81 protein-coding genes and 14 pseudogenes are annotated in these 115,343 nt (G+C 62.8%); 45 read left to right on the top strand and 50 right to left on the bottom strand.

The annotated features are described in order from the left end of the window. Positions 1–225 precede the first annotated feature (225 nt). Positions 226–510: a hypothetical protein gene (locus QSJ95_RS20715; RefSeq protein ID WP_285644994.1), complete on the top strand. Its 285-nt coding sequence runs from the start codon at positions 226–228 to the stop codon at positions 508–510. Positions 511–671: 161 nt separating this feature from the next. Here QSJ95_RS20715 and QSJ95_RS20710 read toward each other — a convergent pair. From QSJ95_RS20710 to QSJ95_RS20695, 4 genes and pseudogenes are all read right to left on the bottom strand, one after another. Beyond that, a pseudogene (locus tag QSJ95_RS20710) lies at positions 672–830 on the bottom strand (transposase); the annotation flags it as partial. Between the two features lie 117 nt (positions 831–947). Further along, positions 948–1,808 (bottom strand): DNA adenine methylase, encoded by an 861-nt coding sequence (locus QSJ95_RS20705; protein WP_281688736.1) that lies wholly within the window; start codon positions 1,806–1,808, stop codon positions 948–950. A 69-nt stretch (positions 1,809–1,877) separates the two neighbouring features. Next, the gene (locus QSJ95_RS20700; RefSeq protein WP_285644992.1) at positions 1,878–3,203 is read right to left on the bottom strand and encodes a hypothetical protein; all 1,326 of its coding nucleotides are present in this window, start codon (positions 3,201–3,203) and stop codon (positions 1,878–1,880) included. Positions 3,204–3,370: 167 nt separating this feature from the next. Beyond that, on the bottom strand, positions 3,371–3,838 hold the full coding sequence (locus QSJ95_RS20695; protein ID WP_285644990.1) for a helix-turn-helix transcriptional regulator: 468 nt from the start codon (positions 3,836–3,838) through the stop codon (positions 3,371–3,373). 298 nt (positions 3,839–4,136) lie between these two features. Here QSJ95_RS20695 and QSJ95_RS32900 point away from each other — a divergent pair, with 298 nt between their 5' ends. The 3 genes and pseudogenes from QSJ95_RS32900 to QSJ95_RS20680 all read left to right on the top strand — a co-directional run bounded on the left by QSJ95_RS32900 (position 4,137) and on the right by QSJ95_RS20680 (position 4,918). After that, on the top strand, positions 4,137–4,289 hold the full coding sequence (locus QSJ95_RS32900) for a phage regulatory CII family protein (RefSeq protein WP_307761658.1): 153 nt from the start codon (positions 4,137–4,139) through the stop codon (positions 4,287–4,289). Continuing rightward, positions 4,286–4,468 (top strand): annotated as a pseudogene (locus QSJ95_RS32895) (phage regulatory CII family protein); the annotation flags it as partial. The gene QSJ95_RS32900 and the pseudogene QSJ95_RS32895, both read left to right, overlap by 4 nt. Positions 4,469–4,678: 210 nt before the next feature. Continuing rightward, on the top strand, positions 4,679–4,918 hold the full coding sequence (locus tag QSJ95_RS20680) for an Ogr/Delta-like zinc finger protein (RefSeq protein WP_285644989.1): 240 nt from the start codon (positions 4,679–4,681) through the stop codon (positions 4,916–4,918). Between the two features lie 206 nt (positions 4,919–5,124). Here QSJ95_RS20680 and QSJ95_RS20675 read toward each other — a convergent pair whose 3' ends face one another. The 3 genes from QSJ95_RS20675 to QSJ95_RS20665 all read right to left on the bottom strand — a co-directional run bounded on the left by QSJ95_RS20675 (position 5,125) and on the right by QSJ95_RS20665 (position 8,055). Further along, entirely contained in the window at positions 5,125–5,544 is a 420-nt protein-coding gene (locus QSJ95_RS20675) for a group II truncated hemoglobin (protein WP_281688733.1), read from the bottom strand. A gap of 206 nt (positions 5,545–5,750) precedes the next feature. Further along, complete coding sequence (locus tag QSJ95_RS20670) at positions 5,751–7,604, bottom strand: DUF2075 domain-containing protein (RefSeq protein WP_281688732.1); 1,854 nt, start codon at positions 7,602–7,604, stop codon at positions 5,751–5,753. Positions 7,605–7,626: 22 nt separating this feature from the next. Further along, a complete protein-coding gene (locus QSJ95_RS20665; protein ID WP_281688731.1) occupies positions 7,627–8,055 on the bottom strand; it encodes a nucleotide pyrophosphohydrolase in 429 nt (142 codons plus the stop codon). Between the two features lie 113 nt (positions 8,056–8,168). Here QSJ95_RS20665 and QSJ95_RS20660 point away from each other — a divergent pair, with 113 nt between their 5' ends. Beyond that, the gene (locus tag QSJ95_RS20660; protein ID WP_285644986.1) at positions 8,169–9,311 is read left to right on the top strand and encodes a protein NO VEIN domain-containing protein; all 1,143 of its coding nucleotides are present in this window, start codon (positions 8,169–8,171) and stop codon (positions 9,309–9,311) included. Positions 9,312–9,463: 152 nt separating this feature from the next. Here QSJ95_RS20660 and QSJ95_RS20655 read toward each other — a convergent pair. The 5 genes and pseudogenes from QSJ95_RS20655 to QSJ95_RS33045 all read right to left on the bottom strand — a co-directional run. Then, positions 9,464–9,836, bottom strand: a pseudogene (locus tag QSJ95_RS20655) (transposase); the annotation flags it as partial. 207 nt (positions 9,837–10,043) lie between these two features. Further along, positions 10,044–10,751, bottom strand: a pseudogene (locus tag QSJ95_RS20650) (STN domain-containing protein); the annotation flags it as partial. Between the two features lie 96 nt (positions 10,752–10,847). Further along, positions 10,848–11,831 (bottom strand): FecR domain-containing protein, encoded by a 984-nt coding sequence (locus QSJ95_RS20645; protein ID WP_285644984.1) that lies wholly within the window; start codon positions 11,829–11,831, stop codon positions 10,848–10,850. Further along, a complete protein-coding gene (locus tag QSJ95_RS20640) occupies positions 11,828–12,343 on the bottom strand; it encodes a sigma-70 family RNA polymerase sigma factor (RefSeq protein WP_009617060.1) in 516 nt (171 codons plus the stop codon). The genes QSJ95_RS20645 and QSJ95_RS20640 overlap by 4 nt, the downstream gene beginning before the upstream one ends. 199 nt (positions 12,344–12,542) lie before the next feature. Beyond that, positions 12,543–12,785 (bottom strand): annotated as a pseudogene (locus QSJ95_RS33045) (cyclic peptide transporter); the annotation flags it as partial. A 319-nt stretch (positions 12,786–13,104) separates the two neighbouring features. Between QSJ95_RS33045 and QSJ95_RS20630 the strand changes: the two are divergent. From QSJ95_RS20630 to QSJ95_RS20605, 6 genes and pseudogenes are all read left to right on the top strand, one after another. Beyond that, positions 13,105–13,761: pseudogene (locus tag QSJ95_RS20630) on the top strand (HAD-IC family P-type ATPase); the annotation flags it as partial. A 681-nt stretch (positions 13,762–14,442) separates the two neighbouring features. Beyond that, entirely contained in the window at positions 14,443–14,901 is a 459-nt protein-coding gene (locus tag QSJ95_RS20625; protein ID WP_285644981.1) for a cyclophilin-like fold protein, read from the top strand. A 44-nt stretch (positions 14,902–14,945) separates the two neighbouring features. Further along, positions 14,946–16,055 (top strand): alpha/beta hydrolase, encoded by a 1,110-nt coding sequence (locus tag QSJ95_RS20620; protein WP_285644979.1) that lies wholly within the window; start codon positions 14,946–14,948, stop codon positions 16,053–16,055. Positions 16,056–16,160: 105 nt separating this feature from the next. Beyond that, positions 16,161–17,387, top strand: coding sequence for an MFS transporter (locus QSJ95_RS20615; protein WP_285644976.1), 1,227 nt, complete (start codon positions 16,161–16,163; stop codon positions 17,385–17,387). A 151-nt stretch (positions 17,388–17,538) separates the two neighbouring features. Beyond that, positions 17,539–18,588 carry an NAD(P)-dependent alcohol dehydrogenase gene (locus QSJ95_RS20610; protein ID WP_285644974.1) on the top strand — a complete coding sequence of 350 codons (1,050 nt, stop codon included), beginning with the start codon at positions 17,539–17,541 and terminating at the stop codon, positions 18,586–18,588. A 46-nt stretch (positions 18,589–18,634) separates the two neighbouring features. Continuing rightward, positions 18,635–19,624, top strand: a complete 990-nt coding sequence (locus QSJ95_RS20605) for an aldo/keto reductase (protein ID WP_285644972.1) — start codon at positions 18,635–18,637, stop codon at positions 19,622–19,624. Positions 19,625–19,637: 13 nt separating this feature from the next. On the opposite strand, the gene QSJ95_RS20600 is transcribed toward QSJ95_RS20605, so the two are convergent. From QSJ95_RS20600 to QSJ95_RS20560, 9 genes and pseudogenes are all read right to left on the bottom strand, one after another. Then, entirely contained in the window at positions 19,638–20,549 is a 912-nt protein-coding gene (locus QSJ95_RS20600) for a LysR family transcriptional regulator (RefSeq protein WP_285644968.1), read from the bottom strand. 140 nt (positions 20,550–20,689) lie between these two features. Continuing rightward, positions 20,690–21,345: pseudogene (locus tag QSJ95_RS20595) on the bottom strand (XdhC family protein). 240 nt (positions 21,346–21,585) lie between these two features. After that, complete coding sequence (locus tag QSJ95_RS20590) at positions 21,586–22,857, bottom strand: OprD family porin (protein WP_285644966.1); 1,272 nt, start codon at positions 22,855–22,857, stop codon at positions 21,586–21,588. Between the two features lie 82 nt (positions 22,858–22,939). Then, positions 22,940–24,136, bottom strand: coding sequence for a 3-(3-hydroxy-phenyl)propionate transporter MhpT (mhpT, locus tag QSJ95_RS20585; RefSeq protein WP_009617081.1), 1,197 nt, complete (start codon positions 24,134–24,136; stop codon positions 22,940–22,942). Positions 24,137–24,266: 130 nt separating this feature from the next. Further along, positions 24,267–25,115, bottom strand: a complete 849-nt coding sequence (locus QSJ95_RS20580; RefSeq protein ID WP_285644964.1) for a fumarylacetoacetate hydrolase family protein — start codon at positions 25,113–25,115, stop codon at positions 24,267–24,269. A 64-nt stretch (positions 25,116–25,179) separates the two neighbouring features. Beyond that, on the bottom strand, positions 25,180–26,886 hold the full coding sequence (locus QSJ95_RS20575) for a bifunctional 3-(3-hydroxy-phenyl)propionate/3-hydroxycinnamic acid hydroxylase (protein WP_352230824.1): 1,707 nt from the start codon (positions 26,884–26,886) through the stop codon (positions 25,180–25,182). Further along, positions 26,816–27,214, bottom strand: a complete 399-nt coding sequence (locus tag QSJ95_RS20570; protein WP_285644960.1) for a cupin domain-containing protein — start codon at positions 27,212–27,214, stop codon at positions 26,816–26,818. The genes QSJ95_RS20575 and QSJ95_RS20570 overlap by 71 nt, the downstream gene beginning before the upstream one ends. 18 nt (positions 27,215–27,232) lie before the next feature. Continuing rightward, positions 27,233–27,670: a nuclear transport factor 2 family protein gene (locus tag QSJ95_RS20565; RefSeq protein ID WP_285644958.1), complete on the bottom strand. Its 438-nt coding sequence runs from the start codon at positions 27,668–27,670 to the stop codon at positions 27,233–27,235. Position 27,671: 1 nt separating this feature from the next. Continuing rightward, positions 27,672–28,613 carry a 3-carboxyethylcatechol 2,3-dioxygenase gene (locus QSJ95_RS20560; protein WP_285644956.1) on the bottom strand — a complete coding sequence of 314 codons (942 nt, stop codon included), beginning with the start codon at positions 28,611–28,613 and terminating at the stop codon, positions 27,672–27,674. Positions 28,614–28,762: 149 nt separating this feature from the next. Here QSJ95_RS20560 and QSJ95_RS20555 point away from each other — a divergent pair, with 149 nt between their 5' ends. The 13 genes from QSJ95_RS20555 (at position 28,763) to QSJ95_RS20490 (ending at position 62,416) form a co-directional block, all read left to right on the top strand. Beyond that, positions 28,763–29,425: a GntR family transcriptional regulator gene (locus QSJ95_RS20555; protein ID WP_285644955.1), complete on the top strand. Its 663-nt coding sequence runs from the start codon at positions 28,763–28,765 to the stop codon at positions 29,423–29,425. A gap of 772 nt (positions 29,426–30,197) precedes the next feature. Then, positions 30,198–44,759: an Ig-like domain-containing protein gene (locus QSJ95_RS20545; protein ID WP_502945290.1), complete on the top strand. Its 14,562-nt coding sequence runs from the start codon at positions 30,198–30,200 to the stop codon at positions 44,757–44,759. Between the two features lie 384 nt (positions 44,760–45,143). Beyond that, positions 45,144–46,565, top strand: a complete 1,422-nt coding sequence (locus tag QSJ95_RS20540) for a TolC family outer membrane protein (protein ID WP_285644952.1) — start codon at positions 45,144–45,146, stop codon at positions 46,563–46,565. After that, positions 46,562–48,670, top strand: a complete 2,109-nt coding sequence (locus tag QSJ95_RS20535) for a type I secretion system permease/ATPase (RefSeq protein WP_285644951.1) — start codon at positions 46,562–46,564, stop codon at positions 48,668–48,670. Before QSJ95_RS20540 ends, QSJ95_RS20535 begins: the two co-directional genes overlap by 4 nt. After that, complete coding sequence (locus QSJ95_RS20530) at positions 48,667–49,908, top strand: HlyD family type I secretion periplasmic adaptor subunit (protein ID WP_009617093.1); 1,242 nt, start codon at positions 48,667–48,669, stop codon at positions 49,906–49,908. Before QSJ95_RS20535 ends, QSJ95_RS20530 begins: the two co-directional genes overlap by 4 nt. Before the next feature lie 334 nt (positions 49,909–50,242). Next, the gene (locus tag QSJ95_RS20525; protein ID WP_285644950.1) at positions 50,243–53,938 is read left to right on the top strand and encodes an autotransporter outer membrane beta-barrel domain-containing protein; all 3,696 of its coding nucleotides are present in this window, start codon (positions 50,243–50,245) and stop codon (positions 53,936–53,938) included. Between the two features lie 118 nt (positions 53,939–54,056). Next, on the top strand, positions 54,057–54,623 hold the full coding sequence (locus tag QSJ95_RS20520; RefSeq protein ID WP_285644948.1) for a GNAT family N-acetyltransferase: 567 nt from the start codon (positions 54,057–54,059) through the stop codon (positions 54,621–54,623). A gap of 13 nt (positions 54,624–54,636) precedes the next feature. Then, positions 54,637–56,301 carry a fatty acyl-AMP ligase gene (locus tag QSJ95_RS20515; RefSeq protein ID WP_009617096.1) on the top strand — a complete coding sequence of 555 codons (1,665 nt, stop codon included), beginning with the start codon at positions 54,637–54,639 and terminating at the stop codon, positions 56,299–56,301. A gap of 12 nt (positions 56,302–56,313) precedes the next feature. Then, a complete protein-coding gene (locus QSJ95_RS20510) occupies positions 56,314–56,547 on the top strand; it encodes an acyl carrier protein (protein ID WP_009617097.1) in 234 nt (77 codons plus the stop codon). Next, positions 56,544–57,815, top strand: a complete 1,272-nt coding sequence (locus QSJ95_RS20505) for a cytochrome P450 (protein WP_009617098.1) — start codon at positions 56,544–56,546, stop codon at positions 57,813–57,815. The genes QSJ95_RS20510 and QSJ95_RS20505 overlap by 4 nt, the downstream gene beginning before the upstream one ends. A gap of 18 nt (positions 57,816–57,833) precedes the next feature. Then, positions 57,834–58,664 carry an SDR family oxidoreductase gene (locus tag QSJ95_RS20500; RefSeq protein WP_009617099.1) on the top strand — a complete coding sequence of 277 codons (831 nt, stop codon included), beginning with the start codon at positions 57,834–57,836 and terminating at the stop codon, positions 58,662–58,664. A gap of 320 nt (positions 58,665–58,984) precedes the next feature. Beyond that, a complete protein-coding gene (locus QSJ95_RS20495) occupies positions 58,985–62,041 on the top strand; it encodes an autotransporter family protein (protein WP_285644943.1) in 3,057 nt (1,018 codons plus the stop codon). A gap of 33 nt (positions 62,042–62,074) precedes the next feature. Beyond that, positions 62,075–62,416, top strand: a complete 342-nt coding sequence (locus QSJ95_RS20490) for an FCD domain-containing protein (RefSeq protein ID WP_276216070.1) — start codon at positions 62,075–62,077, stop codon at positions 62,414–62,416. 37 nt (positions 62,417–62,453) lie between these two features. Here QSJ95_RS20490 and QSJ95_RS20485 read toward each other — a convergent pair. Next, a pseudogene (locus QSJ95_RS20485) lies at positions 62,454–62,724 on the bottom strand (penicillin-binding transpeptidase domain-containing protein); the annotation flags it as partial. A gap of 68 nt (positions 62,725–62,792) precedes the next feature. After that, positions 62,793–62,933, bottom strand: a pseudogene (locus tag QSJ95_RS32885) (hydrolase); the annotation flags it as partial. Positions 62,934–63,034: 101 nt separating this feature from the next. Between QSJ95_RS32885 and QSJ95_RS20480 the strand changes: the two are divergent. Continuing rightward, on the top strand, positions 63,035–63,577 hold the full coding sequence (locus tag QSJ95_RS20480) for a flavin reductase family protein (RefSeq protein WP_285644942.1): 543 nt from the start codon (positions 63,035–63,037) through the stop codon (positions 63,575–63,577). A gap of 71 nt (positions 63,578–63,648) precedes the next feature. On the opposite strand, the pseudogene QSJ95_RS20475 reads toward QSJ95_RS20480, so the two are convergent. The 25 genes and pseudogenes from QSJ95_RS20475 to QSJ95_RS20355 all read right to left on the bottom strand — a co-directional run. Next, positions 63,649–64,365: pseudogene (locus QSJ95_RS20475) on the bottom strand (hypothetical protein); the annotation flags it as partial. Positions 64,366–64,507: 142 nt separating this feature from the next. Next, positions 64,508–64,906, bottom strand: coding sequence for an immunity 22 family protein (locus QSJ95_RS20470; protein ID WP_285644941.1), 399 nt, complete (start codon positions 64,904–64,906; stop codon positions 64,508–64,510). A gap of 245 nt (positions 64,907–65,151) precedes the next feature. Beyond that, positions 65,152–65,574, bottom strand: coding sequence for an NTF2 fold immunity protein (locus tag QSJ95_RS20465; protein ID WP_285644940.1), 423 nt, complete (start codon positions 65,572–65,574; stop codon positions 65,152–65,154). A gap of 304 nt (positions 65,575–65,878) precedes the next feature. Further along, positions 65,879–66,313 (bottom strand): NTF2 fold immunity protein, encoded by a 435-nt coding sequence (locus tag QSJ95_RS20460; RefSeq protein ID WP_285644938.1) that lies wholly within the window; start codon positions 66,311–66,313, stop codon positions 65,879–65,881. Between the two features lies 1 nt (position 66,314). Further along, positions 66,315–66,521, bottom strand: a pseudogene (locus QSJ95_RS33040) (RHS repeat-associated core domain-containing protein); the annotation flags it as partial. Positions 66,522–66,746: 225 nt separating this feature from the next. After that, positions 66,747–69,009, bottom strand: a pseudogene (locus tag QSJ95_RS20455) (PAAR/RHS domain-containing protein); the annotation flags it as partial. A 29-nt stretch (positions 69,010–69,038) separates the two neighbouring features. Then, the gene (locus QSJ95_RS20450; RefSeq protein WP_285644936.1) at positions 69,039–69,506 is read right to left on the bottom strand and encodes a YrhA family protein; all 468 of its coding nucleotides are present in this window, start codon (positions 69,504–69,506) and stop codon (positions 69,039–69,041) included. A gap of 2 nt (positions 69,507–69,508) precedes the next feature. Then, positions 69,509–70,725 (bottom strand): annotated as a pseudogene (locus QSJ95_RS20445) (PAAR domain-containing protein). Further along, positions 70,722–71,153 (bottom strand): DcrB-related protein, encoded by a 432-nt coding sequence (locus QSJ95_RS20440; RefSeq protein ID WP_285644934.1) that lies wholly within the window; start codon positions 71,151–71,153, stop codon positions 70,722–70,724. The pseudogene QSJ95_RS20445 and the gene QSJ95_RS20440 overlap by 4 nt, the downstream one beginning before the upstream one ends. 8 nt (positions 71,154–71,161) lie before the next feature. Continuing rightward, positions 71,162–71,878 (bottom strand): hypothetical protein, encoded by a 717-nt coding sequence (locus QSJ95_RS20435; RefSeq protein WP_285644932.1) that lies wholly within the window; start codon positions 71,876–71,878, stop codon positions 71,162–71,164. A gap of 720 nt (positions 71,879–72,598) precedes the next feature. Continuing rightward, on the bottom strand, positions 72,599–73,018 hold the full coding sequence (locus QSJ95_RS20425; protein WP_285644929.1) for a hypothetical protein: 420 nt from the start codon (positions 73,016–73,018) through the stop codon (positions 72,599–72,601). Positions 73,019–73,413: 395 nt separating this feature from the next. After that, positions 73,414–74,499 carry an IS630 family transposase gene (locus tag QSJ95_RS20420; protein WP_285644927.1) on the bottom strand — a complete coding sequence of 362 codons (1,086 nt, stop codon included), beginning with the start codon at positions 74,497–74,499 and terminating at the stop codon, positions 73,414–73,416. A gap of 39 nt (positions 74,500–74,538) precedes the next feature. Beyond that, a complete protein-coding gene (locus QSJ95_RS20415; RefSeq protein ID WP_352230823.1) occupies positions 74,539–75,120 on the bottom strand; it encodes an RHS repeat domain-containing protein in 582 nt (193 codons plus the stop codon). A 117-nt stretch (positions 75,121–75,237) separates the two neighbouring features. Further along, on the bottom strand, positions 75,238–75,669 hold the full coding sequence (locus QSJ95_RS20410; protein WP_285644925.1) for a DUF2628 domain-containing protein: 432 nt from the start codon (positions 75,667–75,669) through the stop codon (positions 75,238–75,240). A gap of 40 nt (positions 75,670–75,709) precedes the next feature. Then, positions 75,710–75,979 carry a hypothetical protein gene (locus tag QSJ95_RS20405; RefSeq protein WP_285644923.1) on the bottom strand — a complete coding sequence of 90 codons (270 nt, stop codon included), beginning with the start codon at positions 75,977–75,979 and terminating at the stop codon, positions 75,710–75,712. Between the two features lie 37 nt (positions 75,980–76,016). Further along, on the bottom strand, positions 76,017–76,604 hold the full coding sequence (locus QSJ95_RS20400) for a hypothetical protein (protein ID WP_285644921.1): 588 nt from the start codon (positions 76,602–76,604) through the stop codon (positions 76,017–76,019). 9 nt (positions 76,605–76,613) lie between these two features. After that, positions 76,614–77,462 (bottom strand): RHS repeat-associated core domain-containing protein, encoded by an 849-nt coding sequence (locus QSJ95_RS20395; protein ID WP_285644920.1) that lies wholly within the window; start codon positions 77,460–77,462, stop codon positions 76,614–76,616. Positions 77,463–77,656: 194 nt separating this feature from the next. Then, complete coding sequence (locus QSJ95_RS20390) at positions 77,657–78,358, bottom strand: SMI1/KNR4 family protein (RefSeq protein ID WP_285644917.1); 702 nt, start codon at positions 78,356–78,358, stop codon at positions 77,657–77,659. Positions 78,359–78,360: 2 nt separating this feature from the next. After that, the gene (locus QSJ95_RS20385) at positions 78,361–79,596 is read right to left on the bottom strand and encodes a PAAR domain-containing protein (RefSeq protein WP_285644915.1); all 1,236 of its coding nucleotides are present in this window, start codon (positions 79,594–79,596) and stop codon (positions 78,361–78,363) included. Further along, positions 79,593–80,153, bottom strand: coding sequence for a DcrB-related protein (locus QSJ95_RS20380; RefSeq protein ID WP_285644913.1), 561 nt, complete (start codon positions 80,151–80,153; stop codon positions 79,593–79,595). The genes QSJ95_RS20385 and QSJ95_RS20380 overlap by 4 nt, the downstream gene beginning before the upstream one ends. Before the next feature lie 28 nt (positions 80,154–80,181). After that, complete coding sequence (locus QSJ95_RS20375) at positions 80,182–82,017, bottom strand: type VI secretion system Vgr family protein (RefSeq protein WP_285644911.1); 1,836 nt, start codon at positions 82,015–82,017, stop codon at positions 80,182–80,184. 52 nt (positions 82,018–82,069) lie between these two features. After that, entirely contained in the window at positions 82,070–82,774 is a 705-nt protein-coding gene (locus QSJ95_RS20370; RefSeq protein WP_285644909.1) for a hypothetical protein, read from the bottom strand. A 69-nt stretch (positions 82,775–82,843) separates the two neighbouring features. Next, positions 82,844–83,053, bottom strand: a complete 210-nt coding sequence (locus tag QSJ95_RS20365) for a hypothetical protein (protein WP_285644908.1) — start codon at positions 83,051–83,053, stop codon at positions 82,844–82,846. Position 83,054: 1 nt separating this feature from the next. Beyond that, positions 83,055–83,765 (bottom strand): hypothetical protein, encoded by a 711-nt coding sequence (locus QSJ95_RS20360; RefSeq protein ID WP_285644906.1) that lies wholly within the window; start codon positions 83,763–83,765, stop codon positions 83,055–83,057. Between the two features lie 31 nt (positions 83,766–83,796). Next, a complete protein-coding gene (locus tag QSJ95_RS20355) occupies positions 83,797–84,807 on the bottom strand; it encodes a hypothetical protein (protein ID WP_285644904.1) in 1,011 nt (336 codons plus the stop codon). Positions 84,808–85,560: 753 nt separating this feature from the next. Here QSJ95_RS20355 and QSJ95_RS20350 point away from each other — a divergent pair. The 19 genes from QSJ95_RS20350 (at position 85,561) to QSJ95_RS20260 (ending at position 113,752) form a co-directional block, all read left to right on the top strand. Then, a complete protein-coding gene (locus QSJ95_RS20350; protein WP_089394255.1) occupies positions 85,561–86,304 on the top strand; it encodes a hypothetical protein in 744 nt (247 codons plus the stop codon). Positions 86,305–86,369: 65 nt separating this feature from the next. Further along, positions 86,370–86,906 (top strand): type VI secretion system contractile sheath small subunit, encoded by a 537-nt coding sequence (tssB, locus tag QSJ95_RS20345; protein ID WP_285644900.1) that lies wholly within the window; start codon positions 86,370–86,372, stop codon positions 86,904–86,906. 14 nt (positions 86,907–86,920) lie between these two features. After that, positions 86,921–88,423 (top strand): type VI secretion system contractile sheath large subunit, encoded by a 1,503-nt coding sequence (gene tssC, locus QSJ95_RS20340; RefSeq protein ID WP_285644898.1) that lies wholly within the window; start codon positions 86,921–86,923, stop codon positions 88,421–88,423. Between the two features lie 28 nt (positions 88,424–88,451). Continuing rightward, positions 88,452–88,934 carry a type VI secretion system baseplate subunit TssE gene (gene tssE / locus QSJ95_RS20335; protein ID WP_285644896.1) on the top strand — a complete coding sequence of 161 codons (483 nt, stop codon included), beginning with the start codon at positions 88,452–88,454 and terminating at the stop codon, positions 88,932–88,934. Next, positions 88,934–90,766 (top strand): type VI secretion system baseplate subunit TssF, encoded by a 1,833-nt coding sequence (gene tssF / locus QSJ95_RS20330; RefSeq protein ID WP_285644894.1) that lies wholly within the window; start codon positions 88,934–88,936, stop codon positions 90,764–90,766. The genes tssE and tssF overlap by 1 nt, the downstream gene beginning before the upstream one ends. Further along, positions 90,730–91,797 carry a type VI secretion system baseplate subunit TssG gene (tssG, locus tag QSJ95_RS20325; protein ID WP_285644892.1) on the top strand — a complete coding sequence of 356 codons (1,068 nt, stop codon included), beginning with the start codon at positions 90,730–90,732 and terminating at the stop codon, positions 91,795–91,797. The genes tssF and tssG overlap by 37 nt, the downstream gene beginning before the upstream one ends. Further along, on the top strand, positions 91,794–94,406 hold the full coding sequence (gene tssH, locus QSJ95_RS20320) for a type VI secretion system ATPase TssH (RefSeq protein ID WP_285644890.1): 2,613 nt from the start codon (positions 91,794–91,796) through the stop codon (positions 94,404–94,406). Before tssG ends, tssH begins: the two co-directional genes overlap by 4 nt. Before the next feature lie 11 nt (positions 94,407–94,417). Then, the gene (gene tssJ, locus QSJ95_RS20315) at positions 94,418–95,152 is read left to right on the top strand and encodes a type VI secretion system lipoprotein TssJ (protein ID WP_285644888.1); all 735 of its coding nucleotides are present in this window, start codon (positions 94,418–94,420) and stop codon (positions 95,150–95,152) included. Then, positions 95,149–96,492, top strand: coding sequence for a type VI secretion system baseplate subunit TssK (tssK, locus tag QSJ95_RS20310; RefSeq protein ID WP_285644886.1), 1,344 nt, complete (start codon positions 95,149–95,151; stop codon positions 96,490–96,492). The genes tssJ and tssK overlap by 4 nt, the downstream gene beginning before the upstream one ends. Beyond that, positions 96,489–97,202, top strand: a complete 714-nt coding sequence (gene icmH, locus QSJ95_RS20305; RefSeq protein ID WP_502945289.1) for a type IVB secretion system protein IcmH/DotU — start codon at positions 96,489–96,491, stop codon at positions 97,200–97,202. The genes tssK and icmH overlap by 4 nt, the downstream gene beginning before the upstream one ends. Before the next feature lie 31 nt (positions 97,203–97,233). Continuing rightward, the gene (locus QSJ95_RS20300) at positions 97,234–101,118 is read left to right on the top strand and encodes a type VI secretion protein IcmF/TssM N-terminal domain-containing protein (protein WP_285644882.1); all 3,885 of its coding nucleotides are present in this window, start codon (positions 97,234–97,236) and stop codon (positions 101,116–101,118) included. A gap of 34 nt (positions 101,119–101,152) precedes the next feature. Next, positions 101,153–102,076 (top strand): type VI secretion system-associated protein TagF, encoded by a 924-nt coding sequence (tagF, locus tag QSJ95_RS20295; protein ID WP_285644881.1) that lies wholly within the window; start codon positions 101,153–101,155, stop codon positions 102,074–102,076. Beyond that, complete coding sequence (tssM, locus tag QSJ95_RS20290; RefSeq protein WP_285644880.1) at positions 102,073–104,547, top strand: type VI secretion system membrane subunit TssM; 2,475 nt, start codon at positions 102,073–102,075, stop codon at positions 104,545–104,547. Before tagF ends, tssM begins: the two co-directional genes overlap by 4 nt. A 161-nt stretch (positions 104,548–104,708) precedes the next feature. Further along, a complete protein-coding gene (locus QSJ95_RS20285; RefSeq protein WP_089394267.1) occupies positions 104,709–105,215 on the top strand; it encodes an Hcp family type VI secretion system effector in 507 nt (168 codons plus the stop codon). A gap of 243 nt (positions 105,216–105,458) precedes the next feature. Continuing rightward, complete coding sequence (locus QSJ95_RS20280) at positions 105,459–105,710, top strand: hypothetical protein (protein WP_285644876.1); 252 nt, start codon at positions 105,459–105,461, stop codon at positions 105,708–105,710. A 45-nt stretch (positions 105,711–105,755) separates the two neighbouring features. Further along, positions 105,756–105,929 carry a hypothetical protein gene (locus QSJ95_RS20275; protein ID WP_285644875.1) on the top strand — a complete coding sequence of 58 codons (174 nt, stop codon included), beginning with the start codon at positions 105,756–105,758 and terminating at the stop codon, positions 105,927–105,929. A gap of 13 nt (positions 105,930–105,942) precedes the next feature. Beyond that, complete coding sequence (gene tssA, locus QSJ95_RS20270) at positions 105,943–107,019, top strand: type VI secretion system protein TssA (RefSeq protein WP_285644874.1); 1,077 nt, start codon at positions 105,943–105,945, stop codon at positions 107,017–107,019. Positions 107,020–107,444: 425 nt separating this feature from the next. Next, positions 107,445–110,414, top strand: a complete 2,970-nt coding sequence (locus QSJ95_RS20265; protein ID WP_285644873.1) for a DNA methyltransferase — start codon at positions 107,445–107,447, stop codon at positions 110,412–110,414. Beyond that, positions 110,414–113,752, top strand: coding sequence for a DEAD/DEAH box helicase family protein (locus QSJ95_RS20260; protein WP_285644871.1), 3,339 nt, complete (start codon positions 110,414–110,416; stop codon positions 113,750–113,752). Before QSJ95_RS20265 ends, QSJ95_RS20260 begins: the two co-directional genes overlap by 1 nt. Before the next feature lie 24 nt (positions 113,753–113,776). On the opposite strand, the gene QSJ95_RS20255 is transcribed toward QSJ95_RS20260, so the two are convergent. Beyond that, the gene (locus tag QSJ95_RS20255) at positions 113,777–114,079 is read right to left on the bottom strand and encodes a hypothetical protein (RefSeq protein ID WP_058070634.1); all 303 of its coding nucleotides are present in this window, start codon (positions 114,077–114,079) and stop codon (positions 113,777–113,779) included. Between the two features lie 69 nt (positions 114,080–114,148). Here QSJ95_RS20255 and QSJ95_RS20250 point away from each other — a divergent pair, with 69 nt between their 5' ends. Next, complete coding sequence (locus tag QSJ95_RS20250) at positions 114,149–114,958, top strand: hypothetical protein (RefSeq protein WP_285644870.1); 810 nt, start codon at positions 114,149–114,151, stop codon at positions 114,956–114,958. Positions 114,959–115,080: 122 nt separating this feature from the next. Here the strand turns inward: QSJ95_RS20250 and QSJ95_RS20245 are convergent. Next, positions 115,081–115,343, bottom strand: a pseudogene (locus QSJ95_RS20245) (hypothetical protein); the annotation flags it as partial.

Below are 115,343 nucleotides of genomic sequence, written 5' to 3'. Positions count from 1 at the left end.
CCTTGATCGACTCAGCAGTTCTGCTCTGAAGCACCTTCCGGCTAGGAGTGGGAGTTTAATACTGCGAAAATAAAGTGTCCCCGTTTGCGCTGCGTTTACTCTTTCCTCCTACATCGATTGCACTGAAATTTACCCATAATGACACCGAAAAGTATTCTCCCACTCCTATTCTCATTATTCCTGCCATGTATGGTGCAGGCTCAACCGCCAACAAATTTCGTATTCGTGAAGATCAATGAGTCAATCACTCCGATTGAGAGGGAAGGAAAGTACGAAACCCCACTCGATGAGGCTTTGAAGAAGGCTAATCTCGGTGAGGTCACGGGCGGTGGTAGCTCTCTTTCGGCGGATCGCAAGATAGAGTGGGTGGGCATTGATGTCGATCTAATAGATCTCGACAAAGGGCTGGCTTTCCTCAGGCAGAAGCTCATTGAGCTAGGCGCGCCTGAAGGAAGTACCTTGGAGTATAAGTTGAATGGCAAGAGAATCGAGGTGCCCGTCCGAAATTAATGGGCTAGCCTTCTGGTCAAAAGATTATTGGTTTGCACAGAGCAAGGTATGCAAGCGAAAAGCAGTGAAAAGGGGGCAGGTTAATTTCTACTGATCTAAACCTGCCCGGCCGGACAGGATTAAAGTGGCGAAAATGAATCTGTCCCCCTTTTCCTTGTTCAGAACCGTTGATACACCGTCGACCAGGGACCGAAGCGCTCCGGCAGGTCGCGCCAGGCGGCTCCGTAGCAGAGGATTCAGAAGATGCCGTTGAGCACCAGCCGATCATCACTTCGCGGCCGGCCCATCTTCTACTCTGGAGAAACCAGATCTTTGATCAACTCCTAGGCTGCATCGGGGAGTTCGTAGCGCTTTGCCATGCGGGCCTCCAGCCAATCATGGAGGCGATTCTACCCACACCGACTTTTCGTACAGAACCTAGGTGGCTATTAGATAATTTATGCCGCAAGAGTGGATACTTTCAGCTCACCAGGGATTCGTAACCAAGGTGACGCGACCAATAATTCTGTGCCCACTCTTTTTTCAGCAGCGCTATAGTTTAAATTGAAGCGAAACTGCCTACGACCTCTGTATAGCCTCTGAATTTCAACCGCATCATCATAAGTTAGAATCCATGGGCGCGAGATATTTAAAATAACATCCGCAAGACGTTTATGATCATCAGGACCATAGAAATTAGTATAAAGAGTTGAGCCCTTTTTATAATATGGCGGATCAATACAAAGAAATGACTTCTCCGGAAGAAAATCATCGGCAGCCTGAATAAAATCCACCGCATCCAAATTATACAGATGAATTCTGTGTTTGTACTTCTCTATCCTCCTAATTCGCCCTACTAGACCATCCTTATTAAAACGACAGTCTATCTTATACTTACCATCCTGATTCAGGCCACCTATGACACCAGCCTTACATATTACTCCAGACCTATTGGTTCTATTCAAAAAGAAAGCAGAAAATGCTTTTTCAAAGTCATCAGCACAATCCGAAATCTGTATTTCTTTTTGTCGCTCCCACTCATCCATAGTAACGGGGGTAGCATAGATAGCATCTACAAATCTATCTGTAGCATTTACAACAGCGTCCCAAAATGCCCAGATAGACCTATCGAGATCATTCAAATGGACCTCATGGACAAACCCCTTGAAAAGGAGACCAAGAGCGAGGCCACAACCTCCCGCATAAGGCTCAGCGTAGTGTCCACGCTCAAGGCTGTTCGCCTTAATAAGCTCTGACACCATCGGAAGTATTGAGTACTTACCACCAGGATACCTAAGAGGTGAGGGCGTGGAAGGCATTTTAATTTCCGAAACATAAGATTGTCAGCAAATAGTACAACGTATCGCGGCGCATGGCCATAGCTTTCTTTATCTTTTTGCTAAATCTCGAAGAAGAAAAAGAATTATCTCAGAGATATTATCCCATTCAATTTTTATTGAGCGAGGATCTGGATAATGACCTCCATGCGCGAATGCTCCCAGCGTTTTCGGGGAAAGCACATTCATATCATTAGAAGCCACTCTATTCAGTGCACCGAGAGCCTTCTTCTGAGCACGATCCAATTGGCCACTATTTTTTAGCTCATTAAGATGCCTGACTACTTTTTGCAATGTAATGTGAACTTCCTCACCATCTTTCACATGCGAAATGTATCTCTCATGATACGCCCTGTATGTATTTTCAAGAAATATCCGACAAACCATCACCGCTGCAAGAGGAAAAGAGTTGCAATCAACCATCCTTAACTCATCAAAAACCCGCTTAATTAACTTATCTCTTATAGCTACTTTGAAGACGGAATTATCAATAATCGTCTTCCTCTTATCGCTACTATAATTATTTCTTGCCCCCTGAGTTTTGGAAGGTGCCAGTTTTGCCTTCTTGAAGTCCAACTCTTGCGGCTCAACTTTTGTCTTAGGCGCATCCCCCTCATCAACAAGACGCTGGGCATAGGCTTTCCAGTCTTCTTTATTACTGCGAGAAGTAACACCACTTTCAGGATCCAAGAGATCCCGGCAGAACCTAGAGACAACCCGATTAAACTCATCTACAGGAACATTTATCTTAACTTTCGCATCCGATCTTCCACTCACAATCCCCATAGCCGATCTAAAAACAGGGTTATTGAGGTAACGCGCGGCAGTAGTCAACAAGCGCTTTTCTTCCCGGCTTTCTGAACTCAACATCCCTCCTTGAGTAGCATAATCCAGAACAGCGATTGCTAGTGCAGTCCCCGAGTTGTTAAAAAATCTTGCTTTCTGATCAGGGTTCCAAGCTACTGTTCCGATACCACCTTGCGGGCCGTTATGCCTAATTGCCATCCACTCCTTGGCCTCTTCGCGAGTATCGAAGATGTGGCACTCTATCTTGTCAGGTATAGCTGTAGCGTTTGCCACAAGATTACGAAAATACTTCTCATCCCCCTTCGGACTCCTACTCGGATCATTCAGGAGAATTCCAGCACAGGTGCGCCGATTCCCTTCTACCGAAACGTACCGACCATCCTCCTCAATCACGCCAATTGAGTCTAAAGGGCTAAATCGACCTTTCTCCGCAACGTGCTTAGCTAACTCTTTCACACCCTCTGTTTTTACAAGATGAGCGATAATTTCATCCTGATCATTAATTAGATCATGACGAGGGTTCTCCTTATCTAGATAGAGGTCCAGTAGTGACAAATAAACCTTAGCCATCTTTCAACTCCCCAAAAACAAAAAAGCGGGAAATAGCACCAATTTAGTACTAGCCCGCTTATCCATCTCTAAACTTCTTTAGTTTCACTTCGCAGAGTTTCAGAATTTCCTAATCCTTGGCTACCAGCCATAGCTGATCCTCCGAATCCGTTCTCAGTGGGAACAGATCATGCCAGCCTTTTGGCATCAGCAACAACGGCCTCCAGTTCCACGAGGCGCTGTTCCAGAACTTTCAAGCGTTTCTTTTCCTCAGCAGCAAGCTGTATTTCTCGCTGCTCGCCCTCGTCCAGTTCGCGCCAGAGTGCCAGCAGGGCCTGCTCACGGGGATCGGTAGGCGTTGCCTCAACCTTCTGCGAGTCAGCCCCTCTCCACATCGGTCCCTCACCGGTGAGCAACCAGTCCAGGCTGACACCTTTCTCCTCCGCGGAGCTTACGCAAACTGTGTAAGGAACGGAGTCACGCGAGCGCCAGTTACCAAGTGTTGATCGCTTGATCTGCAGAATATCGCTCAACTGATTATCGTTTCTGACGCCGTATACGCTCAGGAGACGGTCCACAACGGCATTAGCGCTCTTGTTTCCCAAAATAGGAAATTCCCGTTGACTTACTCGAAATGGGGTAATGGTCTTACTCACAACGAGAACATCTTATCCGTATGAGAACACCCAGGCCATGACCCCTAATCAGATCCGTGCACGTCTCATCGAAAAAGGCAGCAGTTACCGTAAGTTTGCCCTGTCTCGCGGCTACGAACTGCGAAATGTCACACCAAGTGGTGGCTTGCTGGGCCGGTGCAGAGCGTTTGCCCAACGGCCGTCTCGCCTACGCGATTCTGAAAGACCTATCCGAAGAGATAGGTGCCGATGTTGTCCCCGGCATTCGCCAGACCGCTGGTGAACAGTAGTTCGGTAGGTGCAAGGGGAAAACGAGAGCATGAAACGCCAGATTCTCGATAGCCGCCGCAAGGCAATGATGGCCGCAGTGCAAGCCTTCCCTGGCGGCCGTGAGTGCGCAGCGGTGCACCTGGGCCTGGAGTCGAAGCGCTTCGACAACCAGCTTATGAAAACCCAGGCCATCGCCCGCTGACCGACGAGCAAGTCCGCCAACTGGAGCGCGTGAGCGGTACCAGCTTTCTGGCCGACTACATCGCATCCCTCTACGACGGCGTGTTCGCTCCGATGCCCGAAGACGGCCCGCTCGACAACCTTGGCCTCTATGAGCGTTCGCTGACCACTGACGCGGCAGAGGGCAAGGTCGACCAGATCATTGCCAGGGCGCTGAAAGACGGCGTCATCGACGAGGTGGAAATCACCGAGATCATCGCACCGCGTACACCTGGCCGCCCGACACGCTGGAGTCGGCGCCGCGATCACCCTGCACTAGAAAAATTCGGGCAGGCAGGAACAGCAGTAAGCGCGCGACGCGCCGTTTCTTGGCTACGGCCAGCGCCGCGATGCGGCTCGGGGAGAGTAAGGGTGAGCAGCTACAAACTGGTTTGCCCGCATTGCGCGTCGTGGATGCGCATTCGCACCAGCGATGGAAAACACATCTTCTTGCGGGTGGCCTACCTGCAATGCACCAACGAGGCCTGTTGCTGGGCGGCGCGCGCCAAATTCGAGATGCCCCATGAAATGAGCCCCTCCGGCATGCCGAATCCTTCGGTGCGCCTGCCGGCGGCGCCCACAGCGCTGTGCCGTGAAGCCATGCATCAGTAAGGCGACAACCAGCTCGATCTACTGGAGGCCACCGCATGAACATCGTCCCGTTCAACCAGCAGCAAGCTAACGACTACCGCGCCTTTCGGAAGCTTTCTCCCGTTAAGAACAGGCAGCTATTGGCCGATCTCTGCCCGTCGTGACGGGCAGAGATCGGCCAGAAGGGACCTCGGGTGGGCAAAGGCCGGGCAGACAGCAGAGCTGGCTCAGCCGTGCCGCGTCCGGCTCGCTTGCACCACCCGGTGTGCCGGCACGCGCAGTTGCGTCAGCAGGTATTCGGCGAACTCCGGCGAGAAGGGCTGCAGGGCAATTGCGCGCTCCATGCAGCCCAGCCAGGCGGCGCTGCGGGTTTCGTCGATCGGCCATTGGGCGTGGAAGGACGGGATGGAGATGGAACCGTATTTTTCACTGAACAGCCTTGGGCCGCCCAGCCAACCGCTGAGGAAGCAGGTCAGTTTGTCGCGAGACTGTTCCAGGTTTTCCGGGTGCATGCGGCGCAGGTCGGCCGCGTCCGGCAGTTCGTCCATCAATCGGTAGAAGTCGTCGACCAGGCGGCGCAGGCCGTCGATGCCGCCAGCGGCTTGGTAGGAGGCATCGCCTGTGCCGAAGGGGAGGGTGCTGCTCACGGACGGGGGCTCGCTTGAAGTTCGAAAACCGCATCTTACTCGGCGCGCCAGCGGATGATCAGTTGGCATTTCGTCGCGTTCCTTGAGGAACTTGGGGGACGCCGTGCCGTTGGCGTTCACCTGAAAGATGCGCGCCGGGCGCCCTCGTCGCGAAAGTCACCTGCTCAGAGCCTGCGGAGATCCGCAGGCGTTTGCCCGCCTTGCTGTCAGGTCAACATTGAGCGGAAAAAGGCTGCGGTTTCTGCGTCTGTGCAGTAGACGTAACAGCCTTTCATGCCCCTGGTCATGAGCGTCCGATAGGTATTCTTGATGATCAGATTAGTTTCTCGTCGGGCAAGTTCAGGATTGGCCTTGCCCAGCTTCTTGTAGCCGCGGATGGACTTATCGTGCTGGTCGCGTTTCTCGGGAGCAGTGATGACTTGTCCGTTACGGACGATGAGGTCGGGACCAATGATCACGCCGATGTAGTCCACCTCCAGACCCTGACAGGTATGGATGCATCCCACCTGGTCGATGGAGCGGTCGGCAATGATCCATAGGTTACCGTCTTGGCTTAGGTTCCATTGCCGTCGGTAATCGCCAATGACGATGTCATCGGCTGATGGATCTTTCTTGCTGCGCCAAGGCCAGCAGTACCCCGCTACTACTCGAGCCTTGTTATGGGCATTCTGGGCTTCGATGGCCTCATGCAGCGCCTGAGGACTATCGAACACCTGGAAGTCGTAGTCGTGTGGGTCGAAGCGATCATTGGCGGTCGGCCGAATGTCCAGCACGTTATCGAGCCACGCAAGATAGCCATCCGAGCCGCTGCAGCGGAACTGTGATGCCAAGCTGTACTCTTCGACGACTGCTCCCTTGGCTTCTGCAAAATGCCGTATAGCCTGCTTGCTACCGATGTCGCTCAGCGTTACGCGTTGGTCCTCATCGATGAAGAAAACCGTGCACTTGGACGCCCCGATTAGCTCCTTGACTTGGTTCTCGCCGAGGTTGGCGTACAGACCACTCTTTTCATTCAGGCGGTGCGCCTCATCTACGATGAGAACATCGAAGAGGTTCGGCTCGGCATCGACGAACGAGCCGGAGCCGGTGAACATGTGTGAGAACTTCGTGCGGGTGAGGGTGCCCACCAGCTTGGTCTCGTAGACCCGCCGTGGTGCTGCATTCTTCGAGACGTACTTGCCGACCAATCCGAGTGAAGTCAGCTTCACGAGGAGATTTAGCGCCAAGACGGTTTTGCCTGTCCCAGGTCCGCCTTCGATAATGAGTACCCTTGGCTGCTCGGCCGAGGAGGACTTTGCAGCCGCGAGCGCTGCTTCATAGACCTCCTTCTGGTCATCGATAAGGACAAACTCCGGATTGCCCTTCAGTAAACCCGTAAGGGAGTCGGCCAGGGCCTTCGACGGACGAATCCTGCCATTGGCCAACTCGTACAGTACGGCTTTGTTGTCGCCGGAGCGGATGTATCTGCGAATGAAGGCCCTGAGCTGTTCGAGTTCATCTTTTCCCTTGAGGAAGAGGGGGGCTTTGTCGATGTAGGGCTGGTAGTGAGGTGCATCAATGACGCCATCACGGACGTAGTTGTGCAGGTAGGCGCATGGGCGAAGCGCGATGCTCCGTTCATAGACCGCTTCGTTGAAGCCTTCGAGCAGCGAGGCGTATGACCAGGCTTGGTAGGACGGATGAACTGTCTCGTTCAAGCCCTTGCCAAGCGCAGTGACGATGATCGCATCCTTCTCCGACAGCTTTGAGGAGCTCCACTGCTTGAGTTCAACGAGGACGGCATTCTTCTCGCCTGCTTCACCATGGCCGGTCAGCGTGAAATCGATTCGCTTGGACGATTGCGGCAGGTGTAGCTCGATTGCGAGGCCGGTGTCATTCGGTACCGCCTCATCACGTAGGACCTTGGCCATGTAGCCCAGGGAGCCTTTCCAGGAAGCCACTTCGGAGCGGCCGACCCCCTTGCCCGTTTTCGCTGTGTAGTGGGCGAGAATCACATCCTCGATGTCGTCGTTGTCACTGTCGTGGAGGAATTGCTGCTTGGTGGCTTCGTAGACGATCACGCTCTCTTCCCTGAGCCTGTTTTCAAAGCTGGTCGTATTTCTTGCTGGTGCCGTGGGCCTTGCTGACGGGGTATTTCTCCCCGTTGAGTTTCAGCTTTTGCTCGACGGCAGCGTTGAGGTCCACACCCAGCACGTCCGCCAGCCTGACCAGGTACATCAAGACGTCTGCCAGCTCTTCTCTGATGGCTTGGCTGTGTTCTGGGTGGCTGGCCGCCGATCGCGACTCCTCTTCGCTCATCCACTGAAATATCTCCGTCAGCTCACCGGTCTCGCCGGTCAGGGCCATGACGAGGTTCTTCGGGGAGTGGAATTGATGCCAGTTCCGAGCGCTTGCGAACTCTTCAAGCGCCTCGGCAAGAGGGGACACATCGACGAGAGGTTCCAAGGGATGCAAAGCCTCCAGATGGGGTTTGGCGATCAGCTTGTCTGTCTGAAATGACTTGCCGAACATTCTGAAAGACAGATTGTAAGGCTTTCCATCGTGGACGCGGCAAGGCTCCGAGTCTTGAAACCAGTCTCAGGCCTGTTGCAGGATCTATTTTCCTACAACGGATGTAGTCACAAATGACATTGCTTACGCAACTAACAGACCGCGCTGCGGTACAAGAAGCCATTGACGAGTTCGTAGCCCTGGGCAGGACGGCCTTCCTCACTCGCTATGGATTTGGCAAGTCGCGTGACTACCTGGTGCGGGATCCTCGGACGGGAACGGATTGCGACTCCAAGGCGATTGCCGGCGTTGCTTTCGGCAAGCAGTACCCAGACGAGGGGCCTTTATCCTCGGATCGCTTCTCAGGTGGCGAAGCAACGGTAGTACCCGTCCTCACTGCGCTCGGTTACAGCATCATCCGCATAGGCGAAGACTGGACTGAAGACGAAGTGGTAGCGACGGTTGTGGACTACTTCGAGATGCTCCGCGCGGAGTCCCAGGGGCTGGCCTACAACAAGTCCGCACACAACGCGGCCTTGCGTAAGCAGCTCAAGGGGCGGAGTAAGTCGTCGGTCGAACTCAAACATCAGAACATCAGCGCTGTTCTGGCCGCCCTAGGCTTACCCTATATCCAGGGCTACAAGCCCCGCGGCAATACGCAACTGCTGCTCCGTAAATCCGTGCAAGCGTATGTGCTGAAGCAGCATGCCATCGTTGGCTCGATCGTCGATGCGATGGAGGAGGTCAAGCAGCCTAGGGAAAAAGCATTTCTGGCAGCTTTGGTCGATCCACCATCGCCCAAGGCGTTTGCGGAATCCGCACTGCCAGTCTTCCGTCAGCGCTTGCCGCGTAAGCTGGACTATGCCGCGCGAGACGAGGCCAATCGCAAGTTGGGGCGTGCTGGGGAACAATGGGCCATCGGTTTCGAGCAGCACCGGCTGACAGAGCTGGGCCATCCCGAGCTATTCCAAGGCCTGGACTGGGTCGCTGATACCCAAGGCGACGGCGCTGGCTATGACATTCTTTCTTTCGAGCACGATGGTCAGTCTCGTTTCATCGAAGTGAAAACCACCAACAGTGGTATCGCCTCTCCATTCCTGGTCAGTCATAACGAGCTGGAGTTCTCGAGGGAGGCGGGGAATCAGTTTTACCTCTATCGGGTATTTCAGTTTCGCAACGAGCCGCGCTTGTTCACGCTTCGCGGCGATCTCACTCAGCATGTGTATCTGAAGCCGATGGATTACCGCGCGAGCTTCCTGCGCGTCTTAGGCCCATAACTGTTAGGGATGGTCTGAATTAGCCCGGTATTTTCGGCCGACTTCAGTACCCGCCAATTTTTGAAGGCGGCCGATCAATCTAAAACACCCCGATCGTCCAAACGCTCCCGATTTCTTGGCCGCCGCGCGCCCTTTGGCGGCCATTTCTCGCATTACAGGCGCACCGCTCCTACGTCAGCGAGTAAATTCCGGCGAGCCATCCACAGATTCAAACAGCGTCACCATTTGCGCGGCATTCTTGGCCAATCCGCGGAAGCGCACCTTGGTATAGCCGAACTGCCGCTTGATCACGCGGAACGGATGCTCGACCTTCGCCCGCACCTGGGCCTTGGCTTTCTCGATCTTGCGGATCGCCTTGTACAAGACACTGCGCTTGCCATGTTTCTTGTAGGTGCTGCGCCGAGCTGCGATCTGCCAGATGACTTGACGGCCTTCATGTTCCGGGCGTTTCTCGACCCCGGTATAGCCGGCATCGGCGCACACCACGTTTTCCTCGCCGTGCAGCAGCTGGTCGACCTGGGTGACCACCTGCATGCCCTTGGCCGGGTCGCCTATCTGCCGGCCGTCTTGCCCGGCGAAGTATTCGTCCAGGCCCGCATCCAGGGCGGCGTAGTCGGTGATCCTGGTGGCTGCCTTCATCGCCGCGACGCCGGCGAACTCGGTGCGGAAGGCGCCCGGCTCCACCAGGGTGGCGCCGCGCACAATCTCGATGCGGTCATACATCGCCGTGCTTTGCGAAAAATTGCCCAGCCGTGAGGAGCTGGGGACGCCGTCGACTTCGAAGTTGTTGATCTGGAAACCGCGCGACCAGTAAGTGTCGTTCTCGGCGCCGACGCCAACGCGGGATACGGAGATGCCCGTAGTCGCCTCCATGACTTCGGTGAGGTCATTCAGGTTCTGATCCTTGATGCGCTGGTCGGTCATCACCGTGATCGACTGCGGCGTATCGCGCAGCGCCAGGTTGAGGCGTGTGGAGCTGCTCGACGAGGCGGTCGTGTATTCGCCGCTGCCTTCGGTGACGGAGCCCGGTGCCTTGCCGGAGATGGTGACCGAGCCCATTTCCAGCGCACCTTCGGCAGCGGGGGCGGAGAAGATGACCCAATGGCCACTGGCGTTTCTTTCGGCGGCCAGACCGCTGCCGCCCAGCAGGTAGTCCAGGCCGTCCTGAATGCCGAATTCGCCTTGCAGGGCAGGTGCTTGCTTGCCCTGCGTCAGGGCGGGGTCGAAGGGCAGGGTGATGCCGGCGACCTGTGCGAATCCGTTGAGGGAATCTTCCAGCGAGCCGGCGGGCAGGTCGTAGCGGCGCAGATCGGCTTGCTCGGCTTGCACGCCGAAGCTGGGCAACGACGTGGCGGCGGCGCTACCCAGCAGGATGGCGCGCAGGGTGAGTGCGAAGGTGGTGCGACGCGGCACTCGTGGCGGCGAGAAACGAGAGGGCATGGATAACGAGCTCCTTGGCAATGGCAGTATGTTTTCCTGTTTGCCGAAGGGCTCGGATAAAGCCGTAATCAGTATTGAGAATTTTTTTCATCTCTCTCAGCGAGCGGTCACTCGTGTCCACAGCGGGGTAAAGCGCTGAATGCGCAAAGGCATTGAATCGCCGAGAGCATCCAGGGTTTGGTCGATGTGGTCGAGCTGAAACACGCCAGAGACTTCCAGCCCGGCAATCACTGGATCGCAGCTGAGCCAGCCGTGCCGGTAGCGCGCCAGTTCTGCGAGCAGCTCGGCCAGACGCATGCGTTTGGCGACGAGCAGGCCTTGAATCCAAGCGCTGCTGTTCATGGCAGGGCTCACGACGTTGTGGCTGCCATCGGCGCTGATCAGGTATTCCTCACCCGCCAGCACCCGAATGGGTTGCGATCCGGCGCGATGGATGGCGACGATGCCTCCCTCGACCCGCAGGCGTGTCCCCCGGGCCTCCTCGCGTACTCCGAAGGCAGTGCCGATGGCCTGTAGCTGTGCGTGCCTGCTGTCGACCCAGAGGCTGCGATATCCCTCCGGCGCAGCGATATCCTTGCCGGTGTCGATGAAAATCTCGCCGCGCAGCAACTGGACCGTTCGGCGCTGCTTGGAGAAACGCACATCCACCGCGCTGGAGGTATTGAGCTGCAGGCGAGTGCCATCGCTCAGCAGGAACTGCCGGCGTTCGCCTACGCCGGTGCTGTAATCCGAGGCCCAGTCTGCCGGCGAGTGCTCGCGCAGCCCCCAACCGCCCAGGCCGGTGATCGCCACGCCAAAGCCGAGCATCTTGAGAGCCTGGCGGCGGCCATGGCGTTTGCCCTGCAGGCGCTGCAGGGCGTCTTGCGCGACGCTGCCGGGAGCCTCGGCCAGTCGCCGGAACGCGGATTCGCTGGTCTGTAGCGCCTGCCAGGCGGTTTCATGCAGCGGATGGGCGTGTCGCCACTGTAGGCATGCCGCTTGCGTGTATTCATCGGCGTAGCCCGACTGCAGACGAACCAGCCAGCCAATAGCTTGGTCGAGTACCGCATCGGGCAGATCGTCGGGGGAATTGGCGTTCATCGTTGGGCGAGGAAACAGTGGCGGATGGCGGTCGCCATGTACTTCTCGACTGAGCTGAGGCTGACGCCCAGGCGGATAGCGATCTCTTTGTAACCGAGGCCTTCCAGGCGAGACAGCAGGAAGGCCGTGCGCACCTTGGGCGCCAACCCATCGAGCAGGGCGTCAATATGCGCCAGGGTTTCCAGGAGGATCAGTTGATGCTCCGGGGAGGGCACTTGCGCTTCGGGCAAGTGAGCGATGGCCTCCAGGTACGCCTGCTCGACCCGTTGCCGGCGCAACCGGTCGATCAGCAGGCCCCGGGCGACAACACTCAGCCAGGCGCGGGGCTGTCGGATGTCCTGCAAGGGTGCCGGCTTGCCGAGGATGTGGAGGAAGGTGTCCTGCGCCAGGTCCGCCGCGCCCTCGCTGTGGCGCAGCCGCTTGCGCAGCCAACCCAGCAGCCAGGCATGGTGATCGAGATACAGGGCTTGGATATCGACGTGGCGGGTGGCGGAGGCGGGCGGAAATGGCAACGCGAATCCTTGCGTGATAACGACTTGCAGGTGAGAAGTTATCTCATCTTAAAAGAGTTGGTCGGACTACCGCAAGAAAAGTGGCGTTTCGCCAGAATGCTCAGGCGCACCGAGCCGCTTGCCCCTTCAAGCGAAGTCTTCTGGCCAACTGTTGTCGACGGCTTGCACCAAGAGCGGGTGCCAGCGAGGGGCTGGTGGATCAGTCGACAACGCGCCCATTGCGCAGCTGGACTAGCTGGTCGGCGTGGTGGAAGAACCGATCATCATGGGACACCACGATAAGGGTCTTTCCCTGGCGCTTCAGGTCCGGCAGTAGTTCCTCGTAGAACACCCGGCGGAAGGTCGGATCCTGGTCCGCCGCCCATTCGTCGAAGAGCATCAGCGGCCGCTGTTCGAGGAAGGCATGTACCAGCGCCAGCCGTTTGCGCTGGCCCGCCTCCAGGTGCAAGTCCAGCGGGCCGAGGTGGAAGGTCGGCTGGCCAGCGGAGTCGAGGTGCGTATAGCTGACATCGCGCAGTTCGAGCGCTTGCAAAGCGGGGAAGACACCGGTCGGCCGCTCGCTCAGCAGGTCGGGTTCGTACTGGGTGAAGTCGGCGAGCACGGCAGCGATCCGGCGGAAGGCAACCTGGGCCTGGACCGCGGCGGGCAGGCCGCTGGCCACCTGTTCGATGGGGCCGCGGACGAACAGCATGACCAGCACGAAGGCGATCAGCACGCCTTGCTCCAGCTCCAGCCGCGTTCCCAGTATCGAATTGCCCGCGGTTCCTGCCCATGGCGGTCCCATTGCCGGCCTGGCGCTAGGAGGACGCTTTGTTGCCTGGCTACTGCTGGCGGACAGCGTGCGCGCGGAGTCCGCTGAAGTCTTGCAACAGCTCCGGGAGCTGGGGCTGGGACGTCAATTGCTGCTGACCGGGGACCGCCGCGACTCCGCCGAGGCAGTGGCTGCGCAAATCGGCGTTACTCAGGTGGTGGCCGAGGCGCTACCTGAAGACAAGTTGCGCCACGTGAATGAGGAGCTGGCGACCGGCTTTCGTCCGCTGGTGGTTGGCGATGGCATCAACGACTCACTGGCGCTCAAGGCGGGCGTGGTCGGTGTGGCCATGGGGGCAGGGGGCGCCGACATCGCTTTGGCGGCGGCGGATATCGTGTTGATCAATGGCGATCTGCGGCGTCTGGGGACTTGTATTCGCCTGAGTCGCCTGTGTCGGCGCACGCTGCAGATCAACGTCATCATCGGCCTGGGCTGGACACTGGCGATTGTGCTGGCTGCCGCCTTCGGCCTGCTGGCTGCGGCGGGTGCCATGGTGACGGCACTGCTGCATAACCTCAGCACTTTACTCGTGCTGGCCAATGCCGGGCGGCTGTTGCGTTATGACGAAACGCTTTCCAACCCCAATGAATCGGCCGCGCAAGTTTGATGCAATGTCCAGTGGAGCCCGCTCACTGTGGCCTCCAACTTGCGGCGCTCGCGTGTTGCGAGTCTGGCATTACTCACTGGCATTGACCCTCGCCCCTGGTGGTATGACCTCTGTGTACGTCTCCTTCTGGCCGATTTCTGCCCCTTTCGACAGGCTGCTTCTGGTCTGGTGACCATGGTTCGCTTGCTAAGGACGGATCCTGGTCACCGTAGGCTTGCAAGTTGGATTTACTCTCGCAACTCAACGGTTTATCTAGCCAGGTTTCCAGAGAGATTCCCAGTCTTGCTGGTGATCTGGAGCAAACGAGGTTGCAACCTGACTGCAAGCATATGGGTGTAGACGTACCAAGTAGGCGTTGGCTAACGATGCGGGGATCACGCTGTCTGCGTTTCCCACCAAATGCCGCGGTGGTATTGCTGAGTCCAGCGGATCCTGCGAACCGTCGAGGGGCGAGAGCCCTTTCATTAATGCTGTTGCCAGGACGCAAGAGGCGCTCTCTGACTCAGCACAGGGAGTCGTTGATGGCTTTCGCTATTTCCTTGTCTCGCGCGAATTGATTAGCAGGGCTTATATGCTCTTTAAGGATCCATTAGCTATTCGGCCGAGCTCTGATTCGCCATCATAGCAGCCATGAAAAACGCTCCCTCACTCTCCTGGCATCCGTCGCGCCACAGGACCTCGATGCTCCTCGCCAGCGCCTGCCTGGCCCTGGCGGTGGGCATACCTGGTGCCTCGGTGGCCTGGGCAGCGAGCGACACCTCGTCCGCGCCCTCCAAGGAGTTCCCCATGAAGATTCGCCTGGTCGTCGGTGAGCAGGTCGCCACTGCCACCCTGTATGACAACCCCACCGCCAAGGATTTCGCATCGCTGCTGCCGCTGTCCTTGACGATGACCGACTACGACACCATCGAGCGCGTCTCCGATCTGCCGCGCAAGCTCTCCACGCAGGGCGCCCCTGAGGGCATGACTCCCGTGGCCGGCGAACTGACCCACTACGCCCCCTGGGGCAATCTGGCGATCTTCATCAAGCCGCGCGCCTATTCGCGCAGCCTGCTGCCGCTGGGCAAGGTCGATGAAGGCCTGTCCATCCTGTCCCGGCCCGGTCCCTACAAGGTGCGGATCGAGCGCGTCGAGGCCTAGACCCTATCCCCGTGACAGCCAGCTGCGTGAAAGACATCCCCATCATGACCAAGACCCTCGAGACGAGCGGCATCGCCACGCCGGATAGCCTGGGCGTGGGTCGTCGCACCCTGCTCAAAATGACCGCCACCGGAATCGCCGCCGTGGGTGTCGGCGCCATTGCCAGCGGCCCGGCCATAGCGCAGTCGGCCGTGAAGCTCAGCGACAGGTGGGACAAGGTGTTTCCCAGGAGCGACAAGGTCGACCACCGGAAAGTCACCTTCAAGAACCGTTATGGCATCACCCTGGCGGCCGACCTGTACCAGCCGAAGAACGCCAGCGGCAAGCTCGCGGCGCTCGCCGTCGGCGGCCCGTTCGGCGCCGTGAAAGAGCAATCCTCGGGGTTATACGCGCAGACCATGGCCGAGCGCGGCTTCATCGCCCTGGCCTTCGACCCGTCCTACACCGGCGAAAGCAGCGGCGAGCCGCGCAACGTCGCCTCGCCGGACATCAGCGTCGAGGATTTCAGTGCCGCGGTGGACTGCCTGGGCCTGCTGCCCAATGTCGACCGCGAACGGATCGGCATCATCGGCATCTGCGGCTGGGGCGGCATGGCCTTGAGCGCCGCCGCCGTGGACAAGCGCATCAGGGCCGTCGTGGCCAGCACCATGTACGACATGAGCCGCGTCATATCCAAGGGCTACAACGACAGCGCCACCCTCGAACAGCGCACGCAGACGCTGGAGCAACTGAGCCAACAGCGCTGGAAGGACGCGGAAAGCGGCACCCCTGCGTACCAGCCGCCCTACAACGAACTGAAGGGGGGCGAGGCACAGTTCCTGGTCGAGTACCACGACTACTACCGGACTCCGCGCGGCTATCACCCGCGCGCGGTCAACTCCGGCAACGCCTGGACGATCACCACGCCACTGCCGTTCATGAACCTGCCGATCCTCACCTACATCAAGGAGATTTCGCCGCGGCCAATCCTCCTGGTTCATGGTGAGAACGCGCACTCGCGCTACTTCAGCGAAACCGCCTACGCGGCGGCAGAGCCGAAGGAGCTCATGATCATTCCGGACGCTGTCCACGTGGACCTGTACGACCGGATGGACAAGATCCCGTTCGACAAGCTGATGGCGTTCTTCCAGAAGAACCTGGCCGCGTCGGCGTAGAGCCAGCGGGGCGCGCGAAACGCCCCTCGTGCCTGAACCCCCTGACCGCGCTGTCCCGGTGGACGGCGCGGTGTTTCCTATCGAGCGACAAAAGAAAGGCATTCCATGACCACCACCGCCATCGACGCCCCCAAGGGCTCCGACACCCTTCGCGAGCACCAGGAGACGCCAACGTCCTGGAGCGGCGTCTTCGCCCTGGCCGTCTGCGCCTTCGCGCTGATCGCCTCCGAGTTCCTGCCCGTCAGCCTGCTCACGCCCATGGCAGCGGACCTGCGTGTCACCGAAGGCATGACCGGCCAGGGCATTGCCATCTCCGGCGTCTTCGCCGTGCTTACCAGCCTGTTCATCTCGGCGCTGGCCGGCAGCCTCAACCGCAAGACGCTGCTGCTGGGCCTGACGTTGGCGATGGGCATATCCGGCGCGATCATCGCGCTGGCGCCGAACTACGTCATTTACATGGTTGGCCGTGCGCTGATCGGCGTAGTCGTCGGCGGCTTCTGGTCCATGTCGGCGGCCACGGCCATCCGCCTGGTGCCGACGCGCGATGTGCCGCGCGCCCTGGCCATCGTCAACGGCGGCAACGCGCTCGCCACCGTGGTGGCCGCGCCGATGGGCGCCTACCTGGGCACCGTCATCGGCTGGCGCGGTGCGTTCCTGTGCCTGGTGCCGGTGTCGCTGATCGCGCTGGCCTGGCAGTGGAAGACCTTGCCATCCATGCCGGCCGCGGTACGCACACCTGACATCGGCAACGTGTTCAAGGTGTTCACCCTGTTCAAGCATCCGGGTGTTGCCGTGGGCATGCTGGCGAGCAGCCTGCTGTTCATGGGGCAGTTCGGGTTGTTCACCTACGTGCGGCCCTTCCTGGAAACGGTCACGGGCGTGCATGGCTCCGCCATCTCCCTGATCCTGCTGGTGATAGGCGCGGCCGGCTTCATCGGCACCGCGCTCATCGGCCGCGTCCTGCAGCGGGGCTTCTACCAGACGCTGGTCGTCATCCCGCTGCTGATGGCCGCGACGGCCCTGGCACTGGTCGCCTTCGGCGGCTGGACCACCATCGTCATCGCGTTGCTCGCGCTGTGGGGCCTGACCGGCACCTCGGCGCCCGTGGGCTGGTGGGCCTGGATCGCCAAGGTGTTTCCCAGGGATGCCGAGGCCGGTGGCGGCCTGTTCGTCGCCGTGGTCCAGATGTCCATTGCACTGGGCTCCACCGTTGGCGGCCTGCTGTTCGACCACAGCGGCTACCGCAGCACCTTCATCGCCAGCGCTGTGCTGCTGGCGATCTGCGCGGTGTTGACCCTCATGACCGCGCGCCAGTCCGCGGCACACGGCTGATCGATCCCGCAAGGACCGACTGCCATGAAAAAACCTACGTCACCGTCCACTCTCTGATGTCTCAACGAAGACTCCGGCATCAGCCAGCTCCATAGCGACGGCGACACGCCCGCCGCCCATCGCCAGACAGCCCGCACACAGGAGAAAGTCCATGACCGTCAAAGCCTACGGCGCCTACGCCAGCGATCGTCCCCTCGAACCGATCGACATCACCCGCCGTGCTCCCGGCGCGCACGACGTACAGATCGACATCGCCTATTGCGGCGTATGCCACTCGGACCTGCACCAGGTGCGCTCCGAATGGGCAGGCACGCGCTATCCCTGCGTACCGGGCCACGAGATCGTCGGCCGCGTCTCGGCCGTGGGAGCACAGGTCTCGAACTTCAAGCCGGGCGACCTGGTCAGCGTAGGCTGCATTGTCGATAGCTGCAAGCACTGCGCGGATTGCAGCGAAGGGCTGGAAAACTACTGCGACCACATGGTCGGCACCTATAACTTCCCGACCGCCGATGCGCCGGGCCACACCCTGGGCGGCTACTCCCAGCGGATCGTGGTGCATGAGCGCTATGTGCTGCGCATCCGGCATCCCGAGGCGCAACTGGCCGCCGTGGCACCTCTGCTGTGCGCTGGCATCACCACTTATTCGCCGTTGCGCCACTGGAACGTGGGGCCTGGCCACAAGGTCGGGGTGGTCGGCATCGGCGGGCTAGGGCACATGGGCATCAAGCTGGCGCATGCCATGGGCGCGCACGTGGTCGCGTTCACCACCTCCGACTCCAAGCGCGAGGCGGCCAGGGCCCTGGGGGCCGACGAGGTGGTGGTCTCGCGCAACCCCGGCGAGATGGCGGCGCACGGCAAAAGCTTCGACTTCATCCTCAACACCGTGGCCGCGCCGCACGACCTGGATGCGTTCATGGTCCTGCTCAAGCGCGACGGCAGCATGACGCTGGTAGGGGCCCCGGCCACGCCGCATCCGCCCGTCGAAGTATTCAACCTGATCATGAAGCGCCGCGGCCTGGCCGGCTCGATGATCGGCGGCATTCCCGAGACGCAGCAGATGCTGGATTTCTGCGCCGAGCACGGCATCGTCGCGGACATCGAGATGATCCGCATCGCGGAAATCGACGCGGCCTACGAACGCATGCTCAAGGGCGACGTGAAGTATCGCTTCGTCATCGACTGCGCTTCGCTCGCCGCCTGAACGCTCAAGACGACCTATCCCATCGCAGCAACTCCGGGAGACACGCATGCACTACACGCACCTCGGCTGTACCGGCCTCAAAGTCAGCCGCATCGCACTGGGCACCATGAACTTCGGCGAGATGGCCGACGAAGCCACCAGCTTCAGGATCATGGATGAGGCGCTCGGCGCCGGCATCAACCTCTTCGACACAGCCGACGTCTATGGCGGGCCGCAGTCGCCGGACATGGCCAAGGGCTTCGGCACGTCCGAGGAGATCATCGGCAACTGGCTGGCGCAGGACAAATCGCGTCGCGACAAGATCGTGCTGGCCACCAAGGTCTATCAGCCGATGGAGACCGGCCCCAACGACAAGTACCTGTCGGCCTACCACATCCGCCGCGCCTGCGAAGCCAGCCTGAAGCGCCTGAAGACCGACCATATCGACCTGTACCAGATGCACCACATCGACCGGGCAACGCCCTGGGAGGAAATCTGGCAGGCGATGGAGCAACTGATACGCGAAGGCAAGATTACCTATGTCGGCTCCAGCAACTTCGCCGGCTGGGATATCGCCACCGCACAGTTGACCGCCGCTTCGCGCAACCTGCTGGGCCTGGCGTCGGAACAGAGCCTGTACAACCTCACCCAGCGCACCATCGAGCTGGAAGTGATTCCGGCGCTGCGCCACTTCGGGATAGGCCTGATCCCGTGGAGCCCGATCGGCATGGGCCTGCTGGGCGGTGTGCTGCGCAAAGTCGCCGAGGGGCGCCGGGCCACTCCGGCTCTGCAGCAGCGGATAAACAAGCTGCGCCCGCAACTGGAAGCCTACGAGGCGCTGTGTGGCGAACTGGGTGAACCACCTGCGGTCGTGGCGCTCGCCTGGTTGTTGCACAACCCGGTCGTCACTGCCGCAATCAGCGGCCCGCGCACCGTCGTACAGTTGCAGCAGAGTCTCGATGCGCTGTCCCTGACGCTTTCGGACGAGACGCTGGCCAGGCTGGACGAGATCTGGCCGGGACCGGGTGGCGAGGCGCCAATGGCCTACGCCTGGTAGGAGCGATGTGGTTCTAGGCCTTCTTTCCCCGCGGGCGAGTGAAGCGCAGCGCGTTGACGACCAGCGAGAAGGCCGGCGATGGCTGCCGCCGGCTGGGGTAGTACAGGTAGTACCCCGGGAAGGGGGCGCACCAGTCTTCCAGCACCCGGACCAGGCGGCCGTCTTCAATGTGGGGGGCGAATTCTTCTTCCGGTAGCCAGGCCACTCCCAACCCTGCCAAAGCGGCGTCCACGATGTTGGGCGAGGTATTGAAAGTGAGCTGGCCATCGACGCGGACATTCAGCGTGTGCCCGCGTCGCTCGAATTCCCAGACATAAAGCCCTCCACCGGACTGCATGCGCATGTTGATGCACTTGTGGTTCATCAAATCCCGCGGGTTCGCAGGTTCGGGATATTCGGCGAAGTAGGCTGGAGAAGCCGCGACGGCCATGCGGATCGGCGGTCCGATGGGCATCGCGATCATGTCCTTGTCGATGGTGTCCCCCAGGCGCACGCCGGCATCGAAACGATCCGCCACTATGTCGCGGAAACCGTAGTTCACATCGAACTCCATCTTGATGTCGGGGTATTCGAGCAGCAGGGGCGTCAGCTTGGGCAGCAGCGTGGTTCGCAGGACATGATCGCCACAGGTGATGCGTACCGTACCCGCAGGCTTGTCGCGCATCTCCGTCAGCTCCTCCAGCTCCGCATCGATTTCATCGAAGCGGTGGCCGATGGCCTGCAGGAGCCGCTCGCCGGCAGCCGTGGGGGAAACGCTGCGGGTGGTGCGAGTGAGCAGCCGGATCTGCAGCCGTGCCTCCAGGCCGCTGATCGCCTGGCTGAGCGCCGATTGGGTAACGCCCAGCAGGGCCGCGGCGCGGGTGAAGCTACCTTCGCGTGCGACCGTGACGAAGTAGAGGAGGTCGTTGAGGTTGCGTTTGATCATGGTCCGGCTTTCAGTGAATTGATAAGCATGTCTAATATTTTATTGGTGAATTAATCAGCCGATCAATCGGCTGACCGGAGATCTCGTGCAAGGCTTCTCCAGGTCCTGGGGGAGGGGCTCTCCCTCGGCAATCCGCGTGGTCACATTCCCTGCTTTTCAATACGTGTCTTGGCTTGTGCCACGCCGAGCGTAGAGGGGAGGGCAATGCCGTTCTTGGCCGCAAGGATCTCGGCCATCACGCTCACGGCGATTTCGGCAGGGGTCTTGCTGCCTATGTAGATGCCTACCGGCGCGTACAGCCGTGCCAGCGAGAGCGAGTCCGCGGAGGCGTAGAAATGCTCTATCAGGCGCTGCCGTCGGCTCTCGGTGTTGCGGCGCGAGCCAATGGCGCCTACGTAGAAGGCGGGACCATCGAGGGCTTCCAGCAGGGCCAGGTCGTCGAGCTTGGGGGCGTGGCTCAGGACCACGATGTAGGTGCGCGTGTCGGGCCGCATGGCACGGACTGCGTCATCGGGCATTTCCCTGGTGACTTGCACGCCGGTCACGGACCAGGTGTCGAGATATTCGCCATTTCCCCATCCCCGTAGGTGCGGGTGTATCGGTGGATCAGGTCGTCCTCGATGCAGCCGCCCGACACCGAGCCGACACAACGGCCATCCTCGCGCAGAGCCATCATGGACCCGACGGGGCGGGGCGAGGAGCCCCAGGTCCTGACCACTGTCGCCAGCAACAGCCGATGCTCGGCCGCAAGCCAGTCGCGGGCGGTTCACAGGACGTGCACGTCAACGCTTTCCAACTACTGTTCCCCTACCCGGCCGGCTGGACCTCGAAATAGCGACAGCAGAAGCCAGGAGCGCCGTTCTAACCCAAAGCCGCCTTCGAGGCGGTTTTCATCGCGCCGCGCTCCTCGTAGGAGCGAACTTACTGGCGTTGGCACGAGGCGCTGTTCACCCGGCTGCGGGCCGTCGTCATCCACCTCAGCGCCGGCATGACCGCCACGGTCAATATCGAGGCGGATGCCGCGCGCTGAAGGCCGTCACCAGAGTGCGAGGGTGTAGTCGATGTTCACCCGCAGCTCGTTGTCGTCGCGGTGCGTGGCGCCGGGCGCGAAGTCGTTGCGGTACCAGGCGTGGCGCACACGCAAGGCCACGCCCTTGAGGCTGCCGCTCTGCACGGTGTAGGACAGTTCGAGGTCCTTCTCGCTCTCGCTCAGGCCGCTGCCGCCGAATTTCGCCAGCTCGATATTGCCGCCGCGCACATAGCGCAGCATGCCCTTTAGCCCGGGCAGGCCGGCGCCGGCGAAGTCCTGGTCGAACTTCACCTGCCAACTGCGCTCCTTGGGGTTGAGGAATTCGGAACTGAGGGTGCCCTCGGTGATCACCAGGGTTTCGGTGCCGTACAGGTATGGCATCCCGGTGGTGCCATCCAGGTGCGAGTAACCTAGCCCCAGGCTATGGCTGCCCCAGGCGTAGGTCAGCATCAGGGCCGCGTTGCGGTTGTCCACCTTGCCGCCCCTGGCCGCACCGTCCTCGCCGGTGACGAACAGGCGGAAGTCGCTCTTGAGCCGGCCCACGCCCAGCGCACGCTCGTCGACGAAGCCGAAGTAGTCCTTGCGGTACAGCTGGTCTACCTCGGCGTGGTAGTACTTCAGCGTCAGTTGCTTCGACCAGGCGTAGTCGCCGCCGAGGAAGGTGAACCTGTCCGAGGTGGCGGCGCCGTTGAAGCGGCCGTTGGGTGCGCTGATGCGCATCTTCTCGTAGTTGGTGGCGTCGCGCAGGTTGATGCGGTCCATCCATCCGGCATGCAGGCTCAGGTCGTCGATGTCCGTCGAGTGCAGATAGACGCCGCGGAAAGTCTGCGGCAGCAGGCGGGTGGGGGCACCGAAGGCGATCGGCAGGAAGGTGCTGATGTTGCCGGCCTGCAGTTCGGTCCGCGAGATGAGCAGCTTCGCCGTCAGGCCCAGTTCGGAATAGTCGTCGGCCGGCTCGCGGGTAGCCGGGTCGAAGGGCATCAGGCCGGTACCGGCGCGGTCCGGCGAGGAGTCCAGCTTCAGCCCGAGCATGCCCTGGGCGTCCAGGCCGAAACCTACCGGGCCTTCGGTGAAGCCCGACTTGAAGTTGAGGATGAAGCCCTGGGCCCACTCGCGGGCGGCGGCCTGCGGGGTTTCGCCCAGGTAGTTGCGGTCGAAGTAGTAGTTGCGCAGGACCAGGTCGGCATGGCTGTCGTCGATGAAGCCCGCGGCGCTTGCGCTGCAGGCGTAGGACAGGGGCACAGCCAGGCACAGCAGGGCGCGGGATGCCTTGTGCATGATGCTCTTCACTTTCTTGTAGTTGTACGAAGCCCTGCCGTGTTGGCGGCAGAGAATGCGCAGGGTGGGGTCGTCGATCCGGCTAGGCGGGGCGCTGGGTGATCAAGCGGAACAGCGCCAGGGCGGCGACCACGATGCCCGGCGCAGAAACCAGCAGAACGCCTGCGGAACCAGCCCCCAGGGCGAGCATCTGGCCCGCCACCAGCGGCCCGCTCATGGCGCCCAGGCGGCCGACGGCGACCGCGGCGCCGACACCGGTGGCGCGCATTCGCGCGGGGTAGAAGCAGGGCGTCAGGGCGTAGAGCACGCACTGCCCACCGGTGGCGAAGAAGCCGGCGACGAAACCGGCCAGCAGCATCGCGCCCAGGTTGTCGGCCAGGCCCAAACCGGCCAGCGCCACGAGGATGCCCAGGTACACCAACGTCGCCATGCACCAGGCCGGCAGGCGCTCCATCAGCATGCCCAGGGCCAGGGTGCCGATGGCCGCGCCTATCTGCAGGGCGAACATCACCCAACTGGCGTGGTTGGCGCTGAAACCCTGGCCGACCAGCAGGCTCGGCAACCAGTTGATGAGGATGTACACCACCATCAAGGTGAAGAAATAGCTGATCCACAACAGCCAGGTGGCGCCTTGCCCGAGCAGGTCGCGATGCAGGCTGCGGCTATCCCGGGCCTGCCCCGACGGTTTGTGGAATTCGCTGGACTCAGGCAGGTACAGCGCCAGCAGCGGCAGGATCAGCAACGGCACCACGCCGCCGATGTGGAACACCAGTTGCCAGCCACCGGAGTACCCGGCAATGCCGATGCCCGCCGCCAGCGCCCCACCCAGTGGCACGCCGCAGTACATAAGGCTTACCGCCCGGCCGCGCAGATGCGCGCCAGCGGCCTCCGAGCTCAGGGCGATCAGGTTGGGCAGCGCCGCGCCCAGGCCGACGCCGGTGAACAGGCGTGCCACCAGCAGGCTTCCCAGGCCCCAGGCATGGGCGGTGGCCAGGGAGAATATGCCGAACAAGGCCACCGAGCCGATCAGCACACGCTTGCGCCCGATGCGGTCGGCCAGCCAGCCACCGACGAGGGCGCCGGGCAGCAGGCCGAGGATACCGGCGCTGAACACCCAGCCCATCTGCAGCCTGTCCAGGCCGAAGACGCCACCCAGCTCCGGTGCGACTATGCCGGCCGCCTGCAGGTCCACGCCCTCCAGCAAGGCGACCAGGAAGCACAGGGCTATGGTGATGGCCAACCTCGGCTGGCCGTGAACGGTTGCTCGTTCCACTGTCATGCCACTGCCCTCCCTTGGTGGGGAAGGGCAGGTGCGTCGTGCAGTGCAAGGCGATTGCTCATTGGGTTCACCCGTCTTGTTCTTGTAATGGGTAAAGCCGGCCCCGGCCGGGGCCGGCCAGGCTAGCGAGCTATTCGTCGACGATGGTGTTGCGCAGGATGCCGACGCGCTCGACCTCCACCTCGACCACGTCGCCGGGCTTCATCCACAGCGGCGGTGTGCGCTTGGCGCCGATGCCGCCCGGAGTCCCGGTCACGAAGACGTCGCCGGGGCGCAGCGGAGCCACCGTCGAGGCATAGGCGATTTGCCGCGGGATGCTGTGCAGCATCATGTCCGTGGTTGCGCGCTGCACCTCCTCGCCATTGAGTCGCGTCACCAGCGACAGCCGGGCGCCTGGCTCGATCTCGCCGGCCGTCACCATCCAGGGGCCGAAGCCGCCGGTGCGCCAGAAGTTCTTGCCGGGCGCCCATTGCGCGGTGTGCAGCTGCCAGTCGCGCACCGAGCCGTCGTTGTAGCAGGCGTAGCCGGCGATATGTTCCCAGGCGTCTTCCTCGCGGATGCGCCGGCCGCCCTTGCCGATGATGACCGCGATCTCGCCTTCGTAGTCCAGCCGGGTCGATTCCGGCGGCCGCGGGATCGCCTCGTCGTGGCCGACCTGGGAATCCGCCACGCGCAGGAAGAACATCGGCTTCTCGCTGATCTCGCGACCGGTCTCGCGGACGTGCTCGCCGTAGTTCAGGCCCGCGCACCAGATCTTGCCGGGGTTGGGGATCACGGGCAGGAAGCGTACGTCCGCCAGTTTCAGGTCCGGCGTGCGGCCCTCGATGGCTGCTGCCGCCAGGGCGATGCCATCGCCCTCCAGCAGGCTCTTGAGGTCGGCGAAGCGGCCTTCCAGCAGGTGCTGAAGATCGAAAACGCCATCGCCGACTGCGACACCGAAGCTCGCCTTGCCGGCGTGTTCAAAGCTCATGAGTTTCATGGGAGTTCCCGGTTTGGTTGAGTGCAGCTCGCTGCACGGGGTTGAGGCGTTGCATGGCCGCGGCTCACGAGGCTCGCGACTGGATTGCCAGGGACGCACGGGGTTGTGTGTCGCCCTGCGGGCCGGTGCCGTACAGGCAAGCGGGCAGTGCAGGGATGAGCGCTGCCAATGCCTGGAGCGCCAACTGCTCGTCCGGCGCGCGGCTGGCGGCGGCCACGTAGCGATCGGGGCGCACCAGCAGGGTGAGGCCGCTGCCGAGCAGCGCGGCGAAGGCACCGTCGAGGTCGACGACGCCCTCGCGACGGCCGGCCGGCCGCTGGATTTCGAGCGCCGCGTCCTTCGGGAAGCGCAGGATCGCCCAGTCGGACCCCAGCACCTTGTCCAGTGCGATGCGTTCCCCGTTCGGGCGCTGTACCCGGGGCTGCGGCAGCGCGCGGCCCACCAGGTCGGCGGCCGCCCGCGGCAGATCGGAAGCCGGCGGGACTATGCAGCCTGTCGTGAAATACGGCTGCTTCAGGAATTTCATGTCGACCAACCAGCGCTTGGCCGGCGGGACTATCCCCAGGGCCACGACAGCAACGTCGCGCAAGGTGGTCAGCAGCGGATGGGTGCTCATCACTACCTTGCCGATGCGGTGCGAGAGCCGAACCATCTGTTCCGCATGGGGCCGGCGCTCGGCCTGGTAGCTGTCGATCAGCGCTTCGCTGGCCTGGCCACGGACATGGGCTGCGATCTTCCAGGCGAGGTTCGCCGCGTCGCGGATGCCGGCGTTGAGCCCCTGTCCGGCGAACGGCGGCATCAGGTGGGCCGCATCGCCGGCAAGCAGCACGCGGCCGCGGCGGAAGCTCGCGGCGATCCGCTGTTGCGCCACATAGACAGCGGCGCGGCGGATGTCCGCGGCGACTATGCGCTGGTAGGGCGCGACCAGCTCGATGATGAATTCCGGGGTGGTCACCCTGGCCGGGTCATCGCCGGGCAACAGCATGAACTCGTAGCGGCAGCGGCCCTTGACGCCGGGTACCACCACGCAGGGGCGCACGCCGTTGCAGTGGAAGCGCGAGAAGCGCTCTGGCTCGCCCTGGGTGTTGAGGACGTCCACCACGATCCACTTCTCAACCTGGGTCGAGCCTTCGAGGGGGATGCCGAGCTGCGTGCGCACCGGGCTGCGGCCGCCATCGCAGGCCAGCACCCACTTCGCGCGCAGGCGCTGTGCGCCGTTGGCGTCCACCAGTTCCACCTCGGCGTGTTCCGGGTGATTGGCGACGGCCCGTACTTCGGTGCCGAAGCGCAGGTCGATGCCGCCTCGCACCTGCGCCGCCTCCAGCAGCAGGGCGACGAGTACCGGCTGGTCGAACTGCGACTTGGCCGGCTGGCCCAGGCGCGAATGGTGGGACGACATTTCCGCCAGCAGTTGCCCTTTGCGCCCGAAGTAGCGCGCGCCTGTGCCCACCAGCATTTCCGGCAGGAGTTTGTGCAGTACGCCGATCTCGGCCATCACCCGCAGCGATTCGTCGGTGATGCTGATGGCGCGTGGTTCGTCGGTGATGCCGGGGTTGCGCTCGGCCAGCGTCACCCGGATGCCTTGGTCCGCGAGCAGGTTGGCTGCCGTCAGGCCGACAGGACCTGCCCCGATCACCAGTACGTCGGTTTCCATGGGATTCTCCAGTAGGGTCGTGAAGCCACGCCTTGCGGCGCTTTCCTCAGGCGTTGAAGCCCTGGTGTTCACAGAGGGGGAGGTAGTCCTCGCGCAGTGGTGCGAAGACGTCGACATTGAGGGCGCGCTCGTCGCCGAGCGGCTCGGCGCAGTGGGGAACGCCTCCGGGGATGTAGAGCACGGAGGGGGCCTGTACGTCGAAGACCTCGTCGCCGACCCAGAAGCGCATGGCGCCGCACAGCACGTAGCTGAGCTGGTCGAAGGGGTGGGCGTGCGGGCCGATCGAGCGGTAGCCCGGCTCGAACCAGTTGACGGTGGTGACCGTGCCGTCGGAGCGCAGGCCGGTCCTGGCGAAGCCCGGGCGGACTTCGGTCAGCGGCAGCTGGTCCAGGCGAAACACGCGGGCGGCATTCTTCGGGGCGATCTTGTTATGGGTGTGGGTCATGGTCGGGTACCGGTGGTTTCAGCGGGCTGCGCGGAAGGCTCGGCGGATGACCCGGCGGCGGATCCGCCACTGGCCGTCCTCCTGTGCGTACAGGTCCTCGTAGTCGCCGACCATCAGCGGCGTGGTGTCGACCGCATCGGCGGTCTCGCTGCGGAAGACGCTGGCGTACAGGGTTCCGCACAGCCCCTCGTCGCTCCACCACAGCCGGTGGTTGGTCTCGACGTGGCGCGATACGCGCGGCAGCTTGACGCGTTCTGCGCCCCAGGCCGCGATGGCCTCGCGGCCCACCAGGTCGCGCGGCGGCAGGCCCAGCAGCTGGCCGTCCGCCGTGTAGAGCTGATGCAGCGTGTCCGCTGCGCCGTGGTCCAGGCGGTAGGCGTGTTCCGCGGTCAGCGCCTGAATCTCCAGGCGTAGCTCCAGGCTTGGCTCCGGCCGGCCCTGCGTGCTGCTCTTCATCTCAGTTTTCCTCCACGGCAGTCATCATTCCGAAGCCCGTCATCCATTCGTCGACAGGCCAGTACCACTGGTTCGTGACCCGGTAGCGGCCGCGCGCCGATAGCGCGGCGAAGGCCGCCAGCCAGGCGCGAATCTCGTGGCCGGAGTGGCCGCCGCAGCGCTCGATCCATTCGTTGCTCCAGCGGTCGGCTTCGGTCAGGCGGCCTGAGGCCAGGGTCGCCATGACCTGGGCGTCGAACTCTGGGTTGATCGGCTGGAAGGGACTATCGCCCAGCGCATGGGCCTTGCCGGCCTCGATGACGCGCTGCTGTCGCTGCGCGCGGGCTTCGGGCGAGGGGTTGCGGCCGTCGATCAGGCGCGCGGCGACTTCAGGCATCGCTCCTTCCAGGCGCGGAACGGGCGGGTCGTGCGACAGGCCGCCGGAGGCGACCACCAGCACCCGTCGGCCCCAGGAGGCGGCCTCGCGGCCGATGGCTTCGCCCAGCAGCCGTACCCGTTGCAGCGGGCCCAGCGGCAGTCCGACGGCGTTGACGAAGACCGGTACCAGCGGCTGCGCCGAGTGCTTGCCGAACAGGAACTCCAGCGGTTGGACGATGCCGTGGTCGACCTGCAGCCGTTCCGACTGGGCGACGTCCACGCCCGCGTCGAGCACGGCCTGGACCAGCCGGCGAGCCGCTTGGCGATCGACCGGCAGGGGCCCTGGCTCGGTTCCCCAGTCACCGACGGAGACGGCGCCGGAACCGATGCAGAAGGCTGGCATCAGGTCGTAGAAGACGCCATTGAAATGGTCGGGGCCGAAGACCACGGTGAGTTCGGGGTCGAAGGCACGCACGAAGGCACGCATGGTGTCGAGCGCCGCTTCCACCCCGGCCAGTGTCTCCGGGCCGGGATCGTTGATCCCGAAAAGTGGTGAGTGTGACAATGCACAGAGGGCCAGTGTCATCCCGTCTCCTTGTTCTTGTTCGTTTGCAGGGCACCTGCCGCGGTGGCCTGAGGGTCGACTGCGGCTGCGTGATGGGGTGAATACTACGCATGACAAAAAATACTAGTCAATGAAGAATATATTTTTCAATAAGTAGTAGAATCCAAAAAATGAGCACTTCACCCGATGCATCCGTCTTCGAACGAATCCGCCATGCGATCCTGGCGGGTACCTGGGCGCCCGGTCACAGGCTGGCGCCGGCCGCCTTGTCAGGGCGCTTCGACACCAGCACGCCGGTGGTGAGGGAGGCCCTCACCCGGCTGGTAGGCGAGAACCTGGTTGTGGCCAGGACTAACCATGGCTTCTTCGTGCCCAAGCTCGACCTGCGGGAGTTCCGGGATGTGACCGAACTGCGCTGCGTCACCGAGTCGCTGGCGCTGCGCCTGGCCATCGAGCGTGGCGACCTGCAGTGGGAGACGGAGCTGATCGCCGCCCACCACCGCCTGGCTCGCACGCCTCGCCGCTGCAGTAGCGATCCCGAACGGATCAGCGAGGATTGGTCAGTAGCTCACAGGGCGTTCCACCAGGCCCTGATCGTGGGCTGCCAGTGCGAGCCGATGATGCGGATCGCCAACAACCTGTCGCAGTCGACGGACCTGTACCGGCGCTGGGCCGCGCCGGCTCCGGAAACGTTGCAGCGGGACGTGGAGCGCGAGCACCGCGACATCCTCGATGCCGTTTTGCAGCGGGACGTGGAGCGGGCCTGCGAGCTGCTGCGCCATCACTACGAGGAAACCGCGCGGATCGTGCTGGCCGCGGGGCTGGTGGGCTGATGAGACTCGAGGGGGGGCTCGAAGCGGTAGATGCGTTATCGATAGGCTGATCGCGCAGGAGTGTAGGCCGGCCGCCGAAGCGTGGTTCTTCTGTACAGGCCGGTAACGCGGCGTGTTCAGGATATTCCCGGGCGTAGTCGGACACCAAGCTTTGCGTTCTCTTCGCGAGCGCCACTCTCTCCGTGCAATGACCAATGGAAGGAGCGAGTTTCGTGGTGGGGTATGCCGGTCAGGATTTGAGCGCAGCAGCCGTACCAGGCACCTGGCATGACGGTTAACGTACCGTTACTGCACTGTGCCTGCCTTGCGCTAACGGCAGAATGGTGTTCAAAGCAGATATCGCAGCTAGCCGAGCCTTCCGCGGTGCTGGCAGTGCCCCAGATTTCCCTCACCCAGTAAGTCCGTGCGCCTCACCGTCGGTTGTCCCATGGCGGGCTCCATAGCTTCTGCACCGTGGACGGTAGGGATTAGGAATCATCTGATATTAGTAGGGAATTTTCCTGCGGATACTCCTGAGCCGTATCCATGGGGTGCCTCCGCGACCAGTGCATAGCACGCAGCGGCAAGCGCCATCGGCCTTTCGACGATCAATTCCAAGAATTTTGCCTCCCCCGATCAGCCGGCCTTCGCTTGCCGGTCGCAGAGACGAGTCATCGAACCCCGTGGTTGAAGAAGGTCCGCAGACCTGCCGGTCTGCGGACCCCTTGTGATCGGGAATGACGATGGCGACGCCCATCTGCATTCCCATGACTGCCGAGTTCCGAGGCCCATCATGGCTAAAACAATCGTTGTAATCGACAAGGCTACCCACGCGGCCACCCAGATCAACCAGGCTGACCTGACCCTTCGCGCACCCTCCGTCGTGAAGCTGGCACTGAGCAAGGAGCAGGTCATCAGCATGACCCGCGAAGGCAATGCCTTGGTGATCAAGACCCTGGACGGCGAGACCATCGTCATCCAGGGTTTCTTCGGGGCTCCGGGCGAGCCGAGCAGCGATCTGGTACTCGACAGCGGTGATGGCCACTACTGGGTCGCCGAGGCCAATGAAGAAGGCTCTGTCTTCTCCAGCTACAGCGAGGTCGACTCGGTCGAATCGCTGCTGGTGACGGAGGGCGGCGATCAGGGGGCGCTGCCCTGGATACTGGGTGGTCTGGCACTGGTTGCAGGGGGCGTTGCTGCCTCTAGTGGTGGCGGCGGTGGCGGTCATCATGGCGGCAGCGGGCTCCAGGCGCCTACTGTCGACTTGCAGGCTAGCGATACGGGCGGGCTGATCGTCAGTGGTACCACCAGCCCCGGTGCCAGCGTTACCGTGACCTTCCCAGATGGTTCCAGCACGACTGTGGTCGCCGACGCCAACGGTAACTACCAGGCCTCTTCTTCCTTACCGCAGACCAGCGGTGGCGTGGACATTCACGTCGAAGATGGTAAGGGCAACAGCAGCGACGCCCACGTCGACTACACCGACACTACTGCGCCGAGCGCACCCAGCGTCGAGGTGACCACCAATGCCGATGGCAGCGTGACCGTCAGCGGCAGCGCCGAGCCGGGTAGTACCGTGACCGTTACCTACCCCGACGGCAGTACCGGCAGCGTTGTTGTCGGCGAAGATGGCGGCTACAGCCTGACATCACCGCCCGACCAACCTTCGGGCGATCTGACCGCCAGCGCCACCGACAATGCCGGCAACACCAGCCCTGGCACCCAGTTGCCGTACGTTGATACCACTCCACCTGGGGCGCCGAGCATTGGCGTCACCGAGAACTCCGATGGCGGGCTCACCATCAGCGGCAGTGCCGAAGCCGGCAGCATCGTCACCGTCACCTTCCCGGACGGCTCGGTGGGTAACGTCATGGCTGACGGCAACGGCCACTACAGCATCACCACCCACGTGCCTCAGGCCAGTGGTGAAGTCAGTGCCACCGCCACCGACGTATACGGCAATACCGGCGAGCCCGGCAGACTGGCATACATCGATAGCACCCCGCCGGATGCTCCTCTGCTCGATCCGCTGATCACGCTGGGTGATGGTTCTGTCACCGTTTGCGGTAGCGCAGAACCTGGATGCACCGTCATCGTAACCTTCCCGGACGGCTCTACCGGCACCACGGTCGCCGACGCGAACGGAGCCTTCTCAGTGACCTCCGCCAGTCCGCAGCCCAACGGTGAGGTCAGCGCGGCGGCCACCGACCTGGATGGCAACACCGGCCCGGCCGCCACTGATACCTTCGCCGACACCACCGCGCCCGATGCTCCGGTGCTGGGCCCGATCGTCACCAACGACGATGGCAGTATCACCATCGGCGGCAGCGCCGAGCCGGGCAGTACCGTGACCGTCACTTACCCGGATGGCACTACCGGCTCCGTGGTGGTCGGTGAGGACGGTAGCTTCACCCTCACTTCGCCGGGGAACCAACCTACCGGCGAAATCAGCGTCAACGCCACCGACGAAGCCGGCAATACCGGCGCCTCGGTGGTCGAGAGCTACACCGACACCACTGCACCGGATGCGCCGAGCGCCAACGTCACGGCCAATCCCGACGGCGGCCTGACCGTGAGCGGCAGCGCCGAGCCGGGCACGACCGTCACCGTCACCTTCCCGGATGGCAGCACCGCCACGGCCACAGCCGGCGGCGACGGTAGTTACGAAATCACCACCCATGTTCCGCAAACCAGCGGCGACGTCAGCGCCACCGCGACTGATGCGGCTGGCAATATCGGTGACTCGACCACCGTCGCCTACACCGACAGCACCGCGCCGGAGGCTCCGGTGCTGGGTCCGATCGTCACCAACGACGATGGCAGCGTCACCGTCGGCGGTAGCGCCGAGCCGGGCAGCATCGTCACCGTCACCTACCCGGATGGCTCGACCGGTTCCGTAGTGGCAGGAGAAGACGGCTCCTGGTCGATTACCTCGCCGGAGAATCAGCCCAGCGGCGAAGTCAGCGTCAACGCCACCGACGAAGCCGGCAACACCGGCGCGTCGGTGACCGAGAACTACGCGGATACCACCGCTCCGGACGCCCCGAGCGTCAACGTCACGGCCAATGCCGATGGTGGCCTGACCGTGTCTGGCAGCGCCGAGCCAGGCACGACCGTTACCGTGACCTTCCCGGATGGCTCGACCGGTACCGTTACCGCCGGCGATAACGGCGAGTACAGCGTCACTACGAGCGTGCCGCAGACCAGCGGTGATGTCAGAGCAGCAGCGACCGACGCGGCCGGCAACACCGGTGAGTCGACTACCTTCATCTATACGGACAGCACTGCCCCCGAAGCTCCGGTACTTAATCCTGTTGTCACCAACGAAGACGGCAGCGTCACCGTCGGCGGCAGCGCCGAGCCGGGCAGTACCGTCACCGTGACCTACCCGGATGGATCTACCGGCAACGTAGTCGTCGGTGAAGACGGCTCCTGGTCGATCACCTCGCCGGAAAACCAGCCCACCGGCGAAATCAGCGTCAACGCCACCGACGAAGCGGGTAATACCGGCGCCTCGGTGACGGAGAACTATGCCGATACCACCGCGCCTGGAGCGCCGAGTGTCTCCGTCATTCCGAACGCCGATGGCGGCCTCACCGTGAGCGGCAGTGCAGAGGCGGGCAGCACGGTTACCGTCACCTTCCCGGATGGCTCGACCTCCACTGCTACGGCGGGTAGCGACGGAAGCTACAGCGTGACTACAACGGTTCCGCAAACCACGGGCGACGTCAGCGCCAGCGCGACCGACGCCGCCGGCAACACCGGCGATGCCACGACTCAGAGTTACACCGACAGCACCGCGCCCGAGGCTCCGGTACTCGACCCGATCGTTACCAACGAAGACGGCAGCGTCACCGTCGGCGGCAGCGCCGAGCCGGGCAGCACCGTGACCGTCACCTACCCGGATGGCACTACCGGCTCCGTGGTGGTCGGTGAGGACGGCAGCTTCACTCTCACTTCGCCGGAGAACCAGCCAACTGGCGAAATCAGCGTCAACGCCACCGACGAAGCGGGCAATACCGGCGCCTCGGTGACCGAGAACTACGCCGACACCACCGCCCCGGACGCCCCGAGCGTCAACGTCACGGCCAATGCCGATGGCGGCCTGACCGTGAGTGGCAGCGCAGAGGCGGGCAGCACGGTTACCGTCACCTTCCCGGATGGCTCGACCTCCACGGCCACAGCCGGCAGCGACGGCAGTTACGAAATCACCACCCACGCTCCGCAAACCAGCGGCGACGTCAGCGCCACCGCGACTGATGCGGCTGGCAATATCGGTGACTCGACCACCCTCGCCTACATCGACAGCACCGCGCCGGGGGCTCCGGTTCTGGACCCGATCGTCACCAACGAAGACGGCAGTATCACCATCGGCGGAAGCGCCGAGCCGGGCAGCACCGTTGCCGTCACCTACCCGGACGGCACCACCGGTTCCGTGGTAGCGGGGGAGGACGGCTCCTGGTCGATCACCTCGCCGGAAAACCAGCCCACCGGCGAAGTCAGTGTCAACGCTACGGATGAAGCCGGCAACGCCGGCGCCTCGGTGACCGAGAGCTACACTGATACCACCGCGCCCGATGCGCCTAGCATCAACGTCACGGCCAATACCGATGGCGGCCTGACCGTGACCGGCAGTGCCGAGCCGGGTACGACCGTCACCGTGACCTTCCCGGATGGCAGCACCGCCACGGCCACAGCCGGCGGCGACGGTAGTTACGAAATCACCACCCATGTCCCGCAAACCAGCGGCGACGTCAGCGCCACCGCGACTGATGCGGCTGGCAACACCGGTGACGCCACCACCCAGAACTACATCGATAGCACTGCGCCTGAGGCTCCGGTGCTGGACCCGATCGTCACCAACGATGACGGCAGCGTCACCGTCGGCGGCAGCGCCGAGCCCGGCAGCACCGTCACCGTCACTTATCCGGATGGCAGTAATGGCACTGTCGTGGCAGGTGAGGACGGCAGCTTCAGCATCACCTCGCCGGCCCACCAGCCGAGCGGCGACGTGAGCGCCAGTGCCACCGACGAGGCCGGCAATACTGGCCCGTCGGCCACTGGCGAGTTTGCCGACACCACCGCGCCGGAGGCGCCGAGCGTCAACGTTACCGCCAATACCGACGGCGGACTGACCGTGAGCGGTACGGCAGAGGCCGGCAGCACCGTTACCGTGACCTTCCCGGATGGCTCCACCGGTACCGCTACGGCCGGCAGTGACGGCAGCTACAGCGTGACTACCACTGTTCCGCAAACCTCGGGCGACGTGAGCGCGACCGCTACCGACGGCGCTGGCAATACCGGCGATGCCACCACCCAGAGCTATATCGACAGCACCGCACCGGAAGCACCGGTACTCGATCCGATCGTCACCAACGAAGATGGCAGCATCACCATCGGTGGTTCGGCAGAGCCGGGCAGCACGGTGACCGTCACCTATCCCGATGGCAGCACTGGCTCCGTGGTGGTGGGTGAGGATGGTTCCTGGTCGATCACCTCGCCTGAGGATCAGCCCACCGGCGAAGTCAGCGTCAATGCCACGGATGAAGCCGGCAACACCGGCGCCTCGGTGACCGAGAACTACACCGACACCACCGCGCCGGACGCCCCGAGCGTCAATGTCACGGCCAATGCCGATGGCGGCCTGACCGTGATTGGCAGTGCCGAACCAGGCACGACCGTCACCGTGACCTTCCCGGATGGCACTACCGGCACGGCGACTGCCGGCTCCGATGGCGGCTACAGCGTTACCACCCACGTGCCGCAGACTTCCGGTGACGTCAGCGCCACCGCGACTGACGCCGCTGGCAACACTGGCGATGCCACGACTCAGAGCTACACCGACAGCACCGCTCCAGAGGCCCCGGTACTCGATCCGGTCGTCACCAACGACGATGGCAGCATCACCATCGGTGGTTCGGCAGAACCGGGCAGCACGGTGACCGTCACCTATCCCGATGGCAGCGCTGGCTCCGTGGTGGCCGGTGAGGATGGCCGCTTCAGCATCACCTCGCCGGAAAACCAGCCCACCGGCGAAATCAGCGTCAATGCCACGGATGAAGCCGGCAACACCGGCGCGTCGGTGACCGAGAACTACGCGGACACCACCGCACCGGACGCCCCGAGCGTGAATGTCAGCGCCAATGCCGACGGCGGCCTGACCGTGACTGGCACGGCGGAAGCCGGCAGCATGGTGACCGTGACCTTCCCGGATGGCTCCACCGGTACCGCCACGGCCGGCAGTGACGGCAGCTTCAGCGTGACTACCACTGTTCCGCAAACCAGCGGCGACGTCAGTGCTACCGCGACCGATGCCGCCGGCAATACCGGCGACGCCACCACTCAGGCCTACACCGACAACACCGCACCACAAGCGCCGGTACTCGACCCGATCGTCACCAATGAAGACGGCAGCATCACCCTCGGCGGCAGTGCCGAACCGGGCAGCACCGTGACCGTCACTTATCCCGACGGTAGCACTGGCAGTGTCGTGGCGGGTGAGGACGGCAGCTTCAGCATCACCTCGCCGGAAAACCAGCCCACCGGCGAAATCAGCGTCAATGCCACGGATGAAGCCGGCAACACCGGCGCGTCGGTGACCGAGAACTACACCGACACCACCGCACCGGACGCCCCGAGCGTCAATGTCACGGCGAATGCCGATGGCGGCCTGACCGTGACTGGCAGCGCCGAACCGGGCACGACCGTCACCGTGACCTTCCCGGATGGCAGCACCGCTACCGCCACCGCCGGCGATAACGGCGAGTACAGCGTCACCACCCATGTGCCGCAAACCACCGGTGACGTCAGCGTCAGTGCGAGCGACGCCGCCGGCAACAACGGCGACTCGACCACCGTCACCTATACCGACAGCACTGCCCCCGAAGCGCCGGCCCTCGGCCCGATCGTCACCAACGAAGACGGCAGCATCACCCTTACCGGCAGCGCCGAACCGGGCAGCACCGTTACCGTCACCTATCCGGATGGCAGCACCGGTTCTGTGGTAGTGGGAGAAGACGGCAGCTTCACCCTGACTTCGCCGGAGAACCAACCCACCGGCGAAGTCAGCGCCGAAGCCACCGATGAAGCGGGCAACACCAGTGCCTCGGTGACCGAGAGCTACACCGACACCACCGCACCGGATGCGCCGAGCGTCAACGTCACGGCCAATGCCGACGGCGGCCTGACCGTGACTGGCATGGCGGAAGCCGGCAGCATGGTGACCGTGACCTTCCCGGATGGCACCACCGGTACGGCGACTGCCGGCTCCGATGGCAGCTACAGCGTGACCACCATGGTTCCGCAGACTACCGGTGAGGTCAGTGCGACTGCCACCGACGCCGCCGGCAACACGGGCGATGCCACTGTCCAGAGCTACACCGACAGCACCGCTCCGCTGGCGCCGGTCCTCGACCCGCTGGTGACCAACGAGGATGGCAGTGTCACCATTGGCGGCTTGGCAGAGCCGGGCAGCACCGTGACCGTCACCTATCCGGACGGAACCACCGGCAGCGTGGTGGCCGGTGAGGATGGCAGCTTTACCCTCACATCCCCCGCCGGCCAGCCCAGTGGTGATGTCACCGCCAAGGCCACCGACGAAGCCGGCAATACCGGCCCATCGGCCACCGGCGAGTTCGCCGATACCACCGCGCCGGATGCACCGAGCGTCACCGTCACCGCCAATGCCGACGGTGGCCTGACCGTCAGCGGTAGCGCGGAGGCGGGCAGCACCGTCACCGTGACCTTCCCGGACGGCAGCATCGGTACGGCAATCGCCGGCTCCGATGGTGGCTACAGCATCACCACCCAGGTGCCGCAGACCAGCGGAGAGGTCAGTGCGACCGCCACCGACACAGCCGGCAACACGGGCGATGCCACCACCCAGACCTACACCGACAGCACCGCGCCGCAAGCGCCGGTCCTCGATCCGGTCATCACCAACGAAGACGGCAGTATTACTGTCGGCGGCAGCGCCGAGCCGGGCAGCACCGTCGTCGTGACTTATCCGGACGGAACCACCGGTTCCGTGGTCGCGGGGGAGGACGGCTCCTGGTCGGTCACCTCGCCGGCCAACCAGCCCAGCGGTGAGATCAGCGTCAACGCCACCGACGAGGCCGGCAATACCGGCGCCTCGGCGACCGAGGACTATACCGACACCACCGCGCCGGAGGCTCCGAGCGTCAACGTCACGGCCAATCCCGACGGCGGCCTGACCGTCAGCGGCAGCGCGGAGGCGGGTAGCACCGTGACGGTGACCTTCCCGGATGGCAGCACCGGCACGGCGACCGCGGGCACCGATGGCAGCTACAGCCTCACCACGAACGTGCCGCAAACCAGCGGCGACGTGACCGCCAGCGCCAGCGACGCGGCTGGCAACGTGGGTGACAGCACCACCGTGGGCTACACCGATACCGCCGCTCCGCAGTCGCCGAGCGTGACGGTCAGCGCCAACGACGACGGCGGCCTGACTGTCAGTGGCAGCGCGGAGGCGGGTAGCACCGTCACCGTGACCTTCCCGGATGGTTCGACTGCCTCGGTGACCGCCGGCAGCGACGGCAGCTATGAAGTCACCACCCACGTACCGCAAACCAGCGGCGACGTCAGCGCCAGCGCCACCGATGCCGCTGGCAACGCCGGCGCGCCTACGGTCGAGAGCTACGCCGACACCCAGGGCCCGCTGGCACCGAGCGTGAACGTGACGGCGAATGCCGACGGCGGCCTGACGGTTGCCGGCAGCGCCGAACCGGGCAGCAGCGTGACCGTGACCTTCCCCGATGGCAGCACCGCGACCGCCACGGCCGGCAGCGACGGCAGCTACAGCGTCACCACCACGACTCCGCAAACCACGGGTGAAGTCAGCGCCAGCGCGACCGACGCCGCCGGCAATACTGGCGACTCGGCCACCGCGGACTACACCGACAGCGGCGCACCGCTGGCGCCGAGCGTGAACGTCAGCGCCAATCCCGACGGCGGCCTGACCGTCAGCGGCAGCGCGGAGGCGGGCAGCACCGTGACGGTGACCTTCCCGGATGGCAGCACCGGCACAGCGACCGCGGGCACCGATGGCAGCTACAGCGTCACCACCCACGTACCGCAAACCAGCGGTGACGTCAGCGCCAGCGCCACTGATGCCGCTGGCAACGCCGGCGCGTCGACGGTCGAGTCCTACACCGACAACACCGCGCCACTGGCACCGGAACTGGACCCGCTGGTGACCAACGGTGATGGCAGCGTCACCCTCACCGGCAGCGCCGAAGCGGGCAGTACCGTGACAGTGACCTTCCCGGACGGCTCGACCGACACTGTGGTCGCAGGCAGCGATGGCGCCTTCAGCATCACCTCGCCGGCGGGACAACCTACCGGTGATGTCACGGCCAATGCCACCGATGCCGCTGGTAATACCGGCCCGTCGGTCACCGGCGAGTTCGCCGATACCACCGCACCCGATGCACCCAGTGTGAACGTCATAGCCAATGCCGATGGCGGCCTGACCGTCAGCGGTAGCGCGGAGGCGGGCAGCACCGTCACCGTGACCTTCCCGGATGGCAGTAGCACCACCACGACCGCGGGCAGCGACGGTGCCTACAGCGTCACCACGACGGTGCCGCAGACCACGGGTGAAGTCAGCGCGATCGCGACTGACAGCGCCGGCAATACCGGCGATGCCGCCACCGTGGATTACACCGACAGCGGAGCGCCGCAATCGCCGAGCGTCAACGTCAGCGCCAACCCCGATGGCGGCCTGACCGTGACCGGTATGGCAGAGGCGGGCAGCATCGTTACCGTGACCTTCCCGGATGGCAGCATCGGCACAGCGACCGCTGGTTCCGATGGTAGCTACAGCATCACCACCACGGTGCCGCAAACCAGTGGCGAAGTCAGCGCGACGGCTACCGATGCCGCCGGCAACACTGGCGACGCCGCCACGGTGGACTACACAGACAGCAGCGCACCGCTGGCGCCGAGCGTAAGCGTCAGCGCCAACCCCGATGGCGGCCTGACCGTGACCGGTACGGCAGAAGCGGGCAGTACCGTTACCGTGACCTTCCCGGATGGCAGCAGCGGCACCGCGACTGCAGGCTCTGACGGTGGCTACAGCGTCACCACCACGGTTCCACAAACCAGCGGCGAAGTCAGCGCGACGGCTACCGATGCCGCCGGCAATACCGGCGACGCGGCCACCGCGGACTACACCGACAGCGGCGCACCGCTTGCGCCGAGCGTGAACGTCAGCGCCAATGCCGACGGTGGTCTGACCGTGACCGGTACCGCGGAGGCGGGCAGCACGGTCACCGTGACCTTCCCGGATGGCTCCAGTGGCACGGCGACCGCCGGTTCCGACGGCAGCTATAGCGTCACCACCCACGTGCCGCAAACCAGCGGCGAGGTCAGCGCCAGCGCCACCGATGCCGCTGGCAATGCCGGCGCATCGACGGTCGAGTCCTACATCGATGGCACTGCACCTTTGGCGCCGGTACTCGATCCGCTGGTGAACAATGCCGACGGCAGCGTCACCGTCAGCGGCAGCGCCGAAGCGGGCAGCACCGTCACCGTCACCTATCCGGATGGCAGTGAGGTGAGTGTGATCGTTGGTACCGATGGCCACTTCAGCGTTACCTCTCCGGTCGGCCAGCCCAGCGGCGAGGTCAGTGCCAGCGCCAGCGATGCCGCCGGCAACAATGGTCCATCGGCCAGCGCCACCTTCACCGACACCACTGCGCCGGATGCACCGAGCGTGAATGTCACGGCGAACGCCGATGGCGGCCTGACCGTAACCGGTACAGCCGAAGCGGGCAGCACGGTCACCGTGACCTTCCCGGATGGCACCAGCGGCACGGGAGTCGCCGGTACCGACGGCAGCTACAGCGTCACCACCCACGTGCCGCAGACCACGGGTGAAGTCAGCGCGATGGCGACCGACGCCGCCGGCAATGACGGATCGGTCACCAACGCCACTTACACGGACACCAGCCTGCCCCAGGCGCCGGTGCTCGACCCGCTGGTGAACAATGCCGATGGCAGTGTCACCGTCAGCGGAAGCGCCGAAGCGGGCAGTACCGTTACCGTTACTTACCCGGATGGCACCACTGGATCGGCAACCGCCGGTACCGATGGCCGCTTCAGTGTCACCTCGCCGGAGGGCCAGCCCAGCGGTGAAGTCAGCGCCAGCGCCACTGACCTGGCGGGTAACGCCGGTCCGGCCGCCACTGCGGACTTCACTGACACCACAGCACCGGGCGCGCCGAGCGTAAACATCACGGTCAACGCCGATGGCGGTCTGACAGTGAGCGGCAATGCGGAAGCGGGCAGCACCGTTACCGTGACCTTCCCGGACGGCAGCACTGGAACCGCGACCGCTGGTTCCGACGGCGGCTACAGCGTCACCACCCATGTCCCGCAGAGCACTGGCGAGGTCAGCGCCCATGCCACTGACGAGGCCGGCAACATCGGTGCGTCCGCTTCCGCGGATTACGCCGACAGCACCGCGCCCCTGGCGCCCAGCGTGCTGGTCAATGCCAATGCCGACGGTACCCTGGTGGTCAGCGGCAGCGCCGAGGCCGGCAGCCAGGTCAGCGTGACCTTCCCCGACGGTACGACGCAGACGGTCACCGCCAGCGCCGCGGGCAGTTACAGCGTCACCAGCGCCACTGCCCAGGGCAGCGGCGAGGTCAGCGCCGTGGCCACCGACGCCGACGGCAACAGCAGCGACAGCGGCAGCGCGCACTATGCGCTGGCGACCGTCAGCGGCATCTCCGAAGACAACGGCCTGGATGCCGGCGACTTCATCACCAACGACAACACCCTGGTGGTCAGCGCCACCGTGGACGGCCAGCTCAATGCCGGCGACAAGGTGCAGATCTCCATCGACGGCGGCCAGACCTGGCACGATGCCGTGGACCAGGGCAACGGCACCTATGTCTTCGACAACAGCGGCACGCTCATGGATGACGGCGACTATGTATTCATGGCCCGAGTGGTCGGCAGCGAAGGCAACGTCAGCCTGGCCGACAGTCAGGCGGTACAGATCGACACCCAGGGACCGTCCGCCAGCCTGACCATCAGCTTCGATGGCATCAGCGACGACAACGGCTACCTCGGCAACGACTTCGTCACCAATGACAACACCCTGCTGTTCAGCGGTCATCTGAGCCAGGCCCTGGCGGCCGACGAAGGGGTGGAAATCAGCCTCGATGGCGGCCAGACCTGGCAGCGCGTCGAGGTCAACGGCACCGATTGGCGCTTCGACAACACCGGCCGGGTGCTGGACGACGCGGAGTATGACGTGCAGGTGCGGGTGGTCGACGATGCCGGCAACGTCGGCAACAGCGCCAGCCACACTGTGGTCGTCGACACCGACGGCCCGAGTGCCGACAAGACCATCACCCTTGACGCCATCAGCGAAGATAACGGCGCCCAGGGCAATGACTTCATCACCAACGACAACACCCTGGTGTTCTCCGGCAAGCTGGGCGTTGCGCTCGGTGCCGGCGAAGGGGTGGAGATCAGCCTGGATGGCGGCCAGACCTGGCAGCGCGCCGAGGTCGATGGCACCGACTGGAGCTTCGACAACCGTGGCCAGGTGATCGCCGATGGCAGCTACACGGTGGTGGTGCGGGTGGTGGACGACGCCGGCAACATCGGCCAGAGCGCCCAGCACGGCCTGAGCATCGATACCCTGGCGCCGACCTTCACCAGCTTCGTGCTCGACCTGGATACCGCCAGCGACAACGGCAGCAGCGGCACCGACAACAGGACCAGCGTACTGACGCCGAGCTTCACCGGCACCGTCGCCGGTCTCTCCGCGGCGGATGCGGCGGCGGCAGCGGCGGGCAAGATCACCGTGATGCTGTTCGACGACAAGAACGGCGACGGTGTCTACGGCGCAGGTGACGTCATCTACGCCGAGGGCCTGACCCTGACGGTGAACGGTACCGACGGCACCTTCAACGTGACGCTGCCGTCGATGTTCGATGGCAGCTACAACATGAAGGCGGTGCTGGTGGACGAGGCGGGCAACCACTCGCAGGTCGGCCTGCTCGACAACAGCGCCGATGCCAGGTTGGTCATCGACGTGGCGGGTACCCCGTCGGTGGCTTCCAGCACCCAGGTGGCCGATGGCCTCGGCCTGTCGATGTCGTCCATCGGCGACTTCAATGGCGACGGCTACGAGGACTTCGTGGTCTCGGCGCCGCACGACATCTACGGTTCCACCGCAGCCTACCAATCGGACATCTATGTGCTCTACGGCAGCGCCAACGGTCTGCCGTCGCTGAGCAACATCGACAACCTGACACCGGACCAGGGTTTCCGCATCAAGCAGAGCGGCGTCACCGGCACCGGCGGCGACGTCGGCATCCAGGGCCAGATGGTCACCAACCTGGGCGACATCAACGGCGACGGCTATGACGACTTCGTCATCACCGGCACGCTGAACGACCGTGCCTACGTGATTTTCGGCCGCGAGGGCAACGCCCTCGGCACCCTCGACCTGCAGAGCCTGGAGAACGGCGCCACCGCCAATGGCTTCGTGATCAAGAACTACAACACCGGCGGTTGGCCGGCCAACAGCGTCAGCGGCGGCGACATCAATGGCGACGGCTACGCCGACCTGATCATCGGTTCGGCCGACGGCAACGGCGGCAACGGCATGTACGTGGTGCTCTACGGCCACGCCGGCGACGCGGGCAGCTCCGACTGGAGCAACCTGCTGCTGCGCAACTACGTCAGCGAAGCCGATCCGGGCGGCCTCTACTATGCCACCGGGGCCACCTCGGCGACCCTCGGCTCGCGGGTTCCGAACCAGACCAACGTGCGCACCACCTATGCGCCCGACACCGACCTTGGCTCGGTGATCAAGGTGATCGGTGACGTCAACGGCGATGGCTACGCCGACTACATCGTCACCGCGCCACGTGGCGATGGCCTAAGCGGCAGTACCGTCAGCAACAGCGGCACCGCTTACCTGATCTGGGGCAGCGCCAGCGGGCTGGGCAACAGCTACAACCTGGCCAACCTGACGCCCGACCAGGGCGTGCGCCTGGTGGGCTCGGAAACCGGCGAGTGGCTCGGCGGCGCTACAGTGGACCAGGGTGGCACGGCGCAGAACGCCGGGCAGTGGTACGCCGAGTTCTCGTCGATCCAGAACATCGGCGATATCAACGGCGACGGCATCGAGGACTTCGCCATCGGCTCGCCGGGCTGGGGCGACTCGGCTTCCGACACCACCGCGCCGGGCCGGGTCTACGTGATCTACGGCAAGGAGAGCGGAATGGCCTGGGCCGACATCAAGCTGGGCAACCTGAACGGCACCGATGGCTTCATCATCTCCAGCAGCAGCAACGGCACCGCCATCAGCGGCTCGGTGACCACCGCCGACGGCCAGCTTGGCTATGCAGTCAGCTCCGGCGGCGACGTCAACGGCGACGGCATCGACGACTTCCTGATCGGCATGCCGGGCTACGACAACGGCGTCACCAACCGGGGAGCCGTGTATCTGGTCTATGGCCGCGCGGATGGTGGCTTTGACGCCAACACCGATCTGGACGCCCTGGTGGCGGCCGGGTTGGCGGTGAAGTACACCGGCGTCAACGCCAACGACTACGCCGGCACCGGCCTGGCGATGGGGGACTGGAATGGCGACGGCATCGCCGACTACGGCTACGGCGTCTGGCAGAGCGACACCGGTGCGACCAACGCCGGCGGCTACAACATCTACAGCGGTTCCATCGCGCTGCTGACCCACAGCTACACCGTGGGCGACGACGAGATCTGGGCCGGCACCACCAGCCCGGGGGCATCCGCCATCGAGAACGGCGTGGACATCATCAGCGGCGGCCAGGGCAACGACATCATCCACGGCATCGGCACCGATACCACCGGCACCACCGATACCAGCGTGCAGCATGACGTGGCCATGGGCGGCGCCGGCAACGACACCATCGGCCTGGCGGGGACGACCTTCACCCGCGTCGACGGCGGCCTGGGCATCGATACCCTGAAGTTCGAGGCCTCCGGCCTGCAGCTGGACCTCACCAGCTACGGTACGCGGGTCAAGGGTTTCGAGATCTTCGACCTGGGCAGCAGCCAGGAGGGCAGTGGCAACAACACCCTCTCGCTGCGGCTGTCGGACGTGCTCAAGCAGGTGGATACCACCAGCGACGAGGTGCCCAACCTGATGATCAAGGGCGACGGCACTTCCACCGTGGACCTGGCCGAGACGGTCGGTTCCGGCGGCTGGGAGGTCAGCGGCAGCAAGACCGTGAATGGCGTCGACTACGACATCTGGCACAACGCGAGCATGGGGAGCAACACCAATGCGGACCTGTTGATCCAGCACGGCATCAACGTGGTCTGACGACCCTGTCCAAGGGGTGCCACGCCACCGGCGCCCCTTGTTCCCTACCGGCCGCGACCTTCCTGCCCGGCCCCCGTTGCGCTCGTCGCGTCGCGGTGGCCGGGTAGCTTTCGTTTAGGAAATGTCTCATTCATGCGTAGGAAGGGGCTTCAGATAATGGCCCCGACGATTCGCAACAGGCCGTCCCAGACGGCCTTCTTCTCCAGCGGGCATCCTCTGGCCAGCCTACCGGCGGCCGTCGTCGGGCCCATCTCCCCCCGCCCTCCGAGGGCGCTGCAGACGAACGTCGCGTATCCATGGCGCGCCGGTACTCCAGGATGAGTTCCTCGAAACGAGCACGGAATCCCGTTCAGGCGCGTCTCTACTGACTCCTGGAGGCTCTCGGTGAACGCCTGGAAACTTGCTCCTCTGGCCTGGCTCTGCCTGGCCAGCTTCTCCACCGCGACGCTCGCCAGTGTCCTCGACGATGGCTGGTTCGGTGCCAGCAGCCCCGAACAGCGCAGTCTGGCACCCAGCCAACTGATCGAGCAGACCGGCGGCCAGCGCCTGACGCCGGAGTTCGACGCGCCCGATGCGCGTCGCCTGCTGGATCTCAACCAGGCCGTGCACATGGCGGTCAATCGCCATCCTTCCATCGCCGATGCCATCGCGACCCTGGCGCAGCAGGGCGACGGCATCGCCATGGCCCGTTCCGGCTACTACCCCCAGGTGAAACTGGGCGTGGGGCGCGGCGACACCACCCAGAACGGCACCAGCCAGACCGCTTCGCTGTCGGTCTCGCAACTGCTCTACGACTTCGGCAAGGTCGCCGGTAGCGTCGATGGCGCCGAAGCGCAGTCGCGCCGGCAGCAGGCGCTGGTGCTCAAGCAGATCGACCTGATTTCCCGGCAGACCGCCGAGGCGACCATAGACCTGCACCGCTACCGCCTGCTCGGGCGCATCGCCGACGAGCAGGTGAAGGCGATGGAGCGCGTCTACGCGATGACCCAGGACCGCGCCGGCGCCGGCGTCACCAGCCGCTCCGACCCGATCCAGGCGCTGGCCCGGGTCGATTCCGCGCGCGCCAGCCAGTTGCAGATCCGCTCGCAGTACAACCAAGCCCAGGAGCGCCTGCGCACGCTGGTCGGCGGTCCGGTTTCCGGCGAGATCACCGCGCTTTCCGACGACCAGGCTGCCCGCGTCGACCTGGCGCGGCGCCTGGATGCCAGCATTCTCCCCGATGTCCTGGCCGCCGAGGCCGAACGCCAGGCCGCCGAGGCGCAACTGCGGGTAGCCAAGGCCGACCGCATGCCGACCCTGACCATCGACGCCTCCAGTACCAAGGCGCTGAGCGGCGACAACCCCAACACCTACGAGCGCCACGGCAGCGACAACAGCATCAGCCTCAACCTGACCTCGACCCTTTACCAGGGCGGCGGCCTGCGCGCCCAGGTACGCGCCGCCACCAATGCGGTGGAGGCCTCGCGCCAGCGCATCGAGGACGCGCGCCTGTCGGCCAGCGACCAGATGCGCCGCATGCGCGAGCAGATCATCGGCAACCGTGCGCGCCTGGGCGTGCTCGGCAGCCGCAAGCGCAACCTCGACGAATCCCGCGAGCTCTACCGCGAGCAGTACAAGCTCGGCACCCGCTCGATCCTCGACCTGCTCAACACCGAGCAGGAGTACTACCAGGCGCTCTCCGACGAGGAAATGGTGCGCCACGACCTCTGGCTGGGCCTGGTCGGTCTGGTCGACGCCCAGGGCCGCAACCGCGAGTTCTACGGGCTGAACTACACCACGGTGCAAGGCATGGAGGTGCTGCCATGAGCCTGACCCCGCAATCCGCGCGCTGGCTGGATGCCATGCTGGCCGTTGCCCGTCACTACGGGATCGGCGTCTCCGAGGAGGGCGCGCGCGTCGCCCTGGCCTGGGAGCAGGGCGCTTCCGCCGACCTGATGCTGCTGCATATGGCCAAGAGCCTCGGGCTCGCGCTGCGCTTCGGCAAGCTCTCGGTCGAACTGCTCGATGCCTGGCGCCTGCCGCTGGTGGCGGAGTTCGACGACGGCAGCGTCTGCGTCGTGCAGACCATCGACGGCGAGGGCAACCTCGGCGTGCTGTTCAGCGGCGACAAGGGCCTGGAAACCCGCATCGGCGTCGAAGAGTTCCGCCAGCGGGTGCGTCGCGTGGCGATCCTCCGCCCGCAGGTGGCGGTCGCCGATGCGCGCGTCGACCAGTACATCCGCCCGTACCGGCGCAACTGGTTCTGGAGCATCGCCCTGCGCGACTGGAAGCGCTACGCTGACATCATGCTCGCCTCGCTGGTGGCCAACGTCCTGGCGCTGGCCGGGGTGATCTTCTCCATGCAGGTCTACGACCGGGTGGTCCCGGCCAACTCCGAAGCCACCCTGTGGGTGCTGTTCGGCGGCGTGATGCTGGCGATCTTCTTCGAGTTCTGCCTGCGCGTCTCGCGTACCCATATCTCCGATACCGTCGGCAAGCGCGCCGACCTGCGCATCTCCGACGTGGTCTTCGGCCGCGCGCTGCGCCTGCGCAATTCGGCGCGCTCGCGTTCCACCGGCACCTTCATCTCGCAACTGCGCGAGATCGACCAGGTGCGCGACCTGTTCACCTCGACCACGGTTGGCGCGCTGGCCGACCTGCCGTTCTTCCTGCTGTTTCTGGTGGTGCTGTGGATGGTCGGTGGGCCACTGGTGTTCGTCGCTCTTGGCGCCATCCCGCTGCTGGTGATCCCCGGCCTGCTCATCCAGAAGCCGCTGGAGCGCCTGTCCAACGAAGGCATGCGCGAGTCGGCGCTGCGCAATGCCATGCTGGTGGAGGCGGTGCAGGGCATCGAGGACATCAAGCTGCTGCGCGCCGAGGCGCGCTTCCAGAATCAGTGGAACAACGTCAACGACGTCTCCGCCGGCATCAGCATGCGCCAGCGCTTCCTCACCAGCCTGTTGATGAGCTGGACCCAGGAAGTGCAGGGCATCGTCTACGCCCTGGTCCTGGCCCTGGGCAGCTACCTGGTGATGCAGGGCGACATGACCACCGGCGCCCTGGTGGCCTCGTCGATCCTCGCCTCGCGAATGATCTCGCCGCTGGCACAGATGGCGTCGGTGTTCTCCCGCTGGCAATCGGCCAAGGTCGCCCGCAAGGGGCTCGACGAACTGATGAGCCGTCCGGTGGACCAGCCCGAGCGAGCGCGCCGCGTGCACCGCGCAGCGCTCAATGGCAACTACCAGCTCGACGGCGTGAGCTTCCGCTATGGCGACAACGACAAGCGCCCGGCACTGGTGGTGCCGCAGTTGCAGATCCGGGCCGGGGAGAAGATCGCCATCCTCGGGCGCATCGGTTCGGGCAAGTCGACCCTGCTCAACCTGCTCTCGGGCATGCACGCTCCGCAGGAGGGGCGGGTGTCGCTGGACGGCCTGGACCTGGCGATGATCGATACCGCCGACGTGCGTCGCGACATGGCCATGCTGCCGCAGAGCTCGCGGCTGTTCTACGGCACCATCCGCGAGAACATCCTGCTCGGCGCGCCGATGGCCAGCGATGCCATGATCACCCAGGCACTGGCGCTGTCCGGCGCACTGTCCTTCGTGCAGTCGCTGCCCGACGGCCTCGACGAGGTGATCCTCGAAGGCGGCCAGGGCCTGTCCGGCGGTCAGCGCCAGACCCTGCTGCTGGCCCGCACACTGATCCGCAACCCGTCCGTGGTGCTGCTCGACGAGCCGACCGCCAACTTCGACGAGATGACCGAGCGCCAGGTGATCGACGCGATGGGGCCGTGGATGGCGCCGCGCACCCTGGTGGTCGCCACGCACCGCATGCCGGTCCTGAAATGGGTCGACCGGATCATCCTCATCGACAACGGTCGCATCGTGCTGGACGGCCCCAAAGACAAAGTCCTCAAGGAGCTGACCCAATGACCGATCTCAAGCTCCCCATCAGCAAACCCGACGCTTCGCCGGCGGTTGCCGAAACCACCGTCTCGACGCCCCGCGCGCACCAGCGCGGCGCGCCGGCCGAGCCTCCGCTGCCGCGCTCGAGCCTGGTGGTCTGGCTGATCGCGCTCATGCTCGGTGCCTTCGCCGTGTGGGCCAGCCTGTTCTCCCTGGACGAGGTCTCCACCGGCAGCGGCAAGGTGGTGCCATCATCCCGGGAGCAGGTCATCCAGTCCCTGGAAGGGGGCATCCTGGTCTCGCTGAACGTCCATGAGGGCGATCTGGTCGAGGCCGGCCAGGTGCTCGCCCAGCTCGACCGCACCCGCAGCGAGTCGGCGGTGGAGGAAAGCGCCTCGCGCATGCGCGCCGCCAAGGCCGAGGCCGCGCGGCTGTACGCCGAGGTCAACGGCACGCCGCTGAGCTTCCCCGACGACCTGCAGGCCTTCCCGGAACTGGTGAGCAGCGAGACCGCGCTCTACCACTCGCGCAGGGACAGCCTGGCGAAGAACCTGGCCGGCATCAACGACGCCCTGGGCCTGGTGCGCCGCGAACTTGCCATGACCCAGCCGCTGGTGGCGCGCGGTGCCGCCAGCGACGTGGAGGTGCTGCGTCTCAAGCGCCAGGCCAACGAGCTGGAGCGCAAGGCCACCGAGCTGCAGACCCAGTACGTGGTCAAGGCGCGCGAGGACCTGGCCAAGGCCAACGCCGAGATCGAGGCGCAGAGCTCGGTCACCCGTGGCCGCTCGGACGCCCTCAATCGCACCACCTTCACCTCGCCGGTGCGCGGCATCGTCAAGGACATCGAGGTTTCCACGGTCGGTGGCGTCATTCCGCAGGACGGCAAGCTGATGGAGATCGTCCCGGTGGACGAGAAGCTGTTGGTCGAGGCGCACATCTCGCCGCGCGACGTCGCCTTCATTCGTCCCGGCCTGGATGCCACCGTGAAGATCACCGCCTACGACTACTCCATCTACGGCGGTCTGCATGGCAAGGTCACGACCATTTCGCCGGATACCATCCAGGATGAGGTCAAGCGCGAGGTCTTTTACTACCGGGTATTCATCCGCACCGACGTCGATCACCTGACCAACAAGGACGGCAAGCGTTTCGGCATCGTCCCCGGAATGATCGCCACGGTGGATATCCATACCGGCAGCAAGACCATTCTCGACTACCTGCTAAAGCCCCTGAACAAGGCTCGCGAGGCTCTGCGCGAGCGCTAGTTTTCGACGAGGTCTTTTCTGAAAGACGCCCATCTACCCTTAATGGAGAGAGGGCAAAGTCAACTTGACTCATGCGGCCAGCGTAGTTGGTAGCCCAAGGTGAATGCGTTGGGCTGTTGTCCCATTGTTGACCATTTGTCAGAAGATGCCTTATCCAAAATTGCCGAGAATTGGATAGGAAACTATCGTTCGTTTGCGTTCCGCAGTTCCGTTGATGCGTTGAGTTTCACCGTAACCACCGCAGGTTGTATTCGACGAGAGGAGCCTTGTCTTAACGGACCGCCCCAGGTCGTACCCGTCTTCGAGCGGGTGGGGGAAACCTGGAGAGATAGGGATGAACAGGGTTTACCGAGTGGTGTGGCGCGCAGCGTCGCAGTCGTGGGTTGTGGTGTCGGAGTTGGTTCGGGCCAGGAGCAAGCCCGGCGCCGGCGCGCGGCAAACGCAGCAGCGAGTACGATTCACGCCCAGCATGCTGGCATTGTGCATCGGTGGTGTGCTGACGGGAGTTTCGCCAGCGCTGAATGCCGCCGTGGTCGAGTGGACCGGCGCAAGCGGCAACGGTGTGTTCTCCGATCCGGGCAACTGGGCAAACAATACGCCGCCGCAAGTGTCACCTTCCTCTCCCGTTGACGAGGTCAACATCAATACCTTGCCCGCCGCCAGGCTCAACGATGCCAGCAACTACGATTTGCTGTCGCTGAATATCGGTACCTCCGGTGGTAGACAAGGTGAGCTCGTCGTCCAGAACAGCAGTGCCAGCAGTTACTTCTCGTTAGGTACATTGAACCTGGGGGGAGGGGGCGGCAACGGCATCCTCAGCGTGCGGGACACGACGCTGCAGTTCTCTCAGTTGTCCATCGGCTCTGGCCTGAGCATCGGTTCCGGTAGCGGCAGCACTGGAACTTTCAACGTGCTGGGGAGTGGCAAGGGCAGCAGCCGCTATTTTACCGATGCACTGGTTCTAAACCACACTCAGTGGGACAACAGCCTTCCTATATATATCGGGCGCTCGCAGGGGCACGGTATCGTCAACGTCGATGGGGGCTCCTTGGGCACTGTTCGCATGCCGCTAATCCTCGGCAGTGGCACAGGGAGCATTGGCGAGTTGAACGTGCTGTCCGGTGGCAAGGTGACCGCCGAGAAGTGGCCCTACGAGCCCACGCAGATTGGCGCCATTATCGGGGATGCCGGGGGCACGGGGAGCCTCACGGTGAATGCGGGCAGTGGCACGAGTGCCAACAGGGTCAACTTCGGGACAGGTGTAATCGTCGGTCGGGGCAGTGGCAGCCTGGGCACGATCAACATCCTGGCGGGCGGCAAGGTCTCTTCGGAGATCGGCGGCTACAACCCCGGCAATGTATCCGCTTTCGAGCCGCGGATTGGCGTAGATGGCGGAACCGGCAAAGTTACCGTGGACGGCCAGGGGGCCAGGTGGCTCGTGGGTGGGTTCCTGTCCCAGACCTCCATCGAAGACACGGGGATCGGCAATCTCCATCTCGGTGATTCCGGTACCGGTGTGCTGACCTTACGCAATGGTGGTGAGGTATTCATCGGCGCCCTGGCCACCAATCTCGTCCGGAATGATGACGGGTATGACCTGCTGCAGTCCGGCAAGACCCCCATCGACACCCAGCGGGGCAAACTGTACCTGGCCTCACAGGCGGGCGCGACCGGGATCATCAACTTCGGCAGTGACCCGGAGCAGCAGGTCGGCGGTGCCACCTCGGGCTCCCTGGTGGCGGATAGCATCGTGCTAGGCCCGGGCAATGCGGTAATCAACTTCAACCATAGCCAAGATGTGCTTTTCAGTGCGCTGGTACCCACGCTGGATGCCAGCCAACAGGGTAGTGGCAGCCTGACCCTGGCCAGTTACGCCGGCACCACGCACCTGGATGTCGCACAACCCGGCTTCCACGGTTTCACCGATATCTACGGCGGCACCTTCTGGATCGACGATGCCCAGGCTCTGGGCAGCTCGGTCATCCGCAGCGGCTATCGGCAGGACATCCCCGGTGGCGGCACCCTGGGCTATGGCAATGCCCTGGACGTCGGCAACGCCATGCAACTGGCCCAGAACGCCAAGCTCAGTTTGCGCGTCGACGGCAGCGACAGTGCCACCCAGTCCGGAGCCATCAGCGGCGCCGGCAACCTGTTGAAGGTGGGTAGTGGCACCCTGGCTCTAACCGCGGACAACAGCTACACCGGCATCACCACCGTCAGCGAAGGCACCTTGGCCCTCCAGGGCGGAGCCGACATCGCCGAGTCTGCAGGAGTGATAGCCAACGGCACCTTCGATGTCAGCGGGCACAGCGGTGCGGCATCGATCACCACCCTCGCCGGCAGCGGCAGCGTGGTGCTCGGCGGCAACGACCTGGACATCACCGCGGCGGACAGCAACGGTGCCGGAAGTGGCCTGTTCACCGGCGTCATTTCCGGGGCCGGAGGCCTGAATCTCACGGGCGGCACGCAAACCCTCGGCGGCGCCAACACATGGCAGGGGCCGACCCTGGTCGGCAATGGCGCCACCCTGGCCGCGGCCGCGACGAACGCCTTCAGCCCGAACTCCGTCTACACGGTGCAAAGTGGCGGCACCCTGGCCCTGAACGGCTTCGACCAAAGCGTCGATACCCTCAATAACGCCGGCCTGGTAGTCCTGAACAACCCCTTCGGCGAGGGCGGGTTCCGTCCCACCACGCTCACCGTCACCGGCGCGCATACCTATACCGGCAATGGCGGCACCGTGGTGCTCAATACCCAGCTGGGCGGCGACGATTCCCCCACCGACAAGCTGGTGGTGAACGGCGACACCGCAGGTACCACCGCCCTGGTGGTGCGCAATGCCGGCGGTGACGGCGGCCAGACCGTCGAAGGCATCCAGGTGGTGCAGGTCGATGGTGCCTCGGCAGGGAAATTCACCCTGGGCGCGCCGGTCCAGGCGGGTGCCTACGAGTACCGGCTGTTCCAGGGCACGCCGAGCGATCCCGACAACGGTCACTGGTACCTGAGTTCCTCCGGCGAGTTGCCGGCCCCCTGTCCAAGCCCTGAACCGGGCCCCTGTCCCGGACCCGATTCAAGTCCCGAGCCGGATTACCGCCCGGGGGTGGCCAATGTCGTCGCCGCCCAGACCGCCAACATGGAGCAGGGGATGACGTTGCTTTCCAGCCTGCACCAGCGCATCGGCGGCACCTACGATCTAAAGGACGGTGAACTGCTCGGCTGGCAACGCCTGTACAACGACAACCAGCGTGCCGAAGGCGACCGCTTCAACTACGACCAGCACGTCGTCGCCCTGCAGTTCGGCCACGACCTTTGGGTCACCGCCGATGGCCAGGGCAATACCCAGCGTGCCGGGGTGGTCATCGACTACGCCAAGGGCGATACTGATTTCGGCGACCAGGCGCGGCCTCAGGAGGGTTACGGCCGCAAGCACACAGGCAGCATGGATTCCAATACCCTCAGCGCCGGCGGTTACTACACCCTGGCCCAGGCGGATGGCAGCTACCTGGACACCGTCGGCATGCTCTCGCACATCCGCAACGGCTACGACGACATCTACGACGACCATGGCACCCAGAAGGCCTGGCGCCTCGGCCTGTCGGCGGAAGTCGGCAAGCCCGTGCTGAGTTTCGCGCGGACCTGGAAAGTCGAGCCGCAGGCGCAGCTGAGCTACCAGCACACCTGGTACGACAGCTTCCATGACGACGTCGGCAAGATCGATAGCTACGGCGCCGACAGCCTGCGTGGGCGTCTGGGGGTGCGCGTGTTTGACGACCGCTCCGATGCCGAGCGCCCCGGCCAGGTCTATGCGGTGGCCAACCTCCTGCACGATTTCATCAAGCCGGAGAAAGTTGACTTCGAGGGAACCAAGCTGCGCGAGGATTACGACCGCACCTTCGGCGAAGTGGGTGTCGGTGGGCGGTTGTCGGTGGGCGAGAACTCCACCTTGTTCGGCGATGCCCGCTATCGCCAGTCCTTTGGTGGCGACAGCCGGGGCTCGGTGTTCAACGTGGGCATCCAGATCGATTTCTGACACCTGCTGGTGCTGCCGGGAAAAATCCCGGCAGCGTCGAGCACAGCGGCTACGCTTGAGGGAAACCACGGCCGGATCGCCCGCATCCGGCTGCCACAGCGAGCACAAGGAGGAATTCGTGGTAGAAGCTGTTCGCCCTTTCGCGCAACGGGGCGCGCCTGTCCACATCGAGACCAACGGGTACATCCTGCGCAGCCTGACCCCGGCGGATGTGACCCCGCGCTTCGTGGAGTGGTTGAACGACCAGGAGATGCTCGCCGGCCTGAACCTGCCGACACTGAATTTCAGCCTCGAGCAACTCAGGGAGTTCGTCGCCGGCTTCGACAACCTGCGCAACTATTTCATCGGTATCTTCGACCGTTCGAACGCGCTACTGCTCGGCTTCTACACCATTGACGTCAACCCCGTGCACAAGGTCGGCAATGTCACCACCGGAGTCGGCGAGAAGGACTACCAGGGCAAGGGCGTGCTCTGGGCGACCATCGATGCGCTACTCGACCACTTCTATGCCTTCCGCGATGTCGAGAAAATGACCGCGCGCATCCTTGCTCGCAACACTCGCATGCTTTTCAACTTCCGCGGCGACACGCGTTTCAAGTTCGAGGCCAAGCTCAGCCGCGAATGCCTGTCCACCGATGGCAAGCGCCTGGACGTGCTGGTCTTCGCTTCGCACAAGACACCTTGAGACGGTGCTGCCAATGACCCCGACGCCCACCCGGAACACCCGGCTCGCGCCGCGGCTGGGCGGCTTCGCTTGTCTTGCCGAGGCGCTCGACTACGCCGCTGGCGGCGAGACCGGCATCAACTTCTACTCGAGCCTGGGCCAACTCGATCAGTGTCTCGCCTATTCCGAACTAAGCCAGAAGGCCCGGCACGCCGCCTCGCATCTGCATGGCCTCGGCCTGCCGCGCGGCGCCTACCTGGCGCTGGTGGCTGACAGCAGCGTGGAGTTCCTTTCCCTGTTCTATGCCTGCCAGTACGCCGGGCTGGTGCCTTGCCCATTGCCATTCAGCGTCCACCCTGGCGGCAAAGACGCCTATATTGACCAACTGGCCGGCATGCTCGGTGCTTCGCGCGCGCCCCTGGCAATCTCCCCGCAGAGTGTGCGCGAATGCCTGGAGGCCGCCGCGCTGTGCAGCGGCACCCGCGTTCTTACCCATGCCGAACTGCACGCCTTGCCGGCGCATCCGCAGCCGGAGCCGCTGGGGCCTGGAGACATGGCCTATGTGCAGTATTCCTCCGGCTCCACGTCGCAACCCAAGGGAGTGTTGATCTCGCAACGTGCGGTGTGCTCCAACGTCGATGCCATTCTTCGCCACGGCATGGCCATGCGCGCCGGCGACCGGGCCTGCTCCTGGTTGCCGTTCTATCACGACATGGGCTTGGTGGGCTTTTCCATAGCGGCGCTGTGCGCCCAATGCAGCGTCGATTACCTCGCCCCGACCACCTTCGCCAAGCGGCCGAGCCTCTGGCTGCAGCTGATGTCCGCCAATCGCAGCACCATCACCTATGCGCCGGGTTTCGGTTACCGCCTGGCAGTGCAACGCCTGAAGGACATCGACGACCTGGACCTATCGGCGCTGCGCGTGGCCGGCATCGGTGGAGATATGATCCGCCCGTCTGTCCTCGCGGAGTTCACCGAGGCTCTGGCACCCTGTGGCTTCCGTGCCGAAGCTTGGTCCCCCAGCTATGGCATGGCCGAAGCCACCCTGGCTGTGGCCATCGGCCGTTCCGGCCAGGGGCCGCAGCTCAGTCGGGGCCCAGGCGCAGACGGGCGGTCCCGGGACTTCGTGGCCTGTGGACCCGTACTGCCCGGTACCGAAGTGCGTGTGCTCGACGCTTCCGGCCGGCCGCTGCCAGCCGGCCAGGCCGGCCACCTGTGGGTGCGCGGTCCTGGCCTGATGAGTGGATACCTGCGTGATGCCCGTTTGGATGACTCGATGTTCGACGCCGAAGGATTCTTCGACAGCGGCGATTTGGGATACATGGAGGACGGCCAGGTAGTGGTGACCGGGCGCGCCAAGGAATTGATCCTGCTGCGTGGGCGCAATCTTTGGCCACAGGACATCGAGTGGGCCCTGGAGCGTGTCGAGCCGCTCGGCCAGGGTGACGTGGCGGCTTTCGCGGTGGAGGCGGGGGAGGACGAGGAGTTGGTCGTGTTAGTGCAGTCGCGCCTGCATGGCGACGCCGAGCACCGCGAGGGGCTACGGACACGCCTGGCCACGGTGCTCAGCCAGCATTTCGGCGTCAGCGCGCAACTGGTCTTCCTGCCGCCGCGCAGCCTGCCGATGACCACTTCCGGCAAGTTGTCGCGCAGCCGGGCCAAGGATTTCTATCTGCGTGGTGACTATCGCGCAACGTAGCGAGAGGAAGGCATGGACTACTTGTACGAAGCAAAAAAGATTCTTTCCGGCTGCCTGTTCGTACCGATCGAGAAGATCGACGACGACGCTACCATCAATGCCGCACATGAAATAGACAGCCTCAACTTCGCGCTCATCGTCGTCGAGATAGAAGACTTCATCCAGGCCGAGGTGGACCCCATGGACCTGTTGGAAATGCGCACGGTCCGAGATCTGGCCGGCATCCTGGAGCGGGGCGCACGATGAACGTGCCGCATTTCGACGGCGTCTACGCCGAGGCGGCGAACTGGCTGCAACGTCTGGCTCGCGAGCACAACGGCGAAAACCTCGAGGTCGACATCAACGGCGCCCCGGTCCTGCTCGTGCAGCGTCTGGAGGATGCCGATCATGTGCTGAGGCTCAATGCCGGTAACTATCGCAAGAACATGCACTGGTTCCGCCACATGCTTGGTCCCTCGCGGTTCTCCGAAGACGGCTGGGCCTGGGAGATCCGTCGCGATCTCACCCAGCACTACCTGGCCAAGTTCGATCGCGAGCGTACCTTCACTCTGGCTTGCGAGCACGCCGGGCACACCGTCCGCGAGTTGGCACTGCGCAGCGCGGCCGGAGAGGCGGTGTTGGACGAGCGGCTGCTGCGGCGCATGACGGTATCGGTACTGATCGAGAACTTCTTCGGTGTACCCCTTCGCGACACCCAGGTGGATATCGACCACCTGGCAACCCTGATGGAGTTCGGCTCGGAATATGCCTTCGCACCCAGCGTCGGCAACGACGTGCTGAAGCACAAGCGCCTGGGCTTGCTGCCGGAACTGCGGCGCAAGATTTTCGATGACTTCCGTCTGTTCCGCGAAGCACGCCTGCCCGACAATCCGATGCTGGAGGGCATGCTTGCCGCCGATCGTGACACCGGTAACGACATACTGCTGGAGCACGAGTTGCTGACCTTCTTCGCCGCCGGCGCCGAAACCACCGCGGCGGGAGTCGGCTGGGCCTGCTACCTGCTGGCGCGCTATCCGGATATCCAGCGGCGCCTGCGCGACACCCTGGTGCCGTTCTGGGAGGCACCACAACAGGACTGGAAGCAACTGGCGCAGGTCGACCTGCTCGAAGCCTTCGTGTCCGAAACGCTGCGCCTGTATCCACCGACTCCGATCGTCACGCGCCTGGCCATCGAGGCGGATCATGTCGGCGAACATCGGGTCGAGCCGGGTGGCAACGTCTCGGTGTCGATTCTCGGCATCCAGCACGATGCCCGCCTACACCCCGAGCCATGGACGCCTCATCTGGATGGCTATCGCAACACTGCCAGTGCCGGCGCGAACGTGGCCTTCATCTTCGGCCCGCGTGTCTGCGGTGGGAAGAAATTCGCCCTGGTCGAGCTGGCCACGTTCATCGCGGTGTTTCTGCGCGACGCATCCTTCGAGCTCACCTCGGAAGAGGAGCCGCGCTTCTACTGGAAGTCCCTGATGCTACGTGAAGGTGGCCAGCCTGTACGCGTCACCCTGCGGGGTTGAGAAAAGGGAGAAACCGTCATGAAGACCTGGATGATCAGCGGCGCCAGTAGCGGCCTGGGCTACGAGACGACTCGCCTGTTGCTTGAGCGCGGTGACCGGGTGCTAGCCTGCGCGCGCCGCCTGGATCGTCTGGAGCCGTTGCGACAGCGCCATGGCGAGCGGCTGTGCACCTATTACCTGGAAATCACCGATACCGAGGTCATCCCCCGGATAGTGGCGGAGGCCTTCGAGTCCGTCGGAAATGTCGACGTGTTGCTGAGCAGTGCCGGGTACGGCTTGTTTGGCGCTGTCGAAGAGCTGGAGTTGGAGCAGATCGAACATCAATTACGCACCAACCTGCTGGGTTCGATCCTGCTGATCCAGGCGTGCCTGCCGTTCCTGCGAGCCCAGGGGCGGGGGCGCATCTTCCAGCTCTCCAGTGAGTCGGGAGAAATGAGCTTTCCCGCGCTGGCCCTGTACCAGGCGAGCAAATGGGGCATCGAAGGGTTCTGCGAAGGGCTGCGCCAGGAAGTGGAGTGCCTCGGCATCGACGTCACTCTGGTGGTGCCTGGCAGAGTGCCTACCCGATTCGACGAGCATGCCGTGACCCCGCGCCGGATCATCGCGGACTACCAGCGCAGCACGGTAGGCAACTACCGGCGCCTACTCGCCATGGGCAAGTTCTCCAGCCCTGGATGCGCCGCGAAGATGGCCGCGGCGATAATCGCCTGCGCCGACTCGGAGCGGCCGCCGCGCCGACTGATCCTCGGTAGTGATGCCTACAAGAACATCCGGCGGGCCTTGGACAGCCGCCTGGCGGAGCTGGAGGCGCAGAAAGACAGCGCACGCTCCACCGACCGGGAGGCATAGCGCTGCTGTCCGTTCGGACAATTCTACCGACCAAGCTCCGCCGCGCTCGCTGGAGCTCGTTCTGCGGTATTTCCTGGCGCCCCAGGTACGTATTTCGACGCGATAGCCGACTCTTCAGACCTCTTATCCAGGAATAAGCGTCTACCATGGGTGTATCGAAATCGACACACGAGGACGGGACAGTGCATACAACGAGGATGTTGTTACCGTGTTTTCTGGCGGTATTCTCAGGAACCCTCTCCGCGCAGACCATCACCTGGACCGGGGGCGCCAATGACGGGGGAAACTGGAATACCCCCGGCAACTGGGACCTCGGCGTGGTGCCGGGCGCCGCGGACGACGCGCATATCTTCGGTATTCCCGGTTCGCAGCTCGCCACCGCCACCGACATCACCATCGACGCCGGCTCGCTGGAGCTGACCGGCCGCGCCGGCCTGAACCTCAATGGCACGGCCTCGGCCGGCAGCGGTAGCTACAGTCTCGAGGGGACAACGCCGGCCGCGCCGGGCAACCCCTACAACGCCATGCATTTCGCCGGCTCGTCCACGGCGGCGAACGCCACCATCACCGTCGTCGGCAATGCCCCGGGCGATCTGTTCAGCGGTTCGCTGGTGCAGTTCGTCGAGAATTCGACGGCAGGCAACGCCAACCTGTCGGTCGAGGGCGAGGGCCAGATCAACTTCGCCGGCGCCTCCAGCGCCGGCAGCGCGACCATCGTCAACGACGACCGCGGCCTGACCTCCTTCACCCAGACGTCGAGCGCCGGTTCGGCAACCATCACCAACAACGCCGGCGGCGTGACTTCGTTCAGCGGCTCGTCCAGCGCCGCTGGCGCAACCCTGGTCAACAACGCCGGCGGCGTGGTGAACCTGGCCAGCGGCATGGCGCTGTCCATTGGCTCGCTGAGCGGCGCGGGCTCGGTCTACCTGTCCAATTCGGCGCTGACGCTGGGGGCGCTGAACCGCGACGACGTCATTTCAGGCGTCATCCAGGACGGCACCTCGGCGGCCATCAACGCCTACCGCCAATACCTCGGCCAGCAGCCCACCAACAGGACCGGAGGAAGCCTGGTCAAGGCCGGCACGGGCACCCTCGTGCTCACCGGCGACAACACCTATACCGGCGGCACAACGATTTCCGCCGGCACCCTGCAACTGGGCGACGGCGGCACCTCGGGCTCCATCGTCGGCAACGTGCAGGACGACGCCCGGCTGGTGGTCAATCGCTCGGACAGCCTGACGCTCGCCGGCGACATTTCCGGCACGGGGACGCTGGAGCAGGTGGGCGCCGGCACCACTGTCCTCACCGGCAACAACAGCTATGCCGGCGGCACCACGATTTCCGCCGGCACCCTGCAGCTGGGCGACGGCGGCACCTCGGGCTCCATCGTCGGCAACGTGCAGGACGACGCCCGGCTGGTGGTCAACCGCTCGGACAGCCTGACGCTCGCCGGCGACATTTCCGGCACGGGGACGCTGGAGCAGGTGGGCGCCGGCACCACTGTCCTCACCGGCAACAATAGCTATGCCGGCGGCACCACGATTTCCGCCGGTACCCTGCAACTGGGCGACGGCGGCACCTCCGGGTCGATCGTGGGCGACGTGCTGAACGACGCCACGCTGGCATTCAACCGCGCCGACGCCTTGACCTTCGACGGCAGCATCTCGGGGACCGGCGCGGTCAACCAGATCGGCACCGGCACCACCCTGTTGACCGGCGACAACCCCTACAGTGGCGCCACCACCGTCAGCAGCGGCACCTTGCTGGTGGGCGATGCGGCCCATGCGTCCGCGGCCCTCAGCGGCGGGGGCGCCGTGCAGGTGGCGGCCGGCGCGACCCTGGGCGGCTATGGCAACGTGCAAGGCCCGGTGAGCAATGCCGGGACCCTGGCGGTGGCCGACGCGGCCTTGCCGGGGCAGGGTACGGGCGCCTTCGTCATCGGCGGCGCATTGAGCAACGCCGGGCTGGTGCAGCTCGCCGGCACCGGCGTGGGCAACAAGCTGACGGTGGGGAGCTACGCCGGCCAGGGCGGCCGGATCAACCTGAACACCGTGCTCGGCGGCGACGCCTCGCCCACGGACCAGCTCGTCATCGACGGTGGCAGCGCCAGCGGGCAGACCAGCCTCCAGGTCACCAACGTCGGCGGCCTCGGCGCCGCTACGCCGGGCAACGGCATCCTCCTGGTCAACGCGGTGAACGGCGCCACCAGCGAGGCCTCGGCGTTTTCCCTGGGCAACTCGCTGGAGGCCGGGCCCTACCGCTACAGCCTGTACCGCGGCTCGCGCGACGACTCCGCGCCGGACTCCTGGTTCCTGCGTTCGCAACGCGAGGACGACAGCGCCACGCCGCCGCCGACGGGCGGCCCCGTCACGCCCACCACGCCCGACTATCGTCCGGAAACCTCGTTGTACGCGGCCATCCCGTCCCTGGGCCTGACCTACGCCCAGGCCATGGTCGACAGCCTGCACGAGCGCGTCGGCGAGGAGAACCGCAGCCTGGAAGGCACCCTTCAGCAACGGCCGGCGGGCGACGGCCCGCTGGGCTGGGGACGGATGATCTACCGCAGCGGCCAGCAGGACCGCGAGCGCTATGGCCAGTACGGCGAGATGCCCAAGTACGACTACCAGATCAGCGCCTTCCAGGTCGGCCTCGACCTGTTCCAGCGCCAGATGGACGATGGCAGCAGCGACCGGGCGGGCCTGTCCCTGGCCTTCGGCAACATCAAGGGCGATGTCGACCACTACGACCGCCGCGACGCCGGCGACGACACCCTGCGTGGCTACAGCCTGGGCGGCTACTGGACGCACTTCGGCGCCAGCGGCTGGTACCTGGATGGCGTGCTGCAATACACCTACCTGGACATCGACGCCAACTCCAGGCAGACCTACGACCTGGACAGCCATGGCCAGGCCTACACCGCCTCGCTGGAGGGCGGCTACCCGTTCGAGGTCGGCCGGGACCTGTACGTCGAGCCGCAGCTGCAGGCGACCTACACCCGTCTCGACCTGAGCGACAGCCGCGACAGCGCCGCCAGCGTGCGCTTCGACGACAGCGAGTCGCTGGTGACCCGCGCCGGCGTGCGCCTGGCCAAGGACTGGCTGGCCCCGGCGGGCCAGTCCAGCCGCCGCGTCAGCCTGTGGCTGCGCCCCAGCGTGCTGCATGACTTCCAGGGCGAATCGAAGACGCGCTTCTCCTCGGCCGATGGCGACGTGCCGTTCAAGTCCGACATCGGCGGCAGCAGCGGCGAACTGACCTTCGGGGTGGACGTGCAAGCCGACAAGCGCACCAGCTTCTTCGCCACCGGCGGCTACCAGCAGGCCTTCGACGGCGACGCCCATGGTTACAGCGGCAATCTGGGGTTCAGGGTTCTCTTCTGAATAGTTAGAAGACACGATGGGCATAACAACCTGTTGCAGTCGACGGACCTGTACCGGCGCTGGGCCCGCGCCAGCTCCGGAGACGAGCGGGATGTGGCGCGCGAGCACCGCGACATCCTCGATGCCGTTTTGCAGCGGGACGTGGAGCGGGCCTGCGAGCTGCTGCGCCATCACTACGAGGAAACCGCGCGGATCGTATTGGCCGTGGGCTTGGTGAGTGGACTCGGTTTGCGCTGCGCGTCAACGTTGTCCGCATCGTGCGTCGAACACTTGCCTGATGATCGAGCTGGCGGGGTGGAGAGGCGTCGAGCCCGACGCGTGGCGGATCTCTTCGATGTCGATGCCTTCGGGAGGCCTGTCATGCAATCAGCCTAGCGCTGGCCCTGGCAGGCGACGCAAGAGCGTACGGGAGGATCATCCGCCCGCCACTGGCCAAGGTGGCATAGGCGTTGGCCAGTTGTTCGGCGGTTACCGACAGGCCGTAACCGTACGATAGCGTGGCGGTCTCCGCCGGCCGCCAGCGCGGGTAGGCCGGCAGGTTGCCGACGCGCTCGCCGGGGAAGCCCAGGCCGGTGTACTGGCCCAGGCCCATCCGCTGCATCACGTAGTGGATGGCCTGGTCGCCGATGTCTTGCTCATGCCGACGTGCTGGAATTGATGAGGATGCCGGTGAGGTGGAGTAATCGGTGAGTCGATATTTCGCTCATGCTCGCTATGGGGGCCTGCAAGGCTGACTGCAGGAGCACTCGTATTAACGGCCACCCATCATCGTGGCTGCGTACTGGATACCGACGCCGAAGGCCCCGCCGAACCTCTTGGAGATGCCGGTGGTGAGGTTGTAGGTTTCTACCCGGGCCCAGTCGCGCTGCAATTCGAGCAGGTAGGTGAGAGCAACCCTAATGCTTTTTTGGGGTAATTAATCAGTCGATCCATTGGCCCGTCTGGTGAGTCTGTGCAAGGCTCCTGTGGAACCCTGCGACGAGGAGCACCGCCATGAAGGCGCTGACGCTGGAGAAGGCCTTCACCCTGCTGGAGCCCGGCCCGGTGGTGCTGATCACCACCTGCGACGGTGATCGGCCCAACATCATGACGCTGTCCTGGACCATGGTGGTCGACTTCACCCCGCGCTTCGCCTTCACCACCGGGCCCTGGAACCACTCCTACGCCGCGCTGGAAAAGACCCGCGAGTGCGTCATCGCCATTCCCGCCGTGGACCTGCTCGACACTGTGGTCGGCATAGGCACCTGCTCCGGCGCCGACACCGACAAGTTCGCCCGCTTCGGGCTGACCGCCGTGCCGGCCCGGCATGTCGGCGCGCCGCTGATCGGCGAGTGCCTGGCGAACATCGAGTGCCGGGTGGTCGACGTGGTCGAGCGGCACAACATAGTGGTGCTCGACGGCATCGCCGCCTACGTTGACTCCAAGCGCGAGGAACGCCGTACCCTGCACGCGGTCGGCGACGGCACCTTCGTGGTGGATGGCGAGAAGCTCGACCGGCGCAAGGCGATGCGCTCGAAGCTGCCGCCCGGCGTCTAGTCGATGGCTCGGGCCAGTGAGTCATTCAACGCCTGGCTCTTAAGAGGCTGGCGGATCTGCAGCTAAAACGCTCAGACCGTCCTGTGCTGCGCTGTGCCTGCTCCCGACTGTTCGATCTCGATGGCTACTTCCTTCAGGGGAACCTCGCCAACGGCCAGCGCCCGCTCGATTTCCAAGTCCTCTCCCCGGGATTTCAGCAGTGCCTGCAGGCGCTGGAGTTCACTGCACCAGATTGTCTCGATGTCGCGATCGCGCTGGACGTCGTGATTGGCAGTGAGGGCTACGGCGCGTAGCTGCAGGCGGCCGTTGTCGGCCTTGCCGCCGACTTCGACGCCGTAGCCCGGGGTGGCGGTCTTGCGCAGGACGACCTTGCCGGTTTCCGCCCAGGCGGTGGCCATGCCTTCGCGCACTTCGTAACCCAGGCTGGCGAGGCCCTGGAGGACTGCCTGGCGGCGGGCGAGGGCGGCTTGTTGCTGAAGGTGGCGTGTGAGGACGGAATTGCATTGCTCCGCCAGGGCGGATATCCGCTGTGGCTCGGTGCTGGCCTGGCAGGCCGCGGCTTCCTGGAGAAGTTCGGCGTGCTCGGCGTTTGCCAGCGCCGCGACCTCGCTGGCGAGGTCCTGCAGCTGCTGGAGACGCTCGCGTTGTTGCTGGTGGTCGCGGGTGGCCTGGGCGAGGTCGAGGACCAGGCTGTCGAGCAGGAGGTTGCGTTGTTGGGTGCGTTGTTCGGCCTCGGCCCTGGCCAGCCGCTCCAGAAACGACTGGGCGCCCTCCGGGCCCTGCAACTTTCTTGTCGGCTGTGATGCTGAACTTGTTGTTGCACTGTTTGCATTCCCTGGCCCCGCCGGGTTTGGATGGGCCCATGATGGCGGGGGAAAAGGGGTTGATGGAAGTGGAGCAGTGGGGGCACTTTATATTGATATCCTTATCTTAATTTATTAGCTCGTTGAGGGCTTGGGTGTCGTAGTTGTATGCGCCGATAAATGTTATATCGTTAAATATTTTTCCGGGAGTTAATTCTGCGTCAAAGTCGAGTAAGCAGAAGCAAGCATTGGCTTGGTCTATCTTTAATATCTTGCAATCCTTGTTTATTTCCTCCTCGAAGCACTCGATAAAAGGTATTTCATTAAATATTTCGGAGGCTGTGAGTTCTGTTTCTGAGTAGAAGGGTGAGAACTTGTCTTCGTCATACCATGTTATTTTTAGGTCTTGGCAAAGTCCGCAGTTTTCTCCATGTTTCTCTTGGTCGAAGTAGTTGTAGTAGTCACTTATGTTTTTGGGAGTTTTACCAATCCAAATACTTATTCTTCCATCTTTTTCAATTGCCATTTTCTGCTCCTAACAACTAAATCCGGAGGTTAATTTATTTCCATTTCTTACGTATTTTCCGCAAAACTCTTGATCGCTGAAATGGCTGATCGGCTGCGATGCTGAACTTGTTGTTGCTCTGTTTGTACTCCCTTGCCCCGCCGGATTTGGATGGGCCCATGATGGCGGGGGAGAAGGGGCTGATCGAGGTGGAACAATGGGGACATTTCATTGGATCGAGCCACTTGTCTAACAACTAGTGAACTTTATATAGGCACTGCAGTCCACTTTTCTTTGTGATTGAGTAACTCTTTTTTCTTGACTTTCCATCCTTCTGAGGTCTCCTGCATAGTTATCCGATATTGGTTTTTGAGTCCTGCAGAACGGATGTAGGTATATGTTATTTTTTTCTTCGACTCTTCGATGCTGATTACTTGGTCTGTATCGAAGTCGTAAGCCGTAGGGTCTCCTGTACCGAGATCAATGAGCCTTCCATAGTTTTTCCCCTCTTGAATAACGTACTTCTCTAGAATTTCGTTAAGTTTATGTCTGGCTTTATTGTCTAGGCTTTCCGTTTCATCGCCATTCAGGATAAGTTTTGTTTTTTTAATGTGGTACTCGGACTCCCAAAGCTTCATGGCGTCCATGACTTCCTTGATTCGGGCTTTGGCTTCGTTTATTTTGTTCATGCCTGTTCTCTAGTTTACAAGTATTTGGTTCATTATCTTCGAGTCTTTCTGACGATATCGTTCTCAAATGCTCTGAATGAGCCTCTGTTGATTCCTGGGAGTTGGGGGAATACCCCATCTTTTCCTCCGCAGCCCCTGCCACAGGGAGTCTGCTCTCGTCGTCGTGCTGTTGAGCAGCTTGGTGTAGAACGAGCCGCTGCGCGTCGATGGCCAACCACAGATCTGGCAGATGGACGTGTCCATATGCACCGAGGATTCATGGTGCCTCTGGAGGTGTGCACCCAATGCAAGAATAGGTGTTTATTTACAGCATCCATCTGATCCATTTGCCATTGGTCTCATCGTAGAAGGTTGCTGTATTTATCTTCCAGATATCCTCTTTATTCTTTTTTAATTCGAATCTGATTTTTGACTCCAGCCCTACGGTTTGCTGATATTCAAAAATGGCTTTTTTTTCTTCTTTTAACTTTAGCTCAATCTTATCTCTTTCTGGATCATATGTTGTGGGCTCCTTCATTGAAACTGAAATTAGTCGGCGGCGATCACCTTTGTCTTTCAAGCAATGAGTGTTGAATATCTCATCAAGTGCTTCTCTTGCTGCCGACTTGATGGTTTTCATATCGTCGAAACGGTCCTCTTCCGCGGCGCTGAAGAGCTTTTCTGAGTAGTAGGATTCCCAGTTTTTCATAGACCTGAGAAAGGATGTCATTGCTTCTTGAGGAGTGTTTTTCTCTGTCATGTCAGTTTCCAAATATTCCTTTCAATACTTGGTTTCCATTCGTGTCTAAGATTTTATATATAATGTCGGTTGGTCTGGTGTCGCCATTTCCATATATGAATTTTATATCCACATCTACTGTGCCAAGATTTCTCACTTTGTTTACTACTTCTTTCTCAAATAAACGGAACTCTCCACGATTCATCGCCGGAAGCTGTGGGAATACGTTGCTTTTTCCCCCAGGCCCACCTAATAACTTACCCAGGATGTGTCCCGCGTCATCATCCGCATTTCCTAACGATCTTGCCCATAGCCGAGAGGAAGCATTTGTTGCAGAGCCAATTCCTATATCATTGAACGTCACCCGAGCTGTCGCATGTAATGGTTGGCCTGAGGCGCCTCTAGATACATTTGGCTGGACACACCACCCCCATGGATCTAACCATCTCAATGGGTTTGGTGCATATCCGTATAGATTGAAACCACCCTCCAACCCAATCGGATCCTGCCCCACAAACCGCCCCACCACTGGATCGTAGTACCGGAAGGTGTTGTAGTGCAGCCCCGTCTCCGCATCGAAGTACTGCCCCTGGAACCTCAGGTTCTGCTCGATCTCTTCAGTCGCATAGCTTTCCACTGCCCCCCAGGCCTTGTAGGTGGCCTGCCAGACCATTTGACCGTCCTCGTCGCTGACGTCCAGCGGCGTGCCGATCTGGTCGGTGTGGAAGTAGTAGGTGCGCTCGTCGTCTCCTTGCCGATCGATGCGGGCCAGCGGGGCGTAGCTGTCGGGCTCGTAGAGGTACAGGCTGTCGCCGTTGGCCTTGCGCTCCTGTTGCAGCCGCAGCCCCTGCCAGAGGAAGTCGGTTCTCGTCGTCGTGCCGTCGACCTGAACGGCCTTGGCGGTGCGTCGGCCCAGGCTGTCGTAGTGGTAGCGCCCTTCGCTGAGCAGGTTGCCGTCGCGGTAGGTACGGGCGCGGGTCAGGCGGTTTTCGCAGTCGTATTCGAAGTGTTGTTCCAGGTGTGCGCCGCGTTTGCGCACCACCAACCATGTTGCCCCAGGGATCGTAGTCGTAGCGCTGGTCCTGCCGGGTGCGCAGGCGGTTGTCCTGTTTGCGCTTGCGCAGGGCGTCGACGATGGTGTGCGGCAGGCCATCCTCGCCGTTGAGGTATTCGGTGGTCTTGCCGTTGGCGTCGGTTTCCTCGACCAGGCGCGAGTATTCGTCGTATTCGAGCTGCACGCGGTTGCCGTCGGGCAGGTGTAGCGCGGTCATGTTGCCGGCGTCGTCCAGCTCGATGCGGTAGTGCTCGCCGCCGAAGTCGCGGCTGGCCACCACCCGGTGGTCGGCGTTGTAGTGGATGTGCGCCTCGCGCTGCAGGGCGTCGGTGACCGTGGTGACGCGGGCGTCGAGGTCGTAGCGGAAGTGGTAGTGCTCGCCATCGCTGGTCCAGTGCTCGACCACCCGCGGCCGCCCGCCGAGGCTTTCCCAGCGGTATTCGCAGCGCAGGCCCAGGGCGTTCTCGTGGCTCACCATCAGGCCGTCCCGGTAGGCGAAGCGGCGAGCGGTGTCGCCGTTGCGGTTGCGCACTTCGCTGAGCTGGCCTTGCGCGTCGTAGCGGTAGTGCACCAGGCTTTCCACCGCCTGGTCGCCGACCACCCGCACGACTTCGGTGAGGCGTTGCAGCGGGTGCTCGTAGTGCAGGTGCAGGCGCAGGCCGCCGCTGGCGGTGATGTCCTGCAGGCGGCCGTCGGCGCGGCGGCTGAAGTGCAGGTAGTGGCCCAGGGCGTTTTCGATGCGTTGCAGCAGGGCGGGGCTGCCGTCCGTGGGCAGTTCGCCGAAGTAGAAGAACTGGTTGTCGAGGGTCTGCAGCAGGTAGTGGCCGCCCTGGCTGCGTACCAGGTAGAGCTGTTCGTTGGCGGCGAACACCCGCTCGCCCGGCTCCAGGGCGACGAAGGGCACGCTGCGGCCCTGGTTGTCGCGCAGGTAGACGAACTCGCCGGCCTGGCGCAGGCTCTGGTCCCAGGGCAGCACCCAGCCGCGGCCGAGCACGCTGTCCACGTCCAGGTCGCTGGCGTAGAAGCGCGACCACTGCAGGGGCATCAGCCCGGGCAGGCTGAAGTCGGTTTCGCCCGCTTCGGTGAGCAGTTTGCGCCCAGTGGTGGCATCCACCGGGTTGCCGAACAGGCCACCCACCGCGCGCTCGATCGCCGGGCCCAGGACGTAGCGGCTGGCCACTTCGCCGGCGACGAAGCCGGCGGTGAACTTCAGCGCGCAGGGCATGATCGCTTTCATCCCGGCCTGGGTGCCGGCCTTGATCAGTTGGGCGATACCGCCGGCAGCGCCGGCCACGGCCATGAGAATGTCCACCGTCGTGCGCAGCCAGCCGGGGACTTCGTCGTCCACCGGCAGGTACTGCACGGTGCCACCGCCGATGAAGACGTCGGTGGAGCCGCCGTCGATCTTCGCGCCGCAGGTGAGCTTGTCGCCCTTGCGCGCGGCGGGGACGCCGTTGATGAAGACGTTGCTGGAGCCTTCGGCCACCTGGATCAGCGGCGGGTGCTTCTCGCAGGCGACCGTGCTCAGGTGGGCTCTGGCGGCGGCCAGGCCGTTGATGAAGACGTTGGCGGCGCCTTCGATGATCTGGCCGGCATCGCTGGTGAAGGCCGAGAGGCTGCCGATCAGTTCGCCAAGGCCGGCCCCGAACGCCGCACCGGCCCCGACGAACTAATTTTGCTAGGAAAATAAATTCAAGCGCGCTCAATAATTAGATTGACCATGTGCTCTAGGAGTTCGTCGAAAGATTCGAAATTTTCGTAAACGTTATCAAAAGCTTGCTTGTCCCGTACCTGAAAGCTATTTTCTGAAAGGTCTAGAACATATTCATCCTGGTCGCTGTCGCCGAACACCAAAAAATCTTTCATGAAGTCAACATCGCGAGAAATTCTATTTATTTCCATGAAGTCATGACTGAATTCGTCGCTGTCTGGAAACTTGTGTTGGCGGCTAGAATAAATAAATACTCCGTTCGAAATCAGGCCATCAAAGCATTTTAGGAAATCTAAATATTGGCGAGGTAGAACTTCTGAAAACTCAGACAGAACAGCTGAATTTAGTGTGTCGATATCAAACCTTGTTGCTGGAGGTCCGAGAAACATGTCCGCATCATCAAGGCGATTGCGCAAATGCATGATTTTTTGTTCGACGGTTCTGTTCATGTCTAACTCCCCGGAGGAGGATATATTCTAGTCTCAATCATTGGCCACTCTACCATTTCACTGTCGCCCGCACCCATTCCTTTGGTTAGTGTGCGTTGTACGTTGGTTATAATTTTATGGTAGGGCTCGTTCTTGATGAGTGTCAAGTTGTCAAATGAGTTGGTTTCGCCATCATCTAATGGTTTATGTGATGAACCTGCCATTCTTTATTGGGGAGCTTTCCATTCTGAATTTTGGCGATTTCAATATCACTGAATCCGGATCTTTTTAATGTGGCAACTTTTTCTGGAGTGCTAGATAGATCCTTTAAGAAGTTTGGTCTGGCTGAGCTGTCAAATTCATTCCGGCGCAGTTTTACATCAGGAACGGAGCGTTTGACATAGAGGAAGTTCTCTGTTTTGACTCCCGACAGTTCATGTGAATCACCACGAAGCATCCCCGTAAAGCTATTTTTCTGTTCACGAGGAACAACCTTGACGTTCCCAAAATTAGACCCCAGCCCCTCGACCTTGACCTGATACTTGGCATCGAAGCGCTGTCCACCCTTGCCGCCCACGAAGCCGCCGAGCATGGCCCCGCCAAAGGCCATGATCTTCTGCCCGTCGCTGCCTTCGCCCCATATTTTGCCACCGAGCCAGTGGCCGCCGACGCCGCCGGCGATGCCGCCCGCCAGTCCCAGTGCGATCAGGCCAGGGCCGGCGCCCAGCAGGATGGCACTGCCGATCCCAATACCGAAGACGGCGGCGTGCAGCCAGCCCGGCACTTCGGGGTCGATGTCGTCGGTCTGGAAGGTGCCCCCGCCGATGAAGATGTTGGGCGAGCCGGCGCTGATCTTGCCGTCGCAGGTGCTGCGGTCGCCCTTGCGTGCCGCGGGCTGCCCGTTGATGTAGACGCTGTCGCTGCCTTCGGCAATGCGCTTGAGGCCGCTGTGCTTGCTGCAGGCGACCGTGCTCAGGTGGGCTCTGGCGGCGGCCAGGCCGTTGATGAAGACGTTGGCGGCGCCTTCGATGATCTGGCCGGCGTCGCTGGTGAAGGCCGAAAGGCTGCCGATCAGTTCGCCAAGGCCGGCCCCGACGATGGCGACGGCGGCCAGCCCCCCGGTGCCGACGATGGCGACGCCAGCGAGTGCCACTGCTGCGCCGACCGCCAGGCCCGTCAACAGGCCGCCGAGTGCACTGCTGTGTGCAATTGGGTCGTCCTGACGCGCTGCCTCGCTCATGCCGGGGCCGCCTCGGCCCCCTCGCGGCGCAACTGCACGGAATCGACGAATTGCTCGAAGCATTGTCGCTCTTCAGCGGTCATGCCCAGCGGCTGGTTGCTGGTGCCGGTGATCTGGATCGACAGGGGCCCGCCTTGCTCATCCTGGTGGAAGAACAGGATCTGGATCTGCTGCAGGGGCTTGCCCTGCTGGCGCCAGCGGTACTCGACCGAGCGGGCGGGCACGCCATCGACCGTTCGCTGCCCCTGGAATTCGATGAGCTGGAAATCGCTAAGGCTGTGCTCGATTTCGTGCAGCAGGCGCTGGGCGAGGGTTTCCAGCTTCTCGTCGCGGCTGATGCGGCTGCGGCCGACGACGACTGCAGGCGGAGGGCGATCTTGCGGTGCACGCAGTGAAGTTGTTGGCGTAGTAAGGCTCGCTGCCGCCAAGATTATTGCTAATCTGCGAGAAAGTGGAATATTTGTGTTATTGCTTCATCGCGGGGCATCTCGGTTTCAAGAATTCTTTCCCTGACGACGATATAAACTCCTTCTTCGGGTGAAAGCAGTTCAATGGCATCATTTCTATAGTTTGTGATCTCTAGAAAGCCGTTGGAAATTCCATTAAGGTTCTTTATTTCAGATAGAAGATAGTTGCTGGAAACCAAGTCGCCTTCGGGATTATTGCCAGCCCCTGTTTTGGGGTTGTCAAAGTAAAGCCGGATCTTAGGGGTCTTATGGCGTTCCCAATTCAGAACTTCGGTGATCTTTTGGGTGATGATGAAAAAATCCTCCTTGTTCTCTGTTCCCGAGAATTCGCAATTATAGATGGGGATTATCCATGAAAGATTATCGCGCAGTTTATCAAGTCTGCCTTTTAAATATCCATGGTAAGGACTGGAAACAAGAAGTGCATGAGTGAAGCTATGAAATTCTGTGCTTAAAGAGTGTTTGGATATTCCTTCATCGTTTTTGAGCTCTGAGGGAGGAAGCAAGGTGATCAAATTCTCGCCATCAATGTCTTTTTCGCTGACCAATAGATAATTTTGGCTGCGAACGCTAAATAGCGCGTAGTGATAGGTACGTTTTGGCGTTATGTCCTGAAAACGAAAAGAGCCATCGCTATGTCTATAGACGTTGACGAAATTTTCTTTCAGATTTTTTTCATCTATCATGGAGTAATCCGCCTCTATTCGTAACCTGGGCCGATGTCTTGGCGATATCTTACGCCGTTTGTCCCAATTCTTGCGCCGTCTGAGCTATTGGCAGACCGAAGTCTAATGCTCATATTGGATGTTTCATTATAAAAGTCCAGCCGCTCAGCTCTGGGGGCATTGTACCCAGTTTCGTTCCAGTGCTCCACAACAGGTTTATTGTGTTCTATGGTGATTCTAGGGTCGGTCCGGCTTACAATTTCTCCGTCGGCTGTCATGATTTTTCCCTTGTGCGGGCCGGACGTGATGGTGTTGTCGTCAAGAGCTTTATCTTTTATGCCCGACCGGTAGCCACTCGGATATTCTGTCTTCCTGTTATGAATTGGAGGGGTTTCTGAGCTTCTTACAAAACGGCCGTCGGGGCCTCTGGTTGGGCGTGGAGGCTGCTGTCTTGGAACAACCTTGACGTTCCCAAAATTAGACCCCAGCCCCATATTGTGAAATAGTTCTTGTAGTTAGTTAAGATTATGATGCTTGTTTTTGAGTGCTTGCTTTCTCTTGGTTTGTATGTGTTGCGATTTATATCCAGGGTGTTGGTGTTAATATCGCTGTCTCTCCAGAAGGTAAGTTGCTGTTTTATGGTGGGTGTCGATAAGTGGGATTGGTTTTATAAGTTATAGAGTCCCGCCGTGCTAATGGCTCGCGAAATCTGAAGAATAAGAATATGTCCTGTTTGGTTAATCATTGGAATTCCTCTATGCTCGCTTGCTCTATTTTTGTCTTGTACAGCGTAACAAGAGCATTTTCGGAGACCACCAATCGGAAATCGTCGGCAATTCCAAAATCTTGCTGCCCAGCCTTTCCGGTTACTTTCAGCCAATAGAATTTTGGAAGATTTTTTTCTTTGTAAAGTTCATTGAAGTTTTCGGATTTGGTTATCTCCACCACGTCAAATTTGAATCCGGTCAATGCGCTTTTTTCAAGCTGGTTTTTGAGGTTTTCAGAAACGATAAAACAGGGGAACGATTCTATAAGGTCATCACCTAGCCATCCATAAAATTCATAGTTTAGTTTGGTAACAAGAGGAGGGTGCACCGACGTGTCGATTATCGAGTTTCTGCCGATTCCGCCACTGACTTCTGGTTCTATGTAATAGTACATTTATCAATCTCTTGTTGGTGGATTAAATAGACTTCCGAATCTATCATCTATTTCTGTTGCTTTTGTGAGCAACTGTTCCTTCGTTGGGTTCGGGTTTGCTCGGTAGAATGAATTCCATTCTTTTCTTATGGCGCTCAAGTGTACATCTGAGTTCAATTCTTTTGGTATCCCCCTGAGGTTGTTAATAGAATGCATCTCGGAGTCGCTTACCAGGCCGGGATATCGTGTTTGAACTTGTTGCTCCACTGCGTGGTGTACCACGACTTTTCCCTCCGTTTGAGGGTTTTCCTCAAAGAAGGTTTTTTTGTAGTTGTTGGAGGATGACTCTCCAAAGCTTGCTGGTTTGTTTAGTTGATTTGTTCTTGGGGCGACTCTGACGTTTCCAAAATTAGACCCTAGTGTTCTGTCTCAGATAAATCGTTCTCTTTAATCGCCTCCTTGGCACGCTGGATCTTGCGCAATATGTCCTCACCCTTTGCGCTCCAGACATACCGACAGGGTTGAGCGTTATGCAGCGCTAAAAACGTCGTGATGGAGCTTGCCAGTTCGCGCGTGGAACTGAAGCTGCCGTCACGTAGGTAAACGGTGATATCCCGGAAGAAGCGCTCAACCATGTTCATCCAGGAGCTTGAGGTCGGGGTGAAATGCATGTGGAAGCGCGGATGCCGCTTGAGCCATTCCTTGACGACAGGGTGCTTGTGGGTGGCGTAGTTATCCACGATCAAATGCAGTTGCAGCGTTTTCGGCGTTTCCCTGTTGATCTTCTTCAGGAAGGCCAGCCACTCCTGATGTCGGTACTGTGTTTCGATGCTGCTGATCAGCCGGCCTTGCAGATAGTCCATGGCAGCGAACAGCGTGAGGGTGCCGTGACGCACATAGTCATGGGTTTGCGTACGGATATGGCCGATGCCCAATGGCAAGCCGGGCTGCGTGCGTTGCAAGGCTTGAACCTGGCTCTTTTCATCGCAGCAGAGCACCAGCGCCTTGTCCGGTGGCGCCAGATACAATCCGATGACGTCCCAGAATTTCTCTTCGAAGTCAGGATCATTGGATAGTTTGAAGGTGCGGGTCAGGTGCGGCTTGATGTCATTTGCAGCCCAGATCCGCTGAACGCTGGCCGGCGAAATACCGGCGACACGCGCCATGCTACGACAGCTCCAGCGTGGTTGGCCGATACGCGGTTGAGTGACTTGCTCAAGCGTGCGTTTCAAGGCTTCAGCAGGCAGTGATGGCTTACGACCTCGCCCCGGCAGATCCACCAAGCCTTGCAGGCGCAGGGTTTGAAAACGCTTGCACCAGCGAGTAACGGAAACCAGGGAGAGCCCTGTCAGTTCAGCGATTTCTCTACGTGAATGACCTTGAGCAGCCAGCAGAATTACGCGTGCACGGCGACCGTCGCGTTGGCTGATGGTGGCCGAGCGAACCCGCCGGTTCAGCTCAATCTGCTCATCATCACTGAGCACGATGTCTTGAGAGTTCATAGCTTCACCCCACATCCCGGCTGGCTATGGAAGCGTAGCTCAAATGGAATATTTATTTTTGAGACAGAACACTAGAGCTATGGGATCCTGCCCCACAAACCGCCCCACCACCGGATCGTAATACCGGAAGGTGTTGTAGTGCAGCCCCGTCTCCGCATCGAAGTACTGCCCCTGGAACCTCAGGTTCTGCTCGATCTCTTCTGTCGCATAGCTTTCCACTTCCCCCCAGGCCTTGTAGGTGGCCTGCCACACTCGTTGGCCGTCCTCGTCGCTGACGTCCAGCGGCGTGCCGATCTGGTCGGTGTGGAAGTAGTAGACGCGCTCGTCGTCTCCTTGCCGGTCGACGCGGGCCAGCGGGGCATAGCTGTCGGGCTCGTAGAGGTACAGGCTGTCGCCGTTGGCCTTGCGTTCCTGTAGCAGCCGCAGTCCCTGCCAGAGGAAGTCGGTTCTCGTCGTCGTGCCGTCGACCTGGACGGCCTTGGCGGTGCGTCGGCCCAAGCTGTCGTAGTGGTAGCGCCCTTCGCTGACCAGGTTGCCGTCGCGGTAGGTACGGGCGCGGGTCAGGCGGTTTTCGCAGTCGTATTCGAAGTGTTGTTCCAGGTGTGCGCCGGGTTTGCGCATCACCATATTGCTCTAAGAGCCGTATGGCGTCTTTGGTGTGAAATATGGCCCCGGATACGAAGTTGGGGCCATCAAGTATGAGTTTCCAAATTTTTAGAGAACTGTGGCCGACTGAGCTCAGAGCATCCTCTGGCCTTCGAAAGGATTCCAACCTTGTTGGCCTTTGACCTGCTTGAGGTAGTAGGCGTAGTTGGTGATAACGGCGTAGCAGGCGGCGAAGCCCATGCCGATACCTTTATCGAGGGCGAGGGGAATCTCGATGCCGGTCAACACCTCGAACAATCCCTCGAGAATGCCGATCGTGAAGATGATGCCGAGCATGACCAGGTTCTTCTTCCACAGACCGAGGACGAACCAGTAGATGGGGCCGAAGAAGAAGGCCAGGATGCTGGCGTTGATCAGGATGCGCTTGCCGAAGGGCAGGGCACGCAGGGCCTGCCTGTAGGTTTCGCTGCGCGGGCCGCCGTGCTGGTCGTAGAAGGCGAAGCGCTCCTGCCATTTGGGTTTGAGGTTGCCTTGGCTGGGCTGGGTTTGCGGGATGCTTTCCATGGGACCTCCTGTCTGGGTTATCCGTATGGAGAGTAGTGGCTCAGGCCTTCTTCAGCCGTGCCGCGGCGAGGAAGGTCACCAGCACCGTGGCGAAACCCCAGAGGGCCGGGCCAACGGTTGGAACGGGACGCAGCACGAAGAAGCCAACTGCCGCCGTGGCTACGGCGGCAATTACGGCGACTTTCTTGTCGGCTGTGATGCTGAACTTGTTGTTGCACTGTTTGCATTCCCTGGCGCCGCCGGGTTTGGATGGGCCCATGATGGCGGGGGAGAAGGGATTGATCGAGGTGGAGCAGTGAGGGCACTTCATTAATGAATTCCTTTTATCAGATAGTATTTCTTGAGTACTACTGGTCTATTTTTTCAAATATAAGTTTTATATTTTTCTGTTTTGCCATGGATTCAATGTTCTCGGATACTATTGGGTCTAGCCAAATAATATCTGCTATAAAAAAGAAATTTGATGATCCTATTTTTTTTTCGTCTAGGCGTAATTTCTTGATTCCTTTGGCTTGAAAATTGCTCGGGGGTTCTCCGTTGGATATTCTATTTAGAATTAATTGCTTTCCTGAGTACTCGGAGTTTTTATAGTCAAAACATGGTTTCTTTTCATTTGAATGGATTAGGAAGTATTTTTTTTCTACTTCTTTTTTACTGAAATATAAAGCTTTGGATGGAACTATTGTAAGGTCATGTTGAAAGGTTTCAAATATGTCTTTCAAGCCCTCAGAAGCAAAAAAGGCACCGCATGTAGTTAGGAAGAAGTCGGAGTTGATTTTTTTTATGCTTTTATCTAGAGTTATAGTTATCTCCGTATTTTCTGATAGTAGATTTTTCCCGATCTGATAGTACTCTGGTAGTGATGGTGAAAACTCTACATCGGCGTCAATAAATTTTCCGTTAGGATCTTCATGGTGGAGAATAAAATATCTCATAAAATTTTCCTAACAAGTGGAACGCGTGCCTTGAGGTCTAGTGTCAGTACTTTGTAGTCGTAAAACATCGGCGCCTAAACTCATTCTCATACTTCTCTCCACAGCGCCTATTTTGCTAAGTATTTGTTTGTCGGATGCGGCAGCAAGATTACCTATTTTTTGCTCCGCAGTAAGAAGCCTTGTGCGTGCGGCATCATAATATGAGCCTAAGTGGCCACCGCTGTGAAGAGGCTTGCCGGTTGCAAGAGACTCAGCTGCTGTCATTGGTAGCGCTGTACCATTAGTTGCTCCGTTTGGATTATATATCCCTCGGTTTATTGCTTCTTGAATGAGGTTTGAGCGATTGGCTACGTTAGTGGGAATTAGGTGATGCGCAGCGTAACCACTAGGAACCGGGTTCCCTGCTTTAGCCATTGCTGCCGCAAGTTGTTGACTGGGCGATAACCCAAATGGGTCCACCCATGTAATGGGACTGGGTGCATAAGAATATAAATTCTCGCTACCAATCAGTCCGATGAGATCTTGGGAGCCAAACCGCCCCACCACCGGATCGTAGTACCGGAAGGTGTTGTAGTGCAGCCCCGTCTCCGCATCGAAGTACTGCCCCTGGAACCTCAGGTTCTGCTCGATCTCCTGTGTTGCATAGCTTTTCACTTCCCCCCAGGCTAGGTGGCTGCCATACCGTTTGCCATCCTCGTCGGTGACGTCCAGCGGCGTGCCGATCTGGTCGATGTGGAAGTAGTAGGTATGCTCGTCGTCTCCTTGTCGGTCAACGCAGGCCAGCGGGGCGTAGCTGTCGGGCTCGTAGAGGTAGTAGAGGTACAGGCTGTCGCCGTTAGTCCGATGTTCCTGTAGCAACCGCAGCCTTGCCGGAGGATGTCGGGTCTCGTCGTCGTGCCGTCGACCTGGATTGCCTTGGCGGTGCGTCGGCCCAAGCGGTTTTCGCAGTCGTATTTGCCTGGTATGCCTGTTGCCCTAGGGACATAGTCGTTGCGCTGATCAGGCGTCTCTAGGTGCACAGCACTTCTCGATATAAATCGCTATGGTTGACGTCACTGTTCGGGCTGTTTGGTGATATCGTGCTGGATAATAGTGTCTTCTAAGAAGATTGATATCCAAGTATCCATTACAGCCCAGAAACTAAGTCCACCCTCCGCACTGTCTGGTGATTCATGCCACCAGATTGATGCATTCTCGCTATCCAACTCTGGGGTAACGCAAAGGTAATCGCCTGCACCATTATGAAATATTCCCGTCAGTTCGGACGGAAAGTTTGGATTATTGCCATCGTAAAGATCCATTATACTAACTTGCTGCTCAATAGGGAGTGGTCCCATGGCTCTAGATGGATGAAATGTAAAACCGTTATGTAGATTTATATAGAATTCTTGAATGTCTTGGGGGAGTTTGTGTATTTTGTTTTCTAGAGAACTGTTGGCCGGAACAGGAGAGTGTCCTATGTAGAAGTAATAATCATCGGTATCTTCGAATATGTAAATGAGTTTTGGTTCTTTTTCTGCAATTAGGGCTGTTCCAATGAGGCATTTTTCTAATAAGTTATAGGTCCATGGGATGCGGTTTTTATATCTTCCCCACTCCGCAGGAATCCAAGGGGAAGAAGCAGATGTCAGGCCAAAATTTTTCCAATTGGGAGGGTACTGGTAGTTTGAGGGAACTTCATTTGATGAGGTAAATATAATTGAATCCTGAAACTCGTGTTTTAATTCGGCTTTTAGTTTTTCAAAGTTAGCCATGGCTAATTTCCTGCGCTTTGCTCTTCAAGTAGGTCGTAAATTTGTCTCTGGAGTTTGGGTTCCATCTCCTCTGCTTTTTTCATCATACCGTCGCGGAAATTTGCGTCAACCTTGATGCCTTCTTTTTTGTATTCAGTCCATTCGGCAAAGGATTTAGCACCTTTGGATGTGTTTGCTGTTTCACTCAGTCCAGTGAAGTTGTCAGGATTGTTGAGAACTTTCAGTTGGTTCTGCTCGGTTAACTTAGAGAAACCATCCATCTCGGAGATCTTCTTCATGGGAACAATATGGTCTGCGTGAAGCGGTTTTGTAATCTCAAGCCCAGGAAGTGCTGGGTCCTTCATCGGCAGTGAAACGTCTTTGTTTACTGCTTTCTGAATCGCTTTGCTTGGAGTTTTGCTGCGAAGTGTACTGTATAGCTCTGAGGATATACCTTTGTTTTGACCGGAGGGGAGCGTAGGACGTTTGGCGATCTTTACATTTCCTAGATTCGACCCAAACCCTTCGACTTTTATCTGATATCTGGCATCGAACCATTTCCCGCCTTTGCCTCCCACCAGGCCGCCCAAAAAGGCCCCTCCCAAGGCCATCAGTTTTTGCCCGTCAGAACCTTCCCCCCAAATTTTTCCTCCTAACCAATATCCTCCGGCTCCTCCGGCTATTCCGCCTGCTAGCCCCAGAAGAATAATTCCGGGACCTGCACCTAGGAGCACTGCGCTACCAATTCCCAAAGCGAAGACAGCCACATGCAGCCATCCAGGCACTTCTGGATCTATCTCGTCTGTCTGATAGGTTCCACCGCCTATGAAAACGTTAGGGGATCCAGCACTGATCTTTCCATCACAAGTTGTCCGATCATTGACGCGGGCGGCCGGTTGTCCATTGATCCAAACAGTACTGCTGCCTTCGGCAATTAGCTGAGGGCCGCTATGTTTGTCGCATCCAACCTTGCTCAAATGCGCTCTTGCGGCAGCAATGCCGTTGATGAATACGTTGGCCGAGCCGCTAATAATCTGTCCAGCGACGCTGCAGAAGCTGGAGAGACTCCCGATAACCTCACCGATGCCTGCACCAGCTGCCGCCGCTGCTCCTACGATAGCCACCGCGGCCAAACCGCCTGTCCCAACGATAGCTAAGCCGACTAAAGCGGCTCCTGCCCCGATGGCTAGACCGGTCAGTAGTCCACCTAGAGCACTTGAGTGCTCTATGGGGTCGTCCTTACGTGCGGCTGCTGTCATGGCTGTTCGGAGTCTTGCTGGTTTGACGCGAGCTCAATCGAGGCGAGGAAGGCACGAAAACTATCCTTCTCTTCCTCTGTCATACCGAGAGGGTTGCTACTTGTGCCGGTAATCTGTAGCAGCAGGAGATTGTCTAGTTCGTCCTTATGCATGAAAAGTACTTGGAGTTGATGGACTGGTCGGCCCTGCTGGCGCCAACGATATTCGACCGAGCGTGCATCCGTACCTGCTATGGTTGTTTCTGCCAGTGGCTCGATGAGACTGAAGTTCGGTAGGCTATTTTCAACCTCTGTCAGAAGCCGTTGGGCCACGATTTCGAGTTCATCTTCATGTTGTACGGTGCTTCGCCCAATGACGATGGAAAATGGGCTTGGACCTGTCTCTGATTGGGTCAATACGTGGAATGTCTTGTCCAGATAGCCGGTGGGGCGTACGAAACTCAGTTCATTGGTATGAAAGCGAGGAGGTGCTGGCGCTTGCAGCTCTTCTGTGACCTCGTTGGATTCCGTTTCGCTTTTGCGGTAGCGCTGAAGTCTGTCGTAGATATTCTCAGTCATGAGTTGTTCCCTCCCTGAAACTGGTGGTTCATTCGTTCAGATTGATCCGATTGCTGCCTATGACGTGGACGGTCACCCCCGACAGAGTGATCGTTCCGTTCTGCTCCAGTGTCAGAGAACTACTGCCTACTTCCAGCTTGATGGAGGTTGCAGCGGTGATCGTGACTTGCTTCTGCTCGACGGTGAGATTGAAACCGCCTTCCTGGACTGTAATTGATGTGTCCTTCTTGATGGTCTCGGTATGGGTGCCGCCGACGCTGATGCTGCGGTTGTTGCCGACGTTGTGGGTCTCGTCCAGTTCCACCTCGGTATCCATGAAGCGCTCGGCATGGATGATCACCTGCTCGGCGCCTTGCTTGTCCTCGAAGCGGATGAAGTTGGCGGCGGCCGCGCCGCTCTTGGTCGAGCGGGTGAGGAAGCCGCTCTGGGTCTTGTTCTCCGGCAGCGACCAGGGCGGCATGTTCTGGCTGTTGTAGAGGCTGCCGGTGACCAGCGGGCGGTCCGGGTTGCCGTCGAGGAAGGAGACCACCACCTCGTCGCCGACGCGGGGGATCTGGATGCTGCCGAAGCCGCCGCTGGCCCAGGCCTGGGCCACCCGCACCCAGCAGGAACTCTTGTCGTCGCGCTGGCCGTAGCGGTCCCAGTGGAATTGCAGCTTCACCCGGCCGAGGCTGTCGGTGAATATCTCCTCGCCGGGCGGGCCGACGACGATGGCGGTCTGCGGACCGGAGATGAGCGGGCGTTCGGTTGTGGGGTGCGGGCGATAGGGGATCTTGCGGCGGATGCAGGTGAATTCGTTGGCGTAGTGCGCCTCCTTGCCGCTGAGGTAGTTGTTGCTGCCGCCGTGCTGGATGAAGAGCAACAGGAACTGGCGGTCGTCGGCGCTATCGTTGTCGTGGTCGTAGTGCTGCAGCAGTTCGAAGGTGTGGCCGATGCTCATGCCGCGGCAGTTGCTCGCGCCATGGAAGGTCTTGGCCTGTACTTCCAGTGCTTCCAGGCGGTTGCGCACTAGGGCTTCGCCGTCGTCATGGGTGCCGTGGGTGTAATGGCCGGGGAAGTCGAAGAGCTCGAAGGCTTCGACGTCGCCCTGCTGGTTGACACTGTCCAGGCCTACCTGGAGCAGGTTGCCCGGCTGCTTGTAGTCGAAGGTCTGCACTGCCACGCGGCCGGACTGCAACTGGCGCTGGCCGCTCCAGCCGGTGATGGAGTCGGCGGTCTCGGTGACCGAGGCGCTGTGGTAGCGGATCTGCGGCTGCGTCGGCAGCGGCTTGAGCAGGGTGGAGTCGTCCATCACCACCAGGGTGTGTTGCTCGTTTGTGTGCTCGAAGTAGTAGAACAGGCCTTCGGTATCCAGCAGGCGCTGGACGAAACTGAGGTCGCTCTCGCGATATTGGGTGATGTAGCTGTGCGGCTTGAGAGCCTTGCTCAGGCGGAACTCGAACTTGGGCAGTTCGCCGTAGCCGGCGAACACCTGGGTGATCACTTCTTCCACGGTCTTGTCCTGGAAGATGCGCGAATCGAAGCGCCGTTCGAGCATCCATAGCCAGGGGCTGAGCGTCGCCGAATAGTAAGCCAGGCCGCCATCGCTGCCATTGCTGGCGAAGTACGTGATATAGCCGTGGATCGGCCGCGAGCCGCCGTCGGCCAGTTCGATCTCCAGCAGCGCTGGCTTGCCGATCAGCGACTTCAGTTCGATGTGGGCGTCCTGGCTGATCAGCGCGAGGTTGAAGCTGAACAGATGGGACAGCCTTTCGCTGCCGGTGAAGTGATCGAGCAGCAGTTCCTGGGTGGACTGCAGCGGCGTGGTCAACTTCACCAGCCGCTGGTTCTGCGGGACGAAGAGGGCGGCAAGATCCATCAGCATGTCTTTCTCCTGCGTGATACCGGGGCCGCGCCGGGGGCTGCGGCGAAGTCTTTCAATGGGGCGGTGGCGTTAGCCGGGCGAACAGTCGGGCCAGTGGGGAGTGGGCGCGCCACTGGCGGATTTCCTCGATGTCCTCGAAGGTGTAGGTCGTTTTGAGTTGGCGCTCTTCGGCACTCAGGCGGGGCAGTCCCGAGATGACCTTCCGGTAGTAGAAGAACATGTACAGTCCGAGGGATGCGCACAGGCCCATGATCCAGAGTGGCAATTCCGCCTTGTCGCTAACCAGTGGGTAAAGCGCACAGGAAAGGCCGGTACCCAGCATGGCCAATCGGTCGTACCTGCCGGGTGAGTTGAAGCAGACCACTCGCTCCCGGCGCGAATCGAAAGGGAGCCGCCGGTAGCGGATGTGCTTCATCGCTACGTACAGCAGCATGCAGAAAAGGGCGACGGCAATGCTCAGCAGGAAGGTTTTCTCGTCGCTCCAGTAAACGACCGTGTCGCCGTATGTGCAGAGCATCATGATGCCCAGGATGGGGGCGGTGGACAGGTTCAGGAAAAGATACCAGCGGGCATAGCGGGTGAAGCTCTCGTTGACGTAGGTCTGGTACAGGGCCATGACCAGTGCGGCGACGAGGCTGAGCAGGTAGGGCACGAGCAAGAATGGCAAGGCCAGGACCATGAACCCCGACATCATGGCGACATAGAGAAAGAAGGCCAGCCCGCTGCGGCGGATTCTCCAGAGGGAGGTGTCGATCATTCAACACCTCCTCTTGCCCAGGGCATTGTCGAGCCGGACGAACAGCCGGGTGCTGTAGGTGCGAGAGCGTCAGGCATGGATTTTTTCGATATTCCCGAAGTAGCGCACACCGTTCTTCCGCTCTGACGCCCGCAGTTGAGCGAAGGCTGCGATCGTATGCCTGACGGAAAGCATCATGATGACGGTGAGCACCGACGTCACTACCAGCACTAGCAGCAGCGTTACCGATAGCCAGCTTCTGGCTGCCGCGATGAGGGTGTGCGTGCTTGAAGAAAGCATGTCAGCATCCCTCTTTTTTGCGAAGGCGCTGCAGCCGTGCGACTATCCGGCCCAATAATGAGCGATTCCGCCATTCACGGATTTCGGCAATGTTTGGGAATGCGAAGCGGGTGTTCGCTCGCTGCTCTTCGGCTCTGAGGGTTCTGAGATCGAAAAGTGCGTAGCGATAGTAGTAAATGTTGCATAGACTGAGGCCAAGACAGAGCACTACCAATACATGGGGATAATATTCCTGGCCGCCAAACGTACCGCCGATCAGGGCTGCACCGCCACCCAACAGAAAAGGCCATCTGAAACGGCTTTCCGGTTCCCCATGGGAAGTCAACTGGCCATTTTCTACCGAGAATGTCCGGTGTTTCCAATCGTGCCGGCTGAGTAGCCAACTCAGTACAGCACTGATAACCAATGGGGCAAGAGTACCTGTCCACATTGCAACTGGCTGAGGTGAGTCGCATAGCACAGATGCAGCCAATCCCATTGTTGTAATGGGATAGATACTTAGCTTCAAGTACAGTGACAGGTAGGCGTAGTTGCTGAAGCTTTCGCTGAAGTAGAGCGTGAAGAATCGCCAGGCGATTAAGAAAAGCATTACCAACAGATATGGGATCAATAAGACAGGCACAATCGCAACCAGAAATCCGGCAAAGCAGATCTGGAGAATTAGGCTAGCCAATGTGCTGGTGCGTAGCTGGTCCAGGGAGCTGGAAATCATGGGTTTACTCGTATACGAGAGGTTCCGCGCTTCACCATAGCGATCTCTTGCCGGTTAGAGCATCACCGATTTTCTTGTCGAAGCCGGTCCTTGCAACCATGTGTTGAGCGGCTATGCCGAGCATCAAGCCTCCTGCAATTATTAAAATCGCAGGCCCACCCACCAAGCCCACCACTACTCCAGCAGCCAGTCCAGCGACATTGCCAACTTGGCTATATGCAGAGCGATTCAGGAACTCCTGGAAATCTTTTGATTCTTTGGCGTCGACATATGCTTGTGGCCCAATACTCAGAAGAGTTCCCACTGAGGTGCTACCTACTAATTTCCCAAAACCTTTGGTTCCGTACATCTTCGCGTCTATGAAGATCCTTTTCTCTAGTGTGCTAGCGATCCGTGACCGGGAGACTTGTATTGCGCCTCCGGAATAAAGGTCACCCAGGCGATAGAGCGATGCTGTTGCACTGGCTGGAATCTGGAACTTTAGGGCGTTGCCGGAATAGACTAGTTTGATGCGCCGATTGAACATCTTCCGAGTGCTGGCTTTACGGATTTGACCTCTTGTTTTGTGCCATCTCAGGAGCTCTTTCTTCAGCGGGCTCTTGATGTCAAGCAGGTCGATCAGCTTTCGAGTCTGGACTCCTGAATGAATCCCCCCGATTGTGCTGAGGATGGTTCCTGGAAGATTGGTAGGCGAAAACAACAACGGCCCCACCACCGGGATCGCCTCGGCCTGTTTGCGCAGTGCTTCCATTTCCTTCGCCGAGGTTTTGCCGGCTTGCTTCAGCTTGCCGAAGAGAAACACCAGCAACGCCAGCGATTCCTCGGCCTCTTCCGCGGGCATGTCGCCATCCGCCAGTTCGCCGGCGAGGAACATCGCCCCGCTGTAGTCATCGGTAACGTACTCCCCTCCGATGTTGACTTGCGAAGGGAAGGCCCGTGCCGCCACCACTTCCGGCCAGGGCAGCTCGCCCTCGCCGAGCAGGCCTTGCGGCCCCCGGCCCATAGGGTCTTCTCGGGTGCAGGGATAGAACGGGCCGCTCATGAGCAGCTACCCCAGGGGAGGTGGATGGTGTCGTTGTGGTCGTGGCGGGGCATGGTGCGAGAGCGGGGCAGGATCATGCCTGTCGATGTTCCGAGCTCCGTTTCGTATTCATGAAATGAATTCATGTTGTGCGTCCTGCAAAAACTTTATCCCCACTCATGGGATGCGAAGGAAAAACCGATAGAAACGAACTGTCAAGCGACAGGCAATAGTTGCCAATAGTGGCAATTTGACTTGTCTCCTTTCCCTAGTACTTCCCTGGAAGTCCCGCATTGAAAGGGTTTTGGCGGTATGGACTAAGATGACTCACTAGGCGATTGGTTCCCTGTGCTCCCAGCGCTTATCTCTCAAATGCGTGTAGGAAATTCGCTATTCGATGTATCAGAAATGATCCATTTCTCTGGCTTGAAAGTGTGACGTCGATCTCTATCATGAAAATTACTATTGCAGCGCAGCCCGCGTTTTCAGAGGGCTCCAGCCATTTGGCGGCATCGCTCGAGGTGGAGTGATTGATATCAAAAGAGTGTCTCGTGGCCATCATTGCCACCCTCCCATCATGCTGCGAAGAATAATTCGCATGTAGCCATTCGCCGGCTCCACAGTGGATCGTCACTAGCAATGACGCTACGCAGCGTGGTCCGGCGGGCTCCAGATCATCGATACAGCCGCTCTCGAGCGGCTGCTTTGCGTAGACGAGAATCAACGGGCCGCCCGTCAAGGGGGCCTCGAAGCAGGGATGGGAAGAGCATTCGCATGAGCCAGGGACTCGACATCGAGGCGTTGATTCGCCTGCGCAAGCAGACCCGGGCGATTTCCGATGCCTTGCGTTCGCAGGCTGCCGACTACCTGGCGACGCTGGCCATGCTGGTACGGCCGCAACACCTGTTCGGCGAGTACCTGCAGGGCGCGCCGCGCAGCAGCGGCCGGGAGACCCAGCACCATTTCAAGGAATTCAAGGAACTGTACGACCGTATCGGTTCCGCTGCGCCCTTCAGCCTTATCCACGAGCTGGAGGTGCCCCTCAACCTGCTCAACACCACCCCCGAACTGTACGCCTTGGAATACGACCTGCCGCTGGCCGGGCGCACGGTGCGGGTGACCAGCCCGACGCGCTGGGTGGTGGGTTTCCAGTCGTTCGAGCTGGAACGCTTCCGCAAGGTCATCAAGGACCCGAACCGCAGCAATGCCGAGCTGTACCGGTTCGTCATCCATTACCTGGTGCTCTTCTACTGCTTCAGCAAGTCCGGCGGCCTAGGCCGCCTGCTGTTGGGGCTGCGTTTCCCGGTGAGCTTCGAGCGCCTGAAGGAGTTCGGCGACCTGCCGTTCTGCGTGATCAGCTCGCCGGTGCGCTCGAGCCTGCCGGACGAGTCGGTGATCCGCAGCGCCACCGAGATTTCCGGCAACGCCACCTTCGAGGAACTGGTGAGCCGGGAAGACATCCTCGGCATGCAGGACGACATCCGCCAACGACTGCTGCAGACCGTCGAAGGCTTGTGAGGAGAAGGCCCGGCGTGCGCCGCCCGGCCGTAGTGACAGCGACAGGATTCGGAGAGGAGTCAGCAATGGCGAAGAAGGAAAGCACCCAGCACAAGCTCGACCGCGTTCGCGCGCCGCGCGTGCACATCACCTATGACGTGGACATCGGCGACGCCATCGAGAAGAAGGAACTGCCCTTCGTCGTCGGCGTGCTCGGCGACTACTCCGGCAACCCGCTGGAACCGCTGCCGCGCCTGAAGGACCGCAAGTTCGTGTTCATCGACCGCGACAACTTCAACAGCGTGCTCAAGGGGGTGCGCCCGCGCCTGACCTACCGGGTGGACAACACCCTGGCCAAGAACGGCACCCAGCTCGGCGTCGAGCTGAACTTCAACGCCCTGGAAGACTTCGAGCCGCAGAACGTGGTCAAGCAGGTGGAGCCGCTGCGCAAGCTGCTGGAGGTACGCAACAAGCTGGCCGACCTGCGCAACAAGATGGGCGGCAACGACAAGCTCGAGGAGCTGCTCATGGACGTGCTGCAGAACACCGAGAAGCTCAAGACCCTCGGCAAGGAGCTCGGCCGCGAGGCTGCTCTGCCGGGCGACGACGGCAAACAGGCCTGACCAGGAGTTCGACCATGACCGACCAACAAGCCGCGGCCCAGCGCAACACCGCCGTCGAGGAAGTCGAGGCCTTCGCGCCGCAGGCCTCGCTGCTCGACAGCATCATCTCGGAAAGCCGCGTGGCCCGTTCGGAGTCCGAGCGCACGCGTACCCGCGACCTGATCGGCGAGCTGGTCTCGCAGGTGCTGGAGGGGGAGATGACCCCCAGCAAGGACCTGATCGCCGTGCTCGACGCGCGCATCGCCGAGATCGACTCGATGCTCTCCGAGCAGATGAACGAGATCATGCATGCCCGCGAGTTCCAGCAGCTGGAAGCCTCCTGGCGCGGCCTGAAGTACCTGGTGGACCAGACCGAGACAGGCACCCACCTGAAGATCCAGATGCTCAACGCCACCAAGAAGGACCTGGTGCGCGACTTCAAGTCGGCCTCGGAATTCGACCAGAGCGCGCTGTTCAAGAAGGTCTACGAAGAGGAATACGGCACCTTCGGCGGCGCCCCCTTCGGCATGCTGCTGGGCGACTACGAGTTCACCCGCAGCCCCGAGGACATGTACCTGCTCGAAGAGGCTTCCCACGTCGCCGCCGCGGCCCACGCGCCCTTCATCTCGGCGGCCTCGCCGGAGCTGTTCGGCTGGGACTCCTTCACCGACATGGCCGGCCCGCGCGACCTGGCGAAGATCTTCGACACCGTCGAATACGCCAAGTGGAAGTCCTTCCGCAGTTCCGAGGATTCCCGCTACGTCGGCCTGACCGTGCCCCACGTGCTCGGTCGCCTGCCCTACGGCCCGGATACCGCGCCGGTGGAGGAGTTCAACTTCGTCGAGAACGTCGATGGCCGCGACCACAACAAATACCTGTGGATGAACGCCGCCTACGCACTGGGCACCCGCATCACCGACGCCTTCGCCCGCTACGGCTGGTGCGTGGCCATCCGCGGGGTGGAGGGTGGCGGTCTGGTGGAAGGCCTGCCGACCCATACTTTCCGCACCGACGATGGCGAGGTCGCGCTGAAGTGCCCGACCGAGATCGCCATCACCGACCGCCGCGAGAAGGAGCTGTCGGACCTCGGCTTCATCCCGCTGGTGCATTGCAAGGGCACCGACTACGCGGCCTTCTTCGGCACCCAGTCGGCGCAGAAGCAGCGGCAGTACAACACCGACATCGCCAATGCCAACGCGCGGCTGTCGGCCCAGTTACAGTACATCTTCGCCACTTCGCGCATCGCCCACTACATGAAGGCGATCATGCGCGACAAGATCGGCAGCTTCGCCTCGCGCAAGGACGTCGAAACCTTCCTCAACAACTGGCTGGCCAGCTACGTGCTGCTGGACGACACCGCCAGCCAGGAGGCCAAGGCCAAGTTCCCGCTGCGCGAGGCCCAGGCCGAGGTGGCCGAGGTGCCGGGCAAGCCGGGGGTGTACAAGGCGGTGACCTTCCTGCGCCCGCACTACCAGCTCGACGAACTGACCGCGTCGCTGCGCCTGGTCGCCGAACTGCCACAGTCGACCCGCGGCTGACCGCGAGCCCTTGCCAAGGAGTGGCAGCATGAGCAGCTCGCACAAACTGATGCCGACCCTGCTGGACCGGTTGCTCGACGACCAGCCCCACCAGCAGCGGGAGGCCCTGGACCAGCGCCTCTACTCGCTCGCCGAGTACAAGGCGCGGGTCGTGCGTGACCTGGAAATCCTGGTGAACACCCGGCAATGCCTGTTGGCCGGCGGCCTGGAGGCGTTCCCGCAATTACGCGGCTCGATCCTCGAATACGGCATGCCGGACTTCACCAGCAAGGGCGTGCTCAACCCCGAGGACCGCCTGCAGATCCAGCGCCAGCTGGAGCGTGCCATCGAGATCGGCGACCGGCGTTTCCGCAACGTCCGCGTGCAACTGCTCAACCAGCAGCTCAGCCAGCGCATGCTGACCTTCCGCGTCGACGCCCTGCTGCGTCTGCACGACGCCACGCGGCAGGTCTCGTTCGATGCGGTGCTGCAGGTGAACACCCAGGAATACAAAGTGCAGAACCTCAACTGATGCTCGACGACCTGCTTCCCTACTACGAGAAGGAACTGTCGCATCTGCGTTTCCTCGGCCAGGAGTTCGCGCGGCAGTATCCGAAGATCGCCTCGCGTCTGCTGATCGAGGGAGACAACTGCGAGGACCCGCACACCGAGCGTCTGATCGAGGCGTTCGCGTTCCTTGCCGCGCGGGTGCACAAGAAGCTGGACGACGAGTTCCCGGAAATAGTCGAGGCCTTCCTCGAGGTGCTGTACCCGCATTACCTGCGGCCCACGCCCTCGCTGTCGATCGTCGAGTTCGGCGTCGGCGAGCGCAGCCCCATCACCGGTCACTACCGCATCGAGCGGCACAGCCAGCTCAACTCGCGGGTGGTGGACGGGCAGACCTGCAAGTTCAGGACCTGCTACCCGGTGGACCTGTGGCCCATCGCCGTGCGCGAGGCCACTTTCGCCGAGCTGGAGCGCTCGGCCTTCAACGGCCACAGCGCCGACCTGGTGGCTCGCCTGCGCATCGCTCTGCAGTGCACCACCGAGGTGCCTTTCGGCAAGCTGGGCATCGAACGGCTGCGCTTCTTCCTGGACGGCGAAAGCACATTGATGCTGCCGCTCTACGAGCTGCTGTTCAACAACCTGGCGAAGGTCACCCTGGCCTTCGAGGAAGATGGCCGGCGTCGTGAAGTGGCGCTGCCGGCGGGTGTGCTCAAGCCGGTGGGCTATGCCCTGGACGAGGGCCTGGTGGACTATTCCGAGCGTTCCTTCCTCGGCTACCGCCTGCTGCACGAGTACTTCACCTTCCCCGACAAATTCATGTTCTTCGACCTCGAGGGGCTGGACCGGGTGCTGGCCGGCAAGCCGCTGCACGCGCTGGAGGTCAACTTCTACTTCGCCGACTACGACCTCGGCGAGCGCCTGGCGCGGCTGGCGCAGACCATCAACCGCAACCATTTCAAGCTGGGCTGCACGCCGGTGATCAACCTGTTCCGCCAGCAGGCCGAACCGATCAAGCTGACCCACGCCCGCCACGAGTACCCGGTGGTACCGGACGTGCGCCAGCAGACCTCGGTGGAGGTGGTGTCCATCGACCGTGTGCGGCGGGTACGGAAGGTCGGCAACCTGGACCAGGTGAGCACCTGCCACCCGTTCTTCGAGCCGCGCGGCGAACTGGACAGCCGCGCCACCTACTGGATCGGCCGGCGCCGGCCCTCGCAGCGCAGCCAGGACGCTGGCAGCGACATGTTCATCCGCCTGGTGGACCGCGAGCTGGAACTGATCGACGCTAGCGCCGACACCCTGAGCATGACCCTCACCTGCAGCAACCGCGACCTGCCAATGCTGCTGCCCTACGGTGGCGCCCAGGGCGATTTCAGTCTCGACCGCAACCCCGTGGTGCAGAGCATTCGCTGCCTGCGCAAGCCCACCGCCAGTGCGCGGCCGCCCCTGGGCAACGGGCTGATCTGGCGCCTGGTGGCGCACCTGGGACTGAACCACATGTCGCTGGTGTCCCACGGCCGCGAGGCACTGCTGGAGATGCTGGCGCTGTACGACTACAGCAACGCTTCGGCGGTGCGCAAGCAGATCAACGGCATCGCCGCCATCCGCAGCGAACCGGTGGTGGCGCGCATCGGCCATCCCCGCCCGAGCTTCGTGCGCGGCGTGGGCATCACCCTGGAACTGGACGAACAGCAGTTCATCGGCAGCGGCATCTTCCTGTTCGGCATGGTGCTGGACCACTTCTTCGGCCAGTACTGCTCCATCAACAGCTTCACCCAACTCACGCTGCGCAGCCGCCAGCGCGAGAAGCGAGTCGTGCAATGGCCTCCGAGAACTGGCGCGCAAGCCCTGGTCTGATCGACCAGGCGCGGGCCGAGCCTTACCGCTTCGAGTTCTTCCAGCTCGTGCGGTTGCTGCGCCTGCACTACAGCCGCGCCGGGCGCATCGATCCGGAAACGCGGCCGCACGACGATCCGTTGCGCTTCCGCTCGCAGCTGTCGCTGTGCTTCCCCGCCAGCGAGGTCAGCGACCTGCAGTTCGAGCGAGAAGGGCGGCGCTCGGCCAACGACCAGCCGCTGACCGACGTGCAGGTCACCTTCATGGGCCTGGTCGGGCCGTCTGGCGTGTTGCCGCAGCCCTACACCGAGCTGCTCATCGAGCGCCATGTGCAGCACCGCGACGACGCCGCGCACGCCTTCCTCGACATCTTCTCGCACCGCATGACGGCGCTGTTCTACGAAGCCTGGCAGAAGCACCGCTTCCACATCGAGTACGAGCGCAAGGGCGCCGCCGACTTCGAGCGCTACCTGCTGGCGCTGGTGGGCTTCGGCCCGCGTGCCCGGTCGCGCAAGTTCACCGAGGGGCAACCGCTGCGCCAGTCGCTGTTCAGCTACTTCTCCGGCCTGTTCGCCCAGCGCCCGCGCAACCCGCTGAACCTGGAGGCCATGCTCGGCTTCTACTTCGCTCTGCCGATCCGCGTGCGTCCCTTCAACGGCCGCTGGCTGGCCATCGAAACGTCGCAACGCACGCGCCTGGGCCGCGCCAATGCCGTGCTCGGGCAGAGCGCGGTCACCGGTCGGCGTACCTGGGACTACCAGTCCTGCGTGCGCATCGAGCTGGGGCCGCTGGCGCTGGAGGACTACCGGCGCTTCCTGCCTGGGCACGCCGACCACCAGCGCCTGGTGGAGCTGGTGCGCTTCTACCTGGGCGTCGAGCTGGATTTCGAGGTCGCCCCGCGCCTGCGCCGCGAGGCGGTCCCCCTGGCCACCCTGGGCCGTGGCGGCGAGTTGTCCCTGGGCCGGCTCGGCTGGCTGAAACGTCCCGGCGCGCACGCCGAACCCTCGCGCTGCGCGCTGTTCCGCATTCCTTACGATGGGGTCCGCCTGTGAACCTGAAATCCCTGTTCGCCAAGCTCAACGACAGCTGCCGCAGCGCCACCGAAGGGGCAGCCGGACTCTGCCTCGCCGAGCGCCACTACGACGTCGACATCGAACACCTGCTGCTGCAATTGCTGGACGCCGAGGGCAACGATCTGCAGGCCATCCTGCGTCACTACGAAGTGCGGCCCGACCGCCTGCAGGCCCAACTGCAACAGGCGCTGGCCGGGTTCAAGACCGGTAACACCCGTACCCCGGCACTGTCGCCGCACATCACCCGGCTGATCGAGCGCGCCTGGGTGCTGGCGTCCATCGAATACGGCGAGGCGCAGATCCGCAGCGGCCACCTGTTCCAGGCACTGCTCGACGACGCCGAACTGCGCCGGGTGGCGCTGGCCTCCGCGCCCGAACTGGAGAAGATCAACCCCGACGATCTGCGCCTGAACCTGGTGGCGCTCACCGAGGCCAGCGGCGAGGTGCAGCAGGCCCAGGCCGCGCCGCAACCGGACTCTGTCACTGCGGCCCCGGGCGCGTCTCGCGGCAAGACACCAGCGCTGGACCAGTACACCATCGACCTGACGCGCAACGCCCGCGAAGGTTGCATCGACCCGGTATTGGGCCGCGAGGCTGAGGTGCGGCAGATGGTCGACATCCTCACCCGCCGCCGACAGAACAACCCGATCCTCACCGGCGAGGCCGGCGTCGGCAAGACCGCAGTGGTGGAAGGCCTGGCCCTGCGCATCGCCCAGGGCGAGGTGCCGCCCCCGCTGCAGGGCGTGGCCATCCATACCCTCGACCTGGGCCTGCTGCAGGCCGGCGCCGGGGTCAAGGGCGAGTTCGAGAACCGTCTCAAGCAGGTGATCGAAGAGGTCAAGCGCAGCCTGCACCCGATCATCCTGTTCATCGACGAGGCCCATACCCTGATCGGCTCCGGCGGCCAGGCCGGACAGAACGATGCGGCCAACCTGCTCAAACCGGCGCTGGCCCGCGGCGAGCTGCGCACCATCGCCGCCACCACCTGGGCCGAATACAAGAAGTACTTCGAGAAGGACGCCGCCCTGGCCCGCCGCTTCCAGGTGGTCAAGGTGGAAGAGCCGGACGAGGACAGCGCCATCCACATGCTCCGTGGCCTGCTGGAGAAGATGCAGGCGCACCACCGTGTCGCCGTGCTCGACGATGCTATCGTCCAGGCCGTGCGCCTATCCAGCCGCTACCTCAGCGGTCGCCAGTTGCCGGACAAGGCGGTGAGCGTGCTCGACACCGCCTGTGCCCGCGTGGCCCTGGCGCAGGCGGCGCAGCCCGGCACGCTGGAGGATTGCCTGCGTGAAGGCGACAACCTGCGCGCCGAGATCTCCGTGCTGGAAAAGGAGAACGCCAGCGGCGCCGATCATGCAGCGCGCCTGGCCGAACTGAAGGCCGCCCTGGAACAGGTGCGCCAGCGCGAGGAAGTGCTGAAGGCGCAGTGGCAGCGCGAGCTGGAACTGGTCAAGCGCCTGCACGAATTGGAGGCCCGCGCGGAGGCGGGGGAGGGCGAGGCGCTGCGGGCGGACCTCGCGGCATTGCGTGCCGAGCTGACCGAGGTGCAGGGCGAGACGCCATTGGTTCACGCCCGCGTCGACGGCGGCACCATCGGCGAAGTGATCTCCGCCTGGACCGGCATCCCCCTGGGCAAGATGCTGCGCGACGAGATCGACACCGTACAGCGCCTGCCATCCCTGCTCGGCGAGCGCGTGCTTGGCCAGGACCACGCCCTGGAAGAGATCGGCAAGCGTATCCGCATTTCCCGCGCGCGCCTGGAAGACCCGAACAAGCCCATCGGCGTATTCCTCCTGCTCGGCCCCAGCGGTGTCGGCAAGACCGAGAGCGCCCTGGCCCTGGCGGACATCCTCTATGGCGGCGAGCGCAACCTGATCACCATCAACATGTCCGAGTACCAGGAGGCGCACACCGTCTCCAGCCTCAAGGGTTCGCCGCCGGGCTACGTCGGCTACGGCGAGGGCGGCGTGCTGACCGAGGCGGTGCGCCGCAAGCCCTACAGCGTGGTGCTGCTGGACGAGGTGGAGAAGGCCCACCCGGACGTGCTGGAGCTGTTCTTCCAGGTCTTCGACAAGGGCGTGCTGGACGACGGCGAGGGCCGCGAGATCAACTTCCGCAACACCGTGATCATCCTCACCTCCAACGTCGGCACCGAGCGGATCATGCAGTGGTGCCTGGGCACCGAGGCCGCTCCCGCTCCGGCGGAGATCGTCGAGGGCCTGCGTGACACCCTCAACCAGGTGTTCAAGCCGGCCTTCCTCGGCCGCCTGAGCATCGTGCCCTACTACCCGGTACAGGACGCCGTGCTGCAGCGCATCGTCGCGCTCAAGCTGGAGCGCCTGCGCCAGCGCTTCGAGCGCAACCACCAGGCCAGCCTGAACTTCGACGCCGAGCTGGTCCCGGCCATCGCCGCCCGCTGCACCGAAGTCGACAGCGGCGCGCGCAACATCGACAACATCCTGTCCGGGACGCTGATGCCGGAGCTGGCCCAGCGCGTCCTCGAGCGGATGGCCCAGGGCAAGCCCCTGCAGAGCCTGTCCGTACGCCTGGGCAAGGATGGCGATTTCGCCTACCGCATCCGCTGAGGACCGCCGCGATGACTTTCTCCGCTTCCCGAAAACTGCGCCTCGTCGGCCTGCTGCTGCTCGCCGCGGGGCTCTCCGCCTGCGGGGTGATGGACCGCGTGGGCAAGCGCATGGACGGCACCTGGGCCGGCGACATGCTGTTCAGCGACCGCGACAAGGTGACCCTCACCGTCGATGGCGGCAACGACCTCAACCCCGGCCGCGACGGCAAGCCGCTATCGGTGGTGGTTCGGGTGTACCAGCTGAACTCGCTGGAGCGCTTCCTGACCGCCGACTCCGATGCCTTATGGGACACGCCCAAGGTGGCGCTGGGCAACACCCTGCTGGATGCTCGCGAGCTGACTCTGCTGCCGGGCATGGGCCAGGTGGAGCAGTGGCCCATGGCTCTGGAGGCCCGCTACATCGGCGTTGCAGCCTTCTTCCGCGACACGCGCCAGACGCGCTGGAAGGTGGCTGTGGCGGCCGACTCCATGCGCAAGGAGGGCGTGCTGTTCTCCTCCAGCGAAGGGGCGCGCATCTACCTCGAAGGCAGTCGCGTGGCGGTGGCCCGGGGCACCGACGTGCTCGATGACCCGGCGGCGCGCCAACTGGCTGCCAGTGCCCCCGGGGAGCAGCCGGGCGCCACCGCGCCGCTGCTGCAGAAGGCCGGCGACAGTGTCCTGCGCGCCGCCGGCGAGAGTGTCGAGAACGGCGTGCACGACGCGCTGGAAAGCAAGGTCAACTCAGCCCTGGAAGGCAGTCTATGAGCAAGAGCAGTCGGGTGATGTGGTCGGAGGGCATGTTCCTCCTACCGCAGCATTTCCAGTATCAGGACGAGTTCCACCAGCACCAGCTGGCCCAGGCCACCCTGCGCAGCACGCCGTTCCACTGGGGTGTTCAACTGCTGGAGCTGGACGAGGAGGCGCTGGCCAACGGCGTGCTGCAACTGTCGCGGCTGAAGCTGGTGTTCCCGGACGGCACCCTCTACGACGCCCCGCAGCACGACCCGCTGCCGGCCGCGCGCGACCTCAAGGACCTGCTGCGTGAAAGCGACCTGAAGGTCTACGCAGCGCTGCGCCGGCCCGAGCCCTATGGCCTCAACTACGTCGAAGACGGTGCCACCGAGCAGGGCGCGCGGCGTTTCCGCAAGCAGTTCGACACCCTGCCGGACCTCAACGAGGGCGACCTGGAGAACGAGATCACCAGCCTGCGTCTGAACGTGGTGCTGCTGATCGAGGGCGACAACCTCGACGGCTTCACCTACTGTCCGCTGGCCAACCTGGTGCGCAACAACGCCGGCGGCTTCAACCTCGACGGCCATTTCGTCCACCCTTGCCTGCACCTGGGCGCCCATGACACCCTGCTGGGCATCGCCCGGCGCCTGCTCGGCGTGCTCCAGGCCAAGAGCGAAGCGCTGTCCGACCGGCGCCGCGAGCGTGCCGACCAGATCGCCGAGTTCGGCTCCAGCGACGTCACCCTGTTCTGGCTGCTGTACACGGTCAACCGCGCCTACCCGGCGTTGGCACACCTGCTGCAGCATCCGCGGCTGCACCCGGAGCAGCTCTACCGCTTCCTCGCCGAGCTGGCCGGAAGCCTGCTGACCTTCTCGCTGAATATCCAGCTCAAGGACATTCCGCCGTACGACCACGACGACCCGGCCGCCTCGCTGCTGCGCCTGGATGCATTGCTGCGCGAACTGCTGGACAACGTGGTGCCCAACCAGTACGTGCCCATCGCGGTGGAGCAGACCAAGCCCTCCTACTACGTCGGCCGTCTGCACGACCCGCGCCTGGCCGAGGCCGACTTCTATATCTCGGTGCACGCCGACATGCCTGGCGCCAGCCTGCTGGAGCTGGTGCCGCGGGCCTTCAAGGTGGGCTCGCCGGAAGACATCGAGGTGGTGGTCAACACCGCCATGCCCGGCGCCGCCTTGAACCACGCCACGCGCCTGCCCAACGCCATTCCGGTGCGCCTGGACAACCACTACTTCTCCATCGAACCGCACGGCCGCGTCTACCAGCGCATGATGGACGCCCAGGCCATCGCCTTCTACGTGCCCAGCGCGTTCGCCAACCTCAAGCTCGAACTGATGGCGGTGCTCAAATGAACGAAGCCGTGATGCCTGCGACCCTGCTGCAGCAGGGCGAGAAACCCACGCTCAAGGACCTGGCCAAGGACTTCCTGTCCATGGCCCTGATGATTCGCCGCGGTCGCCAGGCACAGAGCGTCGAGCGCTTCCTGGCCAGCGTCGACGACTTCTTCGCCTCTCTGGAACGCAATGCCCGCGCCGCCGGCTACAGCGTCGAGCAGGTGCGCGACACCCAGTACGCGCTCTGTGCCTTCCTCGACGAAAGCGTGCTCAACGACAGCGGCAGCAACATCCGCAGCCACGTGGAACTGCATCCACTGCAGTTCAAGTACTTCGGCGTGCACCTGGCGGGCGAGGGCTTCTTCGACAAGCTCGAGGCGCTGCGCGCCGACGTCAAGACCAACCTCGACGTGCTGGAGGTCTACCACCTGTGCCTGGCCCTGGGTTTCGAGGGCAAATACAACCTCGAACAGAAGGACCAGCTGCGCTACCTCGCCAACACCCTGGGCCAGGACATCGCCCGCTACCGCAAGGCGCCGCGCACCCTGGCGCCGGACTGGGCACTGCCGGACCAGGTCTCGCAGATGATCCGCTACGAGGTGCCGCTGTGGGTCTACGTCGGGCTGATCGCGCTGCTCTGCGCGGCCCTCTACTTCACCCTCGACTGGCTGCTGGGCAAGGACGTGGCGGCCCTCGCCGGGCAACTGGACGCGTTGTTCGGCCATTGAGCCTCGCCTTCATCGATCAGGTCAGGAAGACATGAAAGTCATATTCCGCGCACTCAAGAGTTTCTGGTTCGCCCTGCCGTTGTTGTGGCTCGTCGGCATGCTGCTGTGCTGGTTTGTGCTGCCGCGCTGGCTGCCGCAGCGCGAGAGCGTGCTGGTGGCCATGGCGCTGTTCAGCGCCTTCTGCCTGTTGCTGGTGGTGCTGCGCCAGTACCGGCGCATCCGCGCCGAGCGCAACATCGAGAACCTGGTCCAGCTCGAGGTGGACCGCAGCGCCGGCAGCGGCGGCGAGTTCCGCGACTCCCAGGTGTTGCAGCAGCGCCTGAAACACACCATCGCGTTGCTGCGTGCCTCGCGTGCGGCGGGTGGCGGCGGCAAGGCGGCGCTGTACGACCTGCCCTGGTACCTGGTGGTGGGCATGTCGGCCTCGGGCAAGACCTCCCTGCTGACGCGCTCGGGTCTGTCGGCCAGCATTGCCGGGCAGAGTGCGACGGACAGCGGCACCCAGCATTGCGACTGGTATTTCAGCCCGGAAGCGGTGCTCATCGACACCGCCGGCCGCTACCTCACCGACGACCAGTCGGCCCAGGAGTTCGCCGAATTCCTCAAGCTGTTGCGCCGCCAGCGCCGCAAGCCGGCCGTCAACGGCCTGGTGCTGGTGGTCAGCCTGCCCGGCCTGCTGGCCGCCTCCCATGACGAGCGCGGCGAGCTGGCCGAGCGCCTGGCGCAGCGCATCCAGACCTACAGCCAGTGCCTGGGGGTGAACCCGCCGATCTACCTGATGCTCAGCAAGGTCGACCTGCTGCCCGGCTTCTCCCAGGCCTTCGACGCGCTGGACGCCACCGCCCGCCAGCAGCCGCTGGGCATCACCTTCAGCCTCGGCGAGCTGCGCCAGCACGGCCTGCGCGGCGCGCTGCAGGACAAGTTCGGTGCGCTGCTGGCCAGCCTGGAACAGCACATCGGTGCCCAGCTCGGCATCCTGGGCGGGCGCGCCGACGCCAGCCTGCTGCAGTTCCCGCGCTACCTGGGCGAGCTGTCCGGGTTGCTCGGCGATTTCCTCGAGAGCTTCGAGCGCGCCGCGCGCCAGCGCACCCCGGCGGTGCTGCGTGGCCTGTACTTCACCAGCGCCCTGCAGACCGACCAGGTGCTGCCGCCGCTGCTGGAGGAGGTGGTGGCCGAGAACTTCGCCCTGGACGCCGATACCGTCGAGCGCCCGGACGAGAACCTGGCGCGGCGCATTGGCGAGCGCAGCTACTTCATCACCGACACCTTCCGCCGGGTGATCTTCCCCGACCGGGATCTCAGCCTCTATTACTCGCGCTTGGGCAGGCGCAAGACACTGGCGCCCAGTCTGCTGGCCGTCGCCGTGCTGGCCGGGGTGGGTCTGGCCGCCTGGCAGGGCTGGTCGTTCGCCAACAACCGCGCCTGGCTCGACGGCCTGCGCGCCCAGTTGGGCGGCGCCGGCCAGGACCCGGCCCAGGACCTGGAACTGCTGCGCACCCGCCTGGCCGAGGTCGACAATCAGCGGCAGAATGGCGTACCCCTGCGCCAGGGGGCCGGCCTCTATGCCGGCGACGACTTGCGCTCTTCGCTGCAACGGGCCTACCTGGATCAACTGCAGCGCCAGGCCCTGGAGCCGGTGGGCCGAGAGTTGCAGCGGCGTCTGCGCAACCTCGATGACTTCGCTCAGAGCCTGGGCGCTACCCTCACTGTACCCGTCGAGGCCGGCAAGGCGCCGGGCCGTAGCAGCGATGCCACCGGCGCGGCGCTGCGCCAGGTGCGCCAAGGCAACGCCGCTGCCGCCCCGTCCCTGGGCGGTGTGCCCCGTAGTGTTGGTGACCTGGGCTCGCGCCTGCGTGGCGAAGCGGGCAGTCGCCTGCGTGAAGCCGCGCGTGATGCGCGTCGCGGCGCCCTGGCCGAGTTGGCCGCCGACAAGGCCGCGGATACCTCCGGCGAGCGTGCCGCCGCTGCGGGCCTGAGCCTGTCCGAGGAGGTCCTCGACCGTCTCGACGAACACCAGGTGGCCTCGTTGATCGAGGCCTACGACGCGCTCAAGCTCTACCTGATCCTCACCCGCCCGGAACAGCACGCCGATGCCGACTTCGTCGCCGCTACCCTGCCGCAGGCTTGGGAGCGCGCCCAGGCCGGGGAGGGGGGCGACAAGCTCGACCCCGCGGTGGTGCGTGCCAACAGCGCCATGTACGTTCGTTACCTGCGGGCCGGAGAGGCACCGGCGCTGCGCCGCAACGAGGAACTGGTGGCCGAGGCACGGCAGAACCTCAAGTCCTTCATGCGCGCCAGTTCGCTGGTGGATCGCGAGTACCTGCGTCTGCAGCTGGAAGCCGACCGCCAGTTCCCCGCGCTGACCCTCAACGACCTGGTGCCGCTGCCCGGGCGCAACCTGCTGTATTCCAGCGAGGCGATCCCGGCGCTCTACAGCCGCCAGGGCTGGGAGCAGTTCCTGCGGCCGGAGCTGATCAGGCTGCTTTCCGGCGACCTGCGCAACGAGTCCGATTGGGTGCTCGACGGCGAGGGCGGCGATGGCCTGGTGCAGAAGGCCAACTTCATGCGCGAGCTGATGGCCCGCTACAAGGCCGACTACGCCGAGGTCTGGATGCGCTTCCTGGCCGGTACCGGTGTGCGCCAGTTCGGCGACATGCAGGGCGCCACCCGGCAGTTGTCGCTGTACAGCGACGTGCAGAACTCGCCGCTCAAGCAACTGCTCGCGGCGGTGGACCGCAACACCAGCTGGGACCAGCCGGAGAGGCCGGCGCAGAAGGTCGCCAGCGCCGTCGAAGACAGCTTCTGGATGCGGGTGAAAGGGGTGTTCGGCGATGACGCCGAAGCGGCCGCCAAACAGATGAGCACGCCGCTGCCCAAGGTCGACGACGGCAGCCTGGCCAAGCGCTTCGAACCGGTGGCGCGGCTGTTCGCCCGGGAGAACCCCGAAGGCGCCGACAGCACCGTCATGGATCGCTACCTGGCCTCGCTGCGCCGGCTCAAGGTGCGCCTGGCCAACGTCCAGCGTTCCCAGGACGTGGGCAAGAGCAGCAAGGCGCTGATCAGCGAGACCCTCGAGGGCGGGCCTTCCGAGTTCGCCGGCGCGCGCAACTACGTGGAGACCAGCATCGATACCAGCCAGGGCGGCCTGTCCGCCTCGCTGCAGAAGCTCTTCATTGCGCCGTTGCAGTACAGCTGGGACAGCCTGCGCGGGCCGGCCGGCGAACAGATCGCCCAGGCCTGGACGCAGCAGATCGCACGGCCCTGGAACCAGGTGCTGGCGCACCGCTACCCGATTGCCCCGGGCAGCGCCAATGAGGCCTCGGTCAAGGACCTGCAGCGTTTCGTCGACCCACAGACCGGCCTGCTGCCGGCCTTCAAGCGCAACGAGATCGGCAACCTCTCCGGCGGCGAAGGCCTGGGCATGGGCAACGGTCAGCAGGCGCCGCTGGTGGACCCGCACATGGTCAGTGGCATCGACCGCGCCAGTTCGCTGGGCGAGGTGATTGCCAGCCTGTCCGACCGCGACAACGGTTTCGAGGTGATGCTCGAACCTTCCGGCGCCTTCACCGACATCGTCTTCACCCTGGACGGCCAGGAGCAGCACTACCGCAACGGCCGCAGCAACTGGAGCCGCTTCGCCTGGCCGGGCAGCACCAGCACCCCGGGCGCGCGCCTGGACGTGGTGACCCTCTCCGGCCAGCGCCTGACGGTATTCGACTACCCCGGCCGCTGGGGCCTGCTGAAGATGAGCGAGAGCGCCCGCGTGAGCAACGTCGACGAGGTGCAGCAGCGCTTCACCTGGAGCACCGGCGCCGGCAATGTCAGCCTGCTGGTGCGCAACTATGGCGGGGTGAAGATGACCGACCTGGCCAACGTCAAGACGCTCGGCTCGCTGGGCCAGGCGGGACGCCTGTGAGGGCCTTGGCCATGGCAGGCGAGGGCGCGCGCCCATGATCGGTTGTTTCGGCAAGCTGCCCGCGGCGGCCGATTTCGTCAGCCTGCACGGCGCAGCGGAAGAGGTGCGCGAGTTCGACGCCTGGCTGCAGGCCGGCCTCGGTCGTCTGCAGGGCATGGAGGACTGGCGCGAGCGCTTCGACCGCCTGCCGTTGTGCCACTTCTGCTTCCGCGCACGCTCCGGCAACTGGCTGTTCGGTGGTCTGGCCAGCTCGCGCGATGCCAGCGGCCGGCGCTATCCGTTCCTGGTCTTCCAGGGCATCCGCGGCAGCCACGCCCAGGGCTTCGTCGCCCCGCACACCCTGGGCGAACTGTTCGCCGGCCAGGTCACGCCCCTCCTCAACCAGGCGCGCCAAGGTGTGGAGGCGCAGCACCTGTTCGCCCGCATCGAGACGTTGCGTCCCTGGGGTGAGCAGGACCTGGCGCTGTACCGGCGGGTCCACGAGAAATTCCTTGCCGACTTCAATCTGCGCGACATCTCCGCCGCGCTGGCCAACACCTACCCGGAATTCGTCGCCAGCGCGCTGCTGCACCGCCTGCACGCCCTGCGCGAACCCCTGGCCGAGGGCCGCCCGCTGGTGCTGCGCCTGCCGCTGCCGGCCGAGCGCTGGCTCAAGCGCCCGGTGGCCGACCTCTGGTGCACCTGGCTGGCGCGCTTCGCCGGCGGAGCCATTCCCGTGGCCAGCCTGCTGGTCGACGACTTCATGCGTCCGGCGCTGCTGTGCTTCACCGGCCGCGGCGAAGACGCCCTGTACCGCCTGCTCACCGGAGTGGCCGGGCGCGAGGAGCGCTACGACCTGCTCGAGAGCTTCGCCGACTTCAACGAACACCACCGAGCCCTGGAGCTGCCCGACGAGGGCCTGGCGCTGCGCGACTACCTGGCGCGCTTCGCACCGGCCGAGGAGGCGCAACTGGTATGAACAGAATCCGCTACTACTTCCTCAAGTACCAACCCTACATCCTCGGCCTGGCCTTCTTCCTGGCCATCTTCCTGGTCTGGCGCCTGGGCCTGTTGCTGGGCTTCGCCTCGCTGCCCAGCCTGCTTGCCGGCATCGCCCTGTTCCTGCTGCTTTCGGCGCTCTACGTACTGCTGCTGTACCGTGGCGCGGCGACGCCGTCCCATGACCTGGAAGCATTGCTGCGCGACGACGCCGACCAGGCCGTGCTGGCGGCCAGCCCGCAGGACCGCGAGGAGATCGGCCTGCTGCGCGAACGTCTGTTGCAGAGCCTCGAACGCCTTGGCGCCAAGGGGCGCGGCCGACGCAGCCGCGACGCCCTCTACGCCTTGCCCTGGTACCTGGTGATCGGCCAGCCGGCGGCGGGCAAGAGCAGCATGCTGGCGCAGTCCGGGTTGAATTTCCCCTATGCCGACCGCGAGGGCGTGCGCGTCGCCGGCCTGGGCGGCACGCGCAACTGCGACTGGTTCTTCGCCGCCGAGGCGGTGCTGCTGGATACCGCCGGACGCTACATGCATAACCCCGAGGAGGCCGGCAAGTGGCGCGGCTTCCTCGCCCTGCTGCGCAAGTATCGCCAGCGCCGGCCGCTGAACGGCCTGATCGTGACGGTGAGCATCGAGGACCTGCTGCAGGGCGGCGACGATGACCGCGAGCAACTGGCCAAGCGTCTGCGCGAACGCATCCAGGAAGCACACCAGCTGCTGGAGGCGCGTCTGCCGATCTACCTGGTGTTCACCAAGTGCGACCTGCTGCCCGGCTTCAGCGAGTTCCACCAGTGCCTGGACCCGACGCGCCGTGAAGAGGTGATGGGCAAGACCTTCAATCACCAGGGATTCGAGCAGTCCGACTGGGGCCGGCGCTTCGACGACGCCATGGCGGCGCTGGTGCAGTACTGGAAGCAGGTGGCGCACCAGCAACTGGTGGAGCAGGACATCCGCGTCACCCGGGAGGACCCGTCGGTATATCGGCTGCCGCTGGAGCTGGAAGCGCTGCGTCCGCGCCTGCAGGCCTTCGTCGCCACGCTGCTGCGCGCCAACCCCTACCAGAGCGCCGAGCTGTTGCGTGGTTTCTATTTCACCTCGGCACTGGACAGCAGCGAGCCGCGCCACGGCGTGCATGCCTGCGCGGTCAGCGCGCGCTTCTCCCTGCAGGCCGACGGCGAGCCCGGTGGCGCCACGGCACGGCCGCAGTCGCTGTTCATCCCGAGCCTGTTCCACAAGGTCATCATTCCCGACCAGCACCTGGTGGCGCTGTACACCAGCAACCGCCGCGAACGTCGGCGCAAGGCCATCGGCGTCGGCCTGGCCGCGTCGCTCGCGGCGCTGCTGTGCGGCGCCTGGGGCTGGTCGTTCTGGAACAACCATGCCCAGTTGCGCGACATCGGCAGCGAGCTGGCCAGCGCCGCCGAGGCCGACCGCAACGAGGCGGGACGCTTCACTCAGTGGCGCAGTCTGGACGGCCTGCGCCAGTGGACCGCGCACTACTTCGGCTGGCACCACGACGACGGCGTGCCGCTGTCCATGCGCCTGGGGCTGTACCAGGGCCATGCCGTGGAGCCGCTGCTGCGCGAACGCTACTTCGCCCGCCTGGAAAGCGTGATGCTCGAGCCCACCGCGCAGAACCTGACGCGCACCCTGTACTTGCTCACCGGCATCAAGGTCTATCAGCGCAATGCCCGCGAACTGGCCCCGGTCAGTGGTGTCGACAGCGTCGAACCGCGCGCGCTGCCGACGGACAACCGCGCCCAGTCGATCGCCGATTTCGGCGAGGCGGCGCTGGACACCTATGTGATGCTGTCGCGCTCCCAGCGCGAGAAGGCCGACCCGGCCTTCCTCAAGGCGCACCTGCCCGACTACTGGTACCCGGCGATCGCCGCGCACGTCGGCGGCAGTGACCGCGAAGCCCCCGACTATCAATACGCCAGCCGGCAGATCGACTTCTACGCCGAGCAGATCCGCCAGCCGGACGTGCCGCGCATCCTCGACAACGCTTTCCTGGTGTCCAGCTCGCGCAACTACATCAACAGCCTGCGTTCGCAGTCGCTGCGCGCCATCGAGACCATCACCCTGGAGTCCGACACGCTGTTCGCTTTCGCCCGCGCCGACTTCCAGAGCCTCAAGGCCGGCGGCCAGCGGCAGCTCAACGCCATCGCCGGCAAGCTCCTGAGTACACCCAACGTGGGCAAGATCGTGATCGCCGGGCATGCCGACCAGCTGGGCGATCCGGTTTCCAACGAGAAGGTCTCGCTGCAGCGTGCCCAGACCATCAAGACCTACCTGGCCGGCAAGGGCGTGCCCGGGGAGCTCATGGAAGCGGTGGGCGAGGGCAGCGCCAAGCCGCTGGTGAAGTGCGACATGCAGCTGCCGCGGGCGCGCCTGATCGAGTGTCTTGAACCCAACCGCCGCGTGGAGATCGAGGTCCGTGCGCTCAACTGAGCCGGGCCGCCGACGCGGGCGGGAAGCAATACCGATGGCCATGCCGGCAGGCATGGCCGCGGTGCCGACGGAGCCTCTCTACGGATAGGGGTTTCAACGTAGGGCGACGATCTGAGCAGTTCGATGGAAGCCCGACTCACTTAAATATGGAGATATGCGACATGGCATTTGATGCTTTCCTGAAGATCGACGGCATTCCGGGGGAGGCCCTGGACGACAAGCACAAGGACTGGATCGAGGTGCTCGGCTACAACTACGGCGCCACCCAGGCCACCTCGGCCACCGCCAGCTCCGCCGGCGGCGCCTCCTCCGAGCGCGTCAACCTGAGCGACTTCACCGTGCGCAAGTTCGTCGACAAGGCCTCGGCCAAGCTCTTCGAAGCCTGCTGCAAGGGCCAGCACCTGAAGCAGGTGGTGCTGAACGTCAACCGCGCCGGCGGTGACAAGGTCACCTACTACCAGATCACCCTGGAAGAAGTGGTGGTGTCCTCGATCAACCACACCGGCGCCGCCAACGACGCCGAATCCGGCGATCTGCCGACCGAAGTGGTGACCTTCAACTTCGCTCGCATCAAGACCACCTACACCCAGCAGAAACGCGCCGATGGCGCGGGCGGCGGCAACGTCGCCGGCGGCTGGGACCGTTCGATGAACAAGGTCTATTCCTGATAGGACTGGCCTGCAATGTGCCTCTCGGCGGCTTCGGCCGCCGGGAGGTCTCGGTCTTCTGCGTTGCTCTGTAGGCGCTCCCGAGGAGGGCATATGAGTTGTTATCGCAACAGGCAGATCAATGTCGTGTGGCACCAGCATCGCAGATGCACTATGGGTTGCCAGGAGCCAATTTCATATTTATGGGAACTGGCTTGAAAAAGAGCTTGTCAAGAATCCTTAGTTCCTCAGAAGGGTAAGCTGGTGGCAATTGGTGAAGTGTTCGCAACACTTTTCATTTTGGCTTTTTTGATCTGGGGAGGCGGTCAACTTTATGACCTTATACAGATCAAGCGAGGTGTGTTTCCCAAACCTTCTGAAACGACTCTGGCAGATATAAAGCGGCTTCGTGATCAGGGCTACATGGGCATCGCCATCAAGCGCTTCCAGCTGTTGCCGGAAAACAAGGGGTTGTACACCGAGAAAGGGGCGCGGAAAAAGGTCGAGGAGTTGTAGGTCAGCCGATGCGTCATTCGAACCAACCTGCTGCCGGAGTCTGGAATGAAAAATGTGGGTTTCCTCTTGCTGGCGTTGTCAGTGGCCTGCGGCGCTCATTTATTCTTCAACCTGGCGGGCGAGTATGCCTTCCTGATCCTGCTGCTCATCAGCATCGCCGCCCTGCTTGGCAACGGCCGCAGACCACGCTTCGGTCGGCGCGACACCTCACCGGATTGAGATATCACGCACCATGATGCCATTACCCCCTTCACTATCCCTCGATCTCCTGGCCGCCCCCATCGATGGCGGTGCCGGCGAGGACCTGAGCTTTTCCGAGCTGTTCGACCAGATCAAGGAAGCGCGCCGCGCCGACCCGCAGTATCTGTCCCAGGGCGACTGGCAGACCGACCTCAAGCAGGCGGATTGGGAGCAGGTCATCGAGTTGGCCGGGGACGGCATCGCGCGCCGCAGCAAGGACCTGATGCTGGTCGCCTGGCTGGCCGAGGGCCTGGCCCGGCGCCATGGCTTCGCCGGCATGCAGCACGGCCTGGCGCTGGCCACGCGGTTGCTGGAGGAGTATTGGGACAATCTTTTCCCTGAACTGGAAGAAGGTATCGAGCAGCGCGCCATGCGCCTGGGTTGGCTCGACAGCACACTGGCCGAGGTGGCCAGCCAACTGCCGCTGACCCAGGGCCAGGAATACAGCCTGCTGAGCTACGAAGAGTCGCGGCAGGTGGAGAACCTGGCCCGACAGAACGCCGATGCCGCCAGCGCCGCGCTGGACGACGGCAAGATCAATGCGGAAATCTTCCAGCGCTCCGTGGTGCTGACCGACACCACGCACCTGCAGGCCCAGCATGCCCAGGTCAGCGCCTGCCTCGTCGCCTTGCAGGGGCTCGGCGCCAGGGCCGACAGCCTGTTCGGCCGGGAAGCGCCTTCCTTCCGCAACCTCGACGACGTGCTGCACCGCTGCCAGCAACTGCTGGAGCGCCTGCTCAAGGAGCGCAACGTGGACATCAGCGCCAATTCCGCCCCGCAGGCCGAACCCGAAGCCGCGCCGGCCAACCGGCCCGCGCCCGCCGAGGCGCCGGCTTCCACCGTCCCGGCCATCAACGGCATGCCGCGCAGCCGCGAGGAGGCCCTGGCGCTGCTGGGCAACGTCGCCCAGTACTTCCGCCAGCACGAGCCGCACAGTCCGATCCCCTACCTGGTGGAGCGTGCCATCAAGTGGGGCGGCATGCCCCTGGATGCCTGGTTGCGCGACGTGATCAAGGATGGCGGCGTGATCGACAGCATCCGCGACACCCTGGGTACCCAGGAGTCCTGAATCCCGACACCGCACGGCCGGGCTGGAGGGAGTCCTCGACCGTCCGTCCGCCGGGGTGGCCGGCGCAATGCCGGCACTGCGGGGCCCGCGCCTGCTCCTATGCGCAGCCCGCCCCCCACCGGTCGCGAACGGTTCGCTTCTCTTGTAAGATCAACAGTTTGGATTGGCAGGGCGCGGCCCAGGTTGCCAATCGCAAGTCAGTTGAGATTCACTGCCTGGCGGATCGCAGAGGGAGCTGAATCCTGATTCCGCCTGCCACCCCGGTCGTTTGCCGCCGAAGTGCCCTGCCACTGCGGCGCGGGCCGGTGGCGCGTGCATCCCGAGCATAGTCCGAGCCCGCCGTGGCGAACCCGGTTGCGGGCGCGGCGTGCGTTTTCCCGGCGCAGAACCCGGACAGATACAGCGGTATTGAAAAAGGCCAAGTCATGAGCGACATCCGTAATCCCAAGCACCAGGCCCTGGTCGCCAAGCTGCGCGAGATCTTCCAGATCGACCGCCCGGAGCTGGACTTCGGCGTCTACCGCATCCTCAATGCCCGCGCCGGCGAGATCAACGACTACCTGGAGCGGCGCCTGCCGCGCAAGATCCAGGAGCACCTGGCGGGGAGCGATGGCGCCGAGCACGAGAACGCCGTCTTCAGCCACCTGCTGACCTTCTTCAGCCGTTACTACAACAACGGCGACTTCGTCAGCCAGCGCCGCTACAAGGGGGACACCTACGCCATCCCCTACGCCGGCGAGGAAGTCATGCTGCACTGGGCCAACAAGGACCAGTACTACACCAAGAGCGGCGAGAACTTCGCCAACTACAGCTTCCGCCTGGAAGACGGCCGCGCCGTGCACTTCCGCCTGGTGGCCGCCGACACCGCCAAGGACAACCGCAAGGACAACGACAAGGAACGCCGCTTCGCGCTGATCGAGCCGATGACGCTGAGCCGCACCGACGAGCACGGCCACGAATACGACGAAGCGCTGCTGCCCATCGAGGAGGGCGACGGCGCCGACGGCCAGCCGCTGCTGACGCTGCGCTTCGAATACCGCCCGGTGGCCAAGGGCACCAGGCAGGAGACGCTGATCGGCAAGGCCGTCGAGACCGTGCTGGGCGACGCGGCGGTCAAGGCGCGCTGGGCCGAGCTGGCCAGGCGCGAGCCGACCGAGAAGAACCCGCAGCGCACGCTGCTGGAGAAGACCCTCAGCGACTACGCCAGCAAGAACACCGCCGACTACTTCATCCACAAGGACCTCGGGCGTTTCCTGCGCGGCGAGCTGGACTTCTACATCAAGAACGAAGTCCTGCACCTGGACGACCTGCAGAACGCCACGGCCATCGCCGATATCGACAAGAGCCTGCGCATGACGCAGTGCCTGCGGGCCATCGCCCGGGAGCTGATCGACTTCCTGGCGCAACTGGAGGAGTTCCAGAAGAAGCTCTGGCTGAAGAAGAAGTTCGTGGTCTCCAGCCATTACTGCATCACCCTGGACCGGGTGCCGGAAGCGCTGTACCCGGCCATCGTCGGCAACTCCCGGCAGTGGGAGCAGTGGCGCCAGCTGGGGCTCTGGACGGGCGCGGCGAACGGCACCGAGCAGGACCTGCGCAACGCCCCCTTCCGGATGCTCGACACCAGCCTCTACGACGCCGCCTTCAAGGCGCGGTTGCTGGCCTCCATTGCCGACCTGGACGGCAGCGTCAACGGCACCTTCGTCCACAGCGACAACTTCCAGGCCCTGAGCTTCCTGCAGGAGCGCTACCGCGAGCAGGTCAAGTACATCTATATAGACCCGCCCTACAACACCAACTCCACGCCCATCCTCTACAAGAACGAGTACAAGCACTCGTCCTGGATGAGCCTGATGCAGGACCGCCTGATCAAGGGTATGAGCCTGCTGCGCTTCGACGGCGTGAAGACGGTGGCGATCGACGACTCCGAGATGGTCAACCTGTCCAAGGTGATGGAGCAGGTGGCGCCGGAGCACACGCTGTCGCGGGTCACCGTGGTGCACAACCCCAAGGGCTCGATCACCCGCAACTTCAACCGTACCCACGAGTACGCGCTGTTCCTCACCCGCGACGGGTTGTCGAGCATCGCCAGGACCCTGGAAGAGAACGGCACCCCGCGCAAGATGCGGCGCTGGGGCGAGAATTCCCGGCGCATCGACCGGCGGCCGTCGTTCTACCCGATCTACGTGCTGGACGGCCGCGTGGTCGACGTCGGCACGGTGCCGGACGACGATTTCCACCCGGCCGGCAGGAACGTCCTGCTGGCCGATGGGCGCATCGAGGTGTGGCCGATCGACCAGGACGGCGTCGAGCGGCGCTGGAACTTCGGCCTCGACTCCATCCGCCAGAACCTGGAGCGCGTCGCGGCGCTCAAGGTCGGCGACGACTGGGACCTGTTCGTCACCCATGAACAGACCGTGCCCAAGACCGTCTGGAGCGGCGGCGAGTTCGACGCCGGCAAGTACGGCAACAGCCTGCTCATCGACATGCTCGGCGAGAAACGCTTCGACTTCCCGAAGTCGATCCACCTGGTGAAGAAGTGCATCTCCCTGGCGGTCCAGGCCGACGAGCAGGCCCTGGTGCTCGACTACTTCGGCGGCAGCGGCACCACCGCCCATGCGGTGATCGAGCTGCGGCGCGAGGCCCAGGCCGCCGGCCTGGAGCCCAAGCTCGGCTTCATCCTGGTGGAGCAGGGCGAGTACTTCGAAACCGTGACCAAGCCGCGGGCGATCAAGGCCATCTACTCCGCGCAATGGAAGGATGGCGAGCCCACGGCGCCGCAGACCGGCCTGTCCGGCTGCTTCAAGGTGCTCAAGCTGGAGAGCTACGAGGACGCCCTGAACAACATCCAGCTGGCCCGGCCGCCGGCGGTGGGCGACCTGTTCGGCTTCCTCCCGGACCACGCGCGGGACGACTACCTGCTGCGCTACATGCTGAACGTGGAGAGCCGCGCCTCGTTGCTGTCGATCGGCGATTTCCGCAAGCCGTTCGACTACGCCATGGACATCGCGGTGGACTCCGCCGGCGCCTTCGAGCGGCGCCCGGTGGACCTGGTCGAGACCTTCAACTACCTCCTCGGCCTGCGCGTCGGCCAGGTGGATGCGCAGCTGGAGCGGGGCTTCGTCAAGGTCACCGGCACGCTGCCGGGCGGGGAAAGCTGCCTGGTGCTCTGGCGTGACTGCGAGGTCCTCGACTACGAGGGCATCAGCCGGCTCTGCGAGGAGCTGGCGATCGACCCGGCGAACAGCCGCTTCGACGTCATCTACCTCAACGGCGACCACAACATTCCCTCGGTGCTCACCCAGACCGCGGCGCAGGGCGGCGCCACCCGCGAGCTCAAGCTGCGCCAGATCGAGCCGGAATTCCTCGAACGCATGTTCGCCGTGGAGGCGCTCTGATGGCGCGAGCACCACGGGGCGCGGCCGGCAAGCGCAGCTTCCACCAGGAACTGGTGCTCAACCGCTGGATGCTGGGCTTCTTCAAGGGCGGCAGCCTGGGGGCGCTGAAGCTGCGCCTGGGCGACGACCGCCACGAAGGCATCGACGACGATGGCCAGACGCTGTTCTTCCACGAGCTCGCTGGCAACCTCTTCGAGCCGCAGCGCATCGGCGAGGCGGAGCTGCGCCGCTACGACCTGAACATCGTCGCGCACTGGCAGCGCATCACCGCCCAGCGCAACAAGCGCGAAGGCCACGAACTGCAGATGAAGTACTTCCAGTACCTGTCGCTGCTGTTCAGCGAGATCTACCTGGACTGGTACTTCAACCGCCGCGAAGCGCTGCTCGATGGCCTGAACGAAACCCTGGCGGCCTACCGCGGGGAGGCCGGCGCCGACCCGTTCCGCGACTTCGACGCCGACGACCTGAACAAGATCGCCTTCTGGAACGCCACCGGCAGCGGCAAGACGCTGCTGCTGCACGTCAACATCCTGCAGTACCTGCACTACTTCCAGGCCGGCAATGGCGAGCGCTACCCGAGCAAGGTCATCCTGCTGACACCTAACGAGGGCCTGTCGCGCCAGCACCTGGAAGAGCTGCACCTGTCCGGCTTCGGCTTCGCCCAGTTCTTCAACAAGAGCCAGACGCCGCCGCGCGGCACCATCGAGATCATCGACATCAACAAGCTCGGCGACGAGATGGGCGACAAGACCGTGGCGGTGGAAGCCTTCGAAGGCAACAACCTGGTGCTGGTGGACGAAGGCCACCGCGGCACCGGGACGGCCGCGGGGGCCTGGATGAGCCGGCGCGACGCCTTGGTGCGCGGTGGTTTCGCCTTCGAGTATTCGGCCACCTTCGGCCAGGCGGTGGCCAAGGGGCTGACCGTCAACGCGGCTGAGGAAGAGCTGAAGAAGAAGCGCGCGAAGATGCTGTTCCAGACCGCCAGCCTGAAGAAGCTGGACGAGGACCAGTTGGCGCAGTTGGCGCTGACCGCGGAAGAGCTGCGCCAGGCGCGCATCACCGCGACCCGCGAGGTCTATGCCAAGTGCATCCTCTTCGACTACTCGTACAAGTTCTTCTACGAGGATGGCTACGGCAAGGACTCGCTGATCCTCAACATGAACGGCGAGGCCTACGCCGAGGGCGACAACGCCTACAAGTATTTCGCCGCCTGCCTGCTGGCCTTCTATCAGCAGACCTGGCTGTGGAGCCGTCATCGCGAGCAGCTGCAGGACTTCAACATCGAGAAACCGCTCTGGGTGTTCGTCGGCAACAAGGTGGCGGACGAAGACTCCGACATTCTCGAGGTGGTGACCTTCCTCGCCGAGTTCCTCAACCGCGAGGCGCAGATCAAGGCCTGGCTGGCGGACCTGGTGAATGACAAGGCGCAGCTGCTGGACGCCAAGGGCAACAACATCTTCCAGGGGCGCTTCGCGCCGCTGCTGGGCTATGGCGACAGGATCGACGAACTGTACGCCGATATCCTCCAGCGGGTGTTCAACGCCCCGTCCCGCCAGCGCCTGAAGCTGGTCAACATCCGCAGCAGCAAGGGCGAACTGGCCCTGCGGGTGGGCGATGGCGAGCCCTTCGCGCTGATCAACATCGGCGACGACTCCGCCTTCTTCCGCCAGGCCGAGGCCTGCGCGGCCTTCGACAGCGAGGCGGACGACTTCACTGGCGCGCTCTTCGGCACCCTGAACCATAAGGACAGCCGGCTGAACGTGCTGATCGGCTCGCGCAAGTTCACCGAGGGCTGGAGCAGCTGGCGGGTTTCCACCATGGGCCTGCTCAACATGGGGCAGGGCGAGGGTTCGCAGATCATCCAGCTGTTCGGCCGCGGCGTGCGGCTGAAGGGCGAGGGTTTCTCGCTCAAGCGCACCAGCCCCCAGGAACGCCCCAAGGGCCTGCACCTGGACAAGCTGGAAACCCTGAACATCTTCGGCGTACGCGCCAACTACATTGCGGCCTTCAAGGACTACCTGAAGGAAGAGGGGATCACCCCCAGCGACGAACTGATCGAGCTGGAGCTCCCTACCCGGGCGAACCTGCCGCAGGGCAAGCTGAGGACCCTGGCGCTCAAGGACGGCTACAAGGACAACCAGCAGAAGGGCTTCAAGCGCACCCACTTCCCCTGGCTGTACGAAGTGCCCGCGGCGTTCGCCGGCAAGGTCAAGCTGCCCCATGTGACGCTGGACCTGTATCCGCGCATCGAGGCGCTGAGCACCACGAAGGCGGCGGGCTCCGTGGCGCAGGCGCGCAACCGCGCCAAGCTCAACCCGGCGCTGTTCGGCCTGTTCGACTGGGACCGCATCTATGTCGAACTGCAGGACTGCAAGCTGCAGCGGGGCTGGAGCAACCTGCGCCTGGACCGGCAGAAGCTGATGGACTTCTGCCAGGGGCCGGCCGACTGGTACACGCTGCTGATCCCGGCCAGCGAGCTGGCGATCACCGGCTATGCCGACGTCCGCAAGCAGGAAGACATACTGGTCCGCCTGCTGGTCGACTACACCGAGCGCTTCTACAAGGCGCTGAAGAGCGGCTACGAAGGCCAGTTCTACGACGTGGTCCAGCTGGATGCGGGGCACGGCTCGATGCTCAAGGGCTACCGCTTCGAGATCGAGGGCAGCGAGCAGGGCCTGGAGTATTTCCGCAAGCTGGAGGAGCTGAAGGCGCTGGTGGCGGAAGGGCGGATCGACCAGGCCGGCCAATGGAGCGCGCCGCACATGGTGGCCATCAGCTTCGATCGTCACCTGTACTACCCGCTGCTGTCGCTGGACGACAAGGACGCCGTGCCCTTCAAGCTGCGCCCGCTGGCGTTCGACGCGCCCAGCGAGTGGGATTTCGTCAGGGACCTGGAGGCTTTCCACGGCTCGCCCGCCGGCAGGCAGGCCATCGGCTCGCGCAGCCTATACCTGCTGCGCAACGCCGCCACCCAGGACAAGGGCCTGGGCTTCGCCACCGCGGGCAACTTCTATCCCGATTTCCTGCTCTGGCTGGTGGACGAGGCGACGGGGCAGCAGTGGCTGACCTTCGTGGACCCCAAGGGCCTGCGCAACCTGGACCTCGGGCACCCGAAGCTGGGGCTGTACAAGGAGGTCAAGACGATCCAGGCCACGTTGGCCAAGCCGGGCGAGCAGGCGCTGGTGCTCAACGCCTTCGTGCTGTCGCCGACGCCCTATACGGAGCTGCTGAACGTCGCGGAGCATTGCTCGAAAACGGAACTGGAGGAGCGCCACATCCTCTTCATGGAGGACGGCGCCGGCGGCTATCTGGAGAAGATGTTCGCGAGGATAGGGTAGGGCGCTGCCGGCTGTAGCCGGGGGCTACAGCCAGTGGGCGGGAACTTCGATCTCGTAGTTCTTGGCCACGATGGCCAAGGTCCGGGCGATTTCCGCGTGGCGCGCCTGCTGTGCGCCATCCCAGCTTTCCCGGTTGGCCAGCAGGCTCTTGAGTTCCTCCAGGTTGTACATGCCCAGGCGGAGGAAGTTGCCCCAGGTTGGGGCGCCGAAGAGATTGTAGATGGTGGTGGTGTCGTCGCGCTCGCTGGCCAGGCGCTTGGGGCCGGTCAGCTTCTCGGCGGCGGCTTCCGCCTCGTCGCGGTCTTCGTAGGTATTGAGCAGCTTGATCATGAAGAACGTGCGATCTCTTCGTGTAGCATGACTGAGGGGCGTCGATTGTAGGGAGTAGATGTGCGCATGTCGAATCCATGGAAGGCCTGCAACCTGTACCAGAACCTGCTGGAGTCGTTGCCGCCGGGGCTGGTCGCCCGCGTCCCGGCGGGGCACTCCAGGCTGCTCGCCTGGCAGCGGGAGTCACGCCACTACTACCAGACGATGTATCTCGATGAGGCGCAGGGCGCGCCTTCGCTGAAAAGACCCGGCGACGCGGTTTGCCGGGAATGCGAGAAGTTCCATCTCTCCACGCTCAAGCACATAGACAAGAACCCGGACATCAACCTGGGCAATGAACTGGAGGCGGTGTTCGAGGCCTACTTCCAGCAAGTCCTGGATACCCTCGTTCCGGGGCTCGTGATCGAACGGGCCGATCAACAGGAATTGCACATGCCGGATTTCCAGGTACGGCATGTGCAGACCGGCGAAGTTCTGCTGCTGATGGAGTTCAAGGTCATCTTCCGGCCCTTCCTGCGGATCTCACAGAAGGTCAATCCGGCCTACGAGTGTTATTCCCACTCGATGACGCTGGACGTCGCCGGCAAGTTGAACGCCCAGCGCGAGCTCGTGGTCAACGGCCCGGGCGCGCACAAGTGCGCCTACGTCTATTGGTACGACCTGCCTTGCGTGAAGGGCGTGTTCTGGATGTCGGCGCAAGACGTGTACCGGCACCAGGACGAGCAGGTTGCCTATAAGAGGAAGGTGGTCAGCGGCGACATGGGCTCGGCAGGGCAGGTGAGGGGCGCGGTCAGGAAGCTGTACCTGCCGCTCTATCAGATGAACGACTTCGACTCGCTGGTCTCGCTGCTGCAGGAAAGAGTGCCGCTGAAATAAAAGTTTCAAAAAGTCGTTGACGGGGGTTTTTAACTCCCTATAATGCGCACCACTCCCAGCGACGAAGCGCTGAAAGAGCTTGAAAATCAAGCACTTAAGCAGGTTCGAAGTTGGGGTGGTGATCAGGCCGGTGATTCACTCGCCGCCTTTGGGTTCGACAGCTGCTCCGGCAGCGAGCCAAAAGGAAGATCGCCGAGGTGCTTGACAGCGAGTTTGATCGCTGTAGAATGCGCCTCCCGCTGACGAGAAGCTCCGGCCGATCGAAAGCGCAAGCGGTTGAGTAGGAACGAAAAATTCTGAAAATAACGCTTGACGAAATAAGAGGTTGGCGTAGAATGCGCGGCCTCGGTTGAGACGAAAGAATCAACCAACTGCTCTTTAACAA

The organism is Pseudomonas sp. NBRC 100443 (assembly GCF_030268185.1).
Lineage (GTDB): Bacteria > Pseudomonadota > Gammaproteobacteria > Pseudomonadales > Pseudomonadaceae > Pseudomonas > Pseudomonas citronellolis.
This window is presented reverse-complemented; position numbering and strand designations above follow the sequence as displayed.

Excerpts from the sequence above, each read along its gene's own strand:
- tssB (WP_285644900.1), top strand. The coding sequence starts at position 86,370 with ATGGCGAAGAAGGAAAGCACCCAGCACAAGCTCGACCGCGTTCGCGCG.
- QSJ95_RS20385 (WP_285644915.1), bottom strand. The coding sequence starts at position 79,596 with ATGACAGCAGCCGCACGTAAGGACGACCCCATAGAGCACTCAAGTGCT.
- QSJ95_RS20530 (WP_009617093.1), top strand. The coding sequence starts at position 48,667 with ATGACCGATCTCAAGCTCCCCATCAGCAAACCCGACGCTTCGCCGGCG.
- QSJ95_RS20265 (WP_285644873.1), top strand. The coding sequence starts at position 107,445 with ATGAGCGACATCCGTAATCCCAAGCACCAGGCCCTGGTCGCCAAGCTG.
- QSJ95_RS20605 (WP_285644972.1), top strand. The coding sequence starts at position 18,635 with ATGCACTACACGCACCTCGGCTGTACCGGCCTCAAAGTCAGCCGCATC.
- QSJ95_RS20435 (WP_285644932.1), bottom strand. The coding sequence starts at position 71,878 with ATGATAGATGAAAAAAATCTGAAAGAAAATTTCGTCAACGTCTATAGA.
- QSJ95_RS20400 (WP_285644921.1), bottom strand. The coding sequence starts at position 76,604 with ATGAGATATTTTATTCTCCACCATGAAGATCCTAACGGAAAATTTATT.
- tagF (WP_285644881.1), top strand. The coding sequence starts at position 101,153 with ATGATCGGTTGTTTCGGCAAGCTGCCCGCGGCGGCCGATTTCGTCAGC.
- QSJ95_RS20365 (WP_285644908.1), bottom strand. The coding sequence starts at position 83,053 with ATGCTTTCTTCAAGCACGCACACCCTCATCGCGGCAGCCAGAAGCTGG.
- tssA (WP_285644874.1), top strand. The coding sequence starts at position 105,943 with ATGATGCCATTACCCCCTTCACTATCCCTCGATCTCCTGGCCGCCCCC.
- QSJ95_RS20660 (WP_285644986.1), top strand. The coding sequence starts at position 8,169 with ATGACATTGCTTACGCAACTAACAGACCGCGCTGCGGTACAAGAAGCC.
- tssK (WP_285644886.1), top strand. The coding sequence starts at position 95,149 with ATGAGCAAGAGCAGTCGGGTGATGTGGTCGGAGGGCATGTTCCTCCTA.
- QSJ95_RS20380 (WP_285644913.1), bottom strand. The coding sequence starts at position 80,153 with ATGACTGAGAATATCTACGACAGACTTCAGCGCTACCGCAAAAGCGAA.
- QSJ95_RS20500 (WP_009617099.1), top strand. The coding sequence starts at position 57,834 with ATGAAGACCTGGATGATCAGCGGCGCCAGTAGCGGCCTGGGCTACGAG.
- QSJ95_RS20665 (WP_281688731.1), bottom strand. The coding sequence starts at position 8,055 with ATGTTCGGCAAGTCATTTCAGACAGACAAGCTGATCGCCAAACCCCAT.
- tssE (WP_285644896.1), top strand. The coding sequence starts at position 88,452 with ATGAGCAGCTCGCACAAACTGATGCCGACCCTGCTGGACCGGTTGCTC.
- QSJ95_RS20350 (WP_089394255.1), top strand. The coding sequence starts at position 85,561 with ATGAGCCAGGGACTCGACATCGAGGCGTTGATTCGCCTGCGCAAGCAG.
- QSJ95_RS20545 (WP_502945290.1), top strand. The coding sequence starts at position 30,198 with ATGGCTAAAACAATCGTTGTAATCGACAAGGCTACCCACGCGGCCACC.
- QSJ95_RS20590 (WP_285644966.1), bottom strand. The coding sequence starts at position 22,857 with ATGCACAAGGCATCCCGCGCCCTGCTGTGCCTGGCTGTGCCCCTGTCC.
- QSJ95_RS20535 (WP_285644951.1), top strand. The coding sequence starts at position 46,562 with ATGAGCCTGACCCCGCAATCCGCGCGCTGGCTGGATGCCATGCTGGCC.
- QSJ95_RS20360 (WP_285644906.1), bottom strand. The coding sequence starts at position 83,765 with ATGATTTCCAGCTCCCTGGACCAGCTACGCACCAGCACATTGGCTAGC.
- QSJ95_RS20510 (WP_009617097.1), top strand. The coding sequence starts at position 56,314 with ATGGACTACTTGTACGAAGCAAAAAAGATTCTTTCCGGCTGCCTGTTC.
- QSJ95_RS20565 (WP_285644958.1), bottom strand. The coding sequence starts at position 27,670 with ATGAAGAGCAGCACGCAGGGCCGGCCGGAGCCAAGCCTGGAGCTACGC.
- QSJ95_RS20260 (WP_285644871.1), top strand. The coding sequence starts at position 110,414 with ATGGCGCGAGCACCACGGGGCGCGGCCGGCAAGCGCAGCTTCCACCAG.
- QSJ95_RS20355 (WP_285644904.1), bottom strand. The coding sequence starts at position 84,807 with ATGAGCGGCCCGTTCTATCCCTGCACCCGAGAAGACCCTATGGGCCGG.
- QSJ95_RS20525 (WP_285644950.1), top strand. The coding sequence starts at position 50,243 with ATGAACAGGGTTTACCGAGTGGTGTGGCGCGCAGCGTCGCAGTCGTGG.
- tssC (WP_285644898.1), top strand. The coding sequence starts at position 86,921 with ATGACCGACCAACAAGCCGCGGCCCAGCGCAACACCGCCGTCGAGGAA.
- QSJ95_RS20705 (WP_281688736.1), bottom strand. The coding sequence starts at position 1,808 with ATGCCTTCCACGCCCTCACCTCTTAGGTATCCTGGTGGTAAGTACTCA.
- QSJ95_RS20390 (WP_285644917.1), bottom strand. The coding sequence starts at position 78,358 with ATGGCTAACTTTGAAAAACTAAAAGCCGAATTAAAACACGAGTTTCAG.
- QSJ95_RS20480 (WP_285644942.1), top strand. The coding sequence starts at position 63,035 with ATGAAGGCGCTGACGCTGGAGAAGGCCTTCACCCTGCTGGAGCCCGGC.
- QSJ95_RS20450 (WP_285644936.1), bottom strand. The coding sequence starts at position 69,506 with ATGAACAGAACCGTCGAACAAAAAATCATGCATTTGCGCAATCGCCTT.
- QSJ95_RS20575 (WP_352230824.1), bottom strand. The coding sequence starts at position 26,886 with ATGTCGACGTCTTCGCACCACTGCGCGAGGACTACCTCCCCCTCTGTG.
- QSJ95_RS20645 (WP_285644984.1), bottom strand. The coding sequence starts at position 11,831 with ATGAACGCCAATTCCCCCGACGATCTGCCCGATGCGGTACTCGACCAA.
- QSJ95_RS20620 (WP_285644979.1), top strand. The coding sequence starts at position 14,946 with ATGACCAAGACCCTCGAGACGAGCGGCATCGCCACGCCGGATAGCCTG.
- QSJ95_RS20505 (WP_009617098.1), top strand. The coding sequence starts at position 56,544 with ATGAACGTGCCGCATTTCGACGGCGTCTACGCCGAGGCGGCGAACTGG.
- QSJ95_RS20465 (WP_285644940.1), bottom strand. The coding sequence starts at position 65,574 with ATGAACAAAATAAACGAAGCCAAAGCCCGAATCAAGGAAGTCATGGAC.
- QSJ95_RS20275 (WP_285644875.1), top strand. The coding sequence starts at position 105,756 with ATGAAAAATGTGGGTTTCCTCTTGCTGGCGTTGTCAGTGGCCTGCGGC.
- QSJ95_RS20405 (WP_285644923.1), bottom strand. The coding sequence starts at position 75,979 with ATGAAGTGCCCTCACTGCTCCACCTCGATCAATCCCTTCTCCCCCGCC.
- QSJ95_RS20375 (WP_285644911.1), bottom strand. The coding sequence starts at position 82,017 with ATGCTGATGGATCTTGCCGCCCTCTTCGTCCCGCAGAACCAGCGGCTG.
- icmH (WP_502945289.1), top strand. The coding sequence starts at position 96,489 with ATGAACGAAGCCGTGATGCCTGCGACCCTGCTGCAGCAGGGCGAGAAA.
- QSJ95_RS20300 (WP_285644882.1), top strand. The coding sequence starts at position 97,234 with ATGAAAGTCATATTCCGCGCACTCAAGAGTTTCTGGTTCGCCCTGCCG.
- QSJ95_RS20700 (WP_285644992.1), bottom strand. The coding sequence starts at position 3,203 with ATGGCTAAGGTTTATTTGTCACTACTGGACCTCTATCTAGATAAGGAG.
- QSJ95_RS20425 (WP_285644929.1), bottom strand. The coding sequence starts at position 73,018 with ATGTACTATTACATAGAACCAGAAGTCAGTGGCGGAATCGGCAGAAAC.
- QSJ95_RS20470 (WP_285644941.1), bottom strand. The coding sequence starts at position 64,906 with ATGGCAATTGAAAAAGATGGAAGAATAAGTATTTGGATTGGTAAAACT.
- QSJ95_RS20610 (WP_285644974.1), top strand. The coding sequence starts at position 17,539 with ATGACCGTCAAAGCCTACGGCGCCTACGCCAGCGATCGTCCCCTCGAA.
- QSJ95_RS32900 (WP_307761658.1), top strand. The coding sequence starts at position 4,137 with ATGAAACGCCAGATTCTCGATAGCCGCCGCAAGGCAATGATGGCCGCA.
- QSJ95_RS20625 (WP_285644981.1), top strand. The coding sequence starts at position 14,443 with ATGCTCCTCGCCAGCGCCTGCCTGGCCCTGGCGGTGGGCATACCTGGT.
- QSJ95_RS20420 (WP_285644927.1), bottom strand. The coding sequence starts at position 74,499 with ATGAACTCTCAAGACATCGTGCTCAGTGATGATGAGCAGATTGAGCTG.
- QSJ95_RS20580 (WP_285644964.1), bottom strand. The coding sequence starts at position 25,115 with ATGAAACTCATGAGCTTTGAACACGCCGGCAAGGCGAGCTTCGGTGTC.
- mhpT (WP_009617081.1), bottom strand. The coding sequence starts at position 24,136 with ATGACAGTGGAACGAGCAACCGTTCACGGCCAGCCGAGGTTGGCCATC.
- QSJ95_RS20250 (WP_285644870.1), top strand. The coding sequence starts at position 114,149 with ATGTCGAATCCATGGAAGGCCTGCAACCTGTACCAGAACCTGCTGGAG.
- QSJ95_RS20615 (WP_285644976.1), top strand. The coding sequence starts at position 16,161 with ATGACCACCACCGCCATCGACGCCCCCAAGGGCTCCGACACCCTTCGC.
- QSJ95_RS20555 (WP_285644955.1), top strand. The coding sequence starts at position 28,763 with ATGAGCACTTCACCCGATGCATCCGTCTTCGAACGAATCCGCCATGCG.
- QSJ95_RS20410 (WP_285644925.1), bottom strand. The coding sequence starts at position 75,669 with ATGGAAAGCATCCCGCAAACCCAGCCCAGCCAAGGCAACCTCAAACCC.
- QSJ95_RS20285 (WP_089394267.1), top strand. The coding sequence starts at position 104,709 with ATGGCATTTGATGCTTTCCTGAAGATCGACGGCATTCCGGGGGAGGCC.
- QSJ95_RS20515 (WP_009617096.1), top strand. The coding sequence starts at position 54,637 with ATGACCCCGACGCCCACCCGGAACACCCGGCTCGCGCCGCGGCTGGGC.
- tssJ (WP_285644888.1), top strand. The coding sequence starts at position 94,418 with ATGACTTTCTCCGCTTCCCGAAAACTGCGCCTCGTCGGCCTGCTGCTG.
- QSJ95_RS20415 (WP_352230823.1), bottom strand. The coding sequence starts at position 75,120 with ATGCGCAAACCCGGCGCACACCTGGAACAACACTTCGAATACGACTGC.
- tssG (WP_285644892.1), top strand. The coding sequence starts at position 90,730 with ATGGCCTCCGAGAACTGGCGCGCAAGCCCTGGTCTGATCGACCAGGCG.
- QSJ95_RS20460 (WP_285644938.1), bottom strand. The coding sequence starts at position 66,313 with ATGACAGAGAAAAACACTCCTCAAGAAGCAATGACATCCTTTCTCAGG.
- tssF (WP_285644894.1), top strand. The coding sequence starts at position 88,934 with ATGCTCGACGACCTGCTTCCCTACTACGAGAAGGAACTGTCGCATCTG.
- QSJ95_RS20570 (WP_285644960.1), bottom strand. The coding sequence starts at position 27,214 with ATGACCCACACCCATAACAAGATCGCCCCGAAGAATGCCGCCCGCGTG.
- QSJ95_RS20370 (WP_285644909.1), bottom strand. The coding sequence starts at position 82,774 with ATGATCGACACCTCCCTCTGGAGAATCCGCCGCAGCGGGCTGGCCTTC.
- QSJ95_RS20600 (WP_285644968.1), bottom strand. The coding sequence starts at position 20,549 with ATGATCAAACGCAACCTCAACGACCTCCTCTACTTCGTCACGGTCGCA.
- tssM (WP_285644880.1), top strand. The coding sequence starts at position 102,073 with ATGAACAGAATCCGCTACTACTTCCTCAAGTACCAACCCTACATCCTC.
- QSJ95_RS20560 (WP_285644956.1), bottom strand. The coding sequence starts at position 28,613 with ATGACACTGGCCCTCTGTGCATTGTCACACTCACCACTTTTCGGGATC.